This is a genomic window from Rhizobacter koreensis (genome assembly GCF_013366375.1).
Lineage (GTDB): Bacteria > Pseudomonadota > Gammaproteobacteria > Burkholderiales > Burkholderiaceae_C > Schlegelella_A > Schlegelella_A koreensis.
This window is the reverse complement of the sequence record NZ_JABWMJ010000001.1, coordinates 283,059-395,907: the sequence shown is the minus strand read 5'-3', so window position 1 is coordinate 395,907 and position 112,849 is coordinate 283,059. Positions and strand designations below refer to the sequence as shown.

The following is a 112,849-nucleotide window of genomic DNA, read 5'->3' as shown; positions in this document are numbered from 1 at the left end:
CTGGCCGAGCAGCTCGGGCGAGAAGGTGCCGAAGCGGCCGTCGTGTCCCACCGTGATCAGCGCGAACGGCTGCGCCTGCGCGTTGTCGGGCCAGGCGCGGCCCTGCCAACGCACACGCGGCAGGGGCGCGCGGATCAGGTCGAGCGCGAGGCCGAGCTCGCGGATTCGCAGCGGCGGGTCCGATGCCAGGGATCGGTCGAGCAGGTGCTGGACGAACGCGGCATGCGCGGCCTCGCGACCGGCGAGGCTCGAGCGCGCGTGCACGCCTTCGGCCTCGTCGTAGTTGCAGCCCACTTCGGCAACGCCCTGCTCGACGAAGAAGTCGACGAAGCCGTGAGCGTCGGCGAAGGTGTCGGCGGTGACGACCGCGATCGCGTGGAAGGCGATGCCGTGCGCGCGCAGGCGCTGCATGCCGGCGACCACGCGGGCGTGCGTGCCGTGCCCCCCGCGCGTGCGCCGATGGCGGTCGTGCAGCGCGGCCGGGCCGTCGACGCTGACGCCGATCTGCACATGGTGGCGCTTGAACAGCTCGCACCACGCGTCGTCGATCAGCGTGCCGTTGGTCTGGATCGAATGGGCGACCCGGCACGTGCTGCCGAGCACCTGCTCGAGCACCGAGAACGCCGCGGCGTAGAACGCACGCGGCATCGCGAGCGGCTCGCCGGCATGCCAGACCACCGTGATCTCGTCGCGCGCCAGGTCGTCTTCGAGCAGGCGTTCGGCCGCGCGCCGTACGGTGGCGATCGACATGCGTGCGGTCGAGTCGCGCTCCGGCAGATAGCAGTAGTCGCAGTCGATGTTGCAGAACGGCGTGGCCTGGAGGATGAGCAGACGCGTCTGCAGCGCCGGTGCGAACTCGGCCGGATCGAAGCGGATCGTGGGCGCGGGCCGTGGGAGGGCGCGCGGGCGACGCGCGAACCAGCGGATCGGGGCTTCGGCGAACATCGCGCGTGCGGGCTCAGCGGTTGAGCCAGTTGCCCCACTTGCCCCACTTGGGCCAGTTGTTCCAGTTGTTCCAGTTGTTCCACTTGAACCACTGGGCAAGCAGACGCGGCGGCGCTTCATCGGCGTCGGAGTCAGGCCCGGGCGCGCGATCGAGCGCCGCGCGCACCGCCAGCACGCGCGCCTCGAGCGCCTCGCGTGCGGCCGGAACCGCATCGGCGTGCGGTGCGGCCGCCATGCCGGCGAGCGCACCGAACGAAGCGAGCAGGCGCGCCCAGAGGCTGCGCGTGTTCCGGACCATGCGCGGGTCGCTCAACACAGGTCTCCCAAGTGCGGGGGCGGACGATGGTAGATCGCAGCAACCGCATTGGGAAGCAAGCGACGTCCCCCTGAATCGCGATGCGGCGCCGCGGCGATCACCCCATCCGAGACGCAGCCGCGTATCACCGCCTGCGAGCCGCATGCGGCAGACTCAGCCGATGACCTCGAGCCTCGAACCCGACGACGACGCACTGATGGCCGCCTATGCAGCCGGCGACGTCGCGGCGTTCGAGACGCTCTACGCGCGCCACCAGGCCGCGCTCTATCGCTTCGTCCGACGCCTGCTCGGCAGTGCCGACGCCGCGCGCGCCGACGAGGTGTTCCAGGACACGTGGCTGCGCGTGGTGCACGCGCGCACGCGCTGGCAGCCCCAGGGCGCCGCGTTCCGCACGTGGCTCTTCACGCTCGCGCATCACCGCGTCGTCGACGTGCTGCGGCGCAGCGGCCGCGAAGTCTCGAGCGATGCCTACGAGGCCGACGACGGCGAGCCGTGGCAGCCGGACAGCGACGCCTGGCAGCACTGGCCGGCGCCGGCATCCGCGCTGCCGGGCGAGGACCTGACGTTCTGGCGCCGCGCCGGCGAGAAGCTGCTCGACTGCCTCGACCAGCTGCCGCTGCCGCAGCGCAGCGCGTTCCTGCTGCATCACGACGACGGCCTTGCGGTCGACGAGGTCGCGGCGGCGCTCGAGGTCGGCTTCGAGACCGCCAAGACGCGTCTGCGCTACGCGATGAGCAAGCTGCGCGCGTGCATGGGGGCGTACCTCGAGCCGCTGCAGCGGGGCGCGTGATGGCGACGAACGAGATCGACGGGACCGCTGCCGAGGGGGACGAGGCGCGCGACGCCTTCCTCGCCGCCGCCCTGCGCCATGCGCCCGACGCCGAGGTTGCCGCGCCACCTGGCATCAGCGACGCCATCCTGCGCGAAGCGCGCTCGGCCGCGGCCGGGGCGGCGCGACCGGCAGCGTCGCCTGCGCAGCACCGTGCGGGTCGTGCCGCGGCACCCGCGCCGCGGCGCGGTGTCGCGGGGCTTTGGGATTGGCTCGGGCGGCCGGCCGTCGCGAGCGGGTTCGCCAGCGTGATCGGCGCGACCCTGATCGGCGTGATGTGGTGGGGCCGCCCGATCGACCCGAACCCGCCGCGTCCGGACCCTCCGCCGGTGTCGATCGCTCGCGACGAGTCCGGCCCGCGCGAAGTCGCGCCCGCGCCGGCTCCGGTCGGTCCGCAGGAAGCGGCACCACGGACACCCCTTGGCGCCGAGCGGCAAGGCGCGGCGCCAGGACGCATGCCGCCGCCAGGCGCCGCACGCGAGGCGCGCGCAGCGCGAGACGGCGGCTCGAAGGCCGAGGTCGCGCGTCAACCGGGCGCGTCCGCGAGGCCCGCGCGGCCCGACGCGGCGGCACCGCGTGCGGCACCCGAGCCCGCGACTTCGGCCCAAGGTTCCGCGGCCACCGCCGCTGCCCCGGCGCCGGCCGACCCGGTGCGCGTGCCTGAACCGGCTGCGCCGCCGACACCACCGCGCAGCACGGCGACGAACGCGGCGCCCTCGTCGGGCAGTATTCCCGGCGGCGTGGACGAGCAGCGGGGCGACAGCGCGTTCGCGAAGCGCGAGTTCCGAATCGATCCCGAGAGCACCGCGCGCGATCGAGCTGCGACCGGTGCACGAGCGGCAGCCGCTGCCGCTGCCGCGGCGTCGCGCAGCGAGCTGCGGCGCGCCGACGGCAGCGCACGCGACCCCGCGCGCGAACAGACCGAGCGCCGGCTGGCACCGGCGCCGCATGCCGCCGCGCCCGCTGCCGCGATGCCGCACCCGTCGACGCCCGCTCCGCCGGCGCCCCTCGTCGAGCCGGCGGCCCCGCCCGCCGACGCGTCCGTGGGCGCGGCACCTGCGGCCACTCCCGGCGCACCCCGGCGATCGGCGATCAGCGGCATCCGAACGGCGCCGCTGCAGGCGCGCGTCGCTGGCGCGCCGCAGCGCTGGAGCTGGCGATCGGGCAACGGACCCGCGCGGCCGATGACGCCGGCGGTCATCGACTGGATCGGCCGCTTCGAGCGCGCCGCTGTCGAATGGCCGACCGACGTGCCGGCCGGTGCCGGCGCTGCCGCGCGAACCGCCAGCAGCCCGCGGCTCGCCATCGAGCTGATGCTCGACGGCCGGCTTCAGGCGACGCTGAGCCTCGGCGAGGAGGCCGGGTCGATCGACCTCGGCACGCCGGCGACGCAGCGTCGCGGACCGCTCGCATCGGACGTCGCGGCGGACCTGCGCCGAACCGCTCCCGGAAGCGCGCCCGCCGCGGCGCCGGACGGCGCGGTGACCAGCGATGGCGTCCGCGCGCCCGCTCCCGCTCCCACGAGCGGCCCCGCCAGCGCACCCGGCGCGTCGGACGCGGCGCGCTGACGATCGAAGGCCGCGAGCGCAGGGTCGGTCCGCCGCGCTCGCGGCGCGAGAAGTCCCTCGCCGGCACTCGCGCGAGTCGCAGGCCGCGCCCGCCCGAGGTCGCGGGCCGGCGCCCTGGAACGGGTTGGCGCAGCCCCGCTCGCCCCGCGACCCCTGCCACCGCCCGAACCCCACGACCGGCGCCGACGCCTCGGCTCGCTATAGTGGCCGGTTTGCCCGTCCACTCCATGCCCTCTCGCGCCGATGCTGCCGCGCCCGACCGCCTCGCGGACGAGACGCCTGCTTCACGCGCGCCGGACGCTGGCGCAGCTCCGGTCGCGCCGCCGGATTCCGAGCCGTCGTTCGCCGCGCCCCAAGCTGCCGCCTCGCCCGCACCCGCGCAGGCCGCATCGGGTGCCGTGCAGCCCGCGTCGATGATCCGCGTGCGCGGCGCGCGCACCCACAACCTCAAGAACATCGACCTCGACATTCCGAGGAACCGTCTCGTCGTGATCACGGGCCTTTCGGGCTCGGGCAAGTCGAGCCTCGCGTTCGACACGCTCTACGCCGAAGGCCAGCGCCGCTACGTCGAGAGCCTGTCGGCGTATGCGCGGCAGTTCCTTCAGCTGATGGACAAGCCCGAGGTCGACGTGATCGAGGGCCTGTCGCCGGCGATCTCGATCGAGCAGAAGGCGACCTCGCACAACCCGCGCTCGACGGTCGGCACGGTCACCGAGATCCACGACTACCTGCGCCTTCTGTACGCGCGCGCCGGCACGCCGTACTGCCCGCTGCATGATCAGCCGCTCGCCGCCCAGAGCGTGTCGCAGATGGTCGACGCGACGCTCGCCCTGCCGCCCGACACGCGCCTGATGGTGCTCGCGCCGGTGGTGCGCGACCGCAAGGGCGAATTCGCCGAGCTGTTTCAGGAGATGCAGGCCAAGGGCTACGTGCGCTTTCGCGTCGACGGCTCGATCTTCGAAGCGACCGACGTGCCGGCGCTCAAGAAGAGCGAGAAGCACGACATCGACGTCGTCATCGATCGCGTGAAGGTGCAGCCGGGGCTGCAGCAGCGCCTGGCCGAAAGCTTCGAGGCGGCGCTGCGCATCGCCGACGGCCGCGCGCTCGTCACCGAGATGCCGGGCGACGCGGTCGGCCGGCGCCCGCACGAGCACCTGTTCTCGAGCAAGTTCGCATGCCCGATCTGCAACTACTCGCTGTCGGAACTCGAGCCGCGCCTCTTTTCGTTCAATTCGCCGGTCGGCGCCTGCCCCACCTGCGACGGCCTCGGACACACCACCGTGTTCGACGCCCACCGCGTGGTCGCGTTCCCGTCGCTCAGCTTGGCGAGCGGCGCGGTCAAGGGCTGGGACCGGCGCAATGGCTATACCTTTTCGATGCTCGAGAGCGTCGCGCGCCACTACGCCTTCGACATCGATGCGCCGTTCGAGGACCTGCCCGAGGCCGCGCAACAGGTGCTGCTGCACGGCTCGGGCAGCGAGGACATCGAGTTCGTCTACGAGGCCGAGGGCGCGCGCGGCAAGTCGCGCGTCGTCAAGCGCAGCCATCCGTTCGAAGGCATCCTGCCGAACCTCGAGCGGCGCTTCCGCGAGACCGATTCGGCCGCGGTGCGCGAGGACCTCATGCGCTACCAGAGCGCGCGGCCTTGCCCCGAGTGCGGCGGCTCGCGCCTGCGTCGCGAGGCGCGCCACGTGTTCCTGGTCGATTCGGTCACCGGCGCGCGCGAGCCGATCTTCCGCGTCGAGCACTTCACGCTGCGCGAGTGCCTCGACTGGTTCGCCGCGCTGCGTCTGCAGGGCGCCAAGGCCGGCATCGCCGACAAGGTGGTGCGCGAGATCGCGTCGCGGCTGCGGTTCCTGAACGACGTCGGCCTCAATTACCTCAGCCTCGACCGCAGCGCCGAGACCCTGTCGGGCGGCGAGGCGCAGCGCATCCGCCTCGCGTCGCAGATCGGCTCCGGGCTCACGGGCGTGATGTACGTGCTCGACGAGCCGTCGATCGGGCTGCACCAGCGCGACAACGAGCGGCTCATCGCGACCCTGCGCCACCTGCGCGACATCGGCAACAGCGTGCTCGTCGTCGAGCACGACGAGGACGCGATCCGCGCCGCCGACCACGTGATCGACATGGGCCCGGGCGCCGGCGTCCACGGCGGCCGGGTGATGGCCGAAGGCACGCCGGCGGAGGTGGCGGCGCATCCGCAGTCGCTTACCGGGCGCTATCTGTCGGGGCGGGCGCGCATCGCCGTGCCGGCATCACGGCAGCCGTGGCCGACCGGCAGCGAGACGCCCAGCCTCAAGGTCGTCAACGCGCGCGGCCACAACCTGCGCGGCGTCACGGTCGAGATCCCGATCGGTCTCTTCACCTGCGTGACCGGCGTGTCGGGCTCCGGCAAGAGCACGCTCGTCAACGACACGCTGTACGCCGCAGTCGCGCGCAAGCTCTACAACAGCCACCTCGAAGCCGAGCCGCACGACGCCATCGATGGACTCGACGCGCTCGACAAGGTCATCAACGTGGACCAGTCGCCGATCGGCCGCACGCCGCGCTCGAACCCGGCCACCTATACCGGCCTCTTCACGCCGATCCGGGAGCTGTTCGCCGAAGTGCCGACCGCACGCGAGCGCGGCTACGGTGCCGGCCGCTTTTCGTTCAACGTGGCGGGCGGCCGCTGCGAGGCGTGCCAGGGCGACGGCGTGCTGAAGGTCGAGATGCACTTCCTGCCGGACGTCTACGTGCCGTGCGATGTCTGCCACGGCAAGCGCTACAACCGCGAGACGCTCGAGGTCCAGTACAAGGGCAAGAACATCACCGAGGTGCTCGACCTCACCGTCGAGGACGCGCACGCCTACTTCAGCGCGGTGCCGGCGATCGCGCGCAAGCTCCAGACGCTGCTCGACGTCGGCCTCGGCTACATCCGCCTGGGTCAGAGCGCGACCACGCTGTCGGGCGGCGAGGCGCAGCGCGTCAAGCTCGCGCTCGAGCTCAGCAAGCGCGACACCGGTCGCACGCTCTACATCCTGGACGAGCCCACCACCGGCCTGCACTTCGCCGACATCGACCTGCTGCTCAAGGTGCTGCACCAGTTGCGCGCGGCGGGCAACACGATGGTCGTGATCGAGCACAACCTCGACGTGATCAAGACCGCCGACTGGATCATCGACATGGGGCCCGAAGGAGGCGCCGGCGGCGGTCACGTGGTCGCGAGCGGAACGCCCGAGCAGGTCGCGATGAATCCCGCAAGCTTCACCGGGCGCTACCTGCGCCCCCTGCTGGGGCTGCCGGCAGCCTGATGCGGCATGCGGGCATGAAGGAGCACCGATGACGACGACAACGATCGAGTACTACCTGAGCCCGCAATCGCCGTGGACGTATCTGGGTCACGAACGGCTGCAGCGCATCGCGCGCGCCGCGGGTGCCACGATCGAGGTGATCCCCGTCGACCTGGGCGGCGTGTTCCCCGCGACCGGTGGGCTGCCGCTGGCGCGCCGCGCACCGGCGCGGCAGGCCTATCGCCTCGTCGAGCTGAAGCGCTTCAGCGACCACCTCGGCCTGCCGCTCAACCTGCACCCGCGCTTCTTCCCGGTCGACGGCAACCCCGCGGCGCGGCTGATCGTCGCGGTCGCCGAAGCCGACGGGCACGAGGCCGCGCTGCGGTTGGCAGGGCTCGTGCTGCGCGCCGTGTGGGTCGACGAGCTCGACATCGCCGACCGCGCGACGCTCGCCAGCCTGCTCGATGCGGCCGGACTCGCGCCCGCGCATCTCGAGCATGCCGCGACCGAAGCGGTCGGCGCGCGCTACGCAGCCAACACACAGCGCGCGCTCGACGCCGGGGTGTTCGGCGCGCCGAGCTACGTGCTCGACGGCGAGCTGTTCTGGGCCAGGACCGGCTCGACTTCGTCGAGCGGCGTCTGGCCCGCGGCTGATCGGGACCGCAGCGTCCGCAGCCGCTGACGCGCCCTCGCTCGGGCGGGCTCGCGTGCGGCGCGCGGCGCGCGGCACGGCGAGCGCGCGGCTGCCGACCGGCCAACGCTCAGTGCGGGTATTGCGCCTTGGCCTGCTTCGTGCACGCGTCCTTGGCGTCGCCGCTCATGGCATCGCACTTCTGCTTGGCCACTTCGTAGTCGGCCTTCATCTTGTCCTTGGTCGCATCGTCGCGCGCACGCACCGACTTGCGGTTGGCCTTGGCATCGGCGCGCGCGCGCGTCAGCGCCGCCTTGGCCTCCTTCTCGCACACGTCCTCGGCGTTGCCCTTGAGGTCGTCGCAGCGCTCCTTGGCGGCCTTGTAGTTCGCCTCGGCAATGTCGCGGGAAGCGGCCTCGCGCGCCTTCGCGGTCCCCTTGTATGCCGCCTCCGCCTCGGCTTCGCTGCGGACCCGCGCCGCCTTCGCGTCGGCCACGCAGATGTCCTTCCTGTTGCCGTCGAGCGGGTCGCAGGACTTGAGCGCGCCGGTGTAGGTCTGCTTGGCGAGACTCTTGGCGTCCTCGTACGTCTTCTTGTCGCCGGCCGCGAAAGCCGGCGCGCTGCCGAGCACCAGGGCAGTGGCGCACACCAGCAGGCTTGAAAGGGTCGGGCGGGTTCTCGGGTGCATGGCGCGGCTCCTCGATACGGGCGCAGCGCCCCCAGCGGCGCCGCGCGGTTGCCGACTGTTGCGCACGCAGCTCTCGTCGAGCGTCGGTGCGCCGCGCCACGTGGCGTCGGACAACGCCGTGCGGCAATGAACTCGCGTGCGTGGGAGCTGGCCGCAGCAGGCCTCGCGAGTGCGCCGGCGCAGCCGGCGCCGGCTCTTGCCGCGCCACGGCACGCGACGGAGCCCCAAACGAAGCAAGGCCGGTGATCGCACCGGCCTTGCTTCGTTTCCACCTCGGGCGCGGCACACGCCGCGCCACGCGCCGTCAGCTCAGATGCGCGTTGATCAGCTTGGTCATCTCGAACATCGAGACCTGCGGCTGCTTGAAGATCTCCTGCAGCTTCGGGTCGGCGTTGATCATGCGGCGGTCGGTGCCATCCTGCAGCTTGTTCTTGCGGATGTACTCCCACACCTTCTTCGTGACCTCGGTCCGCGGCACGGGCTTGTCGCCGATGATGGCGGCCAGCTGCGGGCTGGGAGTCATCTCGCGCATGAAGGCGGCGTTCGGCGTGCGCTTCTTGGCCGGGGCCTTCTTCGCGCTCGACTCCTTGGCCGCCGCCTTCTTGGCTGGCGCGGCGCTCGAGCCGCTCGCCGCCTTCTTCGCTGCCGCCTTCTTGGCGGGAGCTTTCTTCGCAGTTGCCATGTCGATTCTCTCCATCAAGTAATTGGTTGATGTGCTCGGGGATGGGCGAAGGCCGCGTGAACCTTCATTTCTCCATAGCACCGCGCGCAGGCAATGGTACTGCCTGCCTCTGGCAAAGAGAAGCTGTTTTCATAGGAGAAAACGGCGCAGGAGCGCCCTGCGAGCCCGTGTTCGTGGCGGCCGCGCGTCACCCGCGCGACGCGGCGTCAGATCACATCGTCGCTGCGCGCCGCACGCTTGCGGCCGTCGATCATGGCGGCGACGAGGTTCTCGCGATGCCGCCAGCTCGCGACCAGCACGCCGGCCACGTGAAGCACGGCCAGCACCACGAAGCCCCAGGCAAGCGCCACGTGGATCTGCTCGACGGTCTCGTCGCCGAAGAAGCGGTCGGTCTTGTAGAGCCAGCCGGTGAACGCGAGGCCGGCGATGCACGCGAAGAACGCCAGCACCATCAAGGCGCCGAGCGGGTTGTGGCCGACGTGCCGCGGTGCGCGGCCGCTCGCGAAGAGGCGCGCGTAGCGCCAGGTCGCGCGCGCGCCGCGCACGAAATGCGCGAAGCGCGCGGTACGCGGGCCGACGAAGCCCCAGACGATCCGGACCGCGACGGTCGCGAGGGTCGCCCAGCCGACGGGCTCGTGCCAGGCGCCGAGCCACTCGGTGGTGGCCCAGCCGAGCGCGACGCCAGCGATCAGCGCGACGTGCACGACCCGCACCAGCGGGTCCCAGACGCGCGTGTCCCGCACCGGCTTCGGCGGATTCACTTCGGCGCGGTCACGACCTCGAAGGTCTTCGGGTTGAAGAAGGTCTCGACGCGCTGGTTGCGCTCGTCGCGGCCGTAGACCTCGTAGCAGCCGTTGGTGATCTTGACGCGGCTGATCTTCCAGCCCTGGTTGGTGAGCCGGCGTTCGAGCTCGGCCTGCGGCTTCCACTCTTCCTTGGGAATCGGCTCGCAGCGCTCGGCGTGCTGCGCGAAGGCGGTGCCGGCCGCGGCGGCGAGAACGGCGGCGAGAACGGTACGGGCGAGGGTCGGCTTCATGGCGTCTCCGGGGTTGCGGTGGAAGATGTGCTGCGCGATCAGACGTCGGCCCATTGGCGCAGCAGGTTGTGATAGGTACCGGTCAGACCGATGATCGCTGCGTCGGTTTCTCCGACCGACTCCCGCAGGCTCATCAGGTGCAGGTCCATCTCGTAGAGCAGGCGCCGCTGCTCGTCGCTGCGCACCATGCTCTCGATCCAGAAGAAGCTCGCGACACGGGCGCCGCGCGTCACCGGCTCGACGCGGTGCACGCTGGTGCCCGGGTAGAGCACCAGATCGCCCGCGGGCAGCTTCACGCGCTGCTGCCCGTAGGTGTCCTCGACCACCAGCTCGCCGCCGTCGTAGTCGGCCGGGTCGCTGAAGAACAGCGTGCAGCTGATGTCGGTGCGCACGCGCTCGCCGCTGCCCCCTGGCACGAAGCGCACCGCGTTGTCGACGTGATTGCCGAACGCGTTGGCATTGCCCGCGTAGCGGTTGAAGAGCGGAGGAAAGATGCGCCTGGGCAGCGCGGCCGAGAAGAACACCGGGTTGCGGTTGAGCGCGCCCAGCACGATCTGCTGCAGGGCACGTGTCTCGGCACTTTCCTGCGGCAGCTGCTCGTTGTTCTTGGCCTGCGCCGACTGCACGCCCGCCGTCACGCGGCCGTCGCCCCACGAAGCACGCGCCAGCACCTCGCGCACCTGGCGCAGCTGGTCGGCGTCGAGGACGTTGCGGACGTGCAGCAGCATCGCGTCCGGCGTCGACTCAGAAGCGCGCGGTCATGGTCGCGTAGACCGTGCGCGCCTGGCCGGGAACGTAGTGGCCGCTGTAGATCGAATCCGCATACAGCTTGTTGGTCACGTTGATGACGTTCAGCTTGAGCGCGATCTGCGGGCTGAACGTGTACTCGACCATCAGGTCGCCGGTCACGTAGCCCGGTGCGACGATGCCGGCCGGGTTGCGGTTGGGCGTCTGCTTGCTGCGCGCGTTGAGGCCGCCGCCGATGCGCCAGTCGGGCGTGAGCTGATACGTCGTGAACAGCGAGCCGCTGTGGCGCGGCGTCAGCGACGGCCGGTCGCCTTCGCGCTCGCCGCCCGGCGTGACGCCGAATGCCGCCTTGTCGATCTTCGCGCGCGGAATCCAGGCATACGAGACGAACACCTCCCACGCCGGTGTGATGCGACCCGCGAGATCGAGCTCGAGCCCGGTCGCGTGGCGCTTGCCCGAGAGCAGGTAGTCGACCAGCGGCTCGCCTTCGGGCGAGTCGCGGTTGCGCTCGTTGTACTTGGTCGAGTGGAACACCGCCGCGCGCGTCGAGAGCCGGCCGTCGAAGAAGTCGACCTTGGCACCGACCTCGATGTTGCGGCTCTTCTCGGGCGGCGCGTTGGAGCCGGGCGCGTCGTAGTTGTAGAGCTCGCCCGAGGTATTGAACGAGGTGCCGTACGAGGCGTAGAACGAGCTCGTGTCGTTCGGCTGATAGAGGACGCCGAAGCGCTTGCTGAGCAGCGAATCGGAGCGCGAGGCTTCGGGGAACGTGGTCGACGTCGGGCTCACGTAGTTGCCCTCGAAGCGATCCCAGCGCAGGCCGCCGAGCACCTTCCACTCGGGCGTGATCGCGATCATGTCCTGCGCGTAGACGCCGAGCGCCTTGGCGACGAAGCTGCGGTTGAGCGTGCGGATGCGGCGCGACTCGTCGACGGAGGTGCCGTCGTTCGGCGAACCGATCGTGACACGCGGCGTGTTCTTGTCGAGCACGACCCCCGCCGGCACCGACATCGTGAAGTTCTCGAACTCCTCGCGCGCGTAGTCGATGCCCGCGATGATGTCGTTCTGCCTGCCGAACCACTCGAACTTGTTCGTGTAGTCGGTCTGCAGATAGGTCGTCTTGAGGTTCTGCACCTTGTTGTTGGTGCCGCGCGTCAGGGGCTGCGAGCCGTCGAGCGTGCTCTGCGTCGGCGCGACCGCGGGGCAGTCGGGGTTGGTCACCGGGTTGCCGGTGCCGCGCGTGCAGAAGCGGATCGTGCTCGCCCGCATGTCGCGCTTGTATTCGCCATGCCGCAGCACCGTGTGCCAGGCGCCACCGTCGCCGAAGCGGTGCGTGTAGTGCAGCGTGCCGTAGGTGGCCTCACCCGCGTTGTAGTCGCTCTTCGCGCCGTAGTAGTTGCGCGGGCTTATATCGATCAGGCCGGCCGGATTGGTCGCCGAAATCGGACCCGAGGCATCCCGTCGCAGCCACGGCAGGCCGTAGTTGATGCCGTTGTCGTTTCTGAGGTGATAGAGGCCGATCGAGAACTCGTCGTCGGTGTTGATGCCCCAGCGGAAGGTCGGCGCGATGCCGTACTTGTCGATCTTGTTGCCGTAGTTGTCGGCGGTGTTGACCATCGCGTTGACGCGGAACGCGGACGTCTCGGACGTCTTGATGTTGAAGTCGCCGGTGCTGCGCAGATAGCCGCCGTTGCCGATCGTCGTCGAGACCTCGTTGATGTTGGTGAGCAGCGGCTGCTTGCTCACCTGGTTCACCACCCCGCCCGTGGAGCCGCGTCCGAACAGCATCGACGCCGAGCCGCGCAGCAGCTCGATGCGGTCGAAGTTGAAGACGTCGCGCTCGTAGAACGCGGGATCGCGCACGCTGTCGATGTAGATGTCGCCGCTCGACGTGAGCGAGAAGCCGCGCAGGCGAATGTCTTCCTCGCCGCCCTCGGCCGCCAGGAAGCTGATGCCGGCGGTGTAGTGCAGCGCCTCCTTCACGGTGTCGACGCGGCGGTCCTCCATGAGCTTCTCGGTGACCACCGTCACCGATTGCGGGATATCGCGCAGCTCCTGGTTGCCGCGCCCGATGGTGCTGGTGGTCGCGCGCACCGAGTTCTGATCGGTCTCCGCGCGAGCCTTCACCGAGATGGTGCCGAGCGTCGTGCCGCCCGCCGCCTGCGACGCGGCAGCGGCCGGCGCGGCCGGCGCCGAAGCAGCAACGCTCGGTGCCGCGGGCGCGGTCTGCGCCGGCGCCGGCGCGCTGAACAGCCCGAAGCCGGCGGCGAGCGCGCCGAGCGGCAGCAGGCGGGGCGTCGCGGCGGCGCGCGCCGAAGTGGTGGAGGGATCGAGATCGTGGGCGAGCACGGTGCTTCCTTCGTTCATGAGCACGGGCTGGCGACGGCGGGCTGGTGCGGTGGTGGAACGGTCACTTGGTGAGGATCAACTTGCCGAGTGCCGTCTGCTTGAGTCGGTAGAGGGTTCCGCGATGCAGGATCTGCACTTCCTTGGCGCCGCCGAACAGCGCGTCGCTGACGATCGGCGCACGCGCGCGCGGCGCCGGCTGGCCCGCGCGCGCGTCGGGCGCGGGAACCGGCTTGGAACCGCTGCTCGCAGGCTCGGAGGTCACCGCATCAGGGCCCGGTCTCGGGGTCGCTGATGAAGCCGACCTTCGTCAGCCCCGCCTTCGACGCGTCGGCGAGCGTCTGCGCGACGTAGCGATAGGCGACGCCCTGGTCGGCCTTGAGGTGGATCTCGGGTTGCACCGGGCGCTTGCCTGCGGCGGCGAAGCGCTGCGCGGCCTCCGCGCGAGTGACCTTCTCGCCGTTCCAGTAGAGCGTGCCCGCAGCGTCGATCGCGAACTCGACCTTCTCGGGCCTGAGGTCGGTGACTTGCGCGCTCGCCTTGGGCAGCTCGAGCTTGACCTGCTGGGTGAGCAGCGGGGCCGTGACGATGAAGATGACGAGCAGCACCAGCATGACGTCGATCAACGGAACCATGTTGATCTCGGACATCGGCGCGCCGCCGTTGCGGGAGTCGAAGCTCGCGAATGCCATCGCGCGCTCCTCAGGCGGCCGCGGTACGCGCGCCGAGCGCACGCACGTTGGCGACTGCGGCGTCGGCACCGGCGCCGGTGCCCAGCGGCTGGCCCATCGACACGAACGTGTGCAGCTCGTAGGCGAACGCGTCGAGCTTGGCGGCGAGCACGCGATTGGCGCGCGTCAGCCAGTTGTAGCCCACCACCGCCGGGATCGCGACCGCGAGGCCGAGGCCGGTCATGATGAGCGCCTCCCCGACCGGGCCGGCGACCTTGTCGAGCGTGCCGGCGCCGCTCATGCCGATGGCGACCAGCGCGTGATAGACGCCCCACACGGTGCCAAACAGGCCCACGAACGGCGCGGTCGCGCCGACCGTGGCCAGAACGGCCAGACCATTCTCGAGACGCGTGGTCTCCTCGTCGAGCACCTTCTTGATGGTGCGGGTGAGGAATTCGCCCGAGCTGCCGGCCTCCTCGAGCTTGGCCGCGCCGTACTTGGCGTGGTGCGCCTGAGCCTGCATCGCGTGGCTGGTGAGGTGCGAGAACGGATCACGCGCGCCGTGCGTGGTGATCTCGCCCGCCACCTGCTCGAGCGAGCTGGCGTTCCAGAAGAAGTTGAGGAACTCGCGGCTGCGCCCGTTGCGCAGGACCAGCGTGAGGCCCTTGATGGCGATGATCGCCCACGAGGCGACCGACATCACGATCAGGATGACGAGGAGCGTCTTGCCGACCGCGTCGCTCTGCGCGAGGAAGTGGGCAAAGCCCAGGCTGCTGGTTTCGGGATTCACGGAACTACTTCTCCAGTTCGAATTCGAGGGGGATGGTTGCCCAGACGGCGGTGGTCTGACCGTTCTCGAAGTGCGGCTTGAAGCGCGCCTTGCGCACCGCCTCGAGCGCCGCGTTGTCGAGCCGCGAGAAGCCGGAGCTGGCGGCAAGCCGCACCGTCTTGGGCGGACCTTCGGCCTCGATGAGGACGTCGATCATCACGCGGCCGGTCTCGCCGTTGCGCTGCGACAGACGCGGGTATTCGGGTACCGGCCGCACCAGGTACTGCACCGCCGACGCCGGGATCACCTTGGGCGCGGGTGGTGGCGGCGGGGGGGCCGGCGGCGCCGGCGGAGCGGGCGGCGGGGCTGGCGCGGGAGCCGGTGCCGACGGCTCGGGCAGCGGCGGCGGCGCCGGCACCACGAACGGTGCCGGTGCCGGGCTCGGCGCTGCGGCGATCACCGTCGGCGGCGGCGGACGCGGCTCGACACGTTGCGGCCGCGGCCGCGGCGGCTGCGGAACCGGTGGCGGCGGAACCACTTTCGGCGGCGGCGGCGCGGGCGGCGCGATCAGGCTGACGAAGATCGGCGCCGCTTCGACCACCGCCTCGCGCACGTTGCTGATCTGCAGCAGGCCCCAGCCGAGCGCGACGTGCGCGCCGACCATCGTGGCGATCAGCGCATGGCGCTGCGGCCGGCTCAGGCGGTCGTGACGCGCGCCGCGCGCCGGCAACGGCGGCGGCGTGAAGCGCGTCGCTGCGCCCGGCCGCAACCCGCCGCCAGCGGCGACGGCGCTGCCGAGCGACGGTTGGGAATGCGAAGGAGCGAGCGGCATGGTCGTGGCGTGAGGGATCGAGAGTCTAGCCCCAAATGCGAATCATTCTCGTTAAGGTTCGGATTTTTTCGAAGGGGCGACGCGGTGGTCTTGGCGAGGGGAGGCCGCGTGCCTGGTCCAGTGCATACGCGAGCTTCGTGGCGGCGGGGACTATCCTCGCGGCCATGAAGATCCTGGTCCGATGGCTGCTGCTGGCAGCCGCCCTGCTGCTGGTCGCCGAGATCTACGCCGGCGTGACGGTTGCCAGCTTCGGCTCGGCGCTGATCGCCGCACTGGTGATCGGCCTGCTCAACACGCTGCTGCGGCCGCTGCTGGTGCTGCTCACCTTGCCCGTGACGCTGCTGACGCTCGGCCTCTTCCTGTTCGTGATCAACGCGCTGATGTTCTACGTCGCGGCGTCGCTGCTCACCGGCTTCGGCGTGCGCGGCTTCGGTGCGGCGCTGCTCGGCTCGCTGATCTACAGCGTGTTCGGCCTGATCATCGACGTCGCCGTCGAGCGCCTGTTCGCACGCCGCGGCTGACGCTTCTCGCTAAAAGGTACGACCGACCGGCGACCCGCCACCGCGCGGCCGGCCCGGCGCCCGGGTAACGCCTCAGCGCAGCGCCTTCTCGTCGGCTTCGAGTTGCTTCCTCTGCGTCTCGACGTCGCGCAGACGCGCGTCGATCACCGACGCGTCGATGAAGTCGACGGGGCCGCCGCCGCGTGCGACGCGTTGCCCGGCGCGCAGGCGGTCGATCGCGCCGACCAAATCGCCGAGCGCGACGCGCGCCTCGGCCTCCGCCCGCAGCGCCCGCAGCGGCTGGTTGACCTTGGCCCACGCCTGGCCGAGCACGGTCCAGGCGAGCGAGTCGTTCGGATGGGTCGCGACCCAGGTCTGGAGGTCGGACGCACGGGCCTTGATCGTCGCGTCGTCGAGGGGCGCGGCTGCAAGCGCGAGTTGGGAGCCGAGCAGCAGCGCCGGGCGCGAGCGCTCGTTGGCGTACGGCCGGAACGTCTCGCCGGCCTTCGCGGCCTCGCCACGGCTGAGCTGCGACTGCACCATCTCGAACACGATCGCGCGCTCGGCGCGCGGGCTGCGCTCGGGCGCGCTGCGCGCGAGCGACAGCGCGCGCGCGAAGCCCGCGTCGGCACGCGCCCAGTCGCGCAGCAGGCTCGACGCATGCGCGCTCTCGCAGGCCGCGAGCAGGCGCTCGGCGAGCGTTCCGGTGGTGATCGCATCCTGCGCCTGACGCACCCGCAAGGCGTCGCTGCGCGTGTCCATCAGCACGCGCGCGCGCGCCTCGGCGACCGTGTGCTCGAGAGCCCCGGCAAGCCGTACCGGCGGCGCCGTGCCCAGCCGCGAGCGCGCCTCGCCGATGCGCTGGCTGGTCAGCGGGTGCGTGCGCAAATAGGGGAAGCCGCCGGCGTCGGTGAGCCGCGTCGACTGCTCCATCTTCTCGAACATCGACGCCATGCCCGCGGGCGCGAAGCCGGCCCCGCTCATCACGGCAAAGCCGACCCGGTCGGCCTCGCGCTCCATGTCGCGCGAGAAGTTGAGCTGGCCCTGGATCGCCGCTGCCTGCGAGCCCGCCACCACGGCGTTGACCGCGTCGGGGCTGTTGCTGCGCGACGCGGCGAGCAGGCCCAGCACCAACGCGGCCATGCTGGCGAGCGACTGCCGCTTGCCGCTCGTGACGCTGCGCGCGATATGGCGCTGCGTGACGTGCGACATCTCGTGCGCGAGCACCGACGCGAGCTCGTCGCGGTTGGCGGTGATCGCGATTAGGCCGAGGTGCACGCCGACGTAGCCGCCCGGCAATGCGAACGCGTTGACGCTGGCGTCGCGCACCAGGAACGGCTCCCATGCGAAGCGCTGGTCGATCTCGCTCGTGATGTTGCCGAGCGTGCGGGCCTGCGCGAGCAGCGGCTGCCAGATCGACTGCACGTATTCCAGCAGCAGCGGGTCGTCCATGTACGCCGGGTCGCGCCGGATCTCGCGCATGATCTCGTCGCCGATCTTGCGCTCGGTGCCGACGCCGAAGTCGGCCGAGTCGGGATCGCCGAGCGCCGGCAGATTGTTCTGCGCGAACGCCGGTGCACTGCCGAGCGGCGCGCCGAGCGCCAGCGCGCACGCGAGCGCGACGCGGCGCAGCGCCGCCGGGGACCACAACTTGGAGCGATTCGTCACGCGGAACCTGGCTGAAAGGGCGTCGCTATGATGCCGCAGCCGTTTTCCCGAGCCCGTTGCCCCGATGAATGACCCGCTGACGCACTTCGACGCGGAGGGCCGCGCCCACATGGTCGACGTGTCGGGCAAGGAAGAGACGCATCGCGTCGCGCGCGCGACCGGCACCATCCGCATGCAGCCGGCGACGCTCGAGCTGATTCGCAGCGGCAGCGCCGCCAAGGGCGACGTGCTCGGCGTCGCGCGGATCGCCGCGATTCAGGGCGCCAAGCGCACCGCCGAGCTCGTCCCGCTGTGCCACCCGCTGCCGATCACGCGGGTGGCCGTCGAGTTCGCGCTCGATCCCGCGGCGAACGAGGTGCGCTGCACCGCGCAGGTCGAGACGCGCGGCCGCACCGGCGTCGAGATGGAAGCGCTCACCGCCGTACAGGTCGGCCTGCTGACCGTCTACGACATGTGCAAGGCGGCCGACCGCGGCATGGTGATGGGCGGCATCCAGGTGCTCGAAAAGCGCGGCGGCAAGTCGGGCGATTGGGTGGCGGGGAGCTGACGCGAATCGGGCTGCGGGCGGGGGCCGGCGTCGCGCACGGCCCGCTGGTGTCGCTCGTCGCTAGCGAAAGTCCCTGAAGTCGAGTCGGCCAGCCGGCGGATCGCACTGGAACGGACGCGCGCCGGTCGCAGACGGCTCGTCGCAGACGGCGAAGAACGCCTCCGGGTCGGCGTTGCGGAACTCCTTGAGGCGCGCCGCTACGTGACGCGCGCGCTCGACGTCCCCGGCGGCGGCGTACGAGCGCGCCCATGCGGTCATGAGGCGCGCATCGAGCAGGTAATGCGGCGCGCGCACGAATGCAGACAGGGGCGCCGGCGGATCCTCGCTGCCGGTCGCCGCGGCGTAGTCGGCGTGGTGACCGAACAGCACGCTGTGCCGGCCGGCCTCGATGCGCTGCTGCAGCGGCCCCGCGTTCGCGGGCGGCGTGAAGATCGCCGCCACGCGCATGTAGTCGAGCAGGGTCAGCGAGCCGGCGAGCATGAGCGCCATCGCGGCGAGCACCAGCGGGCGGGTCGGCTGTTCGCCGTGGTTGCGGGCAAGGATGTCGCGCGCGTCCGGGCGCTCGATGCAGAGCCCGAAAGCCAACGAGGCCGGCAGCAGGAAGTACGCGTACCAGAGCGGGTACTCGAGCAGGCTGTGCAGGGCGATCATCAGCACCATCACGAACGCGGCACGCTGCATCGGCACGCGCGCCTCGCCCTCGTCGCGACCGTCGGCGACGCCGTTCTCGAGCGCGCCGAAGAGGCCGCGCAGCAGCAGCGTGAGCACCACGATCGCGAGCGGCACGCCGAGCTCGACGACGAAGTTGAGCGGCAGGTTGTGCGTGTGGTCGAAGTACGCTGCGGGCCGATCGGGAAACGGCGTCAGGGTCCAGGCGAAGTTGAACTCGCCGAAGCCGACGCCCCAGAGCGGATGTGCGGCGATCAGCGCCAGCGTGTTGGACCAGATCGCGAAGCGCGAGCTCGAGAGCTCACCGCCCTCGCTGGCGCGCGCCGCGCCGCCGAAGCCGGCGTGGCCGGCGGCGGCCCAGAGCAGCTCGCCGCCCCACATCACTGCATAAGCGAGCGGCGCCGCCAGCAGCAACACACGCCCGACGCGCGAGAGGCGCCGATCCATGAGGCCCCAGAGCGCGAGCACGAGCGTGCCGAGCATCCCGGTGCGCGAGGCGCTGAGGAAGACGACGAAGACGAACAGCAGGCCGAGCCCTGCCGCGGTGGCGCGCCGCAGCACGCGCGCCTCGCCCAGCCACACGACGGCGATCGTCGCCCACATGAGAAGGCTGCTCAGGTGGTTGGGCTGGCGGAGGTTGCCGGTGGCACGACCTTCGAATGCGCTGACCGCGATCCAGCCGCCATCGGCGAGCCACGGCGCGAACACCTGGATCACGCCGACCACGCTGCTGCCCACGCCCGCGGCAACGAGCCCGATGCAGAACGCGCGGAACGCCGCGTCGCCGAGCCCGGCGCGCTCGGCCGCCGCGCCGGCGAGCACCACGAGGATCGCCGCGAGGATCATGCCGCCCGACGACAGCGACAGCGACCACGGCACCGCCGCACCGAAGGAGGCGCCGAGCGCCGCCAGCACCAGGATGGCCAGGGCCGCAACGACGCAGCGCGCAGCGCCGCTGCGGGGCCCGAGCCGCGTCGGCAGGGCCAGTGCAAGCAGCAGCACGAACCCGCCCCACCCGACGAGCGCCGCGACCTGGTTGAAGATCGTCGCCGACGGCGCGATGTTGAACGCGATCAGCGGGGGGATGGCAATGGCGAGGATGGCGAGGGCGGTAAGGCCTGAGATCCCTCCAGCCTTCTCCGAGCGGGTGCGCGAGGTGTCGAACGCTGAGTCTTGGCTTTGGGTGGGTGCGGGCTTGGCGGCGAGGTTCACCCAGCGATTGTCGCCAACCCCGCTACAAGTGTTCCAACGCTGTCCCGGCGCGCGAACCCCTGGTAGCTTGAACAAGGGTTGGTCGAAGAGCGAACCGCTTTTTCGAAGGACAAGAAGCGCTGCTGGCCGCAGCCGCCGCGTATCAGGCGCTGCCTTCGACCGCCAGATACTCAACGCGATCAGCCTGCGAACATCGCGCAGACGCTGCTCGGCCGCCCCAGCGAACGTGTTCTATCTGAACGCTTTCAAGCCGATCGTCGCGGTGGGCTGGAGGCACTGAAACGGTAGCCCCGCGCCCGTGGCCACTTGCTGGCAGGGCGCGAGGAATCGGGCCGCCTGGGGGCTTCGAAACTCCCGCAGCCGGGCCGCGATGAAACGCGCGCGCTGCTCGTCGCCGAGTTCGGACATTGCCTTGGCGCCCGCGATCATCAGCCGAGCGTCGAGCAAATAGTGGGACGCGCGTTCGAACGCCTTCAGGCGCTCGGACGGATCGTCTCCGGTTGTCGCCGCGAAGTAGTCGGCACGATGACTGAACAACACGCTTCGCTGCGCACGCGCAATTCGTTGCTCGAGAGGGGTGGTTTCCTCTTCCGAGGCGATAGCGGCCACCTTCGAGAAGTCGAAGACGGTCAGGAGTGTGCCGAGCGCCAGCAGAAGCGGAGCGACCAACCAGACCCGTCGCGCCCAGCTCGATCCACTACGGTGGCCAGCGAGACCCGGATCGCGTTCCTCGGCGCAAAGCCCGAACAAGAACACGGAAGGAAGCAACAGATAGGGGTACCAGAGCGGGTACTCGAGCATGCTGTGGACCAAGACCACGCACAGCATCGCAAACGCGGCGCGCCTCACGGGCAGCTCGGCCGCCTCGAATTCACCCTGTTGCTTGCTCCCGATGGCGTTCCTGAGACTTCCTGCGAACGCATATGCCAACGCCGCGATCGTCATCGTACCCAGAGGAACCCCGAGCTCGACCAGCAGGTTCAAGAGCAGGTTATGTGTGTGGTCGAAGAAGGCGCCGGAACGGCCCGGGAACGCGCTGAGCGTCCACGCGAAGTTGAATTCACCGAAACCGATACCGGTCCAGGGGTAACGCGCGAGCAGCGCCAACGCGTCTGACCAGATCCCGATGCGCGAGCTGGAGAGATTGCCGTCTGCGATGGCGCCCCGAGTACCGCCTCCGAAGTGCTCGTAGCCCGCCGCGACACCCGCTGCCTGGATACCCCACGCAGCGACGAGCGCGACCAACGGCACCACAAGCAACAACCGCGATGCCCGGCCAAGGGAACGGCTCAGAAATGCCCAACCGGCGAATCCGGCAAGGACCAGCCAACCCATTCGCGAGCCAGTCAGGAACAGCACGGCACCGAAGCACGCGAGCAACACGCCGGCGGGCAGGAGCCGAAGACGGCCGCTGGTTCTGAGCCATACGACGGCGATGACGGCCCAGAGAATGAGAGTGCTTAGGTTGTTCGGCTGACGAATGTTCCCAGTCGCCCTTCCGGCCAAGACGGTCGGTGCGATCAGCACGCCGTCTGTCAGCGAGGGTTCGAAGACTTGCGTAAGCCCGACGAGGCCGTTGAGGGCAGCCGCCACGACCAATGCTCCGCAAACGGCAGAGTAGGCCGGGTGCTCGAAGCCACCGCGTGCTGTGGCCGCCCCGGCTAGAAATACGAGGATGGCGGCGGCGAGCGTGCTGCCTGCCGTCAGGGCCAGCGACCAAGGAGCTCCCGTCCAGAGCGGTGCAACGATGGCCGAGAGCAAGACGATGGCGAGAGCGGCGACCACCGACCAGGCGGAGCCCGTCCCAGGCAACGCTCCGGATCCCAACTTGCGGCCGAGAACCGCCAAGAAGACGCTCCACCCCGCCAGCGCGACCACCTCGTTCAAGAAGGTTCGCGAGGGCGGGATGGTGTAGGCAACGAGCACAGGTGCGGCGATCGCGAGCAACGCACCTGCCCGAAGAGTGACGCTCGCTGCGGGAGACTGAGCGAGAGCACGTGTCGCCACCGCTCGCCTCGCGAGGATCCGCTTGATCGAAGCTTCCATGTCGAGGTCTTGACTGTTGCTGAAAGGCGCTCCAAAAGAAAAGGCGGGCCACAAGGGCCCGCCACTTCGGTCAGCGCGATGACGTTAGACGCCCGGGCATTCCTTGGGGGTCAGCTTCCGAGCCGCGTTGCTGGCGCAGGACCAGATACCGGTGGCGCCCGTCGCCGGGGCATCAGCCGTACGGCTCCAGGTGACCGTCTTGCCATTGACTTGACCATTGCCCTTGAGCGTGCAGACGATCGTGCCGGCGTCTCCGACAGCGGCGAACCCAGTCATCGTGATCGCGCAACGATCCGTGTCGGCCTTCAAGCCCAGCTGCGTCACATCGGTGCCGCTCGCCGCAGCGCTGCCGCCATAGATGTCCTCGATCTTGGTCTTGCCGGGGTTGATTTCAGCGACGCCGGCCGTGACTTGCGACTTGGCGATGTAGTCCTGGTACGCGGGCAGAGCCACGGCGGCCAGGATGCCGATGATCGCCACGACGATCATCAGTTCGATGAGGGTGAAACCTTGTTGAACGGTACGCTTCATTCAGAAAACTCCTGCGGGGGTGGGGGTGGAACGACTCTCTAGTTGCAGCGGCCGTGCCAGCCGTTTCGCCCCTGGTTTCCGTGACTTCCATCGCTGGCCCCGACCAACTCCGTCACATCGCGTCATCACGAGCCGACGCGAACCGGTGGTCTGACGAAAAGTGTCACTTCGGTGAGGCACATCGGGCTGGCGTGTACCCGGTGGCGAGCGGCCGACGCAACCCCACGCGCTCAGGAAGGCATTCCACGCAAGCGCTGAAGCGACGAAGGCAGGGGCCTCAACCGTAAGCCTCCGCGACGACACATGCACCGATGGCGCCGCCGGGCTGATCACGTCGCCGCGGCTGACGTTCCTACGCGGCCCGGCAGCGGTGCGCCACGGGCTCGGCGTACCTGCCTCCGCAGCATGAAAGCTTCGCGCGCGCAGATCCTCCGCATCGATCTGCGCTTGGCCAGCCCTCAGGCGTATGCCTGCACCCCCGCCGCTGCGCCGACGCGGATCCGGTCGCCGGCGGCGAGCGCGTGCACGCGGTGCGGAGTGGCGAGCCGGCCGATCTCGGTCATCACCGCGTCCATCTCGCCGGGCTTGATGTGGGTGATGTAGACGTCGGCGCTGCCGCCGAGCTGGGCGAGCTCGTGGCGCAGTGCCGCCGGGCACAGGTGGCCGCTGATGCGCGCGATCTGGCGCTCGTCGTTGCCGAACGCGGTCTCGATGACGAGGTGCGTCACCTTCATGTCGGTGAGACGACGCCACAACGCCGGGTTGGGACCGGTGTCGCCGGTGAACACCCACCAGCCGCCGTCGGTGCCGTCGGCGGCCGCGAAGCCGACCGCCGGGACGGTGTGCGAGGCGCTCAGCACCTCGATGCGCTTGCCGCCGAGCGTCAGCACCTCGCCGACCGCGATCGGCAGCAGCGCGAGGGCCGGCTGATCGGCGCTCGGTAGCCGGGTGAAGTCGGGCCAGATCACGCCGTTGAAGATGTGCGCGCGCAGCGCAGCGATCGTCTCGGGCAGCGCGTGCACGCTGATGGGGCCGCGGCCGAGGCGGCGGCGCTCGCGCATCACGCTGTCGGCCAGCAGACCGATCGAGAGGATGTGGTCGAGGTGCGAGTGGCTGACCAGAATGTGGTCGATGCGGGCGAGCGCGTCGAGCGGCAGGTCGCCGACCCCCGTTCCGGCATCGACGAGCACGTCGTCGTCGAGAAGGAATGCGGTGGTCCTGCAGCCGGCTGCGATGGACCCGGAGCAGCCGAGCACGTGAACGATCATGGGAGGGCGAGGAATGAGCCCGCGATGTTGCGTCGAGCCGGGTCGGTGCACAAGCGTCCGATGTCGCATTTCGTACCGCTCGGGAGGGCCACCCCGGTGTGGCGAAGGGTCATGTGAAATGCATCACGTGGTACGTGACCGCAGCGCTTCAGTCCCCGACGACGCAGCCACCGAACGTGCCGCTGCTCGACCGCGGCCGACCCACACGCCGCGAGACGCATTCGGGCTGGTCGGCACGGCACTGCGCCTGCGGGATCCACGCGAGAAGGCGGTTCCGCGCGCCGTCGCCGGGAAGATCAGGCTACGGCGCGCCGCGCGCCGACAGGGGCTTGCGCCGCTACTCGAGCGCTACGAGATCCAACGAAGGCTCAAAAGAAAAAGGTCCGCGATGCGGACCTTCGTTCTCGAGCACGTGCGCGGCTCAGGCCTGCACGAACTGCATCTGCGTGCCGGCGAGCTCGATCACGTCGCCGTTCTTGAGGCCGACCGTCTCACCCGCGACCGGGTTGCCGTTCACGTTGGGGCGACGCGCACCCTCGACATGAGCGAGCACGTAGCCGTTCGGGCGCTTGGTGATCGACGCGACCTGCACGCCCGGCTTGCCGACGGTGGTGACGACCTTGGTGAGCGCCACCTCGCGACCCGCCGCCGCGCCGTTCATCACGCGAATCGTGGCCGGGCCCAGGTTGCCTGCGTTATGCAGGCCGCCGAAGGCCGAGTTGCCGCCGAGCGACGCCATGCCCATGGGCTCGCGCACGCCGGGGCCTGCAGGCACCGGCGCCGCACCGAGAGGCGCCGCCGCCCCCGGCTTCATGATCATCGTCTTCTCGTAGTCGGTGCCGTCGTCGACGATGAACTTGATCTTGTACTTGCCGATCTCGACCGTGTCGTTGTGGGCGAGCAGCTGCTTCTTGACGGCCTTGCCGTTGATGTAGGTGCCGTTGGTGCTGTTGAGGTCTTCGATGAAGACGTCGGCACCGACCATCTGCAGCACGGCGTGCTCGCCGCTGACGGCGAGGTTGTCGATCACGATGTCGTTGTACGGGCGACGGCCGAGGGTGGTCTTGTCCTTGGTGATCTGGACTTCCTTGATCACCACACCGTCGAGCGAAACGATCAGCTTGCCCATTCTTCAGACCTCGGTCTCATTCCTCTGGAGGGCCCTTCGCGGGCCGCGACGCGCGAAGCCGCGCATCGTCATCGGCGCAGCCGCCACCAGGGCCGCCCGCCACCCGCCGGCTCCTTGACCCGGGCGAGAACGACGGAGATATTATCCTTTCCACCCGCTTCATTGGCCGCTGCAATCAGCGCGTCGCCCGCTTCCGGCAGTAAGTCGCAACTCTGCAACAACTGCGAAATCGTGGCGTCGGGAACCATGTCCGACAGCCCGTCGGAGCACAGCAGATAAAGGTCGCCCGGCTGCACGTCGTGCAGGTGCGTCTCGAGCAGGACCGTGTCTTCGACGCCGACGGCACGCGTGACCAGGTTCTTGTTCGACGAGAACGCCGCCTGCTCGGCGGTGATGAGGCCGGAGTCGATCTGCTCCTGGAGCAGCGAGTGGTCGTGGGTGAGCTGCTGCAGCTTGCCGCCGCGCCAGCGGTAGCCGCGCGAGTCGCCGATATGCCCGAGCAGCAGCTGGTCCTTGCGGAACACGCCCACCACCAGCGTGGTGCCCATGCCGGCGTACTGCGGGTTCGAGTTCGCGGCGTTGAAGATCGCGCGGTTCGCGTTGTCGACGCAGATGTCCATCGCGCGCCGCACTTCGGCGTCGCTCGCGTTCTGCGAGGCCTCGGCGAGCCAGCGGCCGAGCTCGGTGCGGATGAACGACGTCGCCATGCCGCTCGCGACCTCGCCGGCGTTGTAGCCGCCCATGCCGTCGGCAAGGACGACGAGCATCGAGGTCTCGTCGACCACCACCGAGTCTTCGTTGTTGGTGCGCGCCCGCCCGGTGTCGGTCGCGCAATGCAGCTCGAGGGTCATGGGGCGGGGGGTCGAAGCACGCGCGGGATTGTGCCTCGAACGTTGCGCGCCCGGCGGCGCGCTCCCCGCGCGCGCGAGCCCTCGGGTTGCGCCGGACCCGGGGCCGTGACAAATGTGTCGTCGGTGTCGCGGCAGGCACTCGCCCAGGGCACCCGCGGCAGGCCGGCGCGTCGGCTGCGTCGGGGGCACGCCGGCACTCGCCGCACAACAGGCTCGCCGGGGCCGCGCCGCGTGATCCCGCGCTTCCTGTCTCAGCCGAGCAGGCCCTTCATCAGGCGGCCCATCTCCGACGGGTTGCGCGTGACGGTGAAGCCGCACTCCTCCATGACGGCGAGCTTGGCCTCGGCGGTGTCGGCGCCGCCCGAGATCAGCGCGCCGGCGTGGCCCATGCGCTTGCCCGGCGGCGCGGTGACGCCCGCGATGAAGCCGACGACGGGCTTCTTCATGTGGTCCTTGCACCAGCGCGCCGCTTCGGCTTCGTCGGGGCCGCCGATCTCGCCGATCATGACGACCGCCTCGGTCTGCGGGTCGTCGTTGAACAGCTTCATCACGTCGATGTGCTTGAGGCCGTTGATCGGATCGCCGCCGATGCCGACTGCGCTCGACTGCCCGAGACCGACCTCGGTGAGCTGGGCCACCGCCTCGTAGGTCAGCGTGCCGGAGCGGCTGACGACGCCGACGCGCCCCTTGCGGTGGATGTGGCCCGGCATGATGCCGATCTTGAGCTCGTCGGGCGTGATGAGGCCCGGACAGTTGGGGCCGAGCAGCAGCGTCTTCTTGCCGCCGGCGGCCTCGCGCGCACGCATGCGCGCGCGCAGCTCGAGCATGTCGCGCACCGGAATGCCTTCGGTGATGCAGACCGCGAGGTCGAGATTGGCCTCGACCGCTTCCCAGATCGCCGCGGCGGCGCCCGCGGGCGGCACGTAGATCACGCTGACCGTGGCGCCGGTCTCGCGCGCGGCGTCGCTCACCGTCGCGAAGATCGGGATGCCCTCGAAGTCCTCGCCGGCCTTCTTGGGGTTGACGCCGGCAACGTAGCAGTTGCGGCCGTTCGCGTACTCCCGCGACATGCGGGTGTGGAACTGCCCCGTCTTGCCGGTGATGCCTTGCGTGATGACCTTGGTGTTCTTGTCGATCAGGATGGACATGGATGTTTCCTCGAGCTGAAGTGGCGCGAATCGGGGGCGCCGCGACGCGGCGCCGCTCCGGTTCAGGCCACTGCAGCCATGACCTTCTTCGCGGCCTCGGCCATCGAATCGGCGCTGATGATGGGCAGACCCGATTGGGCCAGCAGCTGCTTGCCGAGCTCCTCGTTGGTGCCCTTCATCCGCACGACGAGCGGCACGCGCAGGTTGACGGCCTTGCACGCGGCGATCACGCCTTCGGCGATGGTGTCGCAGCGCATGATGCCGCCGAAGATGTTGACGAGGATCGCCTTGACCTTGGGGTTGCCGACCATGATCTTGAACGCCTCGGTCACCTTCTCGGCGGTGGCGCCGCCACCGACGTCGAGGAAGTTCGCGGGCTCGCCGCCGAACAGCTTGATGGTGTCCATGGTCGCCATCGCGAGTCCGGCACCGTTGACCAGGCAGCCGATGTTGCCGTCGAGCTGGATGTAGGCGAGGTCGAACTTGCTGGCTTCGATCTCGGCCGGGTCTTCCTCGTCGAGGTCGCGGTAGGCGACGATCTCGGGGTGGCGGAAGAGCGCGTTGCTGTCGAAGTTGAACTTCGCGTCGAGCGCCTTGATCGTCGGCGCGGCGCCGTTCTTGCCGCCTTCGAGAATCAGCGGGTTGATCTCGGCGAGCGAGGCGTCGGTCTCCATGTAGCAGCGGTAGAGCTTCTTGAAGACGTCGATCGCCTGCGCCTTGGCAGCCTGCGGAACGCCGATCCCGTCGGCGAGCTCGCCGCCCTGCGCATCGGTCATGCCCACCTGCGGATCGATGAACACCTTGACGATCTTCTCGGGCGTGTCGTGGGCGACCTGCTCGATGTCCATGCCGCCTTCGCTCGACGCCATCATCGCGACCGACTGCGTCGCGCGGTCCGTGACGGCGGCGACGTAGTACTCCTTCTGGATGTCGGCGCCTTCCTCGATCAGCAGGCGGCGCACCTTCTGGCCCTCGGGGCCGGTCTGGTGCGTCTTGAGCTGCATGCCGAGGATCTCGCCGGCGAGCTTCTCGACCTCCGCCAGCGAGCGCGCGAGCTTGACGCCGCCGCCCTTGCCGCGGCCACCGGCGTGGATCTGCGCCTTGACCACCCAGACCGAGCCACCGAGCTTCTGGGCCGCCTCCGACGCCTCGATGACGCTGAACGCGGGGTAGCCGCGCGGAACCGGGATGTCGAACTGGCGCAAGATCTCCTTGCCCTGGTATTCGTGGATCTTCATCGGTGATGCCTTGGGTGAATCAGGGTTCTGCGGGCGCCGGATCGGGCCGCGACCGATACCAGCGGGGGTAATAGCTGCGAACCGCCTCGCCGCTCGAGCGAAGCGCACGGCAGCGATCGATCTGGAACGGCTGCGAGGCTTCGGCGGCGGTGCCGCTGGTGTCGAACACGTTGCCGGCGAAAGCCTGGACCACCGCCGTCGGCAGCACCTGCGAGAGCTCGGTAAGGTGGGTGCAGCCGATCACGCCGCCGAGCCGTGCGGCGACTTCGCGGCGGAAGCCGCGCAGCAGGTTGAGGCCGACGAGACGCTCGTAGATGTCGCCGAACGTGTCGCAGTGCCCCGGGTACGGCACGCGCAGCGACGCTGCGCCGGACTCGAGGATGTTGAGCTGCTCGTCGACCACGAGCCGCAACACCATGTCGTGAATCGGCTCGCCGGCGGGGCGGGTGCCGGTCTGCAGCTCGAGCGACTCGGGACGCACGTCGGTGAGCGTGGCGTCGACTTCCCACAACCCATTGCCGCGCGCGTAAACCCGGACATCGATGCTGCGACGATGCTTGAACTCGCGACCTGGCGCGGCGGGGGGCAATGCCATCGGAACGGATACGACAGAAGCGGCGAAGGCGGCGGTTGGCACCGCGCCGCCGAAGGCGAACGCTCCGACCCGCGCACAAAAGAGTCGGCGAATGTAGCACGGGCGCTGTGAGCTCCCCGAGGTGCCCGCGGGTCACGCCGGATCGGCGGCGGCCGAGGGGCTCGGAGGCCCGACGCGCTCAGCCGATCGCCGGGCAACGTCGGTCGGGCTCCCGAGCGACGTCAGTCGACGAGGGGCCCCGGGGCCGCGTCGTCGTCGCTTTCAGCCCGACGCGTCTTGCGCAGCACCTGGCGCACGGTTTCGGCCGAAAAGCCGCGCGCCGCGAGGAAACGGGCGGCGCGGGCGCGCTCTTGTGCGGTGCCGGGCCAGACCGCGAACTTGCGCGCGCAGACCGCGCGCGCCCGCTCCAGCTCGGATTCGTGCAGCGACCGCTCGACCTCGCCGCTGACGGCAACGCCGTGCTGCGCGAGCTCGTGGCGGATGCGGAGGTTTCCGAAGCGCGCCTCGCGCGCGTGGACGCGCGACTCGACGAAGCGCGCCTCCGAGAGGAAGCCGTTCGCCTCAAGCCACGCGAGCACGGCGTCGACCTGCCGCTCGACCGCCTCGTGCTCCGGCTCGTCGTGGAGTTCGCGGTCGGCCTGGCCGGCTTGCTCGGCGTCGGGGCGCGACCCCGGCGGCATGACGCTCGTCCTGAAGCCGGCCGCCGGCCCGACCGGAGGCGCGGCGTCCGTGCGGGCCGCCGCCAGCGCGGCCGCCGCACGCTCGCGCTCGGCATGCGCGATCAGCTTGCGGCGGAGCTCGACACGGCTCTGCTCGCGCTGCGCGAGCAGCTGGAGCGCACGCGACTTGAGCGAGCGCGGCCGTTGCCCGGCGCTGCTGGGCACGGGTCGGCCCCGCGGGCGCGCCCGCTTACTCCTTGACGACCTTCAGCTTGGCCGGACGCTCGCTGTCGGCGCCCTCACCGGGCGGCAGCTGGCGGATGCCGAGCGCGGCGCGGACCTTGTTCTCGATCTCCATCGCGAGATCGGGGTTCTCGCGCAGGAACTCGCGCGCGTTGTCCTTGCCCTGGCCGATCTTCTCGCCCTCGTAGGCGTACCAGGAGCCGCTCTTCTCGAGCACCTTGGCCTCGACACCCATGTCGATGATCTCGCCCTCGCGGCTGATGCCTTCGCCGTAGAGGATGTCGAACTCGGCGGTCTTGAACGGCGGCGACACCTTGTTCTTGACGACCTTGACCTTGGTCTCGTTGCCGATGACTTCCTCGCCCTTCTTGATCGAGCCGATGCGGCGGATGTCGAGGCGGACCGAGGCGTAGAACTTGAGCGCGTTGCCACCGGTGGTCGTTTCGGGCGAGCCGAACATCACGCCGATCTTCATGCGGATCTGGTTGATGAAGATGACCATGGTGTTGGTCTTCTTGATCGTGCCGGTGAGCTTGCGCAGTGCCTGGCTCATGAGGCGGGCCTGCAGGCCGGGCAGCGAATCGCCCATCTCGCCCTCGATTTCAGCCTTCGGGGTGAGCGCGGCGACCGAGTCGACGACGACGAGGTCGACCGACGCCGAGCGGACCAGCGCGTCGACGATCTCGAGCGCCTGCTCGCCGGTGTCGGGCTGGCTGATCAGCAGTTCCTGCAGGTTCACGCCGAGCTTTTGCGCGTACTGGATGTCGAGCGCGTGCTCGGCGTCGATGAACGCGCAGGTGCCGCCGAGGCGTTGCATCTCGGCGACCACCTGCAGCGTGAGCGTGGTCTTGCCCGACGACTCGGGGCCGTAGATCTCGACGACCCGGCCGCGCGGCAGCCCGCCGACGCCGAGCGCGATGTCGAGGCCGAGCGAGCCGGTCGAGCAGACCTCGATGTCGTCGAGGACTTCGCCCTCGCCCAGACGCATGATCGTGCCCTTGCCGAACTGCTTGTCGATCTGCGCCAGCGCGGCTTGCAGCGCCTTGACTTTCTCGGTGTTCAGGGTTTTGACGGGTGCGTCCACGGGGTTCTCCAAAAGTTGCGCGGATTATCGTGAAGGGCTGGATGTTTGTACAGTCCGGCGCGAGATCCGGGGTGACGATGCGGGGTATCTGCGCCCCGCCAATCTAGAACCGGCGGCTGCTCGCGGCCAACCCTCGGCGGGGGTGACTCCGTGCGGGTGGCCCGCTGCGGCGAGGCGCCGGGGGTGGCCGCCACCGCGCCGCGCGTCAGCTCTGATTCGAGCGCCGGCTCTTCGCGATCGCCATCAGCATGCCGAGCGCGAGCCCGAGCGTCACCATCGCGGTGCCGCCGTAGCTGATGAAGGGCAGCGGCACGCCCACCACCGGCAGGATGCCGGTGACCATGCCCATGTTGACGAACGCATAGGTGAAGAAGCTGAGCGTGATCGCGCCGGCGAGCAGGCGTGCGAAGACCGTCGGCGCCTCGGCCGCGATCATCAGGCCGCGGAAGATGAGGAAGGTAAAGCCCAGCAGCAGCGCGACACAGCCGATCAACCCGAACTCCTCGGAATACGCCGCGAAGATGAAGTCGGTGGTGCGCTCGGGAATGAACTCGAGGTGGGTCTGGGTGCCGCGCATGAAGCCCTTGCCGTCGACCCCGCCGGAGCCGATCGCGATCATCCCCTGGATCGTGTGGAAGCCCTTGCCGAGGGGGTCGGTGGTCGGGTCGAGCAGCGTGCAGACGCGGCTCTTCTGATAAGGCCGCAGCAGCGGCCACTCGACGTCGGGCTGGCAGATGCGGTCGCCCGACACGATGACGGCGCTGATCGCGATCGCGCCGACCGCCAGCACCGGGACGATCAGGCGCCACGACAGGCCGGCGAAGAAGATCACGTAGAGACCGGCAGCCGCCACCAGGATTGCGGTGCCGAGGTCGGGCTGCTTGACGATCAGGCCCACCGGCACCAGCAGGATCACCATCGCGATCACGAAGTCGAGCACGCGCAGCTGGCCTTCGCGACGCTGGAACCACCAGGCCAGCATCAGCGGCATCGCGATCTTGAGGATCTCGCTGGGCTGGATCACGACGCCGACGTTGAGCCAGCGCACCGCGCCCTTCTTCACGATGCCGATGCCGGGGATCGCGGTCAGCACCAGCAGCAGCACCCCGAGCATGTAGAGCGGAATCGCGAGCCGCATCAGCTGCTGCGGCGGCACCTGGGCGATCACCAGCATCACGGCGAACGCCAGCAGCATGTTGCGGCCGTGGTCGACGAAGCGCGTGCCGTGGTCGAAGCCGACCGAGTACATGGTGGTCAGACCGATCACGGCGAGCAGCAGCACGGCGACCACCAGCGCGGTGTCGATTCCGCTGACCAGCGGACGCACGCGCTGCCACAGCGAAGGCCGGGCGAAGACGGCGCTCATCGCACGAGCCCCGCCCCTGGTGCGCGGCGCGGGGTCGGCCGCGTGCCGACGGGGCGCACGCCGGCGTTGACGGCGACCGGCGCATCCGGCCGCGGCGCCGCCGGGGATCGTCCACGCGCCGGAGCCGCCGGCGCCGGCGTCGCCCCGTCGGCCGCCGGCGCCAGCGCGGCGCCGAGCGACCCGGCGGGCGGCGTTGCGCTGGCCGCCGCGGCGCCGAGGCCGTCGACCGTGAGCCCCGGCAGCGGCACTTCGTCGATGGAGCGCGGCGTGCCGATCGGCGCCGTCGACTGACCCTTCTGCGTGGCTGCGATGTCGGCCTCGCTCGGGTACTTGCCCTCGAGCACGTAGTCGAACACGCGGCGCGCGATCGGCGCGGCGGCACCCGCGCCGAAGCCGGCATTCTCGACGATCACGGCGATCGCGATGTGCGGGTTGTCGAGCGGCGCGAAGGCCGAGTAGAGCGCGTGGTCGCGATGGCGCTCGTCGATCCGGCTCGCGTTGTACTTCTCGCCCTGCTTGATGCCGATCACCTGGGCGGTGCCCGTCTTGCCGCCCGACTGGTAGCCGGCGCGCGCGAACGCACGCGCCGCGGTGCCCTCCTGCGTCACCGCGTACATGGCACGGTGGATCAGCGCCACGTGCTCGGGTTTCCAGCGCAGCGGCTCGAGCGCGTCGAGGCGGTCGGCGGTGCGGTGGCGCGTCTCGCGGTCGTCGTAGTTCTCGACGCGGCGCACCAGGTGCGGCTTGTAGCGCTGCCCGCCGGCCGCGAGGATCGCCGTCGCGTTGGCGAGCTGCAGCATCGTGAACGCGTTGTAGCCCTGGCCGATGCCGAGCGAGATGGTCTCGCCGGCGAACCACTTCTGCTGTGCCTTGTTGCGTCGGTAGTGCGTGCGCTTCCACTCGGTCGACGGCAGCGTGCCGCGCAACTCGCCGTTCATGTCGATGCCGGTGATCTGGCCGAACCCGAGCGGCTTCATGAAGTCGTGCATCGCGTCGACGCCCATGTCGTTGGCGAGCAGGTAGTAATAGGTATCGCACGACTGCACGATCGACTTGAACATGTCGACCGTGCCATGGCCGCCTTCCTTGTCGTCACGGAAGCGGTGGTTGCCGAAGTTGAAGTAGCCCGGGTCGCTGATCGCCTGCTGCGGCGTGCGCTTGCCGAGCGTGAGCGCCGCGAGCGCCATGAACGGCTTGTAGGTCGAGCCCGGCGGGTAGGCGCCGCGCAGCGCCCGGTTCAGCAGCGGCTTGTCGGGCGACTCGTTGAGCGCCTTCCAGCTCTCGGCGTCGATGCCGTCGACGAACAGGTTGGGATCGAAGTTCGGCTTGCTGACGAACGCCAGCACCTCGCCGTTGCGCGGGTCGATCGCGACCAGCGCGCCGCGACGGTCGCCGAACAGCGCCTCGACCATCGCCTGCAGGCGGATGTCGATCGACATCACCACGGCGTGGCCTGGGGTCGCCGGGCGGCTGCGCAGGTGGCGCACCGGGCGACCGCTGGCGCTCATCTCGACCTCCTCGAAGCCGGTGGTGCCGTGCAGGTCGTCCTCGTAGCTCTGCTCGACGCCGAGCTTGCCGATGTACTCGGTACCGCGGTAGTTCGACGCGTCCTCCGATTCCTCGAGCTTGGTCTTCTCGGCCTCGTTGATGCGGCCGATGTAGCCGATGAGGTGGCTGCCGACCTCGCCGAGCGGGTAGCTGCGGAACAGGCGCGCCTTCACGTCGACGCCCTCGAAGCGATAGCGTTGCGCGGTGAAGCGCGCGACTTCCTCGTCGGTCAATCGGTTGCGGATCGGCAGCGACTCGAAGCTGCGGCTTTCCTCCATCAGCCGCTTGAAGCGGCGCCGGTCGCGCGTGCTGATCTCGACGATCTCGGACAGCTTGTCGATCGTGCCCTCGAGATCGCTCACCCGCGCCGGTGCGATCTCGAGCGTGTAGGCCGAGTAGTTGTTGGCCAGCACGACGCCGTTGCGGTCGAGGATGAGACCGCGGTTCGGCACCACCGGGACGACGCCGATGCGGTTGTTCTCGGCCTGCGTGGCGAGCTCGTCGTGGCGGGCGATCTGCAGCCACGCCAGGCGCGCGCCGAGCAGCCCGAACCCGAACAGCACGAAGCACGCCGCCGCCACGAGGCGCGTGCGAAAGCGCGCCATCTCGTGCTCGGTGTTGCGGATCTCGGTCATGGTCGGCGCCCTACAGCGGCCGATTCTCGTCGGGGTCGGGAGGCCTGCGCTGCGGTGCGAGCAGCAACCATGTGACGAACGGCCACAGCAGCGACTCGAACACGGGTGCCAGGATCAGCTGCCAGCCGGGGAACATGCCGCCGGCGATCAGGCGCACGACGAGCGCGACCGCGTGCGCGGCCAGGAACAGCGGGAAGATCTGCAGCGCCTGCGCGAGCACCGGGAACCAGAGCAGGCGCCGGTGCACCGTCACTGCGAAGAAGCTCAGCAGCGAGTAGGCGAGCGCGTGCTGGCCGAGCATCGCGCCGCTGTGCACGTCCATCAGCAGGCCGAACACGAACGCGGTGCCGACGCCGATGCGGCGCGACTGGTGGACGTTCCAGAACACGAGCACCAGCGCGAGCACGTCGGGCATCGCGGCGGCGCGCCCGAGCGGGACGATGTTGACGGCCAGCGCCACGACCAGCGTGAACCAGATGAAGACCGGGTTGACCGGCATCAGCAGCTGGCCGGCGTCGCTGCGCGGCATGATCATCGGCGCGCTCCCGGGCGACTCGCCGCCACGCCGGGGCGGCTCGCGGCGCGGCCGGCCGGCGCCGGCACCGGGGCGACGTCCGGGCGCGGCGGCAGCTGCAGGCCGAGCGGCTCGAGCACCAGCACGTGGCGCACGCCTTCCGAAGCCGCCGCCGGCGTCAGCGTGATGCGGGCGAAGCCGGCGTCCTGCTTGCGATCGATCGCCGCGACCTTGGCGACCGGCAGCCCCGGCGGGTAGACGCCGTCGACACCCGACGTCGTCATCACGTCGCCGACCTGCACGTCGGCGTTGCCGGCCATGAAGCGCAGCTCGAGGCCGCCCGAGCGCCCGGAGGCGCCGCCGAACGCCGCGCCGCGCAGCTGGGTGCGCGCGTTCAGCACCGGGATCGCGGCGTCGCGGTCGGTGAGCAGCGTCACCTCGGCCGACTGCAGGTAGACCCGCGTGACCTGGCCGAGCACGCCGGCCTCGTTGATGACCGGCGAGCCGGCGGTGATCGCGTGCGCGCTGCCGCGGTCGATGATCACCTTGCGCGAGTACGGGTCGACCGCTTCGTAGAGCACCTGCGCCGCCTGCGAGCGCACCTCGAGCGAGGGCCTCAGCTCGAGCAGCGCGCGCAGGCGCGCGTTCTCCTGCATCAGGTGCTCGACGCGGAGCGCGCGCTCGGACTGCCGCGCGAGCTCGGCGCGGGCCTGCTCGGCACCTTCGACCGCCCGCTGCAGCCCTTCGACGTACTCGCGCCCGTCGCGCACCGCCTCGACCGGCACCAGCAGCACGCGCTGCGCCGGGTAGAGCGCGGCGGCGACCAGCGCGCGCAGCGGCTGCGTGATCGCCAGGTGGGTGTCGGCGACCATGAGAAACAGCGCGAGCATCGAACAGATGCTCAGCTTGGTGAGCGCCGACGGCCCCTGCCGGAAGAACGGCGGCGGAGTCCGGTCGATGGTCGCGAGCGCCATGGTCGCGCGCGGTCAGACCAGGCCGGCGACCCGATGCGAAACCGGCGCGGGAGTCGCGCCGGTGGAACGGGAGCGGCCGGCAAGCAGCATCGCGAGGGATCGCGGATCGGTCGAACCTTGCGGCGCGCCCGTCGAGGGGGGCGCGGTCGGCGCGAGGGTTCCGGTCCGCTTCACTCGGAGGTGAAGATCGCCCCGAGTCGTTCCATCCGCTCGAGCGCCATGCCGCAGCCGCGCACCACGCAGGTCAGCGGGTCTTCGGCGACCAGCACCGGCAGCCCTGTCTCCTCGGCGAGCAGGCGGTCGAGGTCGCGCAGCAGCGCGCCGCCGCCGGTGAGCATCATCCCCCGGTCGGCAATGTCGGCGCCGAGTTCGGGCGGCGTCTGCTCGAGCGCGTTCTTGACGCTCGAGACGATCTGGTTGAGCGGGTCCGTGAGCGCCTCGAGGATCTCGTTCGACGAGATCGTGAAGCTGCGCGGCACGCCTTCCGAGAGGTTGCGGCCCTTGACCTCGATCTCCTTGACCTCGGAACCGGGGAAGGCGCTGCCGATGTTCTTCTTGATCATCTCGGCGGTCGGCTCGCCGATCAGCATGCCGTAGTTGCGCCGGATGTAGTTGATGACCGCCTCGTCGAACTTGTCGCCGCCGACGCGCACCGAGCCCTTGTAGACCATGCCGCCGAGCGAGATGACGCCGACCTCGGTGGTGCCGCCGCCGATGTCGACGACCATCGAGCCGCTCGCTTCCGAGACCGGCAGGCCGGCGCCGATCGCCGCGGCCATCGGCTCCTCGATGAGGTAGACGTCGCTCGCGCCCGCGCCGAGCGCCGACTCGCGAATGGCGCGCCGCTCGACCTGGGTCGACCCGCAGGGCACGCAGATGATGATCCGCGGGCTCGGCCGCAGCACCGAGCGCGGGTGGACCATCTTGATGAACTGCTTGAGCATCTGCTCGGTGACCGTGAAGTCGGCGATCACGCCGTCCTTCATCGGGCGGATCGCCTCGATGTTGCCGGGCACCTTGCCGAGCATCGCCTTGGCTTCGCCGCCGACCGCCTGGATCGTCTTCTTGCCGTTCGGGCCGCCTTCGTGACGGATCGCGACGACCGAGGGCTCGTCGAGGACGATCCCCTTGCCGCGCACGTAGATCAGCGTGTTGGCGGTGCCGAGGTCAATGGCAAGGTCCGTCGAGAAGTAGCGACGAAAAGATCCAAACATGGGCAGGAGTCGAGGAACGTCCAGCGGGAGTCTTCGGGCCGGCAGGCGTGCGGCAGCTGGTGGACGAGCCTGAGGGGGTGCGGGTCAACGAAGGATAATAACCCACCCCTGCAGCATCCGACCCGGGCGCCCGGCCCGTGGTCCTTCGCTTCCCGATGGCCCTGACACCCGACGACGTGCGTCGCATCGCCCAGCTGGCGCGGCTCGACCTCGAGCCTGCCGAGCAGGCGGCCATGCTGACCCAGCTCAACGACTTCTTCGCGGTCGTCGAGCAGATGAGCGCGGTCGACACCAGCGGCGTCGAGCCGCTGTTCACGCCGCTGTCGACAATCGAGGCGCACGGCCTGCGCCTGCGCGACGACGTCGTCACCGAGGCCGACCAGCGCGAGCTCAACCTGCGCAATGCGCCCGCCACCGCCGGGGGCCTCTTCCTGGTGCCGAAGGTGATCGAATGAGCATGCGGGCTCCCGTTCAAGTGACAAGTGCGCCGGGCGTGCGCCAGCCCGGAGCCGCGCGATGAGCGCCGACCTGCACCGGCTCGGTGTCGCCGAGCTCGGCCGCGCGCTCGCGGCCAGGGAAGTCTCGAGCGTCGAGCTGACCAGCCACCTGCTCGGCCGGATCGCGTCGCACGAGCAGCTCGGCGCGCTGCTCGCGGTCGAGCCCGAAGGCGCGCTCGCCGCCGCACGCGACGCCGACGCACGTCGCGCCGACGGCGACGCCGGCCCGCTGGTCGGCGTGCCGATCGCGCACAAGGACATCTTCGTGACGCGCGCGCTGCCGACCACCGCCGGCTCGAAGATGCTCGCGGGCTACCTGAGCCCGTTCGACGCGACGGTCGTCGAGCGCCTCGCCGGCGCCGGCTGCGTCACGCTCGGCAAGCTCAACTGCGACGAGTTCGCGATGGGCTCGGCCAACGAGAACTCGGCCTACGGCGTCGCTCGCAACCCGTGGGACGCGACCCGCGTGCCGGGCGGCTCGTCGGGCGGCTCGGCCGCCGCGGTCGCGGCACGCCTGCTGCCCGCGGCGACCGGCACCGACACGGGCGGCTCGATCCGCCAGCCCGCCAGCTTCACCGGCACCACCGGCATCAAGCCGACCTACGGCGTCTGCTCGCGCTACGGCATGATCGCGTTCGCGTCGAGCCTCGACCAGGCCGGCCCGATCGCGCGCAGCGCCGAGGACTGCGCGCTGCTGCTCGGCGCGATGAGCGGCTTCGACGCGCGCGACTCGACGAGCGCCGAGCGCCCGCCGCAGGACTTCCACGCCCAGATGCTGATGCCGCGCCAGGGCGCAAGCGCGACCCGGCCGCTCGAGGGCCTGCGCGTCGGCATCCCCGCCGAGTTCTTTCCGGCCGCGCTCGCCGGCGACGTCGACGGCGCCGTGCGCGCCGCACTCGCCGAGCTCGAGCGCCTCGGCGCGAGGCTGGTCGACGTCAGCCTGCCGCGCACCGAGCTCTCGATCCCGGTCTACTACATCATCGCGCCCGCCGAGGCGTCGTCGAACCTCAGCCGCTTCGACGGCGTGCGCTACGGGCACCGGGCCGCGCGCTACGAAGGCCTCGACGAGATGTACCGCGCGAGCCGCAGCGAGGGCTTCGGCCCCGAGGTCAAGCGCCGGATCATGATCGGCACCTACGTGCTCTCGCACGGCTACTACGACGCCTACTACCTGCAGGCGCAAAAGCTCCGCCGCATGATCGCCGACGACTTCCAGGCCGCGTTCGCGAGCTGCGACGTGATCGCCGGGCCGGTCGCGCCGTCGGTCGCGTGGAAGCTCGGTTCCAAGAGCGACGACCCCGTCGCCAATTACCTCGCCGACATCTTCACGCTGCCCGCGAGCCTCGCGGGGTTGCCCGCGATGAGCGTGCCGGCCGGCTTCGGCGAGGGCGGCATGCCGGTCGGCCTGCAGCTGATCGGCAACTACTTCCACGAGGGCACGCTGCTGCACGCGGCGCACGCTTTCCAGCAGGCGACCGACTGGCACGCGCGTGCGCCGGGGACCACGCGATGACGCAACCTCCGCTCACCCGCGGCTTCGAAGTCGTCATTGGCATCGAGACGCACACCCAGCTGGCGACCCGCTCGAAGATCTTCAGCGGCGCGTCGACCGCCTTCGGCGCCGCACCGAACTGCCAGGCCTCGGCGGTTGACCTCGCGCTCCCGGGCACGCTGCCGGTGATGAACCGGGCCGCGGTCGAATGCGCGATCCGCTTCGGCCTCGCGATCGGCGCCAAGGTCGCGCCGATGTCGATCTTCGCGCGCAAGAACTACTTCTATCCCGACCTGCCCAAGGGCTATCAGATCAGCCAGTACGAGACCCCGGTCGTGCAGGGCGGCGCGATCGAGTTCCTCGTGGGCGGAGTGCCGCACCGCGTCAACCTGACCCGCGCGCATCTCGAAGAGGACGCCGGCAAGTCGATCCACGGCGAGGCGCTCGGCGCCTTTCTCGCGGGCAGCGACGTCGCGTCGCATGGCGAGCTGACCGGCGTCGACCTCAACCGGGCCGGCACGCCGCTGCTCGAGATCGTGAGCGAGCCCGACATGCGCTCGAGCGTCGAGGCGGCCGAGTACGCCAAGGCACTGCACGCGCTCGTGGTCTGGCTCGGCATCTGCGACGGCAACATGCAGGAGGGCAGCTTCCGCTGCGACGCCAACGTGTCGGTGCGGCGGCCGGGCGCGCCCTACGGCACCCGGCGCGAGATCAAGAACCTCAACAGCTTCCGCTTCCTGCAGCAGGCGATCGACTACGAGGTGCAGTGGCAGATCGACCTCATCGAGGACGGCGGCGAGGTGCGCCAGGCCACGGTGCTGTTCGACCCCGACCGCGGCGAGACCCGCGCGATGCGCAGCAAGGAAGACGCGCACGACTACCGCTACTTTCCCGACCCCGACCTGCCGCCGCTCGTGATCGGCGCCGACTGGGTGGCGCGGGTGCAGGGCGAACTGCCCGAGCTGCCGGCGGCGATGGCGGCGCGCTTCGAGCGCGAGTACCGCCTGCCGGCGCCCGACGCCGCCGCGCTGACGTCGAGCCGCGCGAGCGCGGCGTACTTCGAGTCGGCGCTCGCCGCCCTGCAGGCGCAGCCGACGAGCGCCGCGCCCGACGCGCAGGCGGCGGCCAAGCTGGTCGCAAACTGGATGATGGGCGAGCTCGCCCGGCGCCTCAACGCGGCGGGCTCGAGCATCGACGCCGCGCCGGTCGGCCCCGTGGTGCTCGGCGCGCTGCTCGCGCGGCTGCGCGACCGCGCGATCTCCGCCAACGGCGCCAAGCAGGCGTTCGACGAGCTGTGGGGCGCGCCGCCCGAGGGCGACGCCGCGACGGCGGTCGACGCCATCGTCGCCGCGCGCGGCCTGGCGCAGATGAGCGACACCGGCGAGCTCGAACGCGTCGTCGAGGGTGTGGTCGCCGCCAACCCCAAGCTCGTCGACGAGGTGCGCGGCGGCAAGGAGAAGGCGTTCAACGCCCTCGTCGGCCAGACCATGAAGGCGACGCGCGGCCAGGCCGATCCGGCCCAGGTGAACCAGCTGCTGCGCAAGAAGATCGGCTGAGGTCGTTCCTTGCGGCGTCGGCCGCCACGGGTTCGCGGCGGTCGAACCGCAGTGCCGCCGTTGCCGCCTGCGATGAGGCCGTGGCCCGCCGAGCGCTCCGGCCGAGCATCGACCCGGTCGCCGCTAGGTGCGGCGCGGTGCCGCGTCCCTTGCTGCTGCCTCTTACTTGTACCCGACGCGCGCCGGGACCGGTGCCGGCGCCGGCATGGCGACGCTCGGCGTGCCGACCGAGCCCGCAGGGGCGCCGGCCCACAGCTTCTTCAGGCGCGCCAGCTCGGCGTCGTAGATCGCGTTGATGCGAACCACTTCCTGCTGCTGGTTCTGGACCAGCGCGCGCTGGGCGGCGAGCGCTGCGTCATTGGCGTCGAGCGCCGACTTCAGCTTGCCCGGCAGCGGCTTGCCGACGTAGAACTCGGCCTCGTCGAGCAGCGGCTTGCGCTCGGCGGTGAGCAACGAGACGCGCTGCTCCGACAGCCGAACCGAGTTGCGCACGTCGTCGAGCGCCTTTTCGCGCGCCTTGTTGTGCGCCGCCTCGTTCGGGTAGCGCTGCACGAGGTTGCGGTCGCGCCGGATCGCGTCGTTGCGGGCGGCGCGGGCAGTCGCCTCCTGGCGCTCGCGCTCTTCCTGGTCGGCACGCTCCTCGGCGGTCAGCGTCGGCGGCAGGATGCGCTTGACCGAGCCGTCGGGGTTCAGCACGCGCTGGTCGCGGGCTTGGCACTCGGCGATGGGGCGGTCCGACGTGAGCTTCTTGCCGCTCGCGTCGACGCAGCTGTAGATGCCGGGGTTGCCGGCGGCGTGCGCGCCGAACAGCACGCCGGCGCCGGCCGCGAACAGCGCGATCGTGCGGCCGATCGCCTTCGTCGTCGTCAAGTCACACTCCATAGCGTTCGCGGTAGCGCGCCACCGCCGCTCGGTGGGTGGCGAGCGCCGGATCGGCAGCCGAATCGAGGTAGTCGAGCATGTCGGTCAAGGTGGCGATCGCGATCACGGGGATCGCGTAGGTCCGCTCGAACTCGGTGACCGCCGAGCCTGCCGAGAGCGCATCGTCGGTGCCGCCGCGCTCCATGCGGTCGAGCGCGATCAGCACCGCCACGGGCGTCGCGCCCTCGCGCCGGATCAGATCGACCGATTCGCGCTTGGACGCGCCGTCCGTGATCACATCATCGACGATGACCGTGCGGCCCCGCAACGGTGCGCCGACGACGACGCCGCCCTCTCCGTGATCTTTTGCTTCCTTGCGGTTGTACGCGAACGGAACGTTGCGTCCGAGCCGCGCCAGCTCGACCGCGCTCGCCGCGGCGAGCGTGATGCCCTTGTAGGCCGGCCCGAACAGCATGTCGAAGCCGAGCCCCGAAGCGATGAGGCGGCGCCCGTAGAATTCGCCGAGCCGCTGCAGCTTGGCGCCGTCGTCGAAGAGCGCCGAGTTGAAGAAATACGGCGAGAGGCGCCCCGCCTTGGTGCGGAACTCGCCGAAGCGCAGCACCCCGGCCTCGAGCGAGAACTTCACGAACTCGCGGGCGAGCGTCGGATCGGCTGCTGCTGGGTTGCTCATCGCTCGATCCTCGTCCTCGTCCGCATTCGTGTTCCGCCTCGTCTCGCTCAACCTGAACGGGATTCGTTCGGCTGCCAGCAAGGGGTTCGAGGCGTGGGCCGAAGGCGTGGGCGCCGATTGTATGGGGGTGCAGGAGATCAAGGCCCAGGCCCCGGTCGTCGAGGGCCGCTTCGACACCGTCGCCGGCTTGCAGGGCCATTTCCACTATGCCGAGCGGCCCGGCTACGCCGGCGTGGGCCTCTACAGCCGCCGGAAGCCGAGCGCGATCCGCTGCGGTTTCGGCGACCCCGAATTCGACGCCGAGGGGCGCTGGGTCGAGTGCCGGTTCGACCGCGCGACCCGTCGGGCGATGCCCAAGCTCAGCATCGTGAGCTGCTACTTCCCGAGCGGCTCGAGCGGCGAGCACCGCCAGCAGGCCAAGTTCCGTTTCCTCGAGAAGATGGCGCCCTATATGCACCAGCTGGCGATCGACCGCGAGGTGATCGTCGTCGGCGACATCAACATCGCGCACAAGGAAATCGACCTCAAGAACTGGCGCGGCAACCGCAAGAACAGCGGCTTCCTGCCCGAAGAGCGCGCCTGGATGACGCGCCTCTTCGACGAGCTCGGCTACGTCGACGTGTTCCGCCAGCTCAACCCGCACCCGGAGCAGTACACCTGGTGGAGCAACCGCGGCCAGGCACGGGCCAAGAACGTCGGCTGGCGCCTCGACTATCACCTGGCGACGCCGGGCGTCGCCGCGCTCGCGACCCGCGAGCACATCTACCTCGAGAAGCGCTTCAGCGACCACGCGCCGGTGGTCATCGAGTACGACTTCAACCTCTAGACGGCGGCTCGACCCTGCGCGCCCGGTCCGGTCCACGAGGCAACGCCGCCCCGATCGCCGGCCGTGCGCGCCGGCGCGCACGCCGGTTGCTTTTCGCTTTCGTCCACCTCTTTCCGAGAGAACCGCCATGCCCGTCGACACCGCGATCGAGATCGAGACCGGTCCCAACCCCACCGCCAGCATCATCGTCCTGCACGGGCTCGGCGCCGACGGCAACGATTTCGTGCCGGTCGCCAACGAGCTCGACCTCGACGCCGTCGGGCCGATCCGTTTCGTCTTCCCGCACGCGCCGACGCGGCCCGTGACGATCAACGGGGGCTACGTCATGCGCGCCTGGTACGACATCCTCGCCGCCAACCTCGTGCAGCGCGAGGACGAGGCAGGCCTGCGCGCCTCGCAGGCCCTGGTCGACGCGGTGATCGCCAAGGAGAAGGCGCGCGGCGTTGCGGCCTCACGCATCGTGCTCGCCGGCTTCTCGCAGGGCTGCGCGATGACGCTGATGACGGGCCTGCGCCACGACGAGCGGCTGGCCGGGCTGGTGGGCCTGTCGGGCTATCTGCCGCTGGCCGCGAAGGCCGAGGCCGAGCGCCACACCGCCAACGCCGACGTGCCGATCTTCCTGGCGCACGGCCGCGCCGACCCGGTGATCCCGATCGCTCGCGCGATCGCGTCGCGCGACGCCCTGGTGGCGATGGGCCACCCGGTCGAGTGGCACGACTACGCGATGCCGCACTCGGTGTGCGCCGAGGAGATCGCCGACCTGCAGCGCTGGCTGCTGAAGGTGCTCGGCTGACGCTCGGCGGCTGAACGCGGCGTCGGGCGCGCCGCGCTGCCGAATTGCCGCCTGCGCCGCTTCAGCGCCCGGAGGAGCGCCGCGGCGGCGCCTCGTCGCCCTGCAGCGCGGCATCGAAGCGCCGCGGCGGCTTGGGTGCGCGCTCGTAGAGCGGCATCACCTGCGGCAGCGCGGCCTGGATGCCGCTGATGCGGGTCGGCCCCGACGGGTGCGTGCTCAGGAATTCGAGGTTGCCGCCACGCCGGTTGGCCGCCGCCATCTTGTTCCACAGCGACACGCCGGCGCGCGGGTCGTAGCCGGCGCGCGCGGCGAGCTCGATGCCGACGAGGTCGGCTTCGGTCTCGTCGGCGCGACCGAAGCGCAGCGTGAGCAGCTGGCCGCCGAGCCCCGCGACCATGCGGCCGCCGTTGCCGAGGCCGAAGATCGCCGCGCCGAGCTCGATGGCGCCGCGAGTCGCGGCGGTCTTGCCCATCTGCTCGCGCGCGTGCTCCCGCAGCGCGTGCGCCATCTCGTGACCCATGATGATCGCGACCTCGTCGTCGGTGAGCTTCAACTGCTCGAGGATGCCGAGGAAGAACGCGATCTTGCCGCCGGGCATGCAGAAGGCGTTGATCTGCCGGCTGCCGATCACGTTGACCTCCCAGCGCCATTCGCGGGCGCGCGGGTTCCAGTCTTCGGCGAACGGGATCAGGCGCTGCGCGATCGTGCGCAATCGCACCACCTGCGGATGGTTCGGCGGCGCGACCGCGTGCTTGGACGACGCCTCCTGCAGCATCGCCGCGTACTGCTGGCGCGCCGCGGCCTCGACCTGATCGGCCGAGACGAGCTTCGACATCATCGACGGCGGGCCGACGTCGACGCCTTCGCGGGCGAAGGCGCCGCTGGGCAGCGCGATCAGCAGCGCGGCCGCAAGAGCGCTCGCCCGGCGGCCGAGGCGCCCCGGTGCGACGCGCGAATGGGCGGGTGGTTCGTGAGTCATCGAGGTCGTCGAAGCTGGCGCCTGCAGCCGGCGCGGTCGCCGATCTTGCCATCGCGCTGCGCTGGCGTCGGCGGTGCGGTCGGCCGGGCCCGGCAACGGTGCGAACGCGCCTGACGCCTGCCGACGCAGGCAGCGGCGATGCCGGCGGCTGCCTGCGGCGCGTCGGCTCAGCCCGGCACGGGTACCGCCGCCGGATCGTCCGGGGCGCGCGCGTCGTCCTCGAGCTGGCGCACGGCACGCCGCAACCGCCCCAGCAGCAGCAGCGCGGGCAGCGCCGAGAGCGTCGAGACGACGAAAAACGCAGGCCAGCCGATCGACTGCGCGAGCACGCCGGCGAACGGTCCGACCCAGACCCGGCCGACCGACGCGAACGCGCTGAGCAGCGCGTACTGGGTGGCGCTGTAACGCCGGTTGCACAGGCTCATCAGGAACGCGACGAACGCGGCGGTGCCCATGCCGCTGGTCAGGTTCTCGATCGCGATCACCATGAGCAGGCCGCCGTCCACCGGCGTCGCCCGCGCGAGCGCGACGAAGCCCCAGTCGAACGCCGGGATCGTGAGCCCCGGCAGCACGCCGCGGCCGTTGACCGCGAGCCACCAGAAGCCGAGGTTGCTGAGCATCTGCAGCACGCCGAACAGCATCAGCGCGCGCCAGAGCCCGAGGCGCAGCATCGCCGCCCCGCCGATCAGCGCGCCGGCGATCGTGAGCCAGAGGCCGATCACCTTGTTGACGACACCGACCTCGGCCGTGCTGTACGCCATCGCCTGCAGCAGGAACGGCGTCAGCAGCGAGCCGGCGAACGCGTCGCCGAGCTTGTAGAGCACGATGAAGGCGAGGAACGCCGCCGCGCCGGTCTGCGAGAAGTAGCTGCGCAGGCCGCCGAGCAGCGTCTCGAAGCGCGCGCGGCGCGCCGCCCAGCCGGCGAGCGGCAGCGTGAACGCGATGCCGAGGAACAGCGCGAGCAGGTCGGCCCAGCGCAGCTGCAGCGCCGGCGCGACGCTGGCGCCGGCGAAGAGCGGCGCGATCGCCATCCGTGCGAGCGGCGAGAACACCTGCTCGGTGATCACGACGCCGGCGCCGACCGCCGCCGCGACGGCGACGAAGCCGACCAGGTCGTGGCGCGCGACGCTCGTCGGGCGCGCGGCGACGCGGATGCGCGGCAGCAGCAGCGCCGACACGACCGCGGCGATCGCCATGATCAGCGCCATCGCACGGTAGACGTCGGGCCAGGTCCAGCCGCCGCCCTGCGTCGGGTCGACCCAGATGAACGCGATGCCGCCCGAGACGATCATCGCGAGGCGATATCCGAGCACGTTGAGCGACGAGCCGAGGCCGCGCTCGTCGGCCTCGAGCACGTCGGTGCGGTAGGCGTCGATCACGACGTCCTGCGATGCCGAGAGGAACGCCACCAGTCCGGCGAGCAGCGCGAATGCGGTGAGCGCCGAACCGGGCGAGGTCGCCGCCATCGCGAACAGCGTGGCGGCGAGCGCCAGCTGCGTGACGACAAGCCACGCGCGGCGGCGGCCGAGCCACGGCAGCTCGAAGCGGTCCATCAGCGGCGCCCACAGGAACTTGAACGTGTACGGCAGCCCCACGAGGCTGAGGAAGCCGATCGTCGCGACGTCGATGCGATCGGCGCTGAGCCACGCCTGCATCGCCTGGCCGGTGAGGGCGAGCGGCAGACCCGACGCGAAGCCGAGCAGCAAGACGGCGGCGAGGCGGTGCACGGCGCGCGCGTCGAGGCGGGGCGACGGGCGGCGGGAGACAGGCGGATTCAAGTCGGCGTGGCGGGAAACGGCGGCGGGCGCGGCGCGGGGCGCCGGTCGAGCGCGTATTGCAGCATGGCGGCGCGTTGCGGTTCGCGGGGCGCGGCTCGGCTCGGCTGGCGCCGGTGGCCCCGGGTGGTGCCGGACCGCGCGCCACGCGCGGCTCGACGCATCGCGTTCGCGTCGTGCCGCGGCGCGCTGCCTCGCATCGCCCCGGCCGGCCGGCCGGTGGCGGCGCGCGGCCGCGCCACCGTGTCGGGAGCCCCGTTCCAGCAGAATGACGCGATGCCCGACTCCGCCCAGGCGCTCAGCCCGTCGTTCTCGCTGCCGGATTTCCGCGCCGCGCTCGGCATGTTCGCGACCGGCGTGACGATCGTCACCGCGCGTGACGTGGACGGTTCGCTGATCGGTGTGACGGCGAACTCGTTCAACTCGGTGTCGCTCGACCCGCCGCTGGTGTTGTGGAGCCTGGCGCGCCAGGCGGGCTCGATGCCGACCTTCGCGCGCGGCTCGCACTACGCGATCAACATCCTGGCGGCGCCCCAGCGCGCGCTCGCCGAGCGATTCGCCAGCAAGGGCGCCGATCGCTTTGCGGGCGTCGGCTTTCGCAGCGGCGTCGGCGGCGCCCCGCTGCTCGACGGCGCGGCCGCGGTGTTCGAATGCTTCAACCGCAGCCGCTACGAGGAAGGCGACCACGTGATCTTCGTCGGCGAGGTCGAGCACTGCGAGCGCGACCCCGGCGCGCAGCCGCTGATCTTTCACGGCGGGCGCTACTTCACCGAGCTGCCGCTCTGACCGCGCGGGTGTGGGCTGCGGTTCGACCTGGTCTGCACCGTGCGACGGCATGAACCCGCGGCGCTGCTGCCGCTCGACACCCCTCGCGCGGCAGGCGTCTCGCGCTCGCAGCTGCTCCGTGCCGCCGCCGCCGCGCTGGTCGCGTCCCACCTGCCCGCCGGCGCCGCCGCACCGGCGTCTGCCGCTCAGCCTGGAGGCCGCATGAACACGCGCCCGATCCCGTCGACTCGCGAGGCGCTGCCGGTGATCGGCTGCGGCACCTGGATCGGCTTCGACCACGCGCCGGGAACGCCCGAGTACGCGGGCCTGCCGGGCGTGCTCGACGCCCTGTTCGGCGCCGGCGGCAAGGTCGTCGACAGCTCGCCGATGTACGGCCGCGCCGAGCAGACCACCGGCGAGCTGCTCGCCGCGCACGGTCGGCGCGCCGACGCCTTCGTCGCGACCAAGGTGTGGACCCAGGGCCGCGCCGCCGGCGTGCGTGAGATGGAGACGTCGCTGCGGCTCCTCGGCAGCGATCGCGTCGACCTGATGCAGATCCACAACCTCGTGGACTGGCGCACCCACCTCGCGACGCTGCGCGACTGGAAGGCCGCGGGCCGCGTGCGCTACGTCGGCATCACGCACTACACCGCGTCGGCGTACGACGCGGTCGAGGCGGTGCTCAGGAGCGAGCGCCTCGACTTCGTGCAGATCAACTACTCGCTCGACGATCGCGAGGCCGAACGCCGCATCCTGCCGCTGGCCGCCGAGCGCGGCGTGGCGGTGATCGTCAACATGCCGTTCGGCGGCGGCGGGCTGCTGCGCGGCCTGCTCGGCAAGCCGCTGCCGGCCTGGGCCGCCGAGATCGGCTGCACGAGCTGGGCCCAGGTGCTGCTGAAGTTCGTGCTGAGCCAGCCTGCGGTGACCTGCGCGATCCCCGGCACGCGGCGTCGCGCCCACATGGAAGACAACGCCCGCGCCGGCTTCGGCGAGGTGCCGGCGCCGGCGTTCTGGCGCGACAAGGTCGACGCGATCGCGCGCTGAGGGCGGCGCCGCCGCCGTACGGACCCGACGTCGGCAGCCCGCGTCGGCGTGCGTCCTGCGCGCCGACGGCGCACCAGAGCGCGCGACCGTGCGCTCGTTCCCCTAGCGGTCGGTCGCCTCCCCGGAGCCCGACTTCGCCGCGCGTTCGGCAGCGAACGCGGCGAACCATGCCACGCAGCCCGCGTTCGCCATCGCGTCGAGCTTGAACACCTGGTCGGCCGGCGTTCCCATCAGCAGCTTCTTTACCGGCAGCTCCATCTTCTTGCCGGAGAGGGTGCGCGGGATCGCGTCGACCTGGAAGATCTCGTTCGGCACGTGGCGCGCCGAGAGCGCGCTGCGGATGTTGGCGACGATGCGCTGGCGCAGCGGTGCATCCAGCGTGACGCCCTCGCGCAGCACGACGAACAGCGGCATGTAGCTTTCGCGGCCGAGGTATTCGAGATCGACCACCAGGCTGTCGAGCACCTCGGGCATCGTCTCGACCGCGCGGTACAGCTCGCTCGTGCCCATGCGGATGCCGTGGCGGTTGATCGTGGCGTCGCTGCGGCCGTAGATGATCGCGCCGCCGCGTGGCGTGATGCGGATCCAGTCGCCGTGGCGCCAGACGCCCGGGTACATGTCGAAGTAGCTGTCGTGGTAGCGCGGCCCCTCGGGGCTGCCGAACGCGGGGACGCGTGGCGGCGCGGCGCCGCCCGCTTTTGCGTCGGAGGCGTTCGGCGCCACCGGCTCGAGCCCGTGCGGCGCCTCGCCGCCGGGAGCCGTGCCGAGCAGCGCATCGGCGGGCACCGACGCCGCGACGGCGATCGTCGCGTCGGCAGCGACCGCATCGACGTCGGCCTCGGACGTGCGCACCCAGGCCGACGCCGCGGCGAGCGCCACCGCAGCGGCGGTGCGGTCGCTCTTCGACGCGGGCGGAAAGTCGCCCCACAGGTAGAGCGGCATCGACGGCATCGGCTTCACGCAGACGAGCTCGCCGACCTCGTCGACGAGCGGACGGCCGCGCCCGCTCGCGTCGGGCTCGCTCCACGCCTCGACCGCGGCGCCGAGGCACCGACACTGCATCTCGCCGCGCGCCACCGGCAGCGTCGGCAGCCCGGCGACGAAGGCGCCCGCGAAGTCGGTGCCGCCGGAGATCGCGGTGAGCCAGATCAGCCGCCCGTCGACCCGCGGCAGCGAGCGCTCGACCCAGTCGTAGCACTCGGGCGCGAGCGGCGATCCGGTCGAGCCGACCGCACGCAGCGCCGAGAGGTCGGCGACCTCCATCGGCCGCGCATCGGCCTTGAGGCAGCTCGCGTAGAACGCCGCGCCCGCGCCGAAGAAGGTGACGCTGGTGCGCGCGGCGAAGCGCCAGAGCGTCGTCCAGTCGGGCTGGCCCGCGCGGCCGCCCGGGTTGCCGTCGAAGATGCAGACGGTGGTGCCGCCGAGCAGCGCACCCGCCTGCGAGTTCCACATGATCCAGCCCGTCGAGCTGTACCAGTGGTAGCGGTCGCCGGTCGCGGCCGTTGGCCCGACGTTGTTGTGCAGCCCGCCCTTGAGCGCCTCGAGCATGACGCCGCCATGACCGTGCACGATGGCCTTGGGCAAGCCCGTCGTGCCGCTCGAGTAGACGACCCAGAGCGGGTGGTCGAACGCGAGCCAGCGCGGGGCGAACGTGGCGTCGGGCCGCGCCACCAGCGCGTCGAAGTCGTGCACGCGCCGCGCCGGCACCGCGAGGTCGCCGAAGTCGCTCGCCACGTCGAGGTAGCGCAGCCCGATGACGTCGCGCACGCTCGGCAGCGCCTCGACGATCTGCCGCACCACCGCGCGCCGGTCGTGGCCGACGCCGCCGTAGGTGCTGCCGTCGCAGACGATCAGCACCCGAGGCTCGATCTGCCGGAAGCGGTCGAGCACCGCGACCGGGCCCATGTCGGGCGAGCACACCGACCAGATCGCGCCGACGCTCGCGACCGCGAGGAAGGCGACGATGGTGTGCGGCGTGTTCGGGAGGAACGCGCAGACGCGGTCGCCCGGCGCGACGCCCATCTCGACCAGCGCGGCGGCGAGCGACGCGACGCGCCCGCGCAGCTCGAGCCAGCCGATCTCCTCGACCTCGCCGCGTTCGGCCATCGGCTCGTTCTGGAACACGAGCGCCGGGTGCCCCGCCGCCGCGCTCGCCTCGGCGTGGCTGAACACGTGGCGCGCGTAGTTGACCTGCATGCCCGGAAACCAGCGCGCGCCCGGCATCGTGTCGGCCGCGAGCACGGCACTCGCCGGCGTCGGCGACTCGACGCCGTAGTAGTCGCGGATCGAGCTCCAGAACGCCGCGAGATCGTCGATCGACCAGCGCCAGAGCGCGTCGTAGCCCTCGGGCGTCGACGCGTCGAACGCGAGGCCGCGGTTCTGCTCCAACCAGCGCAGGTAGCGCGCGATCTGCGGCTCGGGCACGGTCGTCGCCATGGCGTCAAGCCTGCAGGGCGCCGCGCCGCGCGGTGTCGATGTCGAGGTACATCCAGTTCTCCAGCCAGAACAACGGGCGCCGGTAGCCGAGCAGCCAGGGCTGCGTCAGGTCGACGTAGATGCGGTGCGAATGGAACTTGTACGGCGCGTAGGCGGCGGCGTACTTGGTGAGCTCGCGGAACAGCTCGATGCGCTCGGGGCTGTCCGGCATCACGTCGGCGCGCGCGTAGAGGTCGTCGACGGCCTTCAGCTTGAAGCGCGCGAAGTTGCCGCTGCCGGCCTGCGGGCCGTGCAGGAACGCGAAGGTGCCGAAGCCGTCGGGCGACGACGCGGAGCTGGCGAGCGACCACATCTGCAGCTTGCCGGCACGCGCGGCCTTCAGGTTCTCGGGCCACTGCTGCACCTTGAGGTTGGTGCGGATGCCGATCGCGGTGAGGTCCTTGCGGCGCAGCTCGTCGAGCTGGCGCTGCAGCTCGTCGCCCTGCGTCGCGATCTGCAGCACGAGCGGCGAGCCGTCGGGGCGCTCGCGCCAGCCGTCGCGGTCGCGGTCGACGTAGCCGTAGACGTCGAGCAGCGCGTTGGCCCGCGCCGGGCTGTAGTCGCCGATCTCGCTCTTGAACGACGGGTCGTAGCCGTAGGTGTTGGGCACCACCATGCCCTGCGCCTGAATGGCCTGACCGTTGCGGATGAGGCGGATCTCGCTCGGGATGTCGAGGCCGAGGCAGATCGCGCGGCGCAGCGCCACCTTCTCCGGCTCGAGCCCGCCGATGACCGGATCCTCCATGTTGAAGTAGGTGAAGCCGATGTCGGAGTTGATCGCCGTGTGCGCGCGGATGCCGCGGCGCTCGAGGTTCGGCGCGAGCTTGGCGTTCGGCACCGCGGCCTTCGCGAGGTCGGGCGGCACCGGGTCGATGAGGTCGAGCTGGCCGTTCAGGAACGCCAGCCAGCGTGGCTGGCTCGGCTCGATGACCGAGAGTTCGACGCGGTCGACCATCGGCAGCCGCCGGCCCTTGAAGCGCCGCAGCAGCGCCTGCCCTTCGGCGTCGTCGGCGGCGGGCTCGGCGTCGTAGGTGCGCTCGCGGTAGGTCGGGTTGCGCTCGAGCACGATCAGCGAGCTGCGCCGCCACTGGCGCAGCACGAAGGGGCCGGTGCCGACCGGGTGCGCCATGATGTCGTCGCGGTAACGCTCGACCACCTCGCGCGCGACCGCGCCGAACAGGTCGCTGCCGGCGAGGCCGTAGAGGAAGCGCGGCCGGGACTTCGAGAGCTTGAAGCGGATCGTGTAGCGGTCGATCGCGCGGGCGCCCTCGACCTCGCGGTCGTAGTCGAACGGCTTCCGGTTCTTCAGCGCCGCCTCGCGCAGCTCCTCGAGGCCGATGTAGCCCTCGTCGGTGAGGCCCTGGTAGACGGGGCTCTTGAGAGCCGGGTCGAAGAAGCGCTTGAAGGTGTAGACGTAGTCGGCGGCAACGAGCTCGCGCCGCTTGCCCCCGAACGCCGGATCTTCGGCGAAGTAGATGCCCGGCCGCACCCTGACCGTCCACACCTTGAAGTCGTCCGACGACTCGGGCATGCCGTCCGCGGTGAGCGGCTTGATCCTGAACGGCCGCGCCAGGTGGTCGTACTGGTAGAGCCCTTCGAAGATGTGCCCGGTGACCATCCGCGAGTAGAGGTCGGTCACCTGTGCCGGGTCGAAGCCGGTCTCGGCGGCGCGCAGGGCCAGGCGCAGGACCTTGGCGCCTGCGGAGGCCGCCTCGGCGCCGGCCGGGTCGGCCGCAACCGCCGCGAGCGCCGGGTCGACGAGGCCGGCGGCGCCGGCACCGGCCAGCGCAAGCCACTCGCGACGGGTGATCGGAGGGCGGCTCATCGGCACGCTCGCCGGGTGCGGGCGCGTGCGCGCACGGCAGCGCCGGCAGGCCCGGTGGCACGGGATGGCGCGACCCCGCCGCGACATGCGCGGGGCGGCTTCGTGGAGAGGTCGGACAACATGAGCATCGAACGATTCGGCACGGCGCAGTGTGTGGTCGCACGCGAAGCCCGTAGCGTGCCATGTTCCGGATGCTCCACCATCGCCGTCGGCATCGGCCCGAACCCTGCATGCGACCCGCCGGCGCACCGGCACAATCGCGCGAACGCCGCGCCGCCGCGGCGCCACGAGCCCGACCGAACGAGGAACCCGCGACCGATGGCGGCCTACCTGCTCCGACGCCTCTGGCAGATCGTCCCGACGCTGATCGGGGTCGTGCTGCTCGTTTTCCTGCTGTTCAAGGGCTTCGGCGGCGACCCGGCCGACATCCTGGCGGGCCAGAACGCGACCGCCGAGCAGGTCGCGGCGATCCGCCAGCAGCTCGGGCTCGACCAGCCGTGGTGGGTGCAGCTGGGGATCAACGTGCGCCAGATCGTCACCTTCGACTGGGGCAAGAGCTGGGCGACCGGCGAGTCGGTCGCCCACATCTTCGCGACGCGCCTGCCGGCCACGCTCACGGTGATGGTGCCGATCCTCATCCTCGACACGCTGGTCGCGCTGCCGATCGCGATGTGGGTGGCGTACCGGCGCGGCTCGCTCGCCGACCGCACGATCATGGTGATCAGCACGGTCGCGCTCGCCATCTCGTTCCTCGTCTACGTGATCGTCGGGCAGTACGTGTTCGCGTTCCAGCTCGGCTGGTTCCCGGTGCAGGGCTGGAGCGACAGCACCTGGAAGAACCTCGTGACCTACGTGCCGTTGCCGCTGCTGCTGGCACTCGTGGTCGGGCTCGCGCCGCAGACGCGCCTCTATCGCACGTTCTTCCTCGACGAGCTCGGCCAGGACTACGTGCGCACCGCGCGCGCCAAAGGTCTGACCGAACGCACGGTGCTGTTCCGCCACGTGCTGCGCAACGCGCTGATCCCGATCCTCACCAACGTCGGCATGGCGCTGCCGGGCATCTTCGTCGGCTCGTTCCTGATCGAGACCTTCTTCTCGATTCCCGGGCTCGGCCGCGAGGTGATCCTGGCGGTGAACCGCAGCGACTATCCGGTGCTGCAGGCGCTGACCATCTACCTCGCGATGCTGACCATGCTGATCAACCTCGCGGTCGACGTGCTCTACAAGTGGGTCGATCCGCGGGTGGTGCTGCGATGAGCGCGCGGGCAGCGCGCTCGGCCGGGACGCCGCCGGAGCGCCAACGATGAGCGCCGTCCTCGAGTCGCTCGGCGCCGAAGTCGAAGGCACCCGCACCCGCGAGGAAGGCGTTTGGCGCTCGGCGTGGCGGCGCTTCCGCAGCGACCGCGTTGGCCTCGCCTCGCTGGTCGCGGTCGCGCTGTTCGTGGGCCTGATCGTGCTCACCGCGCTCGGCTTTCTCGCCGCCGACTGGCAGAAGGAGATCGCGGTGCCGGGCGCGCCGCCGACCTTCCTGGGACCGCCGCCGAAGGTCGACGCCGTCGCCGCCGCGGTGCCGCCCGGACCCAACATCGACATCGCCGACGTCGACCCGCTGGCGCCGAGGTACGCCGAGTGGGCGCGCCGTGCCGAGACCTACAAGACGGTCGACGCGCCCAAACGCGAGACCCTGCCGTTCGGCGGCGACCGCCTCGGCCGCGACGTGCTCGCCAAGGCGCTGCGCGGCAGCCAGACCTCGGTGTTCGTCGGCCTGGTCGCCGCGCTCGTCGCGACGCTGATCGGCACCGTGCTCGGCGCGCTCGGCGGCTTCTTCGGCGGCAAGATCGGCGACTTCCTCGAGTGGCTCTACAGCGTCTTCACGTCGGTCCCCGACATCCTCCTGCTCCTCTGCTTCGCCGCGGTGCTCGGGCGCGGCATCGGCAGCGTCGCCATCATCCTGGCGCTGGTCGGCTGGACCGGCCTCTACCGCCAGGTGCGCGCCGAGTTCCTCAAGCACGTGCAGCGCGAGTACGTGCGCGCGGCCGACGCGATCGGCGCGTCGACCGCGTCGCGCATGTTCCGTCACATCCTGCCGAACGTGAGCCACGTGATCCTGGTGCGGATGTCGCTGCTCGTCGTCGGCTTCATCAAGTTCGAGGTGATCCTGTCGTACCTCGGGCTCGGCGTCGGCATCGACGACGTGTCGTGGGGCACCATGCTCGCCGAGGCGCAGAGCGAGCTGATCCTCGGCCACTGGTGGCAGCTCGTCGCGGCGACGCTCTTCATGGCGGTGTTCGTCACCGCGTTCTCGCTGATGACCGACGCGCTGCGCGACGCGCTCGATCCCAAGCTGCGCGGACTGGAGTGAGGACGCCATGCTGCTGAGCATTCGCGACCTGCGGGTCGCGTTCCGCTTGGGAACCGAGCGCGGCGCGGCGCGGCGCGTCGAGGCGGTCGGCCGCGGCCCGGTCGGCGTCAGCTTCGACATCCCGGAGAACAGCACCGTCGCGCTGGTCGGCGAGTCGGGCTCCGGGAAGAGCGTGACCGCGATGTCGATCGTCAACCTGCTGCCGCCGAACGCCGAGCGCAGCGGGTCGGTGACGTTCGCCGGCCGCGACCTCATGGCGGCGTCGACCGCCGAGCTGCAGCAGCTGCGTGGCCGCGAGATCGCGTGCGTGTTCCAGGAGCCGATGACGTCGCTGAACCCGGTGCTGACGGTCGGCGAGCAGCTCGTCGAGCCGCTGGTGCGGCACCTCGGCCTGCGCGGGCGAGCGGCGCGCACCCGTGCCGAGGAGCTGCTCGCGGAAGTGGGCATGCCGGAGCCGCGGCGGCGCCTCGGCGCGTACCCACACGAGCTGTCGGGCGGCCAGCAGCAGCGCGTGATGATCGCGATGGCGCTCGCCTGCGAGCCCAAGCTGCTGATCGCCGACGAGCCGACCACCGCGCTCGACGTCACGATCCAGCGCCAGATCATGGAGCTGCTCGCCGGCCTCAAGGCGCGCCACCGCATGAGCATGCTGTTCATCAGCCACGATCTCGGCGTGGTCGGCGAAGTGGCCGACCAGGTGGTCGTGATACGCCAGGGCACGGTGCGCGAGCAGGGGCCGGTCGCCGACATCTTCGGGCGCCCGCAGGACCCGTACACGCGCGCGCTGCTCGCCTGCCGGCCGACGCTCGAGACCCGCACGCGGCGCCTGCGCGTGGTCGACGACCACATCGCCGGTGAACGTGCCGCGGCGGCAGGCGCGACGCACGACCCGGGTCGGCGCAGCGCGCCGGGCGCGGCGCACGATGCCGCCGCGGCGTCGGCCACCGGCGCGACGGGCCGCGGCGAATCGCCCGTCATCCTTTCGGTGCGCGATCTCGGCAAGACCTTCTGGATCCGCAGGGGCCTGTTCGGACGCACGCCGTTCCACGCGGTGCGCGCCGCGAGCTTCGAGCTGCGGCGCGGTCGCACCGTCGGCATCGTCGGCGAATCGGGCTCCGGCAAGACGACGCTCGGCCTGACGCTGCTGCGCCTGCACGACGCGAGCGGCGGCCCCGTGAGCGGGCAGGCCATCTTCGACGGCCTGGACCTGCTGACGACGTCACGCCGCGCGCTGCTGCCGATGCGGCGGCGCCTGCAGGTGGTGTTCCAGAACCCGTACGCGTCGCTGAACCCGCGCTTCACCGTGGGCGAGACGCTGATCGAGCCGCTCGCGATTCACGGCCTCGGCGCGAGCCACGCCGAGCGCGAAACGCGCGCCCGCGTCTGGCTCGCCAAGGTCGGCCTCGATGCCGGCGCGATGCACAAGTACCCGCACGAGTTCTCGGGCGGGCAGCGCCAGCGGATTGCGATCGCGCGCTGCCTGACGCTCGACCCGGAGGTGCTGGTGCTCGACGAGGCGGTGAGCGCGCTCGACGTCTCGGTGCAGGCGCAGGTGCTGAACCTCCTCAAGGACCTGCAGGACGAGCTCGGCCTCGCCTACATCTTCATCAGCCACGACCTCGCGGTGGTGCGCTTCATGGCCGACGAGGTGCTGGTGATGAAGGACGGCGCGATCGTCGAGCACGCGAGCGCCGACGCCATCCTCGAGCGCCCGCAGCAGGAGTACACGCGGCGCCTGATCGGCGCGATTCCGCGCGGCTACGTCGGTACGCTGGCCTCCGCGGCCTGACGCCGCTCGCGATGCGCCACCTGGTGCTCGTTCTCGGCGATCAGCTCGATCGGGCGAGCGCTGCCTTCGACGGCTTCGACGCGTCCGTCGATGCGGTGTGGATGAGCGAGACGCCGCACGAGACCACGCACGTGCGCTGCCATCGCCTGCGCATCGCGTTCTTCCTCGCCGCGATGCGGCACTTCCGCGACGACCTGCGCGCGAGCGGCATCGAGGTGCGCTACGCCGAGCTCGCGGCGGACCCGGCCGACGACCGCACCCGCACCTTCGCCGAACGACTCGGGCTCGACGTCGCCGACCTGCGCCCGGAGCGCCTCGTCGTCGTCGAGCCGGGCGACTGGCGCGTCGAGAACGAGCTCTCGACCGCCGCGGCGGCGCTGGGGGTGCCGCTCGAGATTCGCGTCGACCGCAGCTTTCTGTGCTCGCGCACCGAGTTCGCCGCCTACGCCGACGCGCACCCGGGCCAGCCGATGGAGACGTTCTACCGCTGGATGCGGCGCCGTCACGGCATCCTGGTCGATGCCGACGGCAACCCGGCGGGCGGGCGCTGGAACTTCGACACCGACAACCGGCATGCGTTCGGCCGTGCCGGCCCGGGCTTCGTCGTCGCGCCGCCGGTGTTCGAGCCGGACGCGATCACGCGCGAAGTGATCGACCTGGTCGCGGCGCGCTTCAGCGGTCACCCGGGCTCGCTCGACGGCTTCGACCTGCCGGTGACGCGCGACCACGCGCTCGCGCTGCTCGCCGACTTCGTCGCGCACCGCCTCGCCGACTTCGGCTTCCACCAGGACGCGATGTGGACCGGCGAGCCGGTGCTCGCGCATTCGCGTCTGTCGGTCGCGCTCAACCTCAAGCTGATCGGCGCGCGCGAGGTCATCGACGCGGTGCTCGCCGCGGCCGACGCCGACGCCTTGCCGCTCAACAGCGTCGAGGGCTTCGTGCGCCAGGTGCTCGGCTGGCGCGAGTACGTGCACGGCGTCTACTGGCGCCACATGCCCGGCTACGCGACCCGCAACGCGCTCGAGGCGAGCGCGCCGCTGCCGGCGTTCTACTGGACCGGCGAGACCGAGATGCGGTGCCTGGCCGAATGCACGCGCCAGCTGCTGGGCCACGCGTACGCGCATCACATCCAGCGGCTGATGGTGTTCGGCAACTACGCGCTGCTCGCCGGCGTCGACCCGCTCGCGTTCAGCGACTGGCACCTCGCGATGTTCGTCGACGCGGTGGACTGGGTCTCGCTCCCCAACGCGTTCGGCATGAGCCAGCACGCCGACGGCGGCATCGTCGGCACCAAGCCGTACATCGCGAGCGGCCGCTACATCGACCGCATGAGCGACTACTGCCGCGGCTGCCGCTTCGACCCCAAGCAAGCGAGCGGCGACGACGCGTGCCCGTTCACGACGCTGTACTGGGACTTCCTCGATCGCCACCGCGAGCGCCTCGCCGGCAACCCGCGCATGCAGCACGCGCTCGAGAACCTCGACGCGCGGCCGGCCGGCGAGCGCGCGGCGATCCGGGCGCGCGCCCGCGTCTGGCTCGAGCGCGCGTCGTGAGCCGCGCCGCCGCGATTGCGGGCAACCCCTCTCGGAAGCCGGCGCACGCGTCGGGCAGACTGCCGGGATCGCCAGCTTCTCCGGATCCGCCATGCGCCTGCCGTCACGCCGCCACCTCCTGATCGCCTGCGCCGCCGCCGCGGCGGCGTCGCCCGCCAGCCTGCTTGCGCAGCCGGCGGCGTGGCCGACCAAGCCGGTGCGCATCGTCGTTCCGTTCGCGCCCGGCGGCACCACCGACATCCTGGCGCGCGCGCTCGCCCCCGAGCTCGGCAAGGCGTTCGGACAGACCTTCATCATCGAGAACAAGCCGGGCGCGGGCGGCAACGTCGGCGCCGACCAGGTCGCCAAGTCGGCGCCCGACGGCTACACGCTGCTGATGGGCACCGTCGGCACGCACGCGATCAACGCCGCGCTCTACCCGAAGATGCCGTTCGACCACGTGAAGGACTTCGTGCCGATCACGCTGGTCGCGGGTGTGCCGAACGTGCTGGTCATGAACCCGGCCAAGGCCGAGCAGTACGGGATCAAGAACGTCGCCGACTTCATCCGCTACGCGAAGGCGCATCCCGGCAAGCTCAACATGGCCTCGAGCGGCAACGGCACCTCGATCCATCTCTCGGGCGAGCTGTTCAAGACGATGACCGGCACCTACATGCTGCACTTCCCGTACAAGGGCTCGGGGCCGGCGCTGCTCGACCTGATCGGCGGCACGATGGACCTGATGTTCGACAACCTGCCGTCGGCGATGCCGCAGATCAAGGCCGGCAAGCTCACGGCGCTTGCGGTGACGAGCGCACAGCGCAGCCCGGCGCTGCCCGACGTGCCGACGATCGCGGAGGCCGGTCCGGTGAAGGGCTTCGAGGCGACCTCGTGGTTCGGCCTGCTCGCGCCGGCCGGCACGTCGCCCGAGATCGTCGCCCGCATCCAGCAGGAAACCGCCAAGGCGCTGACCGCGCCGGCGCTCAAGGAGCGCCTCGAGTCGCAGGGCGCGGTACCGAGCGGCATGTCGTCCGCCGAGTTCGCGCGCTTCATCGCCGCCGAGACCGCGAAATGGAGCCGCGTCGTCAAGGTCTCGGGCGCGAAGGTCGACTGAGGGAGCGGGGCCCGACGCACCTGCCGGCCCTGGTCGGAGGCGGCCCGTCCGCGCGTACGACCCTGCGCGTCCCGCTGCAGCCGCGCGCCGGGCCGCAACGCGCGTTCGACGATGATGTGCGGCTCACGAGGAGAGCGCGTTGGACACGCAGGAAACCAAGGAACATTCGGGCAGGCGCCGGCGCCACTCGCGGCGCCGCCACCATCATCGACATCGCATGACCAGCGCCGAGCGCTGGGTGCGGCGCGCCATGCTCGTGTTCGGAATGGTGGGCGTGCTGGTCATCGGACGCGAGCTGTGGCGCTTTCACGCCGGCCCCGAGACGCTCGACGATGCGGCACCGGTCGATGCGGTCGGCGCCGAGCCGCTGATCCGCCCCGAGATGCGCAGCGATCCCCGCGCATCGGCCCATCCGATCCGTCTCGATCCCACGATGCCGGCTGATCCGGTGCGGCCGATCACGTTGGGCGCCGTCGACGGCGCGGTCGAACGCTGCGTCATCGATGGGAACGTGGTCTACGTGTCGCCGGCCGAATGCCGCGGCGGCGTCTCGGCGCGACAACCCGCGACGGCCACGATGCAGCCGCAGAGCGCCGCCGACGGCCTCCTGCCGAACCAGCAGGAGGCGCTGCGCAGCCTCGACGCGGCCGCCAAGGCGCCGCCCGCGACCCCGGCACCGGCGCGCGCCGAACGCTGACTCGGCCGAGACGCAAAAAAGCCGCGGGCCCTGCAGCCCGCGGCTTCGTTCGCTCGGCTCGCTCGCCCGCCACCGAAGCGGCGGGCTCGCGATCAGGCCCTGCTGCTTACAGCGGCACCGCGCAACGCGCCGTCGCGTCGGTCGGGCGCGTGATCGGCGTGTAGGTCACGAAGTTGCCGGTACCCGGCGTGCCGACGTTCAGGCGACGCTGCGCGTAGCCCGCGCTCGCCGCGGTGCTGGTGCCGACGACGAACTGCTTCAGCTTGCCGTCGGTCGGGGCGACCGTCGCGAAGTCGACCACCGCGCCGGCCGTCGGGCAGGCATTGGTGACGACGCTGCCGGTCGGCGCCTGCAGGAAGGTCAGCACGTCGTTCACGCCGCGCACGTAGACGTACTGCGTGCGGTTGGTGCCGGCCACGCTGACGGTGCGGCTGAAGTAGCGGCCGGACCACAGACGCGAGCGGGTCGCCTCCGAGAAGCCGGTCACCGCTTGCGCGCCGGCGGTGGTGCCGAGCTTGACCATGCGCAGGTCGGTCGCCGACAGCGAGCCGTCCGCCTGGATCGACGCGACGCCCGGGTTGCCGGGGATCGCCAGGCTGCCGTTGAACGTGACGTCGGTCGGCGTGAGCAGCGCGAAGTCGATGACGTTCGGGTTCAGGTTCGGCGGGTCGCCCGGGGTGCCGGTGTTGCTCGGGTTGCCGCGCGCCCAGCGGCCCTGCCGGATGCCCGCGCTGCGCGCCGTCTCGAAGAAGCTGGCGGTGCCGGTCTGCGGGTCGTTCTCGTAATAGAACGTGCCGTGCGTGTACGTGCCGTCGGCGAACAGCACGAGGTACTCCGGACGCTCCATGCCGTTGGTACGGACGTAGCCGCCGACGGCGCTGTCGGTGCCGGTGACGCGGGTCAGCGACGAGCCGTCGAAGGTCATCGCGTTGCCGCTGATCGTCGCCGTATGGTTGCCGGCGGTCGGGCCCGACGCGTTGGCGGCTTCGATCAGCGAGATCGCGAGCACGCTGCCGTTCAGGGTATAGCGGCCATAGCGGTAGCCGAAGCCCGCATCGAACGCGGTGTTGGTCGTCGGCTGGCCGGTCTTGATGACCTGGTGCACGAACGTGCCGTCACCCGCGAAGATGAACAGCTCGCGCATTTCGCTGGTGCCGCTGCCGGTCGTCTTGACCCACGCCCCTTCGATCGGCGCCGCGGCGGTCTTCGCCTTGGCGGTCTTGACTGCGTCGATGGTCGCCTGGGTCGGAACGAGGCTGTCCTTGACGGCGGCGTAGAGCGTGTCGAAGTTCGTGCCGGTCAGCTCGGCGGTGCCGACCTGGCCGAGAACCTGCTGCATCGAGCCGGTCGCGACGAGGCCGAGCGCGCCGAACGCGTCCTTGCCGGTCAGGCCCGAGATCGCCATCGTGTCCTGGAAGGCACGGGTGAGGATCTGCGCGCCGTTCAGCATGCGGGCGCGCTGGTTCGTGAAGGCGGTATCGGCCGCGTTCGGGCGATAGTCGGAATAGGCGTTGAGGCCACCGACGTCACCGGCGGTACCGACCATCTTGTCCAGCAGGTCGATTTCGGCCTGGGCCAGGTTCGGGGCACGGCCTGCGTCCACCGCGGACAGCACGAGCGTGGTGTACGGCGTGACGAGCGCGCCCTTGCCGGCCGGAGCGCCGAGCATGTAGGTGCGGGCCGTGCCGGCGGCCGGAACGACCGCGAGCACCGCCTTCGACGAGACGTCGGTGTCGTTGCCCGTCAGCGTGTACTTGCCGTCGGCCGCGCTGGTGGCAGTCGGCTCGGTGGTGTCGCAGGCGCGGTTGTCGTTGACGTCGAGGCACACGCGCGCGCCGCTCACCGGCGCGCTGGCCAGCACGACGCCGCTCAGGCTGGCGGTCGCCGGCGGATTGACGGGCGGCGCGTTGTCGTCGTCGTCGTCGCCGTTCCCGCCGCAGCCATAGAGCGCGAGAAGGGCAGCGGCCGCGGCGATCGGAAGCATCCGGTGCGGAAGAAAATTCATGAAGAGATCCTTTCGGGCTCGCCCGCACCCGGAGGGCGGGCGAGCATACGCAACAAGAAGAAAGACGTTGTTGAGAGAACGGCCGATCAGCTGCGGCGCGCGCGACGTGCAGCGGCCAGGCCCAGCATGCCGAGCAGCGCGAACATCAGGTCGGTGACGCCGAGCGAGCCGCCACCGTCATCGTCGTCATCGGTGCTCGGAGCAGCGGCCGCGGTGACGTCGAGGAACTGCGCCGACACCGCGCCGGGCTTGCCGTCGGCGTTGGTGCCCTGCACGTAGACCATGTGACGGCCGGCCGAGAGGCCCGTCGTGTCGATGGTGGCGGTGGCGGTCTTCGTCGCGTCGGGGAAGTCCGACTTGGCGAGCGTCGAGCCCGACAGCTGCATGTCGACGCCGACCGCGCCCGCTTCCCAGGGCAGCTTGTCGACGTACGCCTTCGCGCCGGTGATGTTGTAGACCACGGGCACCGGCGGCGGCAGGATGTCGGCCTGACCGGCGTTCGAGTAGCGATAGCGGTTGTCGTCGACGGTGGCCGTGACGGTGACCTTGTCGCCGGCCTTGGCAGCCGGGCCGCTGACCGCCACGTTGGTCGTGTCGGGGCCGAACGGCAGCTGATAGATGCGGTGCAGGACGCGGCTGACGTAATGGAAGCCGTTGAAGTTCTCCGGATACGTCTCACGCGCGAACACGCCGCAATCCTCGTAGAACGAGCGGCCCATTTCCACCGTGTACGACGGCGCGCCGAGGTAGCCGTAGAAGGCGTCCTTGGTCGTGCCCTCGGTGTTGTAGCTGAGCAGCTGCTGCGACGAGTAGTTGTTGTGGTAGGCCATGCGCTGCGCGATGACCGCCATGCCCTTGTTGTTCGGCGTGTGCGTGTTGAAGTTGTTCTCCGTCCGCTCCACACCCCACGGCCACAGGACGGCGCGCGCGTTGCTGTGCAGGTCGACGAACATGCCGCCGCCGTAGGTGTCCGGCGCGCCCGACTGCCAGTCGAGCTCGCCGTTGCCGTTCAGGCGGTTCTCCGGGTTGCAGTAGGCAGCCGGACGGGTGCGGCCGTCCGGCAGCGCGCCGCCTTCCCAGCGGCAGGCGGCCTGGTTCCAGGTGCCGCGCACGTAGTTCATCACGGCCTGCGTTTCCGGCTCGGAAGCCGGGCCGATGCCGCGGTAGGTTTCGCCGCAGACGTTGCCGTCCGAGCCGCCCGCGCCCCCGGTCGCCCAGCCGAACGGATAGTTGCGGTTCAGGTCGACACCCGAGCTCAGGGTGTTGGTCACACCATTCGACACGGTCGTGCACGCCGCGGTCACGTAGTTCGTGTTCTTGCGCTGGCGAGCCGAGATGTCCTGCTCGGCGAGCTTGCGGCCGTCCGGGTTGTGGACGATGAAGTGGTAGCGGTTGTTGTCCAACATCATCCGCGCATTGGCATCCTTGTCGTAGTTCTCGAGCAGCCACTCGATGAACTTGATGCCGACTTCCTGCGGCGCGTACTCGCGCGCATGGATGCCGCCGGTCCACACCATGTTCGGCGGCGGCGCCTTGCCGGCGACGTCCTGCTTCTCGAAGTTGCCGACGATGATGGCGCGCACCGGGTTCGGGTTGACCGGGAACAGGCTCAGGTTGAACCGCGTGACGATGGTCGGCGGCAGGTACTTGATGAGCAGGTTCGCGAAGGACGAACGCGAGTTGTCCGGGACGGCGGTGCCGACCGGCGGGATCTGCTGCTGGGTGCCCATCCAGCTCGGGCCGAGGACCTTGGTCTTGACGAACTTCGGGTACTTGGCGGCGAGTTCGTCGTAGGTCGCGTAGACCTGTTCGACGGTGCGATAGCACGAGTGCACGCCGTTGGCGATGCTGAGCGCCTTCTTGCGGTCGCTCAGGTTGCCGGCCTTCAGGTCGCGGGTGCGAGCGTCGACCCAGGCCTGGATGCGGGCGGTCTCGGCGGCGTCGATCTGCGGCGCGAAGCCGAGCGCACGAACCGAGGCGAGCTCGTCGGCGCCGACTTCGGCCTTGACGACGCTGGCCTTCTGGTCGACGTAGGGGTGATCGAGCAGCTTGGTGAGCTGGCCGAGCTGCTGGCTCGAGCCGTACGGAATGACGATCGAGTAAACCGAGTTGTCGGGCTCGGCGTTCTGCGTGTACGCAGGCGCGGTGAACGCGAACGCCGCCGCGATGGCGAGCGGCAGACGCGCATGGCGGAGCTGGGAGAGGGGTCGACCAAGCTTCATGAGGGCAAATCTCCTGGGGGTGTTCGGCGGATTCGTAGCGAAACCGTGTGGCAGTTCGCACGATGCGTGCCACCCCGGGTGATCCCTAGGTCGGTGCAGCCCCGGCACTGCGCGGTCGAACTTTTTCGATGGCGTGAGATCGGCGCACGGTCGGGAATCCGCACGCCCCGGTGCGCACGGCGTCGGGATTCCGTCCGGCGCCGGAGCGGGCCACGACGCGGCCGGTACGAATCAACGACTTGCGGGACGAAGCGAAGGCGCCGTCGATGGCACACAACGTGCGAACGGCCAGCCTCGTCATGACCTCGCGCACCGGATTCCTTTGTCGCAGCGCCGCGTCGGCGTGCGGCGCGCTGCTCGCGCTGTCGGCGCTGAGCGCCGCCCCGGCGCACGCGCAGGGCACCTTCGACACGCTCAAGCGGATCGTCGACACCGGCACCATCAGCCTCGGGCACCGCGAGTCGTCGGTGCCGTTCTCGTACTACGACAACCGCAAGCAGGTCATCGGCTACTCGCACGAGTTGATGCTGCGCGTGACCGACGCGATCAAGAGCGAGCTGGGCCTGTCGTCGCTGACGTTGCGCCTGGTGCCGGTGACCGCGCAGAACCGCATCCCGCTGGTGCAGAACGGCTCCGTCGATCTCGAGTGCGGCTCCACGAGCCACAACGCCGAGCGCGAGCGCCAGGTGTCGTTCTCGGTATCGATCTTCGTCATCGGCACCCGCCTCATGACGCGACGCGATTCCGGCATTCGCGACTTTCCCGACCTCGCCGGGCGCAAGGTCGTCGTCACCTCGGGCACCACGTCGGAGCGGCTGCTGCGCACCTACAACGAACGCCTGACCGAGAAGTTCACCATCATCCAGGCGCGCGACCACGGCGAGTCGTTCCAGCTGCTCGAAGCGAGCGGCGCCGACGCCTTCATGATGGACGACGCCTTGCTCTACGGCGAGCGCGCCAAGGCGCAGCACCCCGAGGACTGGGTCGTCGTCGGCACGCCGATGTCCTCGGAGGTGTACGGCTGCATGATGCGGCTCGAGGACCGCGCGCTCAAGGCAATCGTCGACCGCGCGCTGACCCGGATCATGCGTTCGGGCGAGGCGATGAAGATCTACACGAAGTGGTTCCAGCGCCCGATCCCGCCGCGCGGCCTCAACCTCAACTGGCCGCCGTCGGACGCGCTGCTGCAGCTCTACCGCTCGCCGGTCGACCATCCGCTCGGCTGATCCGCGTGCCGGGACGTCACTCGGGTATCCGGCGGGCGCGACAATCGGCGGCCCCTGCGTCGCAGCCCACGCCGGGGCCTCCGTGTGGCCGATGAATCGATCCTGACCCTCAGCAACGAGTGGGCGCCGCAGGCGCCGGCGCGCAGCCCCCGCCGCGCGCTGCTGGGCGCCGGGTTCACGCTGCTCGCGGTCGTCTTCATCGGCGCCGTCGCCTGGTTCGGCTTCAGCTTCAGCGAGGCGCAGGGCATCGCGGGGCAGCGCCGCGAGTCGGCGCATCGGCTCGAGCTGTTCTCGTCGACCGTGCAAGCGGTCATCAAGCGCCTCGAGCACGTGCCGCCGACGGTGCAGCTCAACCGCGACGTGCAGGTGCTGCTGACCCAGCCTTCGAACCGCGCGCGCATGGCCGCGACCAACGCGTACCTGCGCCAGCTCAACGCCTACCTCGGCAGCGTCGCGGTGTACGTCATGAACGACCGCGGCATCGTCGTCGCATCGAGCAACGACGTGCGCCCGGACGACAGCCGGGTCGGCGAAGACGTCTCGTTTCGCCCGTACTTCCTCGACGCGCTGTCGGGGCGCGTCGGGCGCCACTTCGCGATCGGCATCGGCGGCGACGAGGCGGGCTACTTCGTGTCGCATCCGATCCACGACGGTGCCCACGTCGTCGGCGTCGCTGCGATCAAGATCAGCCTCGAGCCGATCAACGCGCTCTGGGAGACGCTCGGCGCGCCCGGTCTGCTGACCGACACCAACCAGGTCGTCATCCTGTCGTCCAACCCGGGCTGGCGCTACACGGCGCTCGCCGAGCTGCCGATCGAGCGTCGCGTCGACCTGCAGCTGACCCGCATGTACAACAACGTGCGGCTGACGCGCTTTCCGATCGCCGTGAAGCTCGCGGTCGACGAGGAGAGTCAGGTCGTCGAGACGCTGCTGCCGCCCGGCGGGCCGCCGTCGATGCGCGGCGTGCACGCCGGCACGCTGGTGCTCGGCCGCGCGATCGACGGCATGGACTGGCGCCTCATGATGTTCAGCGACCTGCGGCCGGTGCGCGATCAGGCGCTGGTGAGCGCCACCGCAGCGGCCCTCGGTGCCGGCGTGCTGGTGCTGACCGCGGTGTTCTTCGTGCAGCGGCGCCGCATCATGCGTCAGCGCCTGGCGGCCAAGGCGATGCTCGAACGCGCCAACGCCGAGCTCGAGCAGAGCGTCGCCGACCGCACCCAGGACCTCACCGACGCCAACCGGCGCCTGCGCGAGGAGGTGGCCGAGCGCGCGCAGGCCGAGATGACGCTGCGCGCGACGCAGGGCGAGCTGGTGCAGGCGGCCAAGATGGCGATGCTCGGCCAGATCGCCACCGGCATCACCCACGAGCTGACCCAGCCGCTCGGCGCGATCCGCACGCTCTCGGGCAATGCGATCGAGTTCATGCGGCGCGGCCAGCTCGACGAGGTCGCCGGCAACCTGCGCATCGTCGCCCGCCTGGTGGACCAGATGGGCAGCATCATCCAGCCGCTCAAGCGCTTCGCCCGCAAGTCGAAGGCGGCGTCCGAACCGGCCGACGTCGCGCATGCCATGTCGAACGCGCTGTTCCTCTACCACCCGCGGCTGCGCGACGAAGGCGTCGAGATCGAGAACCACTGCGTCCCGGGCACCGCGATTGCGCTCTGCGAGCCGAACCGTCTCGAGCAGGTGCTGACCAACCTGATCGGCAACGCGATCGACGCGATGGCCGGCGCACCGGTCAAGCGCGTGACGCTGCGCGCCAGCACCGAGCCGGTGCCCGCGAGCGGCGCGCGGCAGGTGCGGATCGAGGTGGCCGACACCGGCTGCGGCTTCAGCGACGAGGTCCGCGCGCAGTTCTTCGAGGCGTTCTTCACCACCAAGCCGAGCGGCAACGGGCTCGGGCTTGGTCTGACCATCTCGCGCGACATCGTGCGCGAGTTCAGGGGCGAGATCGTCGCGACGGGTGCCCCCGGCGCCGGCGCTTTGTTCATCGTCACCTTGCCGGCCGCCGAGCCGAGCACCGCCCCCGCGCCGCTCGTCCACGAGGAAGAGGTACTCACATGACCGCCGACCTGACGGTTCTGATCGTCGAGGACGATGCCCACGTGCGCCTGGGCTGCAGCCAGGCCCTCAAGCTCGCCGGCTTTCGGGTCGAGTGCGTCGACTCGGCCGAGGAGGCGCTGCGCCGCCTCGAGCCGGCGCGCGTCGGCGCCGTCGTCACCGACATGCGGCTGCCGAACGCCGACGGCCTCTGGCTGGTGCAGCGCTGCCGCGAGATCGACGCCAACCTTCCGGCGATCATGATCACCGGCCACGGCGACGTCAGCCTCGCCGTCGAGGCGATGCGCAGCGGCGCCTACGACTTCATCGAGAAGCCGTTCTCGCCCGAGGTCCTGGTCGAGGTGGTCAAGCGTGCGTTCGAGAAGCGCATGCTGACGCTCGAGGTGGCGTCGCTGCGCCGCACGCTGGCGGCGCGCGACGGCCTGGCCGGCAAGCTGATCGGGCGCTCGCCGCAGATCGAGCGCGTGCGCCGCCTCGTCCTCGACGTCGCCGACTCGCCGGTCGACGTGCTGATCCGCGGCGAGACCGGCACGGGCAAGGAGCTCGTCGCGCAGGCGCTGCACGACCTGTCGTCGCGCAAGGCGGCGCCGTTCGTCGCCCTCAACTGCGGCGGCATGCCCGACAACCTGCTCGACAGCGAGCTGTTCGGCCACGAGCAGGGCTCGTTCACGGGCGCGCAGCGGCGCCGCATCGGCAAGATCGAATACGCCAACGGCGGCACCCTGTTCCTCGACGAGCTCGAGACCATGCCGCTCGCGATGCAAATCAAGCTGCTGCGCGTGCTGCAGGAGCGCCGCATCGAGCGCGTCGGCTCGAACCAGCAGATCGCGGTCGACGTGCGGGTGGTCGCGGCAACCAAGGAAGACCTGCTGCAGCGCGCCGGCCAGGGCGCCTTCCGAGCCGACCTCTACTACCGGCTCAACGTCGTCTCGATCGACCTGCCGCCGTTGCGCGAGCGCCGGGAGGACATCCCGCTGCTGTTCGAGCACTTCGCGATGCTCGCGGCCAGCCGCTATGGCCGTCCGGAGCCGACGCTCGCCTACGAGCAGATGCCGCGTCTGATGGCGCACGGCTGGCCCGGTAACGTACGCGAGCTGCGCAACGTCGCCGAGTGCCTGGTGCTCGGCGTGCAGACCGAGGTGCTCGGCCCGCCATCGCCTGCGGCCGCGTCGGGCGAGCGCGGCCCGACCTCGCTGGTCGAGACGGTCGAGGGCTTCGAGCGCGACCTCATCGCGGCCGAGCTGCGGCGCCACGACGGCAACGTCGCGCGCAGCGCCAAGGCGCTCTCGATCGCCAAGACGACGCTGAACGACAAGATCCGCAAGTACCGCCTGCAGCGCGTCGAGGGCGAGGAAACCGACGGGGCGCTGCGCGACTAGTCGCGGCGGTGCGTCGGGTCCCGCCGCTCGCGCGTGCGGTGGCTCGGCGCGGCTCCCGCCCTACTCGGTCTTCTGCCGCGCGACGGCGGCCTCGATCTCTTCCTGCACCCGGCGCGCACCGCGCGCGACCGCGTGGGGGTCGAGGCCCGCCTGCGGCGCGATCTTCTGTGCCACGTCGTCGAGCGAGTCCGGGTCGGTCATGAGCGCGTGCGCGAGCGCCGAGATCGCGCAGACCGAGCGCCGCTCGAGGTGCGTCGGCAGCTCGCCGGTGCCGTGCACGATCACGTGGTAGCGCACGCTCTCGACGGCCGACGGCGCAAGGCCCCAGGTCTCGCAGAGCGCGGCGCCGAGCTCGTCGTGGCTGATGCCGAACTCGGCGTGCTCCATCATCAGGAGCTCCTCGTCGTCGCGCGCCTTCTCGAGCATCGGCCGATAGCGCGCGGTGACGTGCTTGAACATGACGGCCTTGCCGCATTCCTCGAATAGGCCCGCCGAGTGCGCGGCCCACGGCTCGATGCCGAGCGCCTGGCCGATGCGGCCCATCAGGAGGCCCCGCACGCTCGCACGTTCCCAGAGCGGCTCGAGCTCGGGCGCCGCCGGGAACACCGCGCGCAGCCCCATCTCGAAGGTCACCGCGGCGACTTCGCGGGTGCCGAGGTAGGTGATCGCCTGCTGCACGCTCTGCACGCGCGCGCGCAGGCCGTAGACCGCCGAGTTCACCGCCTTCAGCACCGCGGCGGCGAGTGCCATGTCCGATGCGATCAGGCGGCTCACCGCATTGAGGTCGACGTCGTCCTCGGCGAGCAGCAGCGACAGCTGGACCAGCGTCTCGGGCTGCGCCGGGATGTCGATGTCCTCGAGGCGCAGCTTGCTGTCGGAACGCGATGCGGAATCGGTCATGTCGGCTCGGGCGTGGGGTGCGGCTGCGCCCAATGGTACGCAGTCTGGCCGGCCGCCGCGCCACGTGAAGCCGGCCCGGAAAAGCGAAGGGCGCCGCGGTCTTCTGAACCGCGGCGCCCTGGGATTTGATGTGTCGGCCTTTTCGGCTTGTTCGCTCCGGGCTCTGCTGGCTTCGTGTTGATGGCCGGCCCGATCTGTCTCCTCGACCCCGAGCAGCGTGCACCGAAAGTGCCTGCAACGAGTGGGGGGACTCTAGCGGCCGACCCGGGGTGGTGCACCCGGGCTAACCCGAAGCCGCACGCGGTGCCTGGGGCACCAGCGAAGTGCCGCCGCAGGCCGGTCAGATCATCGCGGCCGGATCGAAGCTGTCGTTCGAGAACCGGGTGACGTGGCGCGGCAGCAGGTGCACCGCCGAGCCGGCCTTGAGGCCCAGGCGCTCGCGCAGCGCGTTGTACTCGGCGCGCGGCAGCTCGACGTCGACGTAGCTGCCGTCGTCCTGGCGGCGGAACTCGAGCCGGGTGTTGGGCCCGACCGTGAGCGCCTGCGCGAGCGTCACCGCGATCGAGCCGGGGGCAGGGGCGTCGACGATCTGCAGCTCGTGGGGCCGCACGTACGCGACTTCCTCGGCGCCTGCCGGCGAGCCCGGGGTGTGCCCGAGCCGCCCGTGGAACAGGTTGACGTCGCCCAGGAACTGCAGCACGAACGGCGTCGCCGGGTGGTCGTAGACCTCGTCGGGCGGACCGTCCTGCTCGATACGGCCCCTGTTCATGACGACGATGCGGTCGGCGACTTCCATCGCCTCTTCCTGGTCGTGGGTGACGAACACGCTCGTCACGTTGACTTCCTCGTGGAGGCGCCGCAGCCAGCGCCGCAACTCCTTGCGCACCTTGGCGTCGAGCGCGCCGAACGGCTCGTCGAGCAGCAGCACCTTGGGCTCGACCGCCAGGGCACGGGCGAGCGCGATGCGCTGGCGCTGGCCGCCCGAGAGCTGGTGCGGGTAGCGGTCGGCGATCCAGTCGAGCTGCACCAGCTTGAGCAGCTCGTGCACCTTGTCGGCGATCGCCTTGTCGGACGGCCGCGTCGCCTTCGGCCGCACGCGCAGGCCGAACGCGACGTTCTCGAAGATCGTCATGTGGCCGAACAGCGCGTAGTGCTGGAACACGAAGCCGACCTGACGCTCGCGCACGTCGGCGCCGGTGGTGTCCTCGCCATGGAACAGCACGCTGCCCGAATCGGGCACTTCGAGTCCCGCGATGATGCGCAGCAGCGTGGTCTTGCCCGAGCCCGAGGGGCCGAGCAGCGCGACGAGCTGGCCTTCCTCGATGTCGAGGTTGAGGTCGTCGCAGACGACGGTCTCGCCGAAGCGCTTCTTGAGGTTGCGGACTTCGATGCTCATCGGGTTCTCGTGTTCTCGATCATTGCGCGCGACCTTCGACGGCGCGCCGCTGCCCGTGCACGCGGCGCTCGACCCAGTACTTGAGCACCAGCGTGACGAGGGCCAGGCCGGCCAGCAGCGAGGCCACGGCGAACGCGGCCGCGAACTGGTATTCGTTGTAGAGGATCTCGATGTGCAGCGGCATCGTGTTGGTCTGACCACGGATGTGGCCCGAGACGACGCTGACCGCGCCGAACTCGCCCATCGCGCGCGCGTTGCAGAGGATCACGCCGTACAGCAGCGCCCACTTCACGTTCGGCAGGGTGACGCGCCAGAAGATCTGCCAGCCGCTCGCCCCGAGCACGCGCGCCGCCTCTTCCTGCTCGGTGCCCTGCGCCTGCATCAGCGGGATCAGCTCGCGGGCGACGAACGGAAAGGTGATGAAGAGCGTCGCGATCACGATGCCCGGCAGCGCGAAGATGATCTTGACGTCGTGGTCGCGCAGCCATTCGCCGAACCAGCCCTGCAGGCCGAACACCAGCACGTAGATGAGACCGGCGATCACCGGGCTCACCGAGAACGGCAGGTCGATCAGCGTGAGCAGCAGGTTCTTGCCGCGGAAGTCGAACTTGGCGATCGCCCATGCCGCGGCGATGCCGAACACCAGGTTGAGCGGCACCGACACGCCGGCCGCGATCAGCGTCAGCTTGATCGCCGACACCGCGTCGGGGTCGGCGAGCGCGGCCAGATAGACGTCGACGCCCTTCTTCAACGCCTCGATGAACACGCTGATCAGCGGCAGGAACAGAAAAAGGGCGAGGAAGCCGAGCGCAACCGCGATCAGAAGCCGCCGCACCCACGCCGGCTCGGTGGTCGGGCTGAGGCGCGGGCGCAGGGGCGCGACGCTCGCGGCAAGGGTGCTCGCCGCGACGACGGCCGCGCGTCGATCGGGGCGCGCGGGGTCGAGAGCGTCGGCAGCAGGTCCGGGCGCCATGCTCATCGTCCCTGGCGCGAACGCGCCCACGCCTGCAGGCCGTTGATCGCGAGCAGCATCGCGAACGACGCCACCAGCATCACCACCGCAACCGCGGTGGCGCCGGCGACGTCGAACTGCTCGAGCTTGGTGATGATGATCAGTGGCGTGATCTCCGAGATCATCGGCAGGTTGCCGGCGATGAAGATCACCGAGCCGTACTCGCCGAGCGCGCGCGCGAACGCGAGTGCGAAGCCGGTCAGCAGCGCCGGCGTGAGCACCGGCAGGATCACGCGCCAGACCGTCTGGGCGCGGCTCGCGCCGAGCGTCGCGGCGGCTTCCTCGATCTCGGGCTGCAGGTCCTCGAGCACCGGCTGCAGCGTGCGCACGACGAACGGCAGGCCGATGAAGGTGAGCGCGACGAACACGCCGAGCGGGGTGAAGCTCACCTTGAACGGCAGGAACTGGCCGATCCAGCCGTTGTTCGAGTAGAGCGCGGTGAGCGCGATGCCCGCGACCGCCGTCGGCAGCGCGAACGGCAGGTCGACCAGCGCGTCGACGATGCGCTTGCCCGGAAACGAATAGCGCACCAGCACCCAGCAGACCAGGAGGCCGAACACCGCGTTGAGCAGCGCTGCGAAGAAGGAGGCGCCGAACGTCAGGCGGAACGACGCCAGCACGCGCGGCGCGGTCACGGTGTCCCAGAACGCCGGCCACGTCATCGTGAACGTCTTCAGGAACGCCGCCGACAGCGGGATCAGCACGATGAACCCGAGATACAGCAGCGTGAAGCCGAGCGCCAGGTCGAAGCCGGGCAGCACGCTGTGACGCTTCAGCAGCGTTCGCGAAAAGATCATCGGGCGGTCACGAGGGCGAGAGCGTGGAGAGGACGGGCAGGCGCGCTGCCCGGCCGCATTGTGCTATTGGCGTGCGGGCCGATGCCTCCGCGGTCGCGGCGGCGCGCGACCGGTTCACGTGGATCCGCCGCGCCGGCCCACCGCCACCCGGGTGGACACGAGCGACGCGCGCGCCGACCAGCGATCGGCAGCGCTCGCGGGGCGATCAGCGCTTGGCGATGATCTGGTCGTAGATCGCGCCGTCGGCGAAGTGCTCGGTGAGGGCGCGCGACCAGCCGCCGAAGTACTCGTCGATCGTGAACGTCGTGACCGGCGGAAAGTCCTTGGCGTACTTCTTCAGCAGCGCGGCCGAACGCGGCCGGATCTGGTGCTTGGCGGCGATCTCCTGCGCCTCGTCCGAGTACAGGAACTTCAGGTACGCCTCGGCCTGGTTGCGCGTGCCCTTCTTGTCGACCACCTTGTCGATGACCGCGACGGGGTTCTCGGCCAGGATGGTCGACTTCGGGTAGACCACGTCGAACTGGTCGCCGAACTCGGCCTTGATGAGATTGACCTCGCTCTCGAAGGTGCAGAGCGCGTCGCCGATGTTGCGCTGGGCGAACGTCGTCGTCGCCGCGCGGCCGCCGCCGTCGAACACCGGCACGTTGGCGAAGATCTTCTGCACCAGCTCGCGCGCCTGCGCGGGCGTGCCGCCCGCCTTCAGCACCGAGCCCCAGGCCGCGACGTACGTGTAGCGACCGTTGCCGGTGATCTTCGGGTTCGGGATCACGACGCTGGTGCCGGGCTTGGCGAGGTCGGGCCAGTCGGTGATCTTCTTCGGGTTGCCCTTGCGGACCAGGATCACGGTGACCGACGTCGTCGGCGCCGAGTTGTTCGGCAGGCGCTTGGCCCAGTCGACCGGGATCAGCTTGCCGATCGTCGCGATGGCATCGATGTCGCTCGCCTGGTTCATGGTGACGACGTCGGCGGCGAGCCCGTCGATGACCGAGCGCGCCTGCTTGGTGGAGCCGCCGTGCGACTGGTTGACCGTGATGTCCTCGCCGCTCGCCTTCTTCCAGGCGCGCTGGAATGCGGGGTTGATCTCTTTGTAGAGCTCGCGTGCGACGTCGTAGCTGACGTTGAGCAGGGTGACGCCGGCGGCCTGGGCGAAGCCGGCGACACCGGCGGCGCTGGCGACGAGCGCCGACTTGGCGGCGAGCGCGAGGACTGCGCGACGATCGAGGGAGCGTGAAGACATGCGAGATCCGCTGCAGGCGCAGCGCCGAAACCGGGAAAGCCGAGCATCGTAGCGGCTGCTCGACATTCGGGAAACGATCGATTTCTTCGCTGCTTATGCGTCGAGCGCAGGGTTCGTCCTGGTGCTCAAGATCATTCGCCGCCTTCATCGGCACGCAAGCGCCGCACCCGGCCGGCGAGCTCGACCGCACCGGCGTCACGCACCCTGTTCAGCGCGCCGTCGAGTGCACTGCGCAGCAGCCGTTCGGCGGTCGCGAGGTGCGGCGTCACCGGCCCGAGAAAGACCACCTCGGCGCCGATCGCGATCAGCAGCGTCGGGAAGTCTTCGACATCGATATCGCCGACGACGTCGGCGTGGTCCTCGATGTCGACCCAGGCGAACACGACCTCCGGGAAACTCGCCTCCAGGCGGGCGAACAGCGGCTGGTACTCGCGACAGCTGCCGCACCAGGCGGCGCACAGGCAGGCGACGAGAGGCGGGCAAGCTTCAGGCATGCCGCGAGTGTGCCGCGACTGCGCCGGGGCGCCGGCGCGCCGGACAGTGCCCACCCATAATCGCCGCCCATGGCGGACTGGCAGCTCTGGGCGGAACTTCTGGTGCTCGGCTGCGCGGTCGGCTTCCTGGCCGGGCTGCTCGGCATCGGCGGCGGCATGGTGCTGGTGCCGTTCATGACGTTCCTGCTCGGGCAGCGCGGCTTTCCGGCCGACCTGCTGGTCAAGGTGGCGATCGCGACCTCGCTCGCGACCATCTGCTTCACCTCGCTCGCCTCGGTGCGCGCGCACCACCGGCGCGGCGCGGTCGACTGGTCGATCGTCAAGCCGCTCGCGCCAGGGATCGTGATCGGCACGCTGCTGGGCGCCCAGCTCGCCAGGCTGATGCCGGGGGCGACGCTCGCGATCGTGTTCGCCGGCTTCGTCGCGTTCTCGGCGTTCCAGATGTTCCTCGACCGGAAGCCGAAGCCGTCGCGCACGCTTCCCGCCTGGCCGGGGATGCTCGGCGCCGGCAGCGGCATCGGCGTGCTGTCGGCACTGGTCGGCGCCGGCGGCGGCTTCATCTCGGTGCCGTTCATGACCTGGTGCAACGTGCCGATCCATCGTGCGGTCGGCACCTCGGCGGCGCTCGGCTTCCCGATCGCGGTGTCGGGAACCATCGGCTACATCATCGCGGGCTGGAACCTCGAAGGGCTGCCGCCCGGCACGCTCGGCTTCCTCTACGTGCCGGCGCTGCTGCTCATCGCGACGACGAGCGTGCTGCTCGCGCCGGTCGGGGCCGCCGCGGCGCACCGCATGAACGTGCGGCAGTTGAAGCGCGTGTTCGCATGCCTCCTGTTCCTGCTCGCCGGCTACATGCTCTACAAGGGCCTGACCACGCGCTGACCCGCAGGGTCAGTCGGGAACGCGCGCCATGTCGTGCAGCTCGTGCTCGTAGGTCGGCTCGCCGTCGAGCGCGACCGTCTCCCAGCCGTTGTCGTAGGTGACCACGCGAAAGGTGCGGCCGGGCTCGAGCCCCTCGGGCGTCTCGAACATGGCGACCACGCGGTCGCCGCGCTGCAGGGCGGCGACCACCTCGGCGACGTCCGACACGACCGGGTCGGCCTGCCAGCGTGCATCGATGTCGACCGGACCCCATTCGACGCCGGTGACGCGCCCATCCTCGTCGAGCCTCACCTTCGAGACGGCATAGATGTTCATCAACTCCTCCTGCAGCAGACGGCGCGCAGTATCGCCCGAGGCCTGACGCGCCGATCACGTGCCAGGCGCCGGGCGGCGCCCATGCGTGGCCGAAGCAGGCGGCGCGCCTGCGCCGTCAACGACCGGCGAGGATCCATTCCGCGGCGCGCTCGGCGATCATCAGCGTCGGCGAGTTGGTGTTGCCGCTCGTGATGGTCGGCATCACGCTCGCGTCGACCACGCGCAGGCCGCCGACGCCGTGCACGCGCAGGGTTGCGTCGACCACCGCCGCGGGGTCGCGCGCCGGACCCATCTTGGCGGTGCCGACCGGGTGGAAGATCGTGGTCCCGATGTCACCCGCGAGCTTGGCGAGATCGGCGTCGCTTTCGAACTCGACGCCCGGCTTGATCTCGCGCGGCTGCAAGGGCGCGAGCGCCGGCTGCGCGACGATGCGGCGCGTCAGGCGCAGGCTCTGCGCGGCGATGTGGCGGTCGGCGTCGGTGCTCAGGTAGCGCGGCGCGATCGCCGGCACCGCGAGCGGGTCGGGCGAGCGCAGCCGCACGCTGCCGCGGCTCGTCGGGTTGAGGTTGCACACGCTCGCGGTGAACGCGTTGAAGCGATGCAGGGGCTCGCCGAACGCCTCGAGCGAGAGCGGCTGCACGTGGTACTCGAGGTCGGGGTGGGGCTTGCCGGGGTCGCTGCGCGTGAATGCGCCGAGCTGCGAGGGCGCCATGCTCATCGGCCCGGTGCGTCGGGCGACGTATTCGAGGCCGATGCGCGCCTTGCCCCACCAGGTGTGCACCATGGTGTTGAGGGTTCGGGTGCCGCTGACGCCGAACACCGCGCGGATCTGCAGGTGGTCCTGCAGGTTCTCGCCGACGCCGGGCAGCGCCCGGCGCACGCCGATGCCGTGGCGCTGCAGCAGGTCCGGATCGCCGATGCCCGAGAGCTGCAGGACGTGCGGCGAGCCGACCGCGCCGGTCGCGAGGATCACCTCGCCGCCGGGGTTGAGGTGCACGTGGATCGGCGCGCTGCCGCCGAGCGGCGTGACCTCGATGCCCGTCGCGACCGGCCGGCCGTCACCCACCGGGGCGGCATCGCCGGACGCCCGATCGAACAGCACCCGGTTGATGTGCGCACCGGTCCACACCTGGAGGTTGCGCCGCTTGGCCGCCGGGCGAAGAAAGGCCTTGGCGGCGTTCCAGCGGATCCCGGCGCGCTGGTTGACCTCGAAGTAGCCGATGCCCTCGTTGTCGCCGCGATTGAAGTCGTCGGTGGCGGGGATGCCGGCCTGCTGCGCGGCGGCGGCGAAGGCGTCGAGCACGTCCCAGCGCAGGCGTTGGCGCTCGACGCGCCACTCGCCGCCCTGCCGTGCGCCGGTCGGATCGAACCCGGGTGCCGCGTGAAACTCGTCGGCGCCCTTGTGATAGTCCTCGTGCTTCAGGAAGTACGGCAGGCACTCGGCCCAGCTCCAGCCCGGGTTGGCGCCATGGCCGTCGCCACGGCCCCAGCCGTCGTAGTCGCGCGCCTGCCCGCGCATGTAGATCATCCCGTTGATGCTGCTGCTCCCGCCGACCACCTTGCCGCGCGGGTAGCGCAGGCTCCGGCCGTTGAGGCCTTCGTCCGGCTCGGTCGCGTAGAGCCAGTCGGTGCGGGGGTTGCCGATGCAATACAGATAGCCGACCGGGATGTGCACCCACAGGTAGTCGTCGTATCCGCCGGCCTCGATCAGCAGCACGCGCTTGCGGCGGTCGAAGCTCAGCCGGTTGGCGAGCAGGCAGCCGGCGGTGCCGGCCCCGCACACGATGTAGTCGTAGCGTTCGGGGGTCTGGGTCGCGTCCACGCCGGATTGTCGCGGGCCGCCTCGCGGCACCGGCTAAGGGTTGCCGGCAGCGGCGCCGGCGAGATCGCGCAGGTAGCGCAGCCCGGCGACGGCACGCGGTCCGTACCAGCTGAGCAGCTCGCCATCGACGTGCTGCACGAGCGCGTTCGGACAGAGCGCGGCCGCGCGCGCGGCGTGCTCGGGGCCGAAGGCGAACGGCTCCGAGCTCAGCAGCACGCGGTCGACCGCGGCCAGCCAATCCTCGTCGCCCGTGAGCGTCGGATAGCGTCCGGCGCCATGCGATCCGCCGTGGCGTGCCGGCAGCGTCGCCCAGCCGACGCGCGCGAGCATCGCCGAGACGTAGGTGTCGCGCGCGACCGTCATCCACGGGTCGCACCAGATCAGATAAAGCACGCGCTGGGTCGCGTCCGCTGGCGGGCGGGTGCGTTCGAGCTCCTCGGCGAGCGCGATGCTCAGAGCCTCGGCACGCGCACGCAAGCCCGGCACCGCGTCGAACGCACCGGCGAGCTGCGCGACCAGGGCGACGTTGTCCTCCGGCGTGGTCGGGTGGGTCACGATCAGCTCCGGCGCGTCGGCGCCCCAGCCGGCGAGTTCGTCGACGAGTTCGCGCCGGTTCTCGTCGACGTTGACGAGCACGTGGGTCGGCGCGAGTCGGCGCAGCTTCGCGAGATTGACCGTTTTCGTGCCACCGACCTTCGGGATGCGGGCCACGACCTCGGCCGGGTGGATGCAATACCCGGTCCGCGCGACCAGGTAATCGGCAAGCCCGAGCGAAACCACCAATTCCGTGAGGCTCGGCACCAGGCTCGCGATGCGCACCGTTGGTGCATTCATGGCACCGTCACCGGGAAAACCAGAAGATTGCGACGCGTCTGAAACCCGGTGCGCTGCGGGCCCCAGTCGCGCCGGTACAACGCCCTCCGCAAAAGAAAGCGGGTCCATTCGCCCCTGTCAAATTTTTCTTGCAGTTCACTTATATTCGCCATCCGGAGGATGGAAGCGGCGCCTACGCTTGAATGGTTCACGATGGGTAGAAGCTCCACATGTCTCTAGGAAACTGAAAGGGCTCTCCCATGGGCAACAAACTCTACGTCGGCAATCTCTCCTACAACATCCGCGACGACGACCTGCAGCAGGCTTTCTCGCAGTACGGCACCGTGTCCTCGGCCAAGGTCATGATGGACCGCGACACCGGCCGGTCGAAGGGCTTCGGGTTCGTCGAGATGGGTTCCGACCCGGAAGCCCAGGCCGCGATCAACGGCATGAACGGTCAGGCCCTCGACGGGCGCGCGATCGTCGTCAACGAAGCGCGTCCGCGTGAAGAGCGCCCGGGCGGCTACGGCGGCGGCGGCGGCCGCGGCGGCTACGGTGGTGGCGGCGGCTACGGCGGCAGCGGTGGCAGCGGCGGTGGTGGTTATGGCAGCGGCAGCGGCGGCGGTGGTTACGGCGGCGGCGGCTCGGGTGGTGGCGGCCGCAGCGGCGGTGGTGGCTACGGCGGCGGCGGTGGCGGCTACGGTGGTGGTGGCGGCGGCTACGGCGGCGGTGGCCGTTCGGGTGGCGGCGGCGGTGGCTACGGCGGCGGTGGCCGTTCGGGTGGCGGCGGCCGCGGCGGCTACTGATTCGACGCGACATGCGGTGATCGGAATCTCGGTCGCCTGATAAGAGGCGGTGCAGCCGATCGGCGCACCGCCTTTTTCTTTGCCCGTTCGAGCGGCTGCTATTCGTTGCGGCGGCGCTTGCGCGGCCGGCCGGCGAGCAGGCGATCGAACACGACATTGGGTAGCGCGCGCAGCAGGCGCGCGACGATGCCCATCTGCCACGGGATCACGCGGTAACTCGCGCCGGCGCTGATCGCGGCGAACGCGCGATCGGCGAACGCGTCGGCGGGCATCAGGAACGGCATCGAGTAGCGATTGCCGCGGGTGAGCGGCGTATCGATATAGCCCGGCACGATGGTGACGACACGCACGCCGCTCGCGCGCAGCTCGCCGCGCAGGCTCTCGCAATACGCGATGACCCCCGCCTTGCTGGCGCAGTAGGCCCCGTGCCCCGGCAGACCGCGGATACCGGCGACGCTCGCAATGCCGACCAGCCGGCCGCTGCGACGGGCCACCATGGCAGCGACGAACGGCTGGAACGTCGCCGCCATCCCCAGGTTGTTGGTCTCGAAGGTGGCGCGCATCACTTCGAGGTCGGCGGCGTCGGCGGTGTCGATGCCGACGCTGATGCCGGCGTTGGCGATCACCACGTCGGGAACGCCCTGGCGCACGAGACACGCACGCCCGGCGCTCGCGATTGCCTCGAGATTGCGCACGTCGGCGGCGTAGACGCCCACCCGCGCCGCGTCCCAGCCCTGCGCGTCGGCCCACGCCTGCACCTCGGGCGCGCGCCGTGCGACCAGCGCGAGCCGATACCCCGCTGCCGCGAAACGTGTCGCGAGCGCCTGGCCGATGCCGCTCGAAGCGCCGGTGATGAACACCAGCGGCGCGGCGCCGGTTCGCGCGTCGGTCACCGGCTGACTCCGCCGCCGCGCGACTCGAACAGCGCGCGCGTGCGGCCCTTCAGGTCGACCGTCTGGGTGAGGTTGTCGTATTCCATGGCGTCGGCCTGCACGCGCGAGTCGCCCTGCGTGACCGTGACCGGACGGTTCGAGCGCACGCGCTCGATGTTGCGGAACGCGTGCAGGAACTCGCTGCGGAACTCGAGCGGCGGGTCGTTCGGCCCCTTGCCGTTGCGCGTGACCTTGGCGTCGTCGAACAGCTGCACCTCGCTGCCATCGCCGTTCGACAGGGCGCGCTTGGCCGACGCGAGCGTGACGTTGCCATCGGCCGCGATGGCGCGAAAGCGCGGGTTGTCGATCTCGAGCGTGTCGGTGTCGGGGTAGTGGCGCAGGCGATCGCCCTCGATCTGCGTGCGCAGCGCGCCGTCGGGCCCGAAGCGCTGGATCATGAACGTGGTCATCGTGTAGTCGGGCTCGTGGCGCGGCGCCGCCGGCCCGGCCGGGCCGTCGAGCGACGGCGCCTGCGTGACCAGCCACCACGTGGCGCCGGCGAGCGCCGCCATCAGGATCAGCGGCAGATACGCCGAGGCCACGTCGAGCGCGCGCTGGTGCCACGGCAGCGCGGGCGCGACCGGCGGCCCGGCGAACGACAGGTCGATGCCGGCGGTGTCGTCGAGCGCCGGGTCAGCGCGTTCCATCGAGCGTGTGCAGCGGGCCGCGCAGCAGGTCGGCGTAGCGCCCGGCCGCCGTCAGCAGCAGGTCGCAGCACTCGCGCGCCGCGCCGCGACCGCCTTCGGCAGCCGTCACGTGGTGGACGCGCGCCTTCACCTCGACGTGCGCGTTGGCGGGCGCGCACGCGAAGGCGACGCGGTCGAGCAGCGGCAGGTCGGGCCAGTCGTCGCCCATCGCCGTGACCCGCGACCAGTCGCTGCCGAGCGCGGCGAGCACGCCGTCGGCCGCCTCGACCTTGTCGCCGGCGCCGTACACCGCGTGCCGGATCCCGAGGTCGGCAACCCGGCGCCGCAGCGCGGCCGAATCGCGCCCGCTGATGACGACGGGCGTGATGCCGCCGGCGGCGAGCAGCTTCAGACCGTGCCCGTCGAGCGTCGAGAACGCCTTGACCGTCTCGCCGTGCTCGCCGATGTAGATGCGGCCGTCGGTCAGCACGCCGTCGACGTCGAAGATCGCGACGTCGATGCCGGCCTCGCCGCGTGCCTGGAGCAGCAGCGCGGGGTCGAACGCGAGCACCGGTTCGGGCCGGCGCATCAGATCACCTTGGCCCGCATCAGGTCGTTCGAGTTGAGAGCGCCGATGAGCCGCCCGGCCTCGTCGCAGACCAGCACGCCGGTGATGCGGTGCTGTTCCATCAGCTGCGCCGCATCGACCGCGAGAGCGTCCGGCCGCACCAGCCGCGGGTTGGGATGCATGACGTCGCGCGCGTAGAGGTCGCGCAGGTCGGCGCCGCGCTCGATGAGGCGACGCAGGTCGCCGTCGGTGAAGATGCCGAGCACGTGGCGATCCGCGTCGGCGACCGCGGTGAAGCCGAGCCCCTTGTCGGTCATCTCGCGCAGCATGTCGGTGAAGCGCGCGTCGGGGCCGACCGAGGGCACGGCGGCGCCGGTGCGCATGAGGTCGGCGACGTGCATGAGGAGCTTGCGGCCCAGGCTGCCGCCCGGGTGCGAGCGCGCGAAGTCCACTTCCCGGAAGCCGCGCGCGTCGAGCAGCGCGACCGCGAGGGCGTCGCCGAGCGCCATCTGCGCAGTGGTGCTGGCGGTCGGCGCCAGGTTGAGCGGACAGGCTTCCTGGTCGACCGCGCTCGAGAGCGTGAGCGCCGCATGGCGCGCGAGGCTGCTGTCGGTCCGGCCCGTCATCGCCACTAGGGTCGCGCCGAGCCGCCTGATCGCCGGCATGATCGCGCCGAGTTCGTCGCTCTCGCCCGAGTTCGAGATGGCGAGCACCACGTCGTCGGCCGTCACCATCCCGAGGTCGCCATGGCTCGCTTCGGCGGGGTGGACGAAGAACGCCGGCGTGCCGGTCGACGCCAGGGTCGCGGCGATCTTGCGGCCGACGTGGCCGCTCTTGCCCATGCCCATCACGACGACGCGACCGCGGCAGGCGAGGACGAGCTCGACCGCCTGCACGAAGGCGTCGCCCTGGCGCTCCTTGAGGCCGAGCAGCGCGCGCGCCTCGATGTCGAGCGTGTCGCGTGCGAGTTGCAGCACGCGGGCCGCATCGATCGGCGCCCGACCGGGCACGGTCGTTGCGGGAGCGTCCAGTAGCATCGGGCGGATTCTAGGAGTCCGGGCGGTCGACGGCGCCGACGCGGGCAGGCAGCCGCGCGGGGCGTGCGGATGCGTGAGCGAGGCTGCCGGCGCAGTCGGCGCGACCCTGGAACTCAGCGAGCGCGGCGCGCGCCTTGCGAGTCCGCGAACGTTCGCCGCCCGAGTTCCTCTCGCCTCCGATCGGGCCGCCTGCCCCGCGCTGCATCCGTGCAGCCGGCGCGCGACCGACTTCTCGCCTCTCGATGTCCAACTCGCTCGAACTCGTCCTGCTGTACCTGGTCGCGGCCGTCGCCGGTGTCGTGATCTGCCGCTTCGCGCGCCTGCCGCCGATGCTCGGCTACCTGCTGGTCGGCGCCGCCATCGGGCCGCACGCGCTGCGCCTCACCGGTGACTCGCCAGGCGTCAGCTACCTCGCCGAGTTCGGCGTCGTCTTCCTGATGTTCGTCATCGGACTCGAGTTCAACCTGCCCAAGCTCAAGAGCATGCGGCGGCTGGTGTTCGGCCTCGGCATGAGCCAGGTCGTGCTGACGATCGCCGGCGCAGTGATCGGCAATGCGCTGCTCGGCTGGGCCTTCACGGCCTCGGGTCGAGTTCTCGGCCTCGGCTGGCAGAGCGCGGTCGCGCTCGGTGGCGCGCTCGCGATGAGCAGCACCGCCATCGTCGTCAAGATGATGGCCGACCGGCTCGAGCTCGAAAGCGAGCACGGCCGCCGCGTGATGGGCGTCCTGCTGTTCCAGGACCTGGCGGTGGTTCCGCTGCTCGTGCTGATCCCTGCGCTCGGCGCGGAGCCCGACGCACTGCTGTCGGCGCTCGGCATCGCCGCGCTCAAGGCAACGCTGCTGCTCACCGTGCTGCTGGTCGGCGGCCAGCGCGTCATGCGCTGGTGGCTCACGCTCGTCGCCAAGCGCAGGAGCGAGGAGCTGTTCATCCTCAACCTGCTGCTGGTCACGCTGGGCCTTGCCTACCTCACCGAGCACGCGGGCCTCTCGCTCGCGCTGGGCGCCTTCGTCGCCGGCATCCTGATCGCCGAAACCGAATACAAGCACCAGGTCGAAACCGACATCCGGCCGTTCCACGACGTGCTGCTCGGGCTCTTCTTCATCACCGTCGGCATGAAGCTCGATCCGCACGCGGTCGCCGACCATGCGCTGCTGGTGCTCGCGCTCACCTTCGCGCCGGTGCTGTTCAAGTTCGTGCTGGTCACCGCGCTCGCGCGCGCGTTCGGCGCGCAGCAGGGCGTCGCGCTGCGCACCGGGCTCTACCTCGCGCAGGCCGGCGAGTTCGGCTTCGTGCTGCTCGCCCTTGCATCGCAGGGCGGCCTGCTGCCGCTCGAACTGCAGGGGTCGGTGCTCGCGAGCATGGTGCTGTCGATGGTCGCGACGCCGTTCCTGATCGAGCACAGCAACCGCATCGTGATGCGGCTTAGCGCGACCGACTGGCTGCTGCAGTCGGTGGCGATGACGACCATCGCCAAGCGTGCGATCAACACCGAGGGCCACGTGATCATCGCCGGCTTCGGACGCAGCGGGCAGAACCTCGCCCGCCTGCTGGAGCGTGAAGGCATCGCCTACATCGCGCTCGACCTCGACCCCGACCGGGTGCGCCAGGCCGCCGCCGCCGGGCAGAGCGTGGTGTTCGGCGACGCGGCGAGGCTCCAGAGCCTGGTTGCCGCCGGCGTCACGCGTGCCAAGGCGGTGGTGGTGAGCTATCACGACACGCCCTCGGCGCTGAAGATCCTGCACGTGGTGCAGGAGGCTGCGCCCGGCGTTCCGGTGATCGTGCGGACCATCGACGACACCGACCTCGAGCGCCTGCAGGCGGCTGGCGCCACCGAGGTGGTGCCCGAGGCGATCGAGGGTTCGCTGATGCTCGCAAGCCATGCGCTCGCCCTCGTCGGTGTGCCGATGCGGCGCGTGCTGCGCCTCGTGCAGGAGCAACGCGATGCGCGCTACGGCCTGCTGCGCGGCTACTTCCACGGCGCCGACGACGACACCGTCGACGAGCTGCAACACGCACGCCTGGCCAGCCTCACCTTGCCCGTCGATGCCGCCTGCGTCGGCAAGACGCTCGGCACCTGCGGCCTCGAGCGCCACGGCGTGAGCCTGGTGTCGGTGCGCCGCGCGTCGGGCGCGGTGACGGCGCCGGCCGCGTCACTGGTGCTCGCCGGTGGCGACACCCTCGTGCTGTCGGGCCTGCCGGAGGCGATCGCGAAGGCGGAGGCGGCGCTGCTGGCGACGAGCTGATTGCCGGCGCGCGCTGCCGGCGAGGGGAGCAGGCTGACGCGCGCTGCTGCGGTCGCTCGAGCCGAACGGGGCCGCGAGTCACGCCAACCCGCGCGGCAGGCGCCGCCCGCGTGACGCTTCAGGCCGCGATCGTTTCGGCGTCGTAGGTCGAGACCAGCCTTACCGCCATCACCACGCTGGCCGCCCGCAGCAGCTCCTTGGCGATCGCCGGCTCGTCGCTCATGAGGTCGTCGAGCCGGTGCGGGCGCAGGGCCCACACGCGGCACGGCGCCATCGCCTCGACATCGGCCACCCGCGTGTGGTTGCCGAACAGCGCCGGCTCGCCGGCCAGCGAGCCCGCCCTCAGGATCGCGATGCGCCGGCCGGGAGGCGCTCCGCTGCCCACGGACACCAGCATGCTGCCGTGCTCGAGCAGGAACATCGTCCGGTCGACGTCGCCTTGCTTGATGAGCACGTCGCCGGCGTCGAGGTCGAGCGGGGCGAGGTAGGCGCCGAAGCGGCGCCACTCGTCGACGCTGAACTCCGGACGGAACGCGTCGTCCGCGTTGAGCGACTCCACCGCCGCGATCAGGTCGTCGATGTCCATGCTGCCTCCATCATTGCCCGCGCCGCATGGGCGAGCGGGCATTGTGGAGTCGAGAGCCCCGTGGGCTCATCCCCCGGAGTGCGGTATCGGCGCCGGAACGGTCCGGGCGCCGCGCCGTCCGCGGAGCAAGGCGCCCGCCGCCGCTCGGCAGCGCCGCGGAGCAATGTTCCGACCGACGACGGCAGGGGGCCGGCAGACCGAGGCTCGGCCCCGCCGTGCCGCTCGCTACTTCCCGATGCAGAACCCGGCGAAGATCACCCCCAGCAGATCGTCGGCGCTGAATGCACCGGTGATCTCGCCGAGCGCATCGTGGGCGAGGCGCAGCTCTTCGGCGAGGAGTTCGAGGGCGCGGTCGCCCGCCGACGCGTGCTGCGCGGCGGCGTCGAGGTGAGCGGCGGTGCGCTGCAGCGCGTGGACGTGGCGGGCCCGTGCGATGAACACGCCCTCCGGCGCGGCCTGCCAGCCGGCACGCTCGAGGAGCGCCTGACGCAGCTCGGCGAGACCTTCGCCGGACGCCGCCGAGATCGAGAGCCCGCGCGCCGTCTCGACCGCCGGGGCGGCGTCGGCCTTGTTGAAGACGTGCAGCACGCGCGCGGCATCGGCGCGGCCCTCGGCCAGGCGCGCGGCGATCGCGGCGTCGCCGGCGGCGTAGTCGGCATGGCCGAGCCGGGTGAGGTCGTGCAGGAAGACGATCGCGTCGGCGTCTTCGACCGCTTCCCAGCTGCGGGCGATGCCGATGCGCTCGACGGTGTCGCTCGACTCGCGCAGGCCCGCGGTGTCGACGACGTGGATCGGCACGCCCTCGATCTGGATCGTCTCGGCGACCTTGTCGCGCGTGGTGCCGGGAACGTCGGTCACGATCGCGAGCTCGGCGCCGGCGAGGGCGTTGAGGAGCGAGCTCTTGCCGACGTTGGGCTGGCCGGCGAGCACGACGCGCATGCCGTCGCGCAGCAGCGCGCCCTGACGCGCCCGCGCCAGCACGCGCGCGAGCTGACCGCGTGCGGCGGCCAGGCGCTGCAAGGCGCCGGCGCGCTCGAGGAAGTCGATCTCCTCGTCGGGAAAGTCGAGCGTCGCCTCGACCAGCATGCGCAGGTCGACGAGCCGATCGCGCAGCGCGTTCACCTCGTCCGAGAACGCGCCGGCGAGCGCACGCGTCGCCGAGCGTGCCGCGGCTTCGGTGCTCGCGTCGATGAGGTCGCCGACCGCTTCGGCCTGCGCGAGGTCGAGCTTGTCGTTGAGGAAGGCGCGCTCGGTGAACTCGCCGGGCCGCGCGATGCGCAGGCGGGGCAGGCGTGGCTTGCCGGTCGTCGGCTCGACGTCCGCGGCGGCGGCGAGGCAGCGCGCGAGCAGCAACTGCAGCACCACCGGGCCGCCGTGCGCCTGCAGCTCGAGCACCGACTCGCCGGTGTACGAGTGCGGCGCCGGGAAATGGATCGCGAGGCCCTGGTCGATCGCGGAGCCGTCGGCGTCGAGGAACGGGCCGTGGGTGGCGCGGCGCGGCTCCAGGGTGCGGCCGCAGATCGCCTGGATCAGCGGCTCGAGGCGGTCGCCCGAAAGCCGCACGATGCCGATCGCGCCGCGCCCGTTCGCGGTCGCGATGGCGACGATCGGGTCCTCGTCGTGCAGCATCGGAGTGCTCCTCGGGCGCCGACCGGCGCCAGTCCGCCCGCGCCGCGGCCGGTCGACGCCGCGGGGGCTGCCCCGCGAAACGTCAGGCGCCTACTTCGTGACGCCGAGCTGGCGGTTGATGAGGTACTGCTGCGCGATCGACAGGATGTTGTTCGTCAGCCAGTACAGCACGAGGCCAGACGGGAAGAAGAAGAACATCACCGAGAAGGCGAGCGGCATGAACCACATCATCTTCGCCTGCACCGGGTCTGCCGGCGTCGGGTTGAGCCAGGTCTGAACCAGGCTCGTCAGCGTCATCAGGATCGGCAGCAGGCCGATCGGCATGCCGATGCCAGGGATGGTGCCGAACAGCGTGTCGGGACGCGACAGGTCGGTGATCCAGCCGATCCATGGCGCGCCGCGCATCTCGACGCTCGACAGCAGCACCCAGTAGAGCGCGATGAAGAACGGCATCTGCACCACGATCGGGAGGCACCCGCCGAGCGGGTTGACCTTCTCCTCGCGGTAGATGCGCATCATCTCCTGCTGCATCTGCTGCGGCTTGTCCTTGAGCCGCTCGCGCATCTCCATGATCTTCGGGTTGATGGCCTTCATCTTGGCCATCGAGCGGTACGCGGTCGCGTTGAGCCAGAAGAAGACGATCTTCAGCAGCACCACCAGGCCGACGATCGACCAGCCCCAGTTGCCGATCACGTTGTGCAGCTGGGTCAGCAGCCAGAACAGCGGCTCGGCGATCACGCGCAGCCACCCGTAGTCCTTGACGAGCTGCAAGCCCGGCGCGAGCGCGGCGAGCTTGTTCTCTTCCTGGGGGCCGACATAAAGGCGCGCGTCGAAGCTCCTGGTCGCGCCGGGCGCGACCTCGCCGAGCGGCACGAACATGCCGACCGAGTAGGCGTTGGTATCGACCTTGCCGGTGAAGTATTCGCGCGGCACCTTGGGGCCGTTGCCGTTCGCCGGGTCGATCAGCCACGCCGTGGCGAAGTAGTGCTGCACCATCGCGACCCAACCGTTGTCGGCGCTGGTCTCGTGGTTCGGCTTCTCGTTCGGCTCGCGCTTGTCGATGCTCTTGAAGTCGATCTTCTTGTAATGAGCGGTGTCGGTGTAGATCGCCGGGCCGGTGAAGGTCCACACCAGGCTCGACTCGCCGAGCGGCGGATTGCCGTCGCGAACGATCTGCAGGTAAAGGCGCGGGTTGACCGGCGCGCCCGACACGTTGACCAGCTGGTGGTTGACGCCGATCACGTAATCGCCGCGCCTGAAGGTGTAGGTCTTGACCAGCTTGACGCCGCCGACCGGATCGCTCTCGAACTGCACGCGCAGCTCGTTCTGGCCGTCGCGCAGCGTGCGCTCGCCCGGCACCGCGCGCATCGGCGTGTGGTGGTTCGGCAGGCCCGCGCCGCCGGCGGGCGGCACCACGCCGGTCTGCACCACGTAAAGACGCTGCGGCGACTGCTCGAGCACGACGGCGTTGCGCTTGGGGTCGTTGGGGTCGCGCTGGCGCAGCAGCTCGACGCGCGTCAGCGAGCCGCCGGTGCCGTCGAGCGTCGCCTGCACGAGGTCGGTGGTGATCGTCACCCGCTCGGCTGCCGGTGCGGCCACCGGGGCCGCCGCGGTCGCGCCCGGAACGACGCCGGCAGCGGGTGTCGCCGCCGGCGTCTGCCCGGCCGGCACCGGCACGCTGCCGCCCGCGGGCGGCGCGCTCGCCGAACCGGCTGCGGCGGTCTTTGCGGGCGCCGGGCTGAAGAACGAGGGATGACCGTTGTGCCGGTTCCACGCGTCGTAGATCAGGAACAGCGACATCGAGAACACCACCCAGAGAATGGTGCGGCGGGTATCGGCGGTCATCGGTGTGTCTCGCGAGAAGAAGGGGTGGTCGCAGGCGCCCGGTGCGCGGGGCCGCGAACGAAGTCGAAGAGGCGCGGCGACGCGGCCGGCACGGGGTCGTGCCCGCCTGCGCACCACGGATGGCAGCGCGCGAGGCGGCGCAGCGTCAGATAGCTGCCGGCGGCGGCGCCATGTGCCTCGAGCGCCTGCAACGAATAGGCCGAGCAGGTCGGCTCGAAGCGGCACGAGCTGCCGAGCCAGGGGCTCAGCCAAAACCGGTAGCCGCGCACCAGCAGCATCAACAGACGCTGCATGACGCCAGTGCCGGAAGCGGCGTTCACGCCGCGACCGGCGTGGCCGCGACGGCGGCGGCGGCCGCCCCCATCGCGCGCTCGAGTTCGGCGCGCGCGGTCACGCGCAGCGCCTCGGACGCGGCGCTCGGAAAGGTGGCGCGATCGAACGGTGCGCGCAGACGCACGATCCAGATGCCCGGCCGCAGGTCGGCACCGTGGCGTTCGGCCACCGAGCGGATCTGGCGCTTGATCAGGGTGCGCGTCACGGCACGACGCGCGTGACGCTTGGGCACCACGGCACCGAGCCAGAGCTGCGGCGAAGCCGCGCCGCCCGGGTGCGCGGACGTCCCCGCAGGGAAGTCATCCACAGGTTCCGGCGACTCATCCACAGCGGCTGTTGATAACTCTTTCGCGACGGGCCTGCTCGGACGTCGCGCCGGCACGTCCGCGAGGTAGTGGACGGCGAAATGCGGCGTCGCGGCGCAGCGGCGGGAGCGCAGCGCGCGTTCGAAATCGATCGACTTGACGAGACGCGCGAGCTTCGGCACGAGCCGCTCCGACGGCGGCAGGCCGCGGCGCGTCAGTCTTAGACCGCGAGGCGCTTGCGGCCCTTGGCGCGGCGCGCGTTGATCACGGCACGGCCTCCGCGCGTCTTCATGCGAACGAGAAAACCGTGGGTGCGCGCGCGGCGAACCTTGGATGCTTGATAGGTGCGTTTCATGGTCGATCCGACTTGACGTGGGGCCCGCGGCAGGGCCGGCAGGGCAAGCGGCGCGCGAGGTGCAGCGGCCTAGAAGCCGTGCGGCGCCTTCGGGAAGGAGCGGGATTATGCCAGCACGACGAGAGCCGGACCGCGGCACGCCGTCAAGGCCGTGGCCATCCACGCAAACCCGACTGTGGATAACTGGCCTTTCCGGACCCCCCGCCGCTTACAATCCGGGCCGTTCAAGGAAGCTTCTCCACAATGGGATCAGATCTCTGGCAGCGCGGGTGCGAGCGTCTCGCATCCGAACTGCCCGACCAGCAGTTCAACACCTGGATCCGGCCCCTGCCCGACGCCGAAGTCGTCGACCAGGGCGACGGCACGCTGGTGACGGTTCGCGTGCCGAACCGGTTCAAGCTCGACTGGATCCGCAACCAGTACGCCGGCCGGATCGAGAGCGTCCTCAGCGAGATCGCCGGCAAGCCGGTCCATCTCGACGTCATGCTCGCGCTGCGCGACGGCGCACCGGCCGGCAACCCGGCCGCGGCCAACGCACCGGCGGCAGCGAACGCGGCCCAGCTGCGCCCACCGGCGCCCGCCGGCGCCGCCGCCGCCAGCAACCCGGCTGCCAGCGTGGCCAGCGGCCCGGCCGCCCTGCCGTCGCGCAGCCGCCTCAACCCGGCGCTGACCTTCGATACGCTCGTCGCCGGCCGCGCCAACCAGATGGCGCGCACCGCGGCACTGCACGTCGCCGGCGCACCGGGCGCCATGTACAACCCGCTCTTCATCTACGGCGGGGTCGGCCTTGGCAAGACGCACCTGATCCACGCGGTGGGCAACCAGCTGCTCAAGGACAAGCCCGACGCGCGCATCCTCTACCTGCACGCCGAGCAGTTCATCACCGACGTCGTCCGGAACTACCAGCGCAAGACCTTCGACGAGCTCAAGGCCAAGTACCACCAGCTCGATCTGCTGCTGATCGACGACGTGCAGTTCTTCGCCGGCAAGGAGCGCACGCAGGAGGAGTTCTTCAACGCCTTCGAGGCGCTGCTCGCCAAGCAGGCCCACATCATCATGACCAGCGACACCTATCCCAAGGGGCTGGTCGACATCGACGAGCGGCTGACGTCGCGCTTCGACGCCGGGCTCACGGTGGCCATCGAGCCGCCCGAGCTCGAGATGCGGGTGGCGATCCTGATCCGCAAGGCGGAGCTCGAGGCGACGCAGATGCCCGAGGACGTGGCGTTCTTCGTGGCCAAGAACGTGCGCGCCAACGTGCGCGAGCTCGAAGGCGCGCTGCGCAAGATCCTGGCGTACTCGCGGTTCAGCCACAAGGAAATCAACATCGGCCTGGCGCGCGAGGCGCTCAAGGACCTGCTGTCGATCCAGAACCGGCAGATCGGCGTCGAGAACATCCAGAAGACGTGCGCCGACTTCTACAAGATCAAGGTCGCCGACATGTACTCGAAGAAGCGTCCGGCGTCGATCGCCAGGCCGCGCCAGATCGCGATGTACCTCGCCAAGGAAATGACGCAGAAGAGCCTGCCCGAGATCGGCGAGCTTTTCGGCGGCCGCGACCACACGACGGTGCTGCACGCGGTGCGCAAGATCGCCGCCGAGCGCCAGAAGAACACCGAGCTGAACCAGCAGCTGCACGTGCTCGAACAGACGCTGAAAGGGTGAGGGTGGACGTGCGACAGCACCTGCGTGCTGTCGCACGCCTCCCGAACCGACCCGGCTTGCAAGCCGGGTCGTGGATCGGCGTCACCCCAACCCGGAAATCTGTCAAGCAACAAACCTGGGGACAACTTTCGCGTGAAACCCCACCTGTCCACAGGCCTGAGCCGTCCGGCGAAGTTGTTCGCAGCGCGCCGCGTGCCGGAACAGACTCGATGCACACCGTTCGCGCCGCGCTAAGCCACTGCTGGAACAGGCGAAAATGCGGTTGTCCACAAAAGCGTCCCGGCTCTACTACGACCACCAGTTCAAGAGGTTGAAATGATTGTCTTGAAAGCGGCACAAGAAAAATTCCTCGGTGCCCTGCAGTCGGTAGCCGGGATCGTCGAACGCCGGCACACGCTGCCGATCCTGGCCAACGTGCTGATCCGCAAGAACGGCCCCGACATCGAGTTCACCACCAGCGACCTCGAGATCCAGGTGCGCACCAGCGCCGAGCTCGGCGGCGATTCGCAGGAGTTCGCGACGACGGTCGGTGCGAGGAAGCTCATCGACATCCTGCGTGCCCTGCCGGCCGACCAGACCGTGACGCTGAGCGCCACGCAGTCGAAGCTCACGCTGCAGGGCGGCAAGAGCCGCTTCACGCTGCAGACCCTGCCGGCCGAGGACTTCCCGCTGGTGCAGGAAGCCGCCGACTTCGGGCCGGCGTTCAGCGTGCCGCAGAAGACGCTGCGCGCGCTGGTCGCGCAGGTGCACTTCGCGATGGCGGTGCACGACATCCGCTACTACCTCAACGGCATCCTGTTCGTGGCCGAAGGCAAGAGCCTCACGCTGGTCGCGACCGACGGCCACCGCCTTGCGCTCGCGCAGGCCAACCTCGAAACCGAGATCCCGAAGCAGGAGGTCATCCTGCCGAGAAAGACCGTGCTCGAGCTGCAGCGCCTCCTGAAGGACGAGGACACGCCGATCGAGATGCGCTTCGCCGCCAACCAGGCCAAGTTCAGCTTCGGCGGCATGGAGTTCGTCTCGAAGCTCGTCGAGGGCAAGTTCCCCGACTACAACCGCGTGATCCCGAAGAACCACAAGAACAAGGTGACCCTCGGCCGGGCTCCCCTGCTGGCGAGCCTGCAGCGCGCCGCCATCCTGACCAGCGAGAAGTTCAAGGGCATCCGCGTGAACATCGAGCCGGGGCTGTTGCGCGTGGCGTCGAGCAATGCCGAGCAGGAAGAAGCGACCGAGGAGCTCGAGATCGACTATGGCGGCGACACCATCGAGATCGGCTTCAACGTCACCTACCTGATCGACGCGCTCACCAACATGCAGCAGGACATGGTGACGATCGAGCTGCAGGACACCAACTCGAGCGCGCTGATGACGGTGCCCGAGCAGAGCGGCTTCAAGTACGTCGTGATGCCGATGCGAATCTGACGCCGACGCCGTGCGTGGTGCGTCCTCGTGGCGCGCCCGACGCGCGGTGGCCGGCCGGCCGAGCGTGACCCGAGCGCTTCGGCCAGGTGAGGAAAAGGCGAACCGATGCGGCGCGAACCTCGCGCTGCATCGCCGCTTGTTTGACGGACCGACCATTCCCGTGGCCGGCCGAACCGATGCGAACCCGATGAGCGAACCCGACACCCTTCCCGACGACGCCGACGAGACCGGCAGCCCGCGCGACATGGCCGACAAGGCCGCGGCGGCGCCGTCGCCCGACGAGGTGCTGGCCCGGCAGGCGGCGACGCAGGCGGCGCATGCTGCCGACAGCGCCGACTACGGAGCCGGCAGCATCCAGATCCTCGAAGGCCTCGAAGCGGTGCGCAAGCGCCCGGGCATGTACATCGGCGACACGTCCGACGGCACCGGCCTGCACCACCTGGTGTTCGAGGTGGTCGACAACTCGATCGACGAGGCACTGGCGGGTTACTGCGACGACATCGTCGTGACCATCCACACCGACAACTCGATCAGCGTCACCGACAACGGGCGCGGCATCCCGACCGGCGTGAAGATGGACGACAAGCACGAGCCCAAGCGCTCGGCTGCCGAGATCGCCCTGACCGAGCTGCACGCCGGCGGCAAGTTCAACCAGAACAGCTACAAGGTCTCGGGCGGCCTGCACGGCGTGGGCGTGAGCTGCGTGAATGGCCTGTCGAAGTGGCTGCGCCTCATCGTGCGGCGCGATGGTCAGGCCAATCTGCTCGAGTTCAAGCAGGGCGTTCCGCAGGACCGCATCGTCGAGTTGCGCGACGGCGTCGAGGTGTCGCCGATGAAGGTGATCGGCGAGACCGACAAGCGCGGCACCGAGGTGCACTTCCTGCCCGATCTCGAGATCTTCTCGAACATCGACTTCCACTACGAGATCCTCTCGAAGCGCCTGCGCGAGCTGAGCTTCCTGAACAACGGCGTGAAGATCCGCCTGGTCGACGAGCGCACCAACCGCAGCGACGACTTCGCGTTCGCGGGTGGCGTGAAGGGCTTCGTCGAGTACGTGAACACCGGCAAGAAGGTGCTGCACCCGACCGTGTTCCACGCCACCGGCCGCAAGGTGAGCGACCAGGGCACCGAGATCACCACCGAGGTGGCGATGCAGTGGAACGACGGCTACAGCGAGAACGTCCTCTGCTTCACGAACAACATCCCTCAGCGCGACGGCGGCACCCACCTCACCGGCCTGCGCGCGGCGATGACGCGGGTGATCAACAAGTACATCGACGACAACGAGGTCGCCAAGAAGGCTAAGGTCGAGGTGACCGGCGACGACATGCGCGAGGGCCTGTGCTGCGTGCTCTCGGTGAAGGTGCCCGAGCCCAAGTTCAGCAGCCAGACCAAGGACAAGCTGGTCTCGAGCGAGGTGCGCGGGCCCGTCGAAGACGTGGTGAGCAAGGCGCTCACCGACTACCTGCTCGAGAACCCGAACGACGCCAAGACCATCGTCGGCAAGATCGTCGATGCGGCACGGGCGCGCGAGGCCGCGCGCAAGGCCCGCGAGATGACGCGCCGCAAGGGCGTGCTCGACGGCATGGGCCTGCCGGGCAAGCTGGCCGACTGCCAGGAGAAGGACCCGGCGCTCTGCGAGATCTACATCGTCGAGGGCGACTCGGCCGGCGGCTCGGCCAAGCAGGGCCGCGACCGCAAGTTCCAGGCGATCCTGCCGCTGCGCGGCAAGATCCTCAACGTGGAGAAGGCGCGCTACGAAAAGCTCCTGACCAGCAACGAGATCCTCACGCTGATCACCGCGCTCGGCACCGGCATCGGCAAGGGCATGGGCGGCGACGACTTCAACGTCGCCAAGCTGCGCTACCACCGCATCATCATCATGACCGACGCGGACGTCGACGGCGCGCACATCCGAACGCTGCTGCTGACGTTCCTGTTCCGGCAAATGCCCGAGCTCGTCGAGCGCGGCCACGTCTACATCGCGCAGCCGCCGCTCTACAAGGTGAAGTTCGGCAAGGACGAGCAGTACCTCAAGGACGGCATCGAGCTCGACGCCTACCTGATGAAGGTGGCGCTGCGCGAAGCGCGGCTCGAGACCGGCATCGACGGCGCCGCGCCGCTGGAAGGCGAAGCGCTCGAGGAACTCGCGCGCCAGTACGTGCTGGCCAAGGCGGTGGTCGAGCGCCTGTCGAGCTGGATGGATGTCGACGCCCTGCGCGCGATCGCCAACGGCCTGGAGCTCGACCTCGACACGGTCGAAGCCGCCGAGGCCTCGGCCGCGAGCCTGCAAGGCATGCTGCGCGACGCCGAAGTGGCCGCCGAGTTCGATGCCCGCACCGACAAGCACCTGCTGCGCGTGAGCCGCATGCACCACGGCAACGTGAAGAGCAGCACCATCACCGCCGACTTCATCCACGGCGGCGACTACGACGTGCTGAGCCGGGCCGGGCGCTCGTTCCGTGGCCTGGTCGGACCGGAGGCGGTGGTCAAGCGCGGCACGGGCGACAAGGAAAAGCAGAGCCGCGTTGGCGACTTCCGCGAGGCCATGGCCTGGCTGATCGAGCAGGCCGAAGGCCAGGTCGCGCGCCAGCGCTACAAGGGCCTCGGCGAGATGAATCCCGAGCAGCTGTGGGAGACCACGATGGACCCGGCTGTGCGGCGTCTACTCCGAGTGCAACTTGATGACGCGATCGAGGCGGATCACGTGTTCACGATGCTGATGGGGGATGAGGTCGAGCCGCGGCGGAACTTCATCGAGTCGAATGCGTTGCGGGTGGCGAATATCGACGTGTGAGCGGACTCGAATGCGGTCGTGACTCGTGAGCCGTTTCGGACCACGTGTTCGCTCCGCATGAGCAGCTGCTTGCGATGTTCGCCAGAAGGTTGAGTGGCTGCATTGCAGCGGGTGCTGTCCGTCGCGGCAAACCGTCCAACCGACGCTGTTCGACACGTTCCGGTCATTCAGGGCGTACGCCGGTCGCGCCGCAACAGCTTGGTGGTGCAGCGTTGCTGACCTTCATCGGAGCGACGACACGCTCCAACGCAGCCGCGGCCGCAGGGCTGAACCGATCGGTGCAGCAGCACACCGCCGGCTTTCGCGCACAAGCCAGCATAGGCGCCCGAGCTGCGGCACTTCATCAAGGGACAACTTCGACGGCGTTCTTGAATGCGGCATTCTCGCCAGGCAAAGGGCAGCTTGGGTAACACTCACAATCCACGTCAAAGGGAGACGATGGACATGACCCACCCGCTCAGTTTCAGACCACCAACGATCAATCCGGAGCAACCGTTCGAAGGGGACGGGCTCAGTCGTAGCACCCTCGCCAAACCGCTCACGAGCTTTGTCAATCGGCTCAGGAACGGCGGCACGATTGGAATAGACGCCGCCTGGGGCGAAGGCAAGACGTGGTTTGGAGCTAGGTGGGCTGCCCAGCTGCGCCAAGAAGGGCACAAGGTTGCCTACATCGACGCATTTGAGAACGACTTCGCTGAAGACCCCTTCTTGCTCGTGATGTCCAGCCTGTTGCCGCTCATCGAGAACCCCGACGTCAAGGCCACGCTCGCAAAGCGCGCAGGCGGAGCACTCCGGGCTTTCGCGCCCGCTGGCGTCAAGACGCTCATCAACCTTGGCGGAAAGATCCTACGCCAGAACGACATCGTTGGCGACTTCGCCGATGCCGTGGCGGAGGTTTCTCAGGACATGGCGGAAGGCTCGAGTAAGTGGATTGAGAAGCGACTCACGGCTTTCGACGAGGAAAAGAAGTCGGTTATCAGATTCCGAGAGACTTTAGCGGAAGCGATCGCCGCGTGTGCTGAGCCCGCCGTCGTGTTTATAGACGAGCTCGATCGTTGCCGCCCCTCTTTCGCCGTGACCATGGTCGAGCGGGTCAAGCACCTCTTCGATGTGCCGAATCTAGTGTTCGTACTGCTTCTGAACCGTACGCAGCTTGAACAGTCGATTCAAGGTGTCTATGGCGCGATTGACGGTTCAGCCTACCTCGGCAAGTTCGTGAACATTTGGTTCAGACTTCCCACTCTGTCGACGTTCGGGACGCAGACGAGGGGCGCCTTCACGAAGCAAATGACGGCCACCATGATCGAGCGATTGACGGGGACCGTGGCGTACCCTGATTTCCTCGAGACGATTCAATATTGGGTCCCAATACTAGGAATGTCGCTTCGGGACCTAGAACGCGCATGCGTGCTTCAGCTCGCTGCAGGTGACGAGCAGGGCGTGCTTCTCTCGTATCTTATTGCCACCAAGGTGAAGCAACCAGCTGACTTTGCGGCGCTGAGGCGCGGCGATCAGACCCTCCATATCAATCGCGCGATCTGGCTCGAGCAACTGTTCAGCGACAGGAACCAGCATCCTGGCCGGATGTGCTGGGCGCTTGGCAGCGTTCATCGGGCCGTGGCCGGTAACACCATTGCCGATGAGCAACGGAAGTCGGAAGTCGCCGCGATGCTAAACGGACGCGATCCCGTGTCAACGTTCTGGCGTCTTTCCGACAAGATCGACTTGCCGTTGGCGCGTTGATGTCGTGAGATTGGGCAGGTGTCAAGCCGCGCGGAAGGCTCCGTAAGTCGTTTCCGTAAGGCTCTCAAGTAAACCTCATGCGCGGCCTACGCCGCATAGTGCTTGGAGCCCGCTCGCAGACGCGTGAGAAGCTCCACTTGAAGTTCAGGACCGATACCCTGTGTTTACTCAAGATACTTACCCTGGCGCGCAATTCCTAAATTTGCTGCCGCGCGAAGAGCCCCCGGAAACCGTGTTTCACTACACCGACGGCGCCGGGTTGATCGGGATCACAAAGCAGCGAAAGATGCGCTGCACCCATATCGCCTACTTGAACGACTCAAAGGAATGGCTATACAGCGGCGAACTCATTTACAAGGCGCTTCAATCAATCAAGGATGATTCGTCCAGTCGCAGCCGAACCAAGGAGTATGTTGACGTCGCATTCCAGCAAATCAATAGCGACGGATACGGGAAGACCTTTGCGACTGACTCGATTATGGACGCCAATCAAGAGTTCCCGAAAGTCTATGTTGCTTCGTTCACTCGGCACCATGATGATTTGAACATGTGGCGCGGCTACTCGGCTCGCAATGCTCGCTATGCCATCGGCTTCAGAACCGCGGCTTTGCGGGCGGCGCCCCGCGGCGACTGGTACTTCGAGGCTGCGGTCTATGACGAGGAGGCGCTCCTTAGTGCGATGCGCCAATCGATCCTGGAAAAGTTCGAGCTCCTAGACCGTGGCTTGACGTATCCAGGTACCAACGACCTCAGACCGCCGAGCCATTCTGAAGCAGGCGGGCTGCGGCACTTCATCAATGATATGCGCCGCTGGATAGGTCCTTTCGTTAAGCACCCAAAGTTCAAAGCCGAAGGAGAGTGGCGTTTGTGGCGGTTCGGCGAAGCTTCCGAATTTCGTGCCAGCGAGTCTTTCATAACGCCTTACCTAGAAATCGATATTGATCCAGATGCATTCTCGAGTGTTGTGCTAGGTCCGACATCGCACCCGTTGCTTTCGGAGAGATCGCTCAAACAATTGCTTTCTTCAAATGGTTTGAGCGAAGTCGTCGTTATTAGATCAGACGTTCCATATCGGTCTTGACTAGGCTTGCAGCCCATCGCCCGCGCGGCTATCGAAAGACCGCTTCACGAGCCGTCGAACCCCTGGAAGTTGCGCTTCGCAGTCCCAAGTGGAAGCGCCACCGGGCGCCAAAAGCCCTAGCCGTCACGAGCGGCCGCGCGCCGCATTCAGTGAACAGGAGCCGCCAATGCGATTCGGCACTCAGACAACGCAAGGAGCCCGAGGTGGGCCACGCATAGCCGCTTTAGCTCGGGTGCCTTGGCTGCCAGTGCCCGGTCTGTGTTGCAAATCAGTCTCAAGTTGCGCCGGAGGGTGGCTATCATGCGAGCGAGGTTTTGTCAGTTGGTGGCGCCGTCAAGCCGACCTTCCACGGGAGCTAGCGGCACGCCGTTCATACTTGGCCCCTGCTGCCGAAATTATTTGGGCGCTAAAGGATGTTCCAAGTACTCACTGCGCTGGGCTTTACGGCATACGACTTCGCTCTTCTGCTCTTCTGCCCGGTCGGGGGCCTCATAGGGAGCTGGGCTCACGTGCTGGTTCAAGCCGGCGATCTGCAGCGCTTCCCGAGCGGAACGAGCGTGCGCTTCGCTAAGCCCGCCATAGCCCTTTTTCGCATCGGATGGATCGGCGCGCGGCTCAGCCTTGGAGCAATTCTCGGCTTCCTGGTGGCGCTGTACTTCGTCGGTGCAATGCAACCCTCGGCGGCGACTTTCGCGAGACTGATTGGGCTGTCGATCATCGCCGGCTACGCGGCCCCGAGGCTATGGGTCGCACAGGAGGAGATCCTGGTGCAGAGCGTTCTGACACGTGTACGGAGCGAAATGGGTGTTGAAGCGCTTTCCGACTCAACGGCCAACCCGCCCTCGCCGGCGGCTAAATAGAGCTCTTCACGCCACCGAGGTTGGCCACTATAGACATAGAGGAGAGGGCCAGCTGGGTAATGCTAGAGGGGCGGCTTCCAAGCAAAGCGGGCAGTTGCGGAAAAAGCGCGAGGGACGCAGTTCAGTCTCTAGCTGTACGTCGCATGCCACCAGGTTCACGCACCTAGGGACCTTCGCGTCCCGCGTCTCAGCCGTCGTGAAGTAAAGCCAGCATCCGTAGCCCTTCGAGGCGGGTGTCCACGACTCGCTGAGGACATGCGCCACCGACACGCCGGGCTGGGGCCGGCACCCAATCTCGAGACGCCATCCACTTGCAATGGCGCTGGCAGCTCACATCCGGTCGCTCATCGATACTCGCCCAGCTGCCGCGCGTGCAGCCTCGGATACCCCCGCCGCCGTGCCCTCTGCCGCTCACCCTCCCACCCGCACCCTCGGCTTCCTGTGCCTGCTCGTCACCTCGCTCGGCTGGGGCCTGAACTGGCCGGCGATGAAGGTGTTGCTGCGGGAGTTGCCGCCGCTGTTCGCCCGCGGCGCCGCGGGCTCGGTGGCCGGGCTGGTGTGCGTGCTGGCCGCGTTGGTTCTGGGCCAGACGCTGGTGGTGCCGCGGGCGCTGGTGGGGCGGCTCGTCGCGGCGTCCGCCCTCAACGTGTTCGCCTGGATGGGTTTCGCGACCGTGGCGATGCGCTGGCTCAGCGTGAGCCAGTGCGCGCTGCTGGTCTACACGATGCCGGTGTGGGCGACGCTGCTGGCCTGGCCGATTCGTGGCGAGCAGCCCACGCTGCGGGCGACAGCGGGGCTCGTGCTCTGCATGGGCGGGCTCTGGTACCTGTTCGGGAGCGGCGGCTTTCACCTCGGTGGCGACCAGCTGTTCGGCGCCGCGCTTGCGCTGGGCTCGGCGCTGGGGTTCGCACTCAGTACCGTTGCGCTGCGTCCGTTGGTCGAGCTGCGCCCGGTGGCGTCGCTGGCCTGGCAGCTGAGCCTCGGCTGCATCCCGATGCTTGTGCTCGGCCTGACGATCGAGCGCCCGGCGTTGGCCGAGGTCAGCGCCACCGGCTGGGCGCTGATGCTCTACATGACCGCGGTGCCCATGGGCCTGTGCTACCTGTCGTGGTTTGCCGCGCTGCGCCGTCTGCCGCCGACCACCGCGTCGCTGGCGACGCTGCTCACGCCGGTGATCGGCGTGGTCGCTGCCGCGTTCGTGGTGGGCGAGCCGCTGGGTCTGCGCGAGGTGGCGGCGCTCGGGCTCACGCTCGGGGGCGTGGCGCTGGCGCTGCGGAAAACTGCGTGATGGCGCGGTCGCGATGCGGGAGACGCCCGCGGCGGCGCGCCTGGAGGACGCGCGCGTCGCGGCCGGAGCCCGCCTGACGTGGTCAGACCATTCGCGTGAAGCCTCGGCACCTTGCAGCAGCCCGAACCCTGCGGGTCGCCGTCAGCCCAGCATCCGCTCGGCCAGCCTTCGCTCCTCGGCGAACCGCGCCACCAGAGCCGCCTTCACCTGCGGCGTCGATCGCGCGAAGTAGCGCTCGACTTTCGAGCGCTCGCCGTACACCGCGTCGATGATCGACGCGTCCTGAAGCTGCGCGCAGTCCTTGCCGGCCAGCGCGTTGTCGAAGATCTTGTTGGCGGGCCCGTGCTGCACCGCGACCGACCACACCACGTTGCGCAGCGCGGGCGAGCGCGCCTCCACGTCGAGGCCCAGGTTCTTGCGGATGCGCGCGCAGCACGGGTCGTAGTGGGTCGACTGGATGAACGCGTGCTGGGCGTCGGCGAACGCCGGGTCGCTCTTGCCGAGGTCGCGCCAGGCCGCCTTGAACTCGGGCGTGCCGGCCGACGCACCGCGGGCGCCGCCGGCGGCGTCGAGCCTGGCCGCGATGGCCGGCGCGTTTTTCTCGAGGAACTTCAGGAACTCGGCCATGGTGCCGGTCTTGGTCGCGATCTGATACGCGCCGTACGAGAAGCCGCCGGTCGAGTCGTGGCCGATCGAGCCCGGGTTGCCGTTGCTCTCGAAGCGCGCCGACAGCGCGCCGAGCTTGGGGTCGAAGCCGCGCGTGCGGCGCGGCTCGGCTTTCTCGAAGGCGTCGAACGCGTCGCGCTCGAGCGTGCTGCCTTCGTCGTCCCACACGAGCTGCACGGCCCAGCGGCCGTCGGGCTGCTCGCTCATCTGCGCCACGCCGCCCGGCAGCGTGATCGCCTCGTCAAAGGATCGCTCGGCGTCCTCGAGCGACAGGTTCGTGCGTTCGGCCTTGCGGATCGTCATCGGCAGCTCCCGGCAGCGGCACGAAATGTACGGCTGCCGGCGGGGCGCGGCAATCCCGGCCGAGCCGGAGTCATCGAGCTTCGACGGCGCTCGTCTCGGCGAGCCACTGCTCGACGATCGCCAGCGTGTAGCGGCTCGCCACCTGCTCGACGAAGCTCGTGAAGTCGACGTGCGCGGCGTCGTCGGCGCGATCGGAGATGGTGCGGACGACCGCGAACGGCACGCCGAAGTCGTGGCACACCTGAGCGACCGCAGCACCCTCCATCTCGACCGCGAGCGCGCCCGGCAGACGCCGGCAGAGCGCGTCGTTCTCGGCGCGACCGGACACGAAGCGGTCGCCGCTGACGACGAGGCCACGGTGGACCCGGCCGATCTTCGGGGGTGCGGCGATGGCAGAGGCCCCGAGCGGATCGGTGCCTGCCGCCTGGCTTGCGCCCGTCGCGCCCGCCAGCAAGCGCTCGACGCCACCGAATGCCGCCAGCGTCCGTTGCGCCGCGTCGGCGAGCGCATCCGAGAGCGCGACGTCGGTGCGAAAACGGTCGGTGCCGTACAGCGGCACCTCGTGCCGGGGGAACAGCGGCGACGCGTCCAAGTCGTGCTGCAGCAGGGCGTCGGCGACGACGATGTCGCCGACCTCGACGCCGGGCTCGAGGCCGCCCGCGGTGCCGGTGAAGACCACGCGATCGACGTCGTCGAACTCGGCGAGCAGCAGCGTCGCGGTCGTCGCCGCGGCGACCTTGCCGATTCCCGACAGCGCGACGACCACGGCGTGGCCGCTCAGGTGGCCGGCCCAGAACTCGCGTCCGGCGCGGCGCAGCGGGGACTCGTCGGGCATGGCTTCGAGCAGCGCATGCAGTTCCTGCTGCATGGCGCCGACGATGGCGACGCGGCCCATGCGGCGCCGCCCGTGGGCGGCTGGCGCTCGAGCCGCACGATGGTCGCCATGCGGCGCAGCCTGGCGTAGACGTCGGGCAGCAGGAAACGGCCGAACAGGTCCCACCACCAGCCGATCGGCACCGCGCGGCTGAGGCGCTGCGACTCGTCCCACATCGATCGGCATTCGCCCTCGTGCCAGCCGAGCGGCGCGAAGAACGCCGGCGGGTCGGCGGGCGCGAACCGGAACGGCGCGCGGGCGCTGTCAAGATGCGCGCGCCACAACGTGCCGAAGGTATTCACGAGCATCGGCGTCACGAGGTCGGTGACCCACGCGGTCACGCGCGGGTCGGCGTGCAGCTCGCGCGCGAGCGCCGCGACGTGCTCCGGGGCCATGTAGACCAGCAGGCCTTCGCTCACCACGAGCACGGGCTTGCCGCGGTCGGTGGCATCGGCGAGCAGCCGCTGCCGCGCGGCGGCGTCGGTGAGGTCGACCGCGCGGTGCTCGTGGCGGCACGCCGGACGCGCCTCGCCCAGGCAGTGGCGGCGCCAGTCGACGATGTCGGGCAGGTCGACGTCGATCCAGTCGAGCGTCGGCGGCAGATCGAGGCGGAACGCTCGCGTGCAGAGGCCGGCGCCGAGGTTCAGCACCGTGCCGGCGCCGTCCGCGACCGCGCGCACGATCATGTCGTCGAAGACGGCGGTGCGAACGACGATCGCCCACGCCATCGACTCGCCGTGCGGCAGGCTCTGCACAATGGCGTCGCCGCGCGCACCGGCCATGCGGCTCGCGTACGGGTCGTCGAACAGGCGGTCCGGACGCGCCGACTCCCACGCACGGTAGATCGCGACCCAGCGGGCGGTGTCGGAGATGCTTCGGATGGGTGACGTCATCGCGGCGCGCGCTGCACCGGCTCGCCGGCGGCACGGGTTTTCCCGAGGTTCGGGAGTGTCGCCGATGCGGATGACGGGCCGTGGCCGAACGGCACGTGGCGTAGGGGCTTAGCGGTTACAGCGGCGAGCGACGCCGCTCGGGCGATCGCGCCGCTGCGGGCGCTGCGTCACGCAGGCGGACGCGGGCGAAAGGTCGGACCGACGAGCCGCGAGCGCTATCGCGGCGCTGCGACGATCGCGGACCGCCGGGCTACGCGGCCCGCGGCTCGCCCGACGTGACGTCGCTGCGCCGCTGCACGCCGCGCTGGCGCAGCCGGTGCTGCAGGAAGAAGCGCAGCATCTCGCGCGATGCATTGGGGCCGTCGGCGTCGGTGTAGCTCGCAGCGGCGTTGCCACCGGCCCAGGCGTGGCCGGCGCCGTGGATGATCCACAGCTCGGCGTCGGCGATGCCGCGCCGGCCCGGCTGCGTGACACGGGTGACCGCGCGGCCGCCCGGCAGATGGATCGGGCCGTTCGCCGACAGCTCGCCCGAGCGGTCGACCGTGCCGCAGAGCGCCTGTGCGTGAATGGCCTGAGCATTCGAGAGGTGCACCGTGTAGTCGCGGTCGCCGTGGAAGACGATGGTCGCCACCGGATGCGGCTCTCGCGACGCGTGAAAGCGCGACGACGGGCCGTTGCTCATGGTCTGCCACGCCGAGAACAGGTCGTTGGCTGCGCCACAGGGCACACCCGAGTGCACGCCGACCGCGGCGTAGAGGTCGGGGTAGGCCTTGCCGAGGATCAGCGCCATCGCGCCGCCCGCCGACATGCCGCCGACGTAGACGCGCGTGGGGTCGCAGTGGTTCTCGGCGATCACCGCCCGCGTGAGGCCGGCGATCATCGCTGGCTCGCCGCTCTCGGCGCACTGGTGACGGGTGTCGAACCAGTTCCAGCAGCCGAGCGCGTTGGCGCGCTTCGATTGCTCGGGGTACAGCACGATGCCGCCGCACTCGTCGGCGAGCTCGTTCATGCGCGTGCCGGTGGCGAAGTCGAGCGCGTTCTGTGAGCCGCCGTGCAGCATCACGAACAGCGGCGGGCGCTTGCGCAGGTTCGGCGACCGGTAGAGCTTGTAGTCCAGGGTTCCCGCAAAGTTGGTGAAGATGCCGTCGACCAGACCGGCTGGCGCGGGCTTCGTTGCGACCTGGGCTCTGTTGGGCATCCGACTGTCTCTCGCGTGGGTTGAACACGAAGCCGGGATGTCGGACGGCCCGGCAGCTTCAACCATGATGCTTTCGGGAACGCCCGCGCCCCGTCGGATGGAGCGGCAAGACGGCGTAGGAGAACGGGCGGGTGGGGGAATGCACGTCAGTGGTTATCGGCGCTAACGATTGCCTCGGCAATCGGGGCTGGCCCCGTCCCGACGAATGGTGCGCAGTTTTGACGAGAGATCGGGTCGGCGCGGACTTCGTCGCGACGAAGGCCGGGAAAGCCTTCCAGTCTGGGACAGACCGAGCCGAGCCGGGCCGGGCCGAGCGGGCTCGGCCCGCGCGGTGCGGCGCTCGGCCAGCCAGGGCATCGCTGTGGAGGAATTGGTCGGGCCGTTTGGTCGGCGAATGCGTGGAGCCGTGACGCAGTGAGGGGTGCGGCTCACGCTCGCCGCCTCAGCGCGCCTTAGCGCTTGCCGCGCGTTCGGCGCGCTTGGCCGCGTCGTGCTGGACGCGCGCCTCGAGGCGCGCCTGCTGGAGCGCGTCGCGCGCGCCTTTGAGGCAGGGGCTGCGCTTGTCGCGCGGGCCGGCGTTGCAGGCGTCGCGGGCGCGGCGGTAGTCGGCGCCGCTCTGCTGGTGCGCGGCGCGGAACGCGGCGTCGGCCGGGCTGCCGCCGACCCGGGTGCCGACCACCGGCCGGCTCGCATCGCCGCCGCCGCTCGAGCCGACGTCGCTCACCGGTCGGCTCGGTGCGTCGGGCGCCGATGCGGCACCGCTCGCCGCATGGACGGCGCCACCGAGGAACAGGCTGCAGATCAGCACCGAAACCAGTGCGAGGGGCTTGTGGGTCATGCGAACCTCCGTCGATGAGCGCGCCGATCGTACGGCGACGGCCGCCTGCATGCACCAGGCCGTGCGCGGCTCGGCAGGCAGGCGGCATGCCGGGTGCGTTCGACCGTGCGGGCATGGCGGTCGGCCGCCGCGCCGTATAAAGCGAGGTCGCGCGGCACCCGCCGCGGTGCGACGACGGAGACGTTCATGCTCGAGAAGCTGCCCGACGTGCTCGGCCATGCGTTGCGCAACCAGCGCGCCGGCCTGGACAAGATCGCGTTCAACCAGATCGACCTGCGCCAGGGCACGGCCGCAATCGCGGTGCAGAGCCTCGCGTTCGTCGACCACGCACCGATTCCCGAGCGCTACACCGCCGACGGCGCGGGGCTCTCGCCGCCGCTGCAGTGGACGGGCGTGCCGTCGGCCGCAACCGCGCTGGTGCTGATCGTCGAGGACGCGGATGCGCCGACGCCGCAGCCGCTGGTGCACGCGATCGTCGTCGAGCTCGCCGCCGAGGACGGGGCGCTGCCCGAAGGCGCGCTCGACAGCCCCGACCACGACGGCAACGGCCTCAAGACGGGGCGCAACTCGTTCCTGCAGTCGAGCTGGCTGCCGCCCGACCCGCCGCCCGGCCACGGCGTGCATCGCTACGCGTTCCAGGTGTTCGCGCTCGCCGGTGCCGAGCCGTTCTCGGCCGTCCCGGGCCGCGACGAGGTGCTGGAGGCGCTGCGCGAGCACGCGGTGGCGAGCGGGCTCCTGATCGGCACCTACGAACGCCCCGACACCAGCGTGAAGACCGACGACGCGGCGCCGGTCGAGGTGCCCGTCGGGCCGACGCTCGCGGCCTGACGCGGCGCTGCGCTCGCTGCATGGGCGCCCCATCCACGACGCCGACGTCTGCCCCGTGTGCGTTCGCGGCCGCCGCGTCAAGTAGCGACTTCCGCAGCGCCGCAACGACGCCGCTCGCGCATGATCGCTGCGCGCGAACGTCCGACGGCCGTCGGCCCGCAGCGCGCGTGCCCCTCCACCGCAACCGAAAGCCATCAGCCATGTCCCTGCGTTTCTTCAAGGCGGCCAGCATGGCCGTCATCACCGCCCTCGGTCTGGCCGCCTGCGGCGGCGGCGACGACGACAACGACGACGAGGTCGCGCTCACGCGAGCGACCGCCTTCGGCAGCGTCGAGGGCATGAACGAGGCCTCGGCGAACGGCACCGTGTCGTGGAAAGGCATCCCCTTCGCCAAGCCTCCGGTCGGCGCGCTGCGCTGGCGCGCGCCGGTCGACCCCGACCGTTGGACGACGACGCGCAGCGCCAACCAGTACGGCAACGCGTGCGTGCAATACGGCCGCATCTACGGGCCGGGTGCCAACAACCGCCACGACGCGACGATCGGCACCACGCTGAACCAGGCCGTCGGCAGCGAGGACTGCCTCTATCTCAACATCTGGCGGCCGGCCAACAACAACGAGAACCTGCCGGTCGTCGTGTTCATCCACGGCGGCAGCAACGTCTCGGGCTACACCGCCGACCCCGTCTACGAGGGCGCCAACCTCGCCAATAAGGCCAATGCCGTGGTCGTGACGGTGAACTACCGGCTCGGCATCTTCGGCTTCCTGAATCTGCCGCAGCTCAAGACCGGTGACGTGCGCGAGGACTCGGGCAACTTCGCGCTGCTCGACAACATCAAGGCGCTCGAGTTCGTGAACCGCAACATCGCCAACTTCGGCGGCGACCCGGGCAACGTCACGATCATGGGCCAGTCGGCCGGCGCGATCGACGTGTGGGCGCTGATGACGTCGCCGCTGATGGTGAACGCGAGCCCCAGGCTGTTCCACCGCGTGATGCCGATGAGCGGCGGGCTTTCGCTCGCGTCCAACCTGCCGGCGGGCAGCCTGCCGACGCTCAACACGGCGGCGAGCGCGCTCGCGCAAGGCAATGCGCTGCTGCAGCAGCAGCTCATCGTCAATGGTCGGGCCACCGACGTGACCTCGGCGAACACTTATCTCACGACGCAGTCGAACGGCGACATGGCGGCGTTCCTGCGCCAGCGCACGCCGGCCGAGCTGCTGTCGACGCTGCTGACGCGGCTGGCGCCGCTCGGGCTCTCGGGCTCGGGGCCGATCCCCGACGGCACCGTGCTGCCGGTCGACCCGGTCGCCGCGATCGGCAACGGCAACTACGTGAAGGTGCCGGTGCTCGCCAGCAACACGCGCGACGAGGCCAAGCTGTTCCCGACCTTCCTCGCGCTGTCGCCGGCTCTCGGCGGGCGCAGCGGCCGCCTGGTGACCGACGCGCAGCTCTTCAACACGCAGTTCAACTACAACCCCGACGCGGCGCCGACCGTGACGCTCGCGCAGTGGATCCCGGCGCAGTACCTGCCGGTGACGACGCCGGTGACCGGCTTCAACGCCGCCACCGACCTGCTGAACCGGATCTTCTTCATCGCGAGCCGCGACAACATCCTCAACGCCCTCAAGACCCAGCAGGCCGACGTCTGGTACTACCAATTCGACTGGGACGAGGAAGCCGCGCCGTGGAACGACATCTACGGCGCCGCGCACGCGTTCGACCTGCCGTTCGTGTTCGGCAACTTCGGCCCGTCGCTGTTCTCGAACGTGATCGGCGGCACCGCCAACCGCGCCGGCCGTCTCGACCTGTCGGCGGCGATGATGGACAGCGTCGGCGCGTTCGCCCGCAACGGCAATCCGAACAACCCGTCGCTCGGCGTCACCTGGCCGACGTGGCCGAGCAAGCTGCTGTTCGACGCCACCAAGACCGCCAAGGCGATCCGGGTGCAGTGACCCGCGACGCGCGGCCGCCCGCGACCGCGCGGCTTCGGCAAGGCGTCAGCGCGAGAGCGCGAGCTTCACGCCGAAGCCGATCAGCAGGGTCCCGGCGACGCGGTTGAGCACCCGCGTCGCGGCCGGGTTGGCGCGCAGGCGCTCCGCGAGCCGGTGCGTCAGCAAGACGACGATCGCGCCGTACAGGAAGGTGAGCGCGGCGATCGTCGCCGCCATCACCGCGAACGTCACCAGCCCGCGATGCCGCGCCGGGTCGACGAAGAGCGGGAAGAACGCCATGTAGAAGACGATCGCCTTCGGGTTGAGCAGCGTGATCGCCATCGCCTGCTGGAAGTAGTCGCGCGGCCGGATGTCGAGCACCGGCGCATCACCGGGCTTGATGAGCCACATGCGCCAGCCGAGCCACGCCAGGTACGCGGCGCCGAGCCACTGCACCGCGACGAACGCCGGCGGATAGGCGCTCAGGAGCGCAGCGACGCCGGCGACCGCGAGCCACATCAGCACCTGGTCGCCGGCGATCACGCCGAAGGTGGCGGCGAGCCCGCCCGCGATGCCGCCCTTGCCGGTCGAGGTGATCAGCGCGAGGTTGCCCGGCCCCGGGATCATCAGGAACACGATGATCGCGGCGACGAACGCGGGGTAGTCGGCGATTCCGAACATCGGGGCTTCAAGGCCGCACGGCGGCGCGGGCGGCGGGGGATGCTACACAATCGCGGCCCCCAGGAGCGAGCATGTCAGACCGCCCGGCGGCGAGCCCCGACGCGGCGTCGCCCGACACTTTCGAAGCGCTCGTGCAGCGCGCCCTCGCCGACGCCAGCTTCGTGCGCCTCGTGCTTGCCGGCAACCGCGTCGCCGGCTCCGACCTGCGGCGCGTGACCGTGCGGGCGATCTCGCTGCGCGGTGCGCCGGCGCTGTCGTTCGTGCACTCGCACGGCACGCGCGACGTCACCCGCAACGAGGGCATCGACGAGGGCCTCGCGTCGATCCGCGAGTTGCTCGCCGGCACCTTCGCGCACGCGCACCTGACGACGCGCGCCGAGCTGATCGAGCTGCGCATCAGCCGCAAGGGCAAGCGCACGGTGCGGCGGAGCGCGCTCGCGGGGGAGCCTCCTCCCATAGAAGCCGGTGGAGATGCCGACCCGGCGCGCGCCCATGGTCGTGCGCTGCCCGCCGGTGCATCGAGCGTGCCGTCCGATGCCGCGTCGCGCGCCCAGCCGGGCGGCTCGAGCGGGCCGCCGCCGGCCGTGGCGGCCGCGACCCATGACCGCCCCAAGCACCGCTTCGTCGACATCACGCGGCCGTACCTGGTCGAGCTCGGCGTCACCGACGCGGCGCACCGCCTGGTGCCGGCGCTGGCGCGCAAGTGGAAGCAGATCAACAAGTTCGTCGAGATCTTCGACCACGCGCTGCGCGGCGGCGGGCTGCTCGAGTCGGCGCCGATCCGCGTCGCCGACTTCGGCAGCGGCAAGGGCTATCTCACGTTCGCCGTCCACGACCACCTGCGGTCGCTCGGCATCGAGGCGCGCACCGTCGGCGTCGAGCTGCGGCCCGACCTGGTGGCGCTCTGCAACGGCATCGCCGAACGCACCGGCCTCGCGGGCCTGAGCTTCGTCGAGGGCGACCTGCGCAGCCACCAGCCGGATGCGCTCGACGTGATGATCGCCCTGCACGCCTGCGACACCGCGACCGACCATGCGATCCATCTCGGCATCCAGGCCGGCGCGCGCGTGATCCTCTGTTCGCCGTGCTGCCACAAGGAGCTGCGCCCGCAGCTCCGGAGTCCGCTCGAGGTCGCGCCGATGCTGCGCCACGGCGTGCACCTCGGCCAGCAAGCCGAGATGGTGACCGACAGCCTGCGCGCCCTGCTGCTCGAACGCGCCGGCTACGAGGCGCAGGTGTTCGAGTTCGTCGCGCTCGAACACACCTCGAAGAACAAGATGATCCTGGCGGTGCGGCGCGCGCCGGGAGCGGAGGGACGTGCGGCGGCGGCGGCGGTCGAGATCAACCGCATCAAGCAGTTCTACGGCGTGCGCGAGCAGCGGCTCGAGCAGCTGCTCGTGGGCTCGGGCAGCCGCTGAGCGCGCGCAGCCGAAGCTTGTCGCCCGCCGATCACGCCGCACGCCAACAAAGAAGGGCCGGGGTCGCGGGCCCCTTGATGCAACCCGGGGCGAGTGCCTCAGGCAGCGCCGCCCTTGCGCGAGCGGCCGACGAGCGTGCCGCCGGCGAGCAGCAGGCCGACCAGCGCGAGCGACGAGGGCTCGGGCACCGCGGCGGCAGCGCTGCCGAACACGTCGAGGCGCGCCGAGTTGAGCGTGAAGCTCGAGCCGGAGCCGCCGAGGCCGTTCTGCGCGAACGAGAGCACGAATTGCTCGGCGGCGACGATGCTGTTGAACTGCGCGGCGCTGCTGGCGAACGTGAAGGTCTGGGTGCCGCTCGCATTCAGGAAGTCGCCGAACGTAGTCGCTGATACCACGTAGTTCGGCGCACCGCGCGTGTTCCAGCGTTCGAAGAAACCGTCCTGCGCGCCGCTGAACGACAGCGTCACGTCGAAATGGTCGATGCTGGCCCAGTCGAGGCTGGAGAAATTGAAGATGTCGCCGAAGCGGTTGCAGCTCGAGGCCGAGGTCGCGCGCACCGTGACCGACGTCGCGTTCAGCGTGTCGCAGTTACCACCGGGGTGGTAAACGCTCATGATGGTTTCCGCCTGGCGGCCGGGATTCGTTCCGTACAGGTGTTCGACCGAGCCGAGCAGAACCGGTGCGGCGTTCGCGCCGAAGGTGGCGCCGATGCCGACGAGCGCGGCGACGAGGGTTTGCTTCTTGAGGTTCATTCGCGAGGGTGGTGGGGTATAGATACCCTCTTGCCAACGCAAGTCGAATGCCAGCTCTAAATTCGTTGAAGGAACCCGTGCACCCCGGTCGCTTAGCTCGACAAGCGGGAATAGTTGGAGTATGTCGAATCGCCTGGTGTAAAGCGAACCGACAGTTTCCCTGGCTTCGAGGCCGGGGTGGCGACGGTTTGTCGCGGCCGCGCGGAAACCGCCGTGCAGATACCGTTCGAATACCGGTCGTCGTTTCGCAGAAAAGCCGAATCTCGAAGCAAGGAGATTCGTCACGCCTCAGCGTCTCGGCCGACGGGCGGTGGTTTACCGGAACGCCGCGGAACCGCGACGAGAAACCTCAGCTGCGCGTCGTCGGCTTGGCTGGCGTGGCCGCTGCCGGCTTCGCATCCGGCGCGCCTTCGGCCGGGATCTGCTCGCAGCCGACGATCTTGAACTCGACCCGGCGGTCGAGCACGTCGAAGCCGTTGTCGGTGCCGCTGCCGACCAGGTTCTCGCGAAAACCCTTGCCGATCGCTGCCGTCCTGGCGCCGAGCACCGGCGCCTGCGCGACCAGCAGCTGGCGGATCACGCCGGCGCGGCGCAGCGACAGCGCGTCGTTGAGCGTCGCGTCGCCGCTGTTGCTGGTGTGCCCGACCACGTTCATGCAGGTGTTCGAGCGCACGCTCTCGCGTGCGATCTGGCGCAGCCACATGCCGTACGAGCCGCTGATCTTCGGGTCGGACCAGAACTCGAGGCTCCCCGGGTTGAACAGGAACTTGACGCCGAGTTCGTTGTACTGGATGCCGAGCGCCACGATCCGGCCGAACGCCTGCTCGGCTTCGGCGACACGGCCGAGCCGCATGTTGGTCAGATAGATGCCGCTCTCGATGCGCAGCTGCTGGCCGCCCGCGTCGTTCTGCATGTCCTCGTAGCGGCCGAGCGCGTCGCGGTAGCGCTCGGCGTTGTAGAGCGTCGTCGCGGCGTCGATCTGGGCGGCGACGCCGATGCGCTCGAGGTAGTAGGTGTCGGCCGGCTGGCCGACCGCGGTGCGCGAGGTGCGCGCATAGCCCTCGCTCACCTTGTCCTTGATGACGATCGGGCTGTCCTTGTAGTAGCGCAGCGGCGACGGGTCGAGCGCTTCGTCGCGCGCGTGCACGGTGGTCTGCGCGATCACCTGGCGCGTCTTGAGATCGGTGAGCGCGAGGTCGATGCGGACGCCCGCCGCCGGCGCTCCGCCGGGCGCGCGCGTCATCGTCCCGGTGAGCAGCAGCTGCGCGTCGGGCAGCGTGTCGCCGCGGAACGGCACCAGCTCGAAGCGACCGGTCTTGCGGCCGAGGCGCTCGCCGACCAGCTTGCCGAGCAGCGCCGTGGTCGCGGTCTGCTGCCCGCTCGTGGTCTCGAGCATCGGGTCGAGCACGACGCGGCGGCGCGGCGCCTTCGGGTCGACCGGTGTCAGCGTCGCCTCGAAGCGCGCCAGGAACGCCGGCAGCGCGCCGGTCTGCGCCGCCAGGTCGTCGGCGCCGCGTGCGGCGGCGGTTTCGAAGCCGAGCGGCTCGGAACTCGTGCAGGCGACGAGCGCGGTGAGGCAGAGCGCGGCGAGGCCGGCCCACGCCGCACGGGCGGTGCGGGCGCGGCCGCTCGGGCGAGCGGTGGATCGATTCACTTGCAGGTGCGCCTGTAGAACTCGGCGTCCGCGGCGCCGAGCGGCGCGAGCGAAGCCTTCTGGAGGATTTCGACGCACCGCGCCTGGCGG

General features: G+C 70.2%; 100 protein-coding genes (2 of these 100 only partly in view). 35 read left to right on the top strand and 65 right to left on the bottom strand.

Going from position 1 to position 112,849, the window contains the following annotated elements; all coding sequences use genetic code 11:
• On the bottom strand, window positions 1–945 hold the 5' portion of the coding sequence (gene grrM / locus HQN59_RS01745; protein WP_176065455.1) for a cyclophane-forming radical SAM/SPASM peptide maturase GrrM/OscB. The gene continues 303 nt to the left of window position 1, outside the view; the window shows 945 of its 1,248 coding nt (coding positions 1–945); the start codon lies at window positions 943–945; its stop codon lies off the left edge, out of view.
• Between the two features lie 13 nt (window positions 946–958).
• A complete protein-coding gene (locus tag HQN59_RS01740) occupies window positions 959–1,258 on the bottom strand; it encodes a hypothetical protein (protein WP_176065453.1) in 300 nt (99 codons plus the stop codon).
• Between the two features lie 163 nt (window positions 1,259–1,421).
• On the opposite strand from HQN59_RS01740, the gene HQN59_RS01735 reads away from it, so the two are divergent.
• From HQN59_RS01735 to HQN59_RS01720, 4 genes are all read left to right on the top strand, one after another.
• Entirely contained in the window at window positions 1,422–2,051 is a 630-nt protein-coding gene (locus HQN59_RS01735; RefSeq protein ID WP_246294627.1) for a sigma-70 family RNA polymerase sigma factor, read from the top strand.
• Window positions 2,051–3,658, top strand: coding sequence for a hypothetical protein (locus HQN59_RS01730; protein WP_176065448.1), 1,608 nt, complete (start codon window positions 2,051–2,053; stop codon window positions 3,656–3,658). Before HQN59_RS01735 ends, HQN59_RS01730 begins: the two co-directional genes overlap by 1 nt.
• 413 nt (window positions 3,659–4,071) lie before the next feature.
• Window positions 4,072–6,951, top strand: a complete 2,880-nt coding sequence (gene uvrA, locus HQN59_RS01725; protein ID WP_176066243.1) for an excinuclease ABC subunit UvrA — start codon at window positions 4,072–4,074, stop codon at window positions 6,949–6,951.
• A gap of 28 nt (window positions 6,952–6,979) precedes the next feature.
• Window positions 6,980–7,612 carry a 2-hydroxychromene-2-carboxylate isomerase gene (locus HQN59_RS01720; protein ID WP_342451093.1) on the top strand — a complete coding sequence of 211 codons (633 nt, stop codon included), beginning with the start codon at window positions 6,980–6,982 and terminating at the stop codon, window positions 7,610–7,612.
• A 79-nt stretch (window positions 7,613–7,691) separates the two neighbouring features.
• Here the strand turns inward: HQN59_RS01720 and HQN59_RS01715 are convergent, their stop codons facing one another.
• The 10 genes from HQN59_RS01715 to HQN59_RS01670 form a co-directional block, all read right to left on the bottom strand.
• Window positions 7,692–8,249: a hypothetical protein gene (locus tag HQN59_RS01715; RefSeq protein WP_246294626.1), complete on the bottom strand. Its 558-nt coding sequence runs from the start codon at window positions 8,247–8,249 to the stop codon at window positions 7,692–7,694.
• 304 nt (window positions 8,250–8,553) lie between these two features.
• Entirely contained in the window at window positions 8,554–8,931 is a 378-nt protein-coding gene (locus tag HQN59_RS01710) for an SWIB/MDM2 domain-containing protein (RefSeq protein ID WP_176065447.1), read from the bottom strand.
• A gap of 206 nt (window positions 8,932–9,137) precedes the next feature.
• On the bottom strand, window positions 9,138–9,692 hold the full coding sequence (locus HQN59_RS01705) for a cytochrome b/b6 domain-containing protein (protein WP_176065445.1): 555 nt from the start codon (window positions 9,690–9,692) through the stop codon (window positions 9,138–9,140).
• Complete coding sequence (locus tag HQN59_RS01700; protein ID WP_176065443.1) at window positions 9,689–9,967, bottom strand: PepSY domain-containing protein; 279 nt, start codon at window positions 9,965–9,967, stop codon at window positions 9,689–9,691. The genes HQN59_RS01705 and HQN59_RS01700 overlap by 4 nt, the downstream gene beginning before the upstream one ends.
• 38 nt (window positions 9,968–10,005) lie before the next feature.
• Window positions 10,006–10,695 (bottom strand): Fe2+-dependent dioxygenase, encoded by a 690-nt coding sequence (locus HQN59_RS01695; protein WP_176065441.1) that lies wholly within the window; start codon window positions 10,693–10,695, stop codon window positions 10,006–10,008.
• Window positions 10,696–10,711: 16 nt separating this feature from the next.
• On the bottom strand, window positions 10,712–13,078 hold the full coding sequence (locus HQN59_RS01690) for a TonB-dependent receptor (RefSeq protein WP_176065439.1): 2,367 nt from the start codon (window positions 13,076–13,078) through the stop codon (window positions 10,712–10,714).
• Window positions 13,079–13,121: 43 nt separating this feature from the next.
• Window positions 13,122–13,322: a hemin uptake protein HemP gene (hemP, locus tag HQN59_RS26730; RefSeq protein WP_176065437.1), complete on the bottom strand. Its 201-nt coding sequence runs from the start codon at window positions 13,320–13,322 to the stop codon at window positions 13,122–13,124.
• A 4-nt stretch (window positions 13,323–13,326) separates the two neighbouring features.
• Window positions 13,327–13,749, bottom strand: coding sequence for an ExbD/TolR family protein (locus HQN59_RS01680; protein ID WP_176065435.1), 423 nt, complete (start codon window positions 13,747–13,749; stop codon window positions 13,327–13,329).
• 10 nt (window positions 13,750–13,759) lie between these two features.
• Window positions 13,760–14,518: a MotA/TolQ/ExbB proton channel family protein gene (locus HQN59_RS01675; protein ID WP_342451092.1), complete on the bottom strand. Its 759-nt coding sequence runs from the start codon at window positions 14,516–14,518 to the stop codon at window positions 13,760–13,762.
• Window positions 14,519–14,522: 4 nt separating this feature from the next.
• Window positions 14,523–15,329, bottom strand: a complete 807-nt coding sequence (locus tag HQN59_RS01670) for an energy transducer TonB (RefSeq protein ID WP_176065433.1) — start codon at window positions 15,327–15,329, stop codon at window positions 14,523–14,525.
• Between the two features lie 164 nt (window positions 15,330–15,493).
• On the opposite strand from HQN59_RS01670, the gene HQN59_RS01665 reads away from it, so the two are divergent.
• Window positions 15,494–15,850, top strand: a complete 357-nt coding sequence (locus HQN59_RS01665; RefSeq protein ID WP_176065431.1) for a phage holin family protein — start codon at window positions 15,494–15,496, stop codon at window positions 15,848–15,850.
• A 72-nt stretch (window positions 15,851–15,922) separates the two neighbouring features.
• Here the strand turns inward: HQN59_RS01665 and HQN59_RS01660 are convergent, their stop codons facing one another.
• Window positions 15,923–17,497, bottom strand: a complete 1,575-nt coding sequence (locus tag HQN59_RS01660; RefSeq protein WP_342451091.1) for a M48 family metalloprotease — start codon at window positions 17,495–17,497, stop codon at window positions 15,923–15,925.
• 64 nt (window positions 17,498–17,561) lie between these two features.
• On the opposite strand from HQN59_RS01660, the gene moaC reads away from it, so the two are divergent.
• Window positions 17,562–18,044, top strand: coding sequence for a cyclic pyranopterin monophosphate synthase MoaC (moaC, locus tag HQN59_RS01655; RefSeq protein ID WP_176065428.1), 483 nt, complete (start codon window positions 17,562–17,564; stop codon window positions 18,042–18,044).
• A 60-nt stretch (window positions 18,045–18,104) separates the two neighbouring features.
• Here the strand turns inward: moaC and HQN59_RS01650 are convergent, their stop codons facing one another.
• The 16 genes from HQN59_RS01650 to HQN59_RS01575 form a co-directional block, all read right to left on the bottom strand.
• Window positions 18,105–19,925, bottom strand: coding sequence for a PglL family O-oligosaccharyltransferase (locus HQN59_RS01650; protein WP_342451090.1), 1,821 nt, complete (start codon window positions 19,923–19,925; stop codon window positions 18,105–18,107).
• A gap of 231 nt (window positions 19,926–20,156) precedes the next feature.
• Window positions 20,157–21,971: a PglL family O-oligosaccharyltransferase gene (locus HQN59_RS01645; protein ID WP_176065426.1), complete on the bottom strand. Its 1,815-nt coding sequence runs from the start codon at window positions 21,969–21,971 to the stop codon at window positions 20,157–20,159.
• A gap of 84 nt (window positions 21,972–22,055) precedes the next feature.
• Window positions 22,056–22,502, bottom strand: coding sequence for a pilin (locus HQN59_RS25905; RefSeq protein ID WP_176065424.1), 447 nt, complete (start codon window positions 22,500–22,502; stop codon window positions 22,056–22,058).
• A gap of 458 nt (window positions 22,503–22,960) precedes the next feature.
• Complete coding sequence (locus tag HQN59_RS01635) at window positions 22,961–23,770, bottom strand: MBL fold metallo-hydrolase (protein ID WP_176065422.1); 810 nt, start codon at window positions 23,768–23,770, stop codon at window positions 22,961–22,963.
• Between the two features lie 421 nt (window positions 23,771–24,191).
• Window positions 24,192–24,899 (bottom strand): FHA domain-containing protein, encoded by a 708-nt coding sequence (locus HQN59_RS01630; RefSeq protein WP_176065421.1) that lies wholly within the window; start codon window positions 24,897–24,899, stop codon window positions 24,192–24,194.
• 68 nt (window positions 24,900–24,967) lie between these two features.
• Window positions 24,968–25,750 carry a Stp1/IreP family PP2C-type Ser/Thr phosphatase gene (locus HQN59_RS01625; protein WP_176065419.1) on the bottom strand — a complete coding sequence of 261 codons (783 nt, stop codon included), beginning with the start codon at window positions 25,748–25,750 and terminating at the stop codon, window positions 24,968–24,970.
• Window positions 25,751–26,001: 251 nt separating this feature from the next.
• Window positions 26,002–26,898, bottom strand: a complete 897-nt coding sequence (sucD, locus tag HQN59_RS01620; protein WP_176065417.1) for a succinate--CoA ligase subunit alpha — start codon at window positions 26,896–26,898, stop codon at window positions 26,002–26,004.
• A 62-nt stretch (window positions 26,899–26,960) separates the two neighbouring features.
• Complete coding sequence (gene sucC / locus HQN59_RS01615) at window positions 26,961–28,136, bottom strand: ADP-forming succinate--CoA ligase subunit beta (protein ID WP_176065415.1); 1,176 nt, start codon at window positions 28,134–28,136, stop codon at window positions 26,961–26,963.
• Window positions 28,137–28,155: 19 nt separating this feature from the next.
• A complete protein-coding gene (locus HQN59_RS01610; RefSeq protein WP_176065414.1) occupies window positions 28,156–28,731 on the bottom strand; it encodes a DUF2889 domain-containing protein in 576 nt (191 codons plus the stop codon).
• A 221-nt stretch (window positions 28,732–28,952) separates the two neighbouring features.
• Entirely contained in the window at window positions 28,953–29,615 is a 663-nt protein-coding gene (locus HQN59_RS01605) for a RecX family transcriptional regulator (protein ID WP_176065412.1), read from the bottom strand.
• 25 nt (window positions 29,616–29,640) lie between these two features.
• The gene (recA, locus tag HQN59_RS01600; protein ID WP_176065410.1) at window positions 29,641–30,717 is read right to left on the bottom strand and encodes a recombinase RecA; all 1,077 of its coding nucleotides are present in this window, start codon (window positions 30,715–30,717) and stop codon (window positions 29,641–29,643) included.
• Window positions 30,718–30,922: 205 nt separating this feature from the next.
• Window positions 30,923–32,083 carry a rod shape-determining protein RodA gene (gene rodA, locus HQN59_RS01595; protein WP_176065409.1) on the bottom strand — a complete coding sequence of 387 codons (1,161 nt, stop codon included), beginning with the start codon at window positions 32,081–32,083 and terminating at the stop codon, window positions 30,923–30,925.
• Window positions 32,080–34,266: a penicillin-binding protein 2 gene (mrdA, locus tag HQN59_RS01590; protein ID WP_176065407.1), complete on the bottom strand. Its 2,187-nt coding sequence runs from the start codon at window positions 34,264–34,266 to the stop codon at window positions 32,080–32,082. Before mrdA ends, rodA begins: the two co-directional genes overlap by 4 nt.
• A gap of 10 nt (window positions 34,267–34,276) precedes the next feature.
• Window positions 34,277–34,801 carry a rod shape-determining protein MreD gene (gene mreD, locus HQN59_RS01585; protein WP_176065406.1) on the bottom strand — a complete coding sequence of 175 codons (525 nt, stop codon included), beginning with the start codon at window positions 34,799–34,801 and terminating at the stop codon, window positions 34,277–34,279.
• Entirely contained in the window at window positions 34,798–35,754 is a 957-nt protein-coding gene (mreC, locus tag HQN59_RS01580) for a rod shape-determining protein MreC (protein ID WP_176065404.1), read from the bottom strand. Before mreC ends, mreD begins: the two co-directional genes overlap by 4 nt.
• A gap of 170 nt (window positions 35,755–35,924) precedes the next feature.
• A complete protein-coding gene (locus tag HQN59_RS01575) occupies window positions 35,925–36,968 on the bottom strand; it encodes a rod shape-determining protein (RefSeq protein ID WP_176065402.1) in 1,044 nt (347 codons plus the stop codon).
• Window positions 36,969–37,123: 155 nt separating this feature from the next.
• Here HQN59_RS01575 and gatC point away from each other — a divergent pair, with 155 nt between their 5' ends.
• The 3 genes from gatC (at window position 37,124) to gatB (ending at window position 40,513) form a co-directional block, all read left to right on the top strand.
• The gene (gatC, locus tag HQN59_RS01570) at window positions 37,124–37,423 is read left to right on the top strand and encodes an Asp-tRNA(Asn)/Glu-tRNA(Gln) amidotransferase subunit GatC (protein WP_176065400.1); all 300 of its coding nucleotides are present in this window, start codon (window positions 37,124–37,126) and stop codon (window positions 37,421–37,423) included.
• Window positions 37,424–37,484: 61 nt separating this feature from the next.
• Entirely contained in the window at window positions 37,485–38,978 is a 1,494-nt protein-coding gene (gatA, locus tag HQN59_RS01565) for an Asp-tRNA(Asn)/Glu-tRNA(Gln) amidotransferase subunit GatA (RefSeq protein ID WP_176065398.1), read from the top strand.
• Window positions 38,975–40,513 (top strand): Asp-tRNA(Asn)/Glu-tRNA(Gln) amidotransferase subunit GatB, encoded by a 1,539-nt coding sequence (gene gatB, locus HQN59_RS01560; RefSeq protein ID WP_176065396.1) that lies wholly within the window; start codon window positions 38,975–38,977, stop codon window positions 40,511–40,513. Before gatA ends, gatB begins: the two co-directional genes overlap by 4 nt.
• Window positions 40,514–40,675: 162 nt before the next feature.
• Here the strand turns inward: gatB and HQN59_RS01555 are convergent, their stop codons facing one another.
• Together HQN59_RS01555 and pyrE are read right to left on the bottom strand one after the other, a co-directional pair.
• Window positions 40,676–41,383 carry a hypothetical protein gene (locus tag HQN59_RS01555; protein ID WP_176065380.1) on the bottom strand — a complete coding sequence of 236 codons (708 nt, stop codon included), beginning with the start codon at window positions 41,381–41,383 and terminating at the stop codon, window positions 40,676–40,678.
• A gap of 1 nt (window position 41,384) precedes the next feature.
• Window positions 41,385–42,065, bottom strand: a complete 681-nt coding sequence (gene pyrE, locus HQN59_RS01550) for an orotate phosphoribosyltransferase (RefSeq protein ID WP_176065378.1) — start codon at window positions 42,063–42,065, stop codon at window positions 41,385–41,387.
• A gap of 28 nt (window positions 42,066–42,093) precedes the next feature.
• On the opposite strand from pyrE, the gene HQN59_RS01545 reads away from it, so the two are divergent.
• Window positions 42,094–42,891 carry an exodeoxyribonuclease III gene (locus HQN59_RS01545; protein ID WP_176065376.1) on the top strand — a complete coding sequence of 266 codons (798 nt, stop codon included), beginning with the start codon at window positions 42,094–42,096 and terminating at the stop codon, window positions 42,889–42,891.
• Window positions 42,892–43,018: 127 nt separating this feature from the next.
• The gene (locus HQN59_RS01540) at window positions 43,019–43,684 is read left to right on the top strand and encodes an alpha/beta hydrolase (RefSeq protein WP_176065374.1); all 666 of its coding nucleotides are present in this window, start codon (window positions 43,019–43,021) and stop codon (window positions 43,682–43,684) included.
• 61 nt (window positions 43,685–43,745) lie between these two features.
• Here the strand turns inward: HQN59_RS01540 and HQN59_RS01535 are convergent, their stop codons facing one another.
• A complete protein-coding gene (locus tag HQN59_RS01535) occupies window positions 43,746–44,663 on the bottom strand; it encodes a M48 family metallopeptidase (RefSeq protein WP_176065372.1) in 918 nt (305 codons plus the stop codon).
• Between the two features lie 167 nt (window positions 44,664–44,830).
• Complete coding sequence (locus HQN59_RS01530) at window positions 44,831–46,390, bottom strand: AmpG family muropeptide MFS transporter (RefSeq protein ID WP_342451089.1); 1,560 nt, start codon at window positions 46,388–46,390, stop codon at window positions 44,831–44,833.
• A gap of 324 nt (window positions 46,391–46,714) precedes the next feature.
• Between HQN59_RS01530 and HQN59_RS01525 the strand changes: the two genes are divergently transcribed.
• Window positions 46,715–47,224, top strand: coding sequence for a flavin reductase family protein (locus tag HQN59_RS01525; RefSeq protein ID WP_176065371.1), 510 nt, complete (start codon window positions 46,715–46,717; stop codon window positions 47,222–47,224).
• Window positions 47,225–47,425: 201 nt separating this feature from the next.
• Window positions 47,426–48,247, top strand: a complete 822-nt coding sequence (locus HQN59_RS01520; protein WP_246294625.1) for an aldo/keto reductase — start codon at window positions 47,426–47,428, stop codon at window positions 48,245–48,247.
• Window positions 48,248–48,349: 102 nt separating this feature from the next.
• Here HQN59_RS01520 and HQN59_RS01510 read toward each other — a convergent pair whose 3' ends face one another.
• Together HQN59_RS01510 and HQN59_RS01505 are read right to left on the bottom strand one after the other, a co-directional pair.
• The gene (locus HQN59_RS01510; protein WP_246294624.1) at window positions 48,350–50,683 is read right to left on the bottom strand and encodes an acetoacetate--CoA ligase; all 2,334 of its coding nucleotides are present in this window, start codon (window positions 50,681–50,683) and stop codon (window positions 48,350–48,352) included.
• 4 nt (window positions 50,684–50,687) lie between these two features.
• Window positions 50,688–52,547 (bottom strand): ABC transporter substrate-binding protein, encoded by a 1,860-nt coding sequence (locus tag HQN59_RS01505; protein WP_176065369.1) that lies wholly within the window; start codon window positions 52,545–52,547, stop codon window positions 50,688–50,690.
• A gap of 318 nt (window positions 52,548–52,865) precedes the next feature.
• Here HQN59_RS01505 and HQN59_RS01500 point away from each other — a divergent pair, with 318 nt between their 5' ends.
• The 6 genes from HQN59_RS01500 to HQN59_RS01475 all read left to right on the top strand — a co-directional run bounded on the left by HQN59_RS01500 (window position 52,866) and on the right by HQN59_RS01475 (window position 60,041).
• On the top strand, window positions 52,866–53,804 hold the full coding sequence (locus tag HQN59_RS01500; RefSeq protein WP_176065367.1) for an ABC transporter permease: 939 nt from the start codon (window positions 52,866–52,868) through the stop codon (window positions 53,802–53,804).
• Window positions 53,805–53,850: 46 nt separating this feature from the next.
• On the top strand, window positions 53,851–54,909 hold the full coding sequence (locus HQN59_RS01495; protein ID WP_176065365.1) for an ABC transporter permease: 1,059 nt from the start codon (window positions 53,851–53,853) through the stop codon (window positions 54,907–54,909).
• A gap of 7 nt (window positions 54,910–54,916) precedes the next feature.
• Window positions 54,917–56,698 carry an ABC transporter ATP-binding protein gene (locus tag HQN59_RS01490; protein ID WP_176065363.1) on the top strand — a complete coding sequence of 594 codons (1,782 nt, stop codon included), beginning with the start codon at window positions 54,917–54,919 and terminating at the stop codon, window positions 56,696–56,698.
• A gap of 11 nt (window positions 56,699–56,709) precedes the next feature.
• On the top strand, window positions 56,710–58,251 hold the full coding sequence (locus tag HQN59_RS01485; RefSeq protein ID WP_176065361.1) for a cryptochrome/photolyase family protein: 1,542 nt from the start codon (window positions 56,710–56,712) through the stop codon (window positions 58,249–58,251).
• Window positions 58,252–58,342: 91 nt separating this feature from the next.
• Complete coding sequence (locus HQN59_RS01480) at window positions 58,343–59,344, top strand: Bug family tripartite tricarboxylate transporter substrate binding protein (protein ID WP_176065359.1); 1,002 nt, start codon at window positions 58,343–58,345, stop codon at window positions 59,342–59,344.
• A gap of 217 nt (window positions 59,345–59,561) precedes the next feature.
• Window positions 59,562–60,041 carry a hypothetical protein gene (locus HQN59_RS01475; RefSeq protein ID WP_176065357.1) on the top strand — a complete coding sequence of 160 codons (480 nt, stop codon included), beginning with the start codon at window positions 59,562–59,564 and terminating at the stop codon, window positions 60,039–60,041.
• Window positions 60,042–60,147: 106 nt separating this feature from the next.
• Here the strand turns inward: HQN59_RS01475 and HQN59_RS01470 are convergent, their stop codons facing one another.
• Both HQN59_RS01470 and HQN59_RS01465 read right to left on the bottom strand, forming a co-directional pair.
• Complete coding sequence (locus tag HQN59_RS01470) at window positions 60,148–62,046, bottom strand: hypothetical protein (RefSeq protein WP_176065355.1); 1,899 nt, start codon at window positions 62,044–62,046, stop codon at window positions 60,148–60,150.
• An 86-nt stretch (window positions 62,047–62,132) separates the two neighbouring features.
• Complete coding sequence (locus HQN59_RS01465; protein ID WP_176065353.1) at window positions 62,133–64,268, bottom strand: M14 family zinc carboxypeptidase; 2,136 nt, start codon at window positions 64,266–64,268, stop codon at window positions 62,133–62,135.
• 299 nt (window positions 64,269–64,567) lie between these two features.
• Between HQN59_RS01465 and HQN59_RS01460 the strand changes: the two genes are divergently transcribed.
• The 3 genes from HQN59_RS01460 to HQN59_RS01450 all read left to right on the top strand — a co-directional run bounded on the left by HQN59_RS01460 (window position 64,568) and on the right by HQN59_RS01450 (window position 68,934).
• Window positions 64,568–65,494, top strand: a complete 927-nt coding sequence (locus tag HQN59_RS01460; protein ID WP_176066231.1) for a transporter substrate-binding domain-containing protein — start codon at window positions 64,568–64,570, stop codon at window positions 65,492–65,494.
• 84 nt (window positions 65,495–65,578) lie between these two features.
• Window positions 65,579–67,558: an ATP-binding protein gene (locus HQN59_RS26725; protein WP_176065351.1), complete on the top strand. Its 1,980-nt coding sequence runs from the start codon at window positions 65,579–65,581 to the stop codon at window positions 67,556–67,558.
• Window positions 67,555–68,934 carry a sigma-54-dependent transcriptional regulator gene (locus tag HQN59_RS01450; protein WP_176065348.1) on the top strand — a complete coding sequence of 460 codons (1,380 nt, stop codon included), beginning with the start codon at window positions 67,555–67,557 and terminating at the stop codon, window positions 68,932–68,934. Before HQN59_RS26725 ends, HQN59_RS01450 begins: the two co-directional genes overlap by 4 nt.
• A gap of 60 nt (window positions 68,935–68,994) precedes the next feature.
• On the opposite strand, the gene HQN59_RS01445 is transcribed toward HQN59_RS01450, so the two are convergent.
• The 6 genes from HQN59_RS01445 to HQN59_RS01420 all read right to left on the bottom strand — a co-directional run bounded on the left by HQN59_RS01445 (window position 68,995) and on the right by HQN59_RS01420 (window position 74,770).
• Window positions 68,995–69,834 carry an HDOD domain-containing protein gene (locus tag HQN59_RS01445; protein WP_176065346.1) on the bottom strand — a complete coding sequence of 280 codons (840 nt, stop codon included), beginning with the start codon at window positions 69,832–69,834 and terminating at the stop codon, window positions 68,995–68,997.
• Between the two features lie 340 nt (window positions 69,835–70,174).
• Window positions 70,175–71,230 carry a sulfate/molybdate ABC transporter ATP-binding protein gene (locus tag HQN59_RS01440; RefSeq protein WP_176065344.1) on the bottom strand — a complete coding sequence of 352 codons (1,056 nt, stop codon included), beginning with the start codon at window positions 71,228–71,230 and terminating at the stop codon, window positions 70,175–70,177.
• 19 nt (window positions 71,231–71,249) lie between these two features.
• Complete coding sequence (gene cysW / locus HQN59_RS01435; protein ID WP_246294623.1) at window positions 71,250–72,209, bottom strand: sulfate ABC transporter permease subunit CysW; 960 nt, start codon at window positions 72,207–72,209, stop codon at window positions 71,250–71,252.
• Complete coding sequence (gene cysT / locus HQN59_RS01430; protein WP_176065342.1) at window positions 72,206–73,039, bottom strand: sulfate ABC transporter permease subunit CysT; 834 nt, start codon at window positions 73,037–73,039, stop codon at window positions 72,206–72,208. The genes cysW and cysT overlap by 4 nt, the downstream gene beginning before the upstream one ends.
• A gap of 205 nt (window positions 73,040–73,244) precedes the next feature.
• Window positions 73,245–74,276: a sulfate ABC transporter substrate-binding protein gene (locus tag HQN59_RS01425; RefSeq protein ID WP_176065340.1), complete on the bottom strand. Its 1,032-nt coding sequence runs from the start codon at window positions 74,274–74,276 to the stop codon at window positions 73,245–73,247.
• Between the two features lie 131 nt (window positions 74,277–74,407).
• Window positions 74,408–74,770: a thioredoxin family protein gene (locus HQN59_RS01420; RefSeq protein WP_176065338.1), complete on the bottom strand. Its 363-nt coding sequence runs from the start codon at window positions 74,768–74,770 to the stop codon at window positions 74,408–74,410.
• 69 nt (window positions 74,771–74,839) lie between these two features.
• On the opposite strand from HQN59_RS01420, the gene HQN59_RS01415 reads away from it, so the two are divergent.
• Window positions 74,840–75,652: a sulfite exporter TauE/SafE family protein gene (locus HQN59_RS01415; protein ID WP_176065336.1), complete on the top strand. Its 813-nt coding sequence runs from the start codon at window positions 74,840–74,842 to the stop codon at window positions 75,650–75,652.
• A gap of 9 nt (window positions 75,653–75,661) precedes the next feature.
• Here HQN59_RS01415 and HQN59_RS01410 read toward each other — a convergent pair whose 3' ends face one another.
• The 3 genes from HQN59_RS01410 to HQN59_RS01400 all read right to left on the bottom strand — a co-directional run bounded on the left by HQN59_RS01410 (window position 75,662) and on the right by HQN59_RS01400 (window position 78,623).
• Window positions 75,662–75,967 (bottom strand): hypothetical protein, encoded by a 306-nt coding sequence (locus HQN59_RS01410; RefSeq protein ID WP_176065335.1) that lies wholly within the window; start codon window positions 75,965–75,967, stop codon window positions 75,662–75,664.
• A 115-nt stretch (window positions 75,968–76,082) separates the two neighbouring features.
• Complete coding sequence (locus tag HQN59_RS01405; RefSeq protein ID WP_176065333.1) at window positions 76,083–77,789, bottom strand: GMC family oxidoreductase N-terminal domain-containing protein; 1,707 nt, start codon at window positions 77,787–77,789, stop codon at window positions 76,083–76,085.
• 33 nt (window positions 77,790–77,822) lie between these two features.
• Window positions 77,823–78,623 carry a helical backbone metal receptor gene (locus tag HQN59_RS01400; RefSeq protein WP_176065331.1) on the bottom strand — a complete coding sequence of 267 codons (801 nt, stop codon included), beginning with the start codon at window positions 78,621–78,623 and terminating at the stop codon, window positions 77,823–77,825.
• A 239-nt stretch (window positions 78,624–78,862) separates the two neighbouring features.
• On the opposite strand from HQN59_RS01400, the gene HQN59_RS01395 reads away from it, so the two are divergent.
• Window positions 78,863–79,408 carry an RNA recognition motif domain-containing protein gene (locus HQN59_RS01395; protein WP_176065329.1) on the top strand — a complete coding sequence of 182 codons (546 nt, stop codon included), beginning with the start codon at window positions 78,863–78,865 and terminating at the stop codon, window positions 79,406–79,408.
• A 98-nt stretch (window positions 79,409–79,506) separates the two neighbouring features.
• On the opposite strand, the gene HQN59_RS01390 is transcribed toward HQN59_RS01395, so the two are convergent.
• The 4 genes from HQN59_RS01390 to HQN59_RS01375 are packed head-to-tail and all read right to left on the bottom strand — an operon-like array spanning window position 79,507 to window position 82,571.
• Window positions 79,507–80,301 (bottom strand): SDR family oxidoreductase, encoded by a 795-nt coding sequence (locus HQN59_RS01390; RefSeq protein ID WP_176065327.1) that lies wholly within the window; start codon window positions 80,299–80,301, stop codon window positions 79,507–79,509.
• Entirely contained in the window at window positions 80,298–80,987 is a 690-nt protein-coding gene (gene lptC, locus HQN59_RS01385; RefSeq protein WP_176065325.1) for an LPS export ABC transporter periplasmic protein LptC, read from the bottom strand. Before lptC ends, HQN59_RS01390 begins: the two co-directional genes overlap by 4 nt.
• Window positions 80,974–81,555 (bottom strand): KdsC family phosphatase, encoded by a 582-nt coding sequence (locus HQN59_RS01380; RefSeq protein ID WP_176065323.1) that lies wholly within the window; start codon window positions 81,553–81,555, stop codon window positions 80,974–80,976. Before HQN59_RS01380 ends, lptC begins: the two co-directional genes overlap by 14 nt.
• Window positions 81,555–82,571 carry a KpsF/GutQ family sugar-phosphate isomerase gene (locus HQN59_RS01375; protein WP_176065321.1) on the bottom strand — a complete coding sequence of 339 codons (1,017 nt, stop codon included), beginning with the start codon at window positions 82,569–82,571 and terminating at the stop codon, window positions 81,555–81,557. The genes HQN59_RS01380 and HQN59_RS01375 overlap by 1 nt, the downstream gene beginning before the upstream one ends.
• A gap of 242 nt (window positions 82,572–82,813) precedes the next feature.
• Here HQN59_RS01375 and HQN59_RS01370 point away from each other — a divergent pair, with 242 nt between their 5' ends.
• Window positions 82,814–84,814: a monovalent cation:proton antiporter family protein gene (locus tag HQN59_RS01370; protein WP_176065319.1), complete on the top strand. Its 2,001-nt coding sequence runs from the start codon at window positions 82,814–82,816 to the stop codon at window positions 84,812–84,814.
• 118 nt (window positions 84,815–84,932) lie between these two features.
• On the opposite strand, the gene HQN59_RS01365 is transcribed toward HQN59_RS01370, so the two are convergent.
• The 6 genes from HQN59_RS01365 to rpmH all read right to left on the bottom strand — a co-directional run bounded on the left by HQN59_RS01365 (window position 84,933) and on the right by rpmH (window position 89,867).
• Window positions 84,933–85,400, bottom strand: a complete 468-nt coding sequence (locus HQN59_RS01365; protein WP_176065317.1) for a Crp/Fnr family transcriptional regulator — start codon at window positions 85,398–85,400, stop codon at window positions 84,933–84,935.
• Window positions 85,401–85,625: 225 nt separating this feature from the next.
• Window positions 85,626–87,029, bottom strand: a complete 1,404-nt coding sequence (gene mnmE / locus HQN59_RS01360) for a tRNA uridine-5-carboxymethylaminomethyl(34) synthesis GTPase MnmE (RefSeq protein ID WP_176065316.1) — start codon at window positions 87,027–87,029, stop codon at window positions 85,626–85,628.
• Between the two features lie 90 nt (window positions 87,030–87,119).
• A complete protein-coding gene (gene yidC, locus HQN59_RS01355) occupies window positions 87,120–88,874 on the bottom strand; it encodes a membrane protein insertase YidC (RefSeq protein WP_176065314.1) in 1,755 nt (584 codons plus the stop codon).
• Window positions 88,871–89,167, bottom strand: coding sequence for a membrane protein insertion efficiency factor YidD (yidD, locus tag HQN59_RS01350; RefSeq protein ID WP_176066226.1), 297 nt, complete (start codon window positions 89,165–89,167; stop codon window positions 88,871–88,873). The genes yidC and yidD overlap by 4 nt, the downstream gene beginning before the upstream one ends.
• Before the next feature lie 23 nt (window positions 89,168–89,190).
• A complete protein-coding gene (locus tag HQN59_RS01345) occupies window positions 89,191–89,694 on the bottom strand; it encodes a ribonuclease P protein component (RefSeq protein WP_176065312.1) in 504 nt (167 codons plus the stop codon).
• 38 nt (window positions 89,695–89,732) lie between these two features.
• Window positions 89,733–89,867: a 50S ribosomal protein L34 gene (gene rpmH, locus HQN59_RS01340; protein ID WP_007834827.1), complete on the bottom strand. Its 135-nt coding sequence runs from the start codon at window positions 89,865–89,867 to the stop codon at window positions 89,733–89,735.
• 243 nt (window positions 89,868–90,110) lie between these two features.
• Between rpmH and dnaA the strand changes: the two genes are divergently transcribed.
• The 7 genes from dnaA to HQN59_RS01305 all read left to right on the top strand — a co-directional run bounded on the left by dnaA (window position 90,111) and on the right by HQN59_RS01305 (window position 100,723).
• Entirely contained in the window at window positions 90,111–91,532 is a 1,422-nt protein-coding gene (gene dnaA, locus HQN59_RS01335; protein WP_176065310.1) for a chromosomal replication initiator protein DnaA, read from the top strand.
• Window positions 91,533–91,847: 315 nt separating this feature from the next.
• Window positions 91,848–92,954 (top strand): DNA polymerase III subunit beta, encoded by a 1,107-nt coding sequence (gene dnaN, locus HQN59_RS01330; RefSeq protein ID WP_176065308.1) that lies wholly within the window; start codon window positions 91,848–91,850, stop codon window positions 92,952–92,954.
• Between the two features lie 187 nt (window positions 92,955–93,141).
• Complete coding sequence (gene gyrB, locus HQN59_RS01325; RefSeq protein ID WP_246294622.1) at window positions 93,142–95,751, top strand: DNA topoisomerase (ATP-hydrolyzing) subunit B; 2,610 nt, start codon at window positions 93,142–93,144, stop codon at window positions 95,749–95,751.
• A gap of 444 nt (window positions 95,752–96,195) precedes the next feature.
• Entirely contained in the window at window positions 96,196–97,494 is a 1,299-nt protein-coding gene (locus tag HQN59_RS01320; RefSeq protein WP_176065306.1) for a KAP family P-loop NTPase fold protein, read from the top strand.
• Window positions 97,495–97,654: 160 nt separating this feature from the next.
• Complete coding sequence (locus HQN59_RS01315; protein ID WP_176065305.1) at window positions 97,655–98,575, top strand: DUF2971 domain-containing protein; 921 nt, start codon at window positions 97,655–97,657, stop codon at window positions 98,573–98,575.
• A 509-nt stretch (window positions 98,576–99,084) separates the two neighbouring features.
• The gene (locus HQN59_RS01310) at window positions 99,085–99,435 is read left to right on the top strand and encodes a hypothetical protein (protein WP_176065304.1); all 351 of its coding nucleotides are present in this window, start codon (window positions 99,085–99,087) and stop codon (window positions 99,433–99,435) included.
• Window positions 99,436–99,832: 397 nt separating this feature from the next.
• Window positions 99,833–100,723 (top strand): DMT family transporter, encoded by an 891-nt coding sequence (locus HQN59_RS01305; protein WP_342451088.1) that lies wholly within the window; start codon window positions 99,833–99,835, stop codon window positions 100,721–100,723.
• Between the two features lie 141 nt (window positions 100,724–100,864).
• Here the strand turns inward: HQN59_RS01305 and HQN59_RS01300 are convergent, their stop codons facing one another.
• From HQN59_RS01300 to HQN59_RS01280, 5 genes are all read right to left on the bottom strand, one after another.
• Entirely contained in the window at window positions 100,865–101,692 is an 828-nt protein-coding gene (locus tag HQN59_RS01300; protein WP_176065302.1) for a VgrG-related protein, read from the bottom strand.
• 70 nt (window positions 101,693–101,762) lie between these two features.
• Complete coding sequence (locus HQN59_RS01295) at window positions 101,763–102,527, bottom strand: 5'-methylthioadenosine/adenosylhomocysteine nucleosidase (RefSeq protein ID WP_246294621.1); 765 nt, start codon at window positions 102,525–102,527, stop codon at window positions 101,763–101,765.
• Window positions 102,470–103,459 carry a class I SAM-dependent methyltransferase gene (locus HQN59_RS01290; protein ID WP_176065300.1) on the bottom strand — a complete coding sequence of 330 codons (990 nt, stop codon included), beginning with the start codon at window positions 103,457–103,459 and terminating at the stop codon, window positions 102,470–102,472. The genes HQN59_RS01295 and HQN59_RS01290 overlap by 58 nt, the downstream gene beginning before the upstream one ends.
• Window positions 103,460–103,709: 250 nt before the next feature.
• Window positions 103,710–104,657, bottom strand: a complete 948-nt coding sequence (locus HQN59_RS01285) for an extracellular catalytic domain type 1 short-chain-length polyhydroxyalkanoate depolymerase (protein ID WP_176065299.1) — start codon at window positions 104,655–104,657, stop codon at window positions 103,710–103,712.
• Between the two features lie 442 nt (window positions 104,658–105,099).
• The gene (locus HQN59_RS01280) at window positions 105,100–105,495 is read right to left on the bottom strand and encodes a hypothetical protein (protein ID WP_176065298.1); all 396 of its coding nucleotides are present in this window, start codon (window positions 105,493–105,495) and stop codon (window positions 105,100–105,102) included.
• Between the two features lie 186 nt (window positions 105,496–105,681).
• Between HQN59_RS01280 and HQN59_RS01275 the strand changes: the two genes are divergently transcribed.
• Both HQN59_RS01275 and HQN59_RS01270 read left to right on the top strand, forming a co-directional pair.
• Complete coding sequence (locus tag HQN59_RS01275) at window positions 105,682–106,323, top strand: YbhB/YbcL family Raf kinase inhibitor-like protein (RefSeq protein WP_176065297.1); 642 nt, start codon at window positions 105,682–105,684, stop codon at window positions 106,321–106,323.
• Between the two features lie 200 nt (window positions 106,324–106,523).
• On the top strand, window positions 106,524–108,275 hold the full coding sequence (locus HQN59_RS01270; RefSeq protein WP_176065296.1) for a carboxylesterase/lipase family protein: 1,752 nt from the start codon (window positions 106,524–106,526) through the stop codon (window positions 108,273–108,275).
• 45 nt (window positions 108,276–108,320) lie between these two features.
• On the opposite strand, the gene HQN59_RS01265 is transcribed toward HQN59_RS01270, so the two are convergent.
• Window positions 108,321–108,935 carry a LysE family transporter gene (locus tag HQN59_RS01265; protein WP_176065295.1) on the bottom strand — a complete coding sequence of 205 codons (615 nt, stop codon included), beginning with the start codon at window positions 108,933–108,935 and terminating at the stop codon, window positions 108,321–108,323.
• A 71-nt stretch (window positions 108,936–109,006) separates the two neighbouring features.
• Here HQN59_RS01265 and HQN59_RS01260 point away from each other — a divergent pair, with 71 nt between their 5' ends.
• Window positions 109,007–110,353 carry a class I SAM-dependent methyltransferase gene (locus HQN59_RS01260; RefSeq protein WP_176065294.1) on the top strand — a complete coding sequence of 449 codons (1,347 nt, stop codon included), beginning with the start codon at window positions 109,007–109,009 and terminating at the stop codon, window positions 110,351–110,353.
• 98 nt (window positions 110,354–110,451) lie between these two features.
• Here the strand turns inward: HQN59_RS01260 and HQN59_RS26720 are convergent, their stop codons facing one another.
• The 3 genes from HQN59_RS26720 to HQN59_RS01245 form a co-directional block, all read right to left on the bottom strand.
• Window positions 110,452–111,390 carry a PEP-CTERM sorting domain-containing protein gene (locus HQN59_RS26720; RefSeq protein ID WP_176065293.1) on the bottom strand — a complete coding sequence of 313 codons (939 nt, stop codon included), beginning with the start codon at window positions 111,388–111,390 and terminating at the stop codon, window positions 110,452–110,454.
• Between the two features lie 64 nt (window positions 111,391–111,454).
• Window positions 111,455–112,759, bottom strand: a complete 1,305-nt coding sequence (locus HQN59_RS01250) for an OmpA family protein (RefSeq protein WP_176065292.1) — start codon at window positions 112,757–112,759, stop codon at window positions 111,455–111,457.
• On the bottom strand, window positions 112,756–112,849 hold the end of the coding sequence (locus HQN59_RS01245; protein WP_176065291.1) for a serine/threonine-protein kinase. It continues 1,796 nt past the right edge of the window; only the last 94 of its 1,890 coding nucleotides appear in the window; its start codon lies off the right edge, out of view; it ends in the stop codon at window positions 112,756–112,758. Before HQN59_RS01245 ends, HQN59_RS01250 begins: the two co-directional genes overlap by 4 nt.

What these genes read in the sequence shown, in the direction of transcription:
- HQN59_RS01375 (WP_176065321.1), bottom strand. Translation starts at nt 82,571, where the DNA reads ATGCTACTGGACGCTCCCGCAACGACCGTGCCCGGTCGGGCGCCGATC.
- HQN59_RS01520 (WP_246294625.1), top strand. Translation starts at nt 47,426, where the DNA reads ATGAACACGCGCCCGATCCCGTCGACTCGCGAGGCGCTGCCGGTGATC.
- HQN59_RS01270 (WP_176065296.1), top strand. Translation starts at nt 106,524, where the DNA reads ATGTCCCTGCGTTTCTTCAAGGCGGCCAGCATGGCCGTCATCACCGCC.
- HQN59_RS01635 (WP_176065422.1), bottom strand. Translation starts at nt 23,770, where the DNA reads ATGATCGTTCACGTGCTCGGCTGCTCCGGGTCCATCGCAGCCGGCTGC.
- cysW (WP_246294623.1), bottom strand. Translation starts at nt 72,209, where the DNA reads ATGAGCATGGCGCCCGGACCTGCTGCCGACGCTCTCGACCCCGCGCGC.
- HQN59_RS01280 (WP_176065298.1), bottom strand. Translation starts at nt 105,495, where the DNA reads ATGACCCACAAGCCCCTCGCACTGGTTTCGGTGCTGATCTGCAGCCTG.
- HQN59_RS01700 (WP_176065443.1), bottom strand. Translation starts at nt 9,967, where the DNA reads ATGAAGCCGACCCTCGCCCGTACCGTTCTCGCCGCCGTTCTCGCCGCC.
- HQN59_RS01265 (WP_176065295.1), bottom strand. Translation starts at nt 108,935, where the DNA reads ATGTTCGGAATCGCCGACTACCCCGCGTTCGTCGCCGCGATCATCGTG.
- HQN59_RS01425 (WP_176065340.1), bottom strand. Translation starts at nt 74,276, where the DNA reads ATGTCTTCACGCTCCCTCGATCGTCGCGCAGTCCTCGCGCTCGCCGCC.
- HQN59_RS01525 (WP_176065371.1), top strand. Translation starts at nt 46,715, where the DNA reads ATGCCCGACTCCGCCCAGGCGCTCAGCCCGTCGTTCTCGCTGCCGGAT.
- HQN59_RS01730 (WP_176065448.1), top strand. Translation starts at nt 2,051, where the DNA reads ATGGCGACGAACGAGATCGACGGGACCGCTGCCGAGGGGGACGAGGCG.
- HQN59_RS01480 (WP_176065359.1), top strand. Translation starts at nt 58,343, where the DNA reads ATGCGCCTGCCGTCACGCCGCCACCTCCTGATCGCCTGCGCCGCCGCC.
- cysT (WP_176065342.1), bottom strand. Translation starts at nt 73,039, where the DNA reads ATGATCTTTTCGCGAACGCTGCTGAAGCGTCACAGCGTGCTGCCCGGC.
- HQN59_RS01630 (WP_176065421.1), bottom strand. Translation starts at nt 24,899, where the DNA reads ATGGGCAAGCTGATCGTTTCGCTCGACGGTGTGGTGATCAAGGAAGTC.
- HQN59_RS01320 (WP_176065306.1), top strand. Translation starts at nt 96,196, where the DNA reads ATGACCCACCCGCTCAGTTTCAGACCACCAACGATCAATCCGGAGCAA.
- HQN59_RS01260 (WP_176065294.1), top strand. Translation starts at nt 109,007, where the DNA reads ATGTCAGACCGCCCGGCGGCGAGCCCCGACGCGGCGTCGCCCGACACT.
- HQN59_RS01510 (WP_246294624.1), bottom strand. Translation starts at nt 50,683, where the DNA reads ATGGCGACGACCGTGCCCGAGCCGCAGATCGCGCGCTACCTGCGCTGG.
- gatC (WP_176065400.1), top strand. Translation starts at nt 37,124, where the DNA reads ATGGCCCTGACACCCGACGACGTGCGTCGCATCGCCCAGCTGGCGCGG.
- HQN59_RS01440 (WP_176065344.1), bottom strand. Translation starts at nt 71,230, where the DNA reads ATGAGCATCGAAGTCCGCAACCTCAAGAAGCGCTTCGGCGAGACCGTC.
- HQN59_RS01665 (WP_176065431.1), top strand. Translation starts at nt 15,494, where the DNA reads ATGAAGATCCTGGTCCGATGGCTGCTGCTGGCAGCCGCCCTGCTGCTG.
- HQN59_RS01460 (WP_176066231.1), top strand. Translation starts at nt 64,568, where the DNA reads ATGACCTCGCGCACCGGATTCCTTTGTCGCAGCGCCGCGTCGGCGTGC.
- HQN59_RS01540 (WP_176065374.1), top strand. Translation starts at nt 43,019, where the DNA reads ATGCCCGTCGACACCGCGATCGAGATCGAGACCGGTCCCAACCCCACC.
- HQN59_RS01490 (WP_176065363.1), top strand. Translation starts at nt 54,917, where the DNA reads ATGCTGCTGAGCATTCGCGACCTGCGGGTCGCGTTCCGCTTGGGAACC.
- HQN59_RS01690 (WP_176065439.1), bottom strand. Translation starts at nt 13,078, where the DNA reads ATGAACGAAGGAAGCACCGTGCTCGCCCACGATCTCGATCCCTCCACC.
- HQN59_RS01470 (WP_176065355.1), bottom strand. Translation starts at nt 62,046, where the DNA reads ATGAATTTTCTTCCGCACCGGATGCTTCCGATCGCCGCGGCCGCTGCC.
- HQN59_RS01500 (WP_176065367.1), top strand. Translation starts at nt 52,866, where the DNA reads ATGGCGGCCTACCTGCTCCGACGCCTCTGGCAGATCGTCCCGACGCTG.
- mrdA (WP_176065407.1), bottom strand. Translation starts at nt 34,266, where the DNA reads ATGACCGAGATCCGCAACACCGAGCACGAGATGGCGCGCTTTCGCACG.
- gyrB (WP_246294622.1), top strand. Translation starts at nt 93,142, where the DNA reads ATGAGCGAACCCGACACCCTTCCCGACGACGCCGACGAGACCGGCAGC.
- HQN59_RS01285 (WP_176065299.1), bottom strand. Translation starts at nt 104,657, where the DNA reads ATGCCCAACAGAGCCCAGGTCGCAACGAAGCCCGCGCCAGCCGGTCTG.
- HQN59_RS01275 (WP_176065297.1), top strand. Translation starts at nt 105,682, where the DNA reads ATGCTCGAGAAGCTGCCCGACGTGCTCGGCCATGCGTTGCGCAACCAG.
- HQN59_RS01495 (WP_176065365.1), top strand. Translation starts at nt 53,851, where the DNA reads ATGAGCGCCGTCCTCGAGTCGCTCGGCGCCGAAGTCGAAGGCACCCGC.
- dnaN (WP_176065308.1), top strand. Translation starts at nt 91,848, where the DNA reads ATGATTGTCTTGAAAGCGGCACAAGAAAAATTCCTCGGTGCCCTGCAG.
- HQN59_RS01735 (WP_246294627.1), top strand. Translation starts at nt 1,422, where the DNA reads ATGACCTCGAGCCTCGAACCCGACGACGACGCACTGATGGCCGCCTAT.
- HQN59_RS01410 (WP_176065335.1), bottom strand. Translation starts at nt 75,967, where the DNA reads ATGAACATCTATGCCGTCTCGAAGGTGAGGCTCGACGAGGATGGGCGC.
- HQN59_RS01300 (WP_176065302.1), bottom strand. Translation starts at nt 101,692, where the DNA reads ATGACGATCCGCAAGGCCGAACGCACGAACCTGTCGCTCGAGGACGCC.
- HQN59_RS01575 (WP_176065402.1), bottom strand. Translation starts at nt 36,968, where the DNA reads ATGTTTGGATCTTTTCGTCGCTACTTCTCGACGGACCTTGCCATTGAC.
- gatA (WP_176065398.1), top strand. Translation starts at nt 37,485, where the DNA reads ATGAGCGCCGACCTGCACCGGCTCGGTGTCGCCGAGCTCGGCCGCGCG.
- HQN59_RS01645 (WP_176065426.1), bottom strand. Translation starts at nt 21,971, where the DNA reads ATGGAAGCTTCGATCAAGCGGATCCTCGCGAGGCGAGCGGTGGCGACA.
- HQN59_RS01395 (WP_176065329.1), top strand. Translation starts at nt 78,863, where the DNA reads ATGGGCAACAAACTCTACGTCGGCAATCTCTCCTACAACATCCGCGAC.
- HQN59_RS01720 (WP_342451093.1), top strand. Translation starts at nt 6,980, where the DNA reads ATGACGACGACAACGATCGAGTACTACCTGAGCCCGCAATCGCCGTGG.
- HQN59_RS01420 (WP_176065338.1), bottom strand. Translation starts at nt 74,770, where the DNA reads ATGCCTGAAGCTTGCCCGCCTCTCGTCGCCTGCCTGTGCGCCGCCTGG.
- pyrE (WP_176065378.1), bottom strand. Translation starts at nt 42,065, where the DNA reads ATGAGCAACCCAGCAGCAGCCGATCCGACGCTCGCCCGCGAGTTCGTG.
- HQN59_RS01475 (WP_176065357.1), top strand. Translation starts at nt 59,562, where the DNA reads ATGACCAGCGCCGAGCGCTGGGTGCGGCGCGCCATGCTCGTGTTCGGA.
- dnaA (WP_176065310.1), top strand. Translation starts at nt 90,111, where the DNA reads ATGGGATCAGATCTCTGGCAGCGCGGGTGCGAGCGTCTCGCATCCGAA.
- HQN59_RS01680 (WP_176065435.1), bottom strand. Translation starts at nt 13,749, where the DNA reads ATGGCATTCGCGAGCTTCGACTCCCGCAACGGCGGCGCGCCGATGTCC.
- HQN59_RS01710 (WP_176065447.1), bottom strand. Translation starts at nt 8,931, where the DNA reads ATGGCAACTGCGAAGAAAGCTCCCGCCAAGAAGGCGGCAGCGAAGAAG.
- HQN59_RS01295 (WP_246294621.1), bottom strand. Translation starts at nt 102,527, where the DNA reads ATGCCCGACGAGTCCCCGCTGCGCCGCGCCGGACGCGAGTTCTGGGCC.
- HQN59_RS01610 (WP_176065414.1), bottom strand. Translation starts at nt 28,731, where the DNA reads ATGGCATTGCCCCCCGCCGCGCCAGGTCGCGAGTTCAAGCATCGTCGC.
- HQN59_RS01505 (WP_176065369.1), bottom strand. Translation starts at nt 52,547, where the DNA reads ATGAGCCGCCCTCCGATCACCCGTCGCGAGTGGCTTGCGCTGGCCGGT.
- HQN59_RS01370 (WP_176065319.1), top strand. Translation starts at nt 82,814, where the DNA reads ATGTCCAACTCGCTCGAACTCGTCCTGCTGTACCTGGTCGCGGCCGTC.
- HQN59_RS01400 (WP_176065331.1), bottom strand. Translation starts at nt 78,623, where the DNA reads ATGAATGCACCAACGGTGCGCATCGCGAGCCTGGTGCCGAGCCTCACG.
- HQN59_RS01535 (WP_176065372.1), bottom strand. Translation starts at nt 44,663, where the DNA reads ATGACTCACGAACCACCCGCCCATTCGCGCGTCGCACCGGGGCGCCTC.
- HQN59_RS25905 (WP_176065424.1), bottom strand. Translation starts at nt 22,502, where the DNA reads ATGAAGCGTACCGTTCAACAAGGTTTCACCCTCATCGAACTGATGATC.
- HQN59_RS01380 (WP_176065323.1), bottom strand. Translation starts at nt 81,555, where the DNA reads ATGCGCCGGCCCGAACCGGTGCTCGCGTTCGACCCCGCGCTGCTGCTC.
- HQN59_RS01670 (WP_176065433.1), bottom strand. Translation starts at nt 15,329, where the DNA reads ATGCCGCTCGCTCCTTCGCATTCCCAACCGTCGCTCGGCAGCGCCGTC.
- HQN59_RS01695 (WP_176065441.1), bottom strand. Translation starts at nt 10,695, where the DNA reads ATGCTGCTGCACGTCCGCAACGTCCTCGACGCCGACCAGCTGCGCCAG.
- mreD (WP_176065406.1), bottom strand. Translation starts at nt 34,801, where the DNA reads ATGATCATGCCGCGCAGCGACGCCGGCCAGCTGCTGATGCCGGTCAAC.
- HQN59_RS01365 (WP_176065317.1), bottom strand. Translation starts at nt 85,400, where the DNA reads ATGGACATCGACGACCTGATCGCGGCGGTGGAGTCGCTCAACGCGGAC.
- uvrA (WP_176066243.1), top strand. Translation starts at nt 4,072, where the DNA reads ATGATCCGCGTGCGCGGCGCGCGCACCCACAACCTCAAGAACATCGAC.
- HQN59_RS01485 (WP_176065361.1), top strand. Translation starts at nt 56,710, where the DNA reads ATGCGCCACCTGGTGCTCGTTCTCGGCGATCAGCTCGATCGGGCGAGC.
- rodA (WP_176065409.1), bottom strand. Translation starts at nt 32,083, where the DNA reads ATGAGCGCCGTCTTCGCCCGGCCTTCGCTGTGGCAGCGCGTGCGTCCG.
- yidC (WP_176065314.1), bottom strand. Translation starts at nt 88,874, where the DNA reads ATGACCGCCGATACCCGCCGCACCATTCTCTGGGTGGTGTTCTCGATG.
- HQN59_RS01715 (WP_246294626.1), bottom strand. Translation starts at nt 8,249, where the DNA reads ATGCACCCGAGAACCCGCCCGACCCTTTCAAGCCTGCTGGTGTGCGCC.
- HQN59_RS01450 (WP_176065348.1), top strand. Translation starts at nt 67,555, where the DNA reads ATGACCGCCGACCTGACGGTTCTGATCGTCGAGGACGATGCCCACGTG.
- lptC (WP_176065325.1), bottom strand. Translation starts at nt 80,987, where the DNA reads ATGGAACGCGCTGACCCGGCGCTCGACGACACCGCCGGCATCGACCTG.
- moaC (WP_176065428.1), top strand. Translation starts at nt 17,562, where the DNA reads ATGAATGACCCGCTGACGCACTTCGACGCGGAGGGCCGCGCCCACATG.
- mreC (WP_176065404.1), bottom strand. Translation starts at nt 35,754, where the DNA reads ATGGCGCTCGCGACCATCGACCGGACTCCGCCGCCGTTCTTCCGGCAG.
- HQN59_RS01290 (WP_176065300.1), bottom strand. Translation starts at nt 103,459, where the DNA reads ATGACGTCACCCATCCGAAGCATCTCCGACACCGCCCGCTGGGTCGCG.
- sucC (WP_176065415.1), bottom strand. Translation starts at nt 28,136, where the DNA reads ATGAAGATCCACGAATACCAGGGCAAGGAGATCTTGCGCCAGTTCGAC.
- mnmE (WP_176065316.1), bottom strand. Translation starts at nt 87,029, where the DNA reads ATGCTGCACGACGAGGACCCGATCGTCGCCATCGCGACCGCGAACGGG.
- yidD (WP_176066226.1), bottom strand. Translation starts at nt 89,167, where the DNA reads ATGCAGCGTCTGTTGATGCTGCTGGTGCGCGGCTACCGGTTTTGGCTG.
- HQN59_RS01465 (WP_176065353.1), bottom strand. Translation starts at nt 64,268, where the DNA reads ATGAAGCTTGGTCGACCCCTCTCCCAGCTCCGCCATGCGCGTCTGCCG.
- HQN59_RS01625 (WP_176065419.1), bottom strand. Translation starts at nt 25,750, where the DNA reads ATGACCCTCGAGCTGCATTGCGCGACCGACACCGGGCGGGCGCGCACC.
- rpmH (WP_007834827.1), bottom strand. Translation starts at nt 89,867, where the DNA reads ATGAAACGCACCTATCAAGCATCCAAGGTTCGCCGCGCGCGCACCCAC.
- HQN59_RS01415 (WP_176065336.1), top strand. Translation starts at nt 74,840, where the DNA reads ATGGCGGACTGGCAGCTCTGGGCGGAACTTCTGGTGCTCGGCTGCGCG.
- gatB (WP_176065396.1), top strand. Translation starts at nt 38,975, where the DNA reads ATGACGCAACCTCCGCTCACCCGCGGCTTCGAAGTCGTCATTGGCATC.
- sucD (WP_176065417.1), bottom strand. Translation starts at nt 26,898, where the DNA reads ATGTCCATCCTGATCGACAAGAACACCAAGGTCATCACGCAAGGCATC.
- HQN59_RS01445 (WP_176065346.1), bottom strand. Translation starts at nt 69,834, where the DNA reads ATGACCGATTCCGCATCGCGTTCCGACAGCAAGCTGCGCCTCGAGGAC.